Source organism: Nonomuraea bangladeshensis (assembly GCF_039529455.1).
Lineage (GTDB): Bacteria > Actinomycetota > Actinomycetes > Streptosporangiales > Streptosporangiaceae > Nonomuraea > Nonomuraea bangladeshensis.
This window is the reverse complement of sequence record NZ_BAAAMV010000006.1, coordinates 667,978-760,611: the sequence shown is the minus strand read 5'-3', so window position 1 is coordinate 760,611 and position 92,634 is coordinate 667,978. Positions and strand designations below refer to the sequence as shown.

The 92,634-nt window shown below is 71.6% G+C and carries 90 protein-coding genes and 2 pseudogenes (1 of these 92 only partly in view); 58 read left to right on the top strand and 34 right to left on the bottom strand.

From position 1 onward, the window contains the following. On the bottom strand, positions 1-442 hold a 442-nt coding region (locus ABD292_RS22980), incomplete at its 3' end, for a biotin carboxylase N-terminal domain-containing protein (RefSeq protein ID WP_344210447.1). A gap of 29 nt (positions 443-471) precedes the next feature. Beyond that, the gene (locus tag ABD292_RS22975; protein WP_344210444.1) at positions 472-1,191 is read right to left on the bottom strand and encodes an SDR family NAD(P)-dependent oxidoreductase; all 720 of its coding nucleotides are present in this window, start codon (positions 1,189-1,191) and stop codon (positions 472-474) included. Positions 1,192-1,335: 144 nt separating this feature from the next. On the opposite strand from ABD292_RS22975, the gene ABD292_RS22970 reads away from it, so the two are divergent. The 3 genes from ABD292_RS22970 to ABD292_RS22960 all read left to right on the top strand — a co-directional run bounded on the left by ABD292_RS22970 (position 1,336) and on the right by ABD292_RS22960 (position 5,218). Further along, positions 1,336-1,608 carry a WXG100 family type VII secretion target gene (locus tag ABD292_RS22970; RefSeq protein WP_026214895.1) on the top strand — a complete coding sequence of 91 codons (273 nt, stop codon included), beginning with the start codon at positions 1,336-1,338 and terminating at the stop codon, positions 1,606-1,608. Between the two features lie 110 nt (positions 1,609-1,718). After that, positions 1,719-2,870: a S8 family serine peptidase gene (locus tag ABD292_RS22965; RefSeq protein WP_344210442.1), complete on the top strand. Its 1,152-nt coding sequence runs from the start codon at positions 1,719-1,721 to the stop codon at positions 2,868-2,870. A gap of 131 nt (positions 2,871-3,001) precedes the next feature. Further along, positions 3,002-5,218, top strand: coding sequence for a serine/threonine protein kinase (locus ABD292_RS22960; RefSeq protein ID WP_344210440.1), 2,217 nt, complete (start codon positions 3,002-3,004; stop codon positions 5,216-5,218). 67 nt (positions 5,219-5,285) lie between these two features. Here ABD292_RS22960 and ABD292_RS22955 read toward each other — a convergent pair whose 3' ends face one another. From ABD292_RS22955 to eccCa, 5 genes are all read right to left on the bottom strand, one after another. Beyond that, positions 5,286-5,576: a YbaB/EbfC family nucleoid-associated protein gene (locus tag ABD292_RS22955; RefSeq protein WP_344210480.1), complete on the bottom strand. Its 291-nt coding sequence runs from the start codon at positions 5,574-5,576 to the stop codon at positions 5,286-5,288. A 12-nt stretch (positions 5,577-5,588) separates the two neighbouring features. Next, positions 5,589-5,972 (bottom strand): YbaB/EbfC family nucleoid-associated protein, encoded by a 384-nt coding sequence (locus ABD292_RS22950; RefSeq protein ID WP_344210438.1) that lies wholly within the window; start codon positions 5,970-5,972, stop codon positions 5,589-5,591. Beyond that, positions 5,969-6,832 carry a hypothetical protein gene (locus ABD292_RS22945; protein WP_344210436.1) on the bottom strand — a complete coding sequence of 288 codons (864 nt, stop codon included), beginning with the start codon at positions 6,830-6,832 and terminating at the stop codon, positions 5,969-5,971. The genes ABD292_RS22950 and ABD292_RS22945 overlap by 4 nt, the downstream gene beginning before the upstream one ends. Positions 6,833-6,842: 10 nt before the next feature. After that, complete coding sequence (locus ABD292_RS22940; protein ID WP_344210434.1) at positions 6,843-7,130, bottom strand: hypothetical protein; 288 nt, start codon at positions 7,128-7,130, stop codon at positions 6,843-6,845. Positions 7,131-7,497: 367 nt separating this feature from the next. Continuing rightward, a complete protein-coding gene (eccCa, locus tag ABD292_RS22935) occupies positions 7,498-11,484 on the bottom strand; it encodes a type VII secretion protein EccCa (RefSeq protein WP_344210432.1) in 3,987 nt (1,328 codons plus the stop codon). Between the two features lie 230 nt (positions 11,485-11,714). Between eccCa and eccD the strand changes: the two genes are divergently transcribed. The 8 genes from eccD (at position 11,715) to ABD292_RS22895 (ending at position 18,149) form a co-directional block, all read left to right on the top strand. After that, positions 11,715-13,142, top strand: a complete 1,428-nt coding sequence (gene eccD, locus ABD292_RS22930) for a type VII secretion integral membrane protein EccD (RefSeq protein ID WP_344210430.1) — start codon at positions 11,715-11,717, stop codon at positions 13,140-13,142. 10 nt (positions 13,143-13,152) lie between these two features. Beyond that, positions 13,153-13,587 carry a YbaB/EbfC family DNA-binding protein gene (locus ABD292_RS22925; RefSeq protein WP_344210428.1) on the top strand — a complete coding sequence of 145 codons (435 nt, stop codon included), beginning with the start codon at positions 13,153-13,155 and terminating at the stop codon, positions 13,585-13,587. Between the two features lie 232 nt (positions 13,588-13,819). Beyond that, positions 13,820-14,164, top strand: a complete 345-nt coding sequence (locus ABD292_RS22920) for a WXG100 family type VII secretion target (protein WP_344210426.1) — start codon at positions 13,820-13,822, stop codon at positions 14,162-14,164. Positions 14,165-14,169: 5 nt separating this feature from the next. Beyond that, positions 14,170-14,478, top strand: a complete 309-nt coding sequence (locus ABD292_RS22915) for a WXG100 family type VII secretion target (RefSeq protein WP_344210424.1) — start codon at positions 14,170-14,172, stop codon at positions 14,476-14,478. 77 nt (positions 14,479-14,555) lie between these two features. Continuing rightward, positions 14,556-14,954: a hypothetical protein gene (locus tag ABD292_RS22910; protein WP_344210422.1), complete on the top strand. Its 399-nt coding sequence runs from the start codon at positions 14,556-14,558 to the stop codon at positions 14,952-14,954. Then, the gene (locus ABD292_RS22905; protein ID WP_344210420.1) at positions 14,954-16,294 is read left to right on the top strand and encodes a WXG100 family type VII secretion target; all 1,341 of its coding nucleotides are present in this window, start codon (positions 14,954-14,956) and stop codon (positions 16,292-16,294) included. The genes ABD292_RS22910 and ABD292_RS22905 overlap by 1 nt, the downstream gene beginning before the upstream one ends. Continuing rightward, a complete protein-coding gene (locus ABD292_RS22900) occupies positions 16,291-17,382 on the top strand; it encodes a pentapeptide repeat-containing protein (protein ID WP_344210417.1) in 1,092 nt (363 codons plus the stop codon). Before ABD292_RS22905 ends, ABD292_RS22900 begins: the two co-directional genes overlap by 4 nt. After that, positions 17,379-18,149 (top strand): WXG100 family type VII secretion target, encoded by a 771-nt coding sequence (locus ABD292_RS22895; protein ID WP_344210414.1) that lies wholly within the window; start codon positions 17,379-17,381, stop codon positions 18,147-18,149. Before ABD292_RS22900 ends, ABD292_RS22895 begins: the two co-directional genes overlap by 4 nt. Positions 18,150-18,158: 9 nt before the next feature. Here ABD292_RS22895 and ABD292_RS22890 read toward each other — a convergent pair whose 3' ends face one another. Further along, the gene (locus ABD292_RS22890) at positions 18,159-19,598 is read right to left on the bottom strand and encodes an alpha/beta hydrolase (protein WP_344210412.1); all 1,440 of its coding nucleotides are present in this window, start codon (positions 19,596-19,598) and stop codon (positions 18,159-18,161) included. A 118-nt stretch (positions 19,599-19,716) separates the two neighbouring features. Further along, positions 19,717-21,153: a type VII secretion protein EccB gene (eccB, locus tag ABD292_RS22885; protein WP_344210410.1), complete on the bottom strand. Its 1,437-nt coding sequence runs from the start codon at positions 21,151-21,153 to the stop codon at positions 19,717-19,719. A 94-nt stretch (positions 21,154-21,247) separates the two neighbouring features. On the opposite strand from eccB, the gene ABD292_RS22880 reads away from it, so the two are divergent. Next, entirely contained in the window at positions 21,248-21,634 is a 387-nt protein-coding gene (locus ABD292_RS22880; RefSeq protein WP_344210408.1) for a hypothetical protein, read from the top strand. Between the two features lie 4 nt (positions 21,635-21,638). Continuing rightward, the gene (locus tag ABD292_RS22875) at positions 21,639-23,024 is read left to right on the top strand and encodes a WXG100 family type VII secretion target (protein ID WP_344210406.1); all 1,386 of its coding nucleotides are present in this window, start codon (positions 21,639-21,641) and stop codon (positions 23,022-23,024) included. Between the two features lie 385 nt (positions 23,025-23,409). Here ABD292_RS22875 and ABD292_RS22870 read toward each other — a convergent pair whose 3' ends face one another. Continuing rightward, positions 23,410-28,746 (bottom strand): FtsK/SpoIIIE domain-containing protein, encoded by a 5,337-nt coding sequence (locus ABD292_RS22870; RefSeq protein ID WP_344210404.1) that lies wholly within the window; start codon positions 28,744-28,746, stop codon positions 23,410-23,412. Between the two features lie 385 nt (positions 28,747-29,131). Between ABD292_RS22870 and ABD292_RS22865 the strand changes: the two genes are divergently transcribed. The 12 genes from ABD292_RS22865 (at position 29,132) to ABD292_RS22810 (ending at position 39,450) form a co-directional block, all read left to right on the top strand. After that, positions 29,132-29,803, top strand: coding sequence for a hypothetical protein (locus ABD292_RS22865; protein ID WP_344210402.1), 672 nt, complete (start codon positions 29,132-29,134; stop codon positions 29,801-29,803). 1 nt (position 29,804) lies between these two features. Next, entirely contained in the window at positions 29,805-30,521 is a 717-nt protein-coding gene (locus ABD292_RS22860) for a CpaE/TadZ family protein (RefSeq protein ID WP_344210401.1), read from the top strand. Next, positions 30,518-31,813 (top strand): TadA family conjugal transfer-associated ATPase, encoded by a 1,296-nt coding sequence (locus ABD292_RS22855; protein ID WP_344210399.1) that lies wholly within the window; start codon positions 30,518-30,520, stop codon positions 31,811-31,813. Before ABD292_RS22860 ends, ABD292_RS22855 begins: the two co-directional genes overlap by 4 nt. A 3-nt stretch (positions 31,814-31,816) precedes the next feature. Beyond that, entirely contained in the window at positions 31,817-32,665 is an 849-nt protein-coding gene (locus ABD292_RS22850; RefSeq protein WP_344210397.1) for a type II secretion system F family protein, read from the top strand. Next, on the top strand, positions 32,658-33,581 hold the full coding sequence (locus ABD292_RS22845; protein WP_344210394.1) for a type II secretion system F family protein: 924 nt from the start codon (positions 32,658-32,660) through the stop codon (positions 33,579-33,581). Before ABD292_RS22850 ends, ABD292_RS22845 begins: the two co-directional genes overlap by 8 nt. Further along, entirely contained in the window at positions 33,578-33,811 is a 234-nt protein-coding gene (locus ABD292_RS22840; protein ID WP_344210391.1) for a hypothetical protein, read from the top strand. The genes ABD292_RS22845 and ABD292_RS22840 overlap by 4 nt, the downstream gene beginning before the upstream one ends. Beyond that, on the top strand, positions 33,780-34,238 hold the full coding sequence (locus tag ABD292_RS22835) for a TadE/TadG family type IV pilus assembly protein (protein WP_344210389.1): 459 nt from the start codon (positions 33,780-33,782) through the stop codon (positions 34,236-34,238). Before ABD292_RS22840 ends, ABD292_RS22835 begins: the two co-directional genes overlap by 32 nt. Next, positions 34,235-34,627 (top strand): TadE/TadG family type IV pilus assembly protein, encoded by a 393-nt coding sequence (locus ABD292_RS22830; RefSeq protein WP_344210387.1) that lies wholly within the window; start codon positions 34,235-34,237, stop codon positions 34,625-34,627. Before ABD292_RS22835 ends, ABD292_RS22830 begins: the two co-directional genes overlap by 4 nt. After that, a complete protein-coding gene (locus ABD292_RS22825) occupies positions 34,624-35,025 on the top strand; it encodes an Rv3654c family TadE-like protein (RefSeq protein WP_344210385.1) in 402 nt (133 codons plus the stop codon). Before ABD292_RS22830 ends, ABD292_RS22825 begins: the two co-directional genes overlap by 4 nt. An 80-nt stretch (positions 35,026-35,105) precedes the next feature. Next, the gene (locus tag ABD292_RS22820) at positions 35,106-37,874 is read left to right on the top strand and encodes a BTAD domain-containing putative transcriptional regulator (RefSeq protein WP_344210383.1); all 2,769 of its coding nucleotides are present in this window, start codon (positions 35,106-35,108) and stop codon (positions 37,872-37,874) included. Beyond that, complete coding sequence (locus ABD292_RS22815) at positions 37,871-38,524, top strand: hypothetical protein (RefSeq protein ID WP_344210381.1); 654 nt, start codon at positions 37,871-37,873, stop codon at positions 38,522-38,524. Before ABD292_RS22820 ends, ABD292_RS22815 begins: the two co-directional genes overlap by 4 nt. Further along, on the top strand, positions 38,521-39,450 hold the full coding sequence (locus ABD292_RS22810) for a hypothetical protein (RefSeq protein ID WP_344210379.1): 930 nt from the start codon (positions 38,521-38,523) through the stop codon (positions 39,448-39,450). The genes ABD292_RS22815 and ABD292_RS22810 overlap by 4 nt, the downstream gene beginning before the upstream one ends. 33 nt (positions 39,451-39,483) lie before the next feature. Here the strand turns inward: ABD292_RS22810 and ABD292_RS22805 are convergent, their stop codons facing one another. From ABD292_RS22805 to ABD292_RS22790, 4 genes are all read right to left on the bottom strand, one after another. Next, complete coding sequence (locus ABD292_RS22805; RefSeq protein ID WP_344210377.1) at positions 39,484-40,395, bottom strand: hypothetical protein; 912 nt, start codon at positions 40,393-40,395, stop codon at positions 39,484-39,486. Between the two features lie 37 nt (positions 40,396-40,432). Next, positions 40,433-40,939 (bottom strand): methylated-DNA--[protein]-cysteine S-methyltransferase, encoded by a 507-nt coding sequence (locus tag ABD292_RS22800; RefSeq protein ID WP_344210375.1) that lies wholly within the window; start codon positions 40,937-40,939, stop codon positions 40,433-40,435. Beyond that, entirely contained in the window at positions 40,936-42,351 is a 1,416-nt protein-coding gene (locus ABD292_RS22795; protein WP_344210373.1) for an AlkA N-terminal domain-containing protein, read from the bottom strand. The genes ABD292_RS22800 and ABD292_RS22795 overlap by 4 nt, the downstream gene beginning before the upstream one ends. 70 nt (positions 42,352-42,421) lie before the next feature. Beyond that, positions 42,422-43,270, bottom strand: a complete 849-nt coding sequence (locus ABD292_RS22790) for an NYN domain-containing protein (RefSeq protein WP_344210478.1) — start codon at positions 43,268-43,270, stop codon at positions 42,422-42,424. Between ABD292_RS22790 and ABD292_RS22785 the strand changes: the two genes are divergently transcribed. After that, complete coding sequence (locus ABD292_RS22785) at positions 43,196-43,420, top strand: hypothetical protein (RefSeq protein ID WP_344210482.1); 225 nt, start codon at positions 43,196-43,198, stop codon at positions 43,418-43,420. The genes ABD292_RS22790 and ABD292_RS22785 overlap by 75 nt on opposite strands. Positions 43,421-43,467: 47 nt before the next feature. Here ABD292_RS22785 and ABD292_RS22780 read toward each other — a convergent pair whose 3' ends face one another. Together ABD292_RS22780 and ABD292_RS22775 are read right to left on the bottom strand one after the other, a co-directional pair. Next, positions 43,468-43,647: an acyl-CoA carboxylase subunit epsilon gene (locus ABD292_RS22780; protein WP_344210476.1), complete on the bottom strand. Its 180-nt coding sequence runs from the start codon at positions 43,645-43,647 to the stop codon at positions 43,468-43,470. 29 nt (positions 43,648-43,676) lie between these two features. Continuing rightward, on the bottom strand, positions 43,677-45,266 hold the full coding sequence (locus ABD292_RS22775; RefSeq protein WP_344210371.1) for an acyl-CoA carboxylase subunit beta: 1,590 nt from the start codon (positions 45,264-45,266) through the stop codon (positions 43,677-43,679). A 36-nt stretch (positions 45,267-45,302) separates the two neighbouring features. On the opposite strand from ABD292_RS22775, the gene ABD292_RS22770 reads away from it, so the two are divergent. The 3 genes from ABD292_RS22770 (at position 45,303) to ABD292_RS22760 (ending at position 50,424) form a co-directional block, all read left to right on the top strand. After that, positions 45,303-46,163, top strand: a complete 861-nt coding sequence (locus ABD292_RS22770) for an ABC transporter ATP-binding protein (RefSeq protein ID WP_344210369.1) — start codon at positions 45,303-45,305, stop codon at positions 46,161-46,163. Then, positions 46,160-47,734, top strand: a complete 1,575-nt coding sequence (locus ABD292_RS22765) for a hypothetical protein (RefSeq protein ID WP_344210367.1) — start codon at positions 46,160-46,162, stop codon at positions 47,732-47,734. The genes ABD292_RS22770 and ABD292_RS22765 overlap by 4 nt, the downstream gene beginning before the upstream one ends. 68 nt (positions 47,735-47,802) lie before the next feature. Next, a complete protein-coding gene (locus ABD292_RS22760; RefSeq protein WP_344210365.1) occupies positions 47,803-50,424 on the top strand; it encodes a phosphoenolpyruvate carboxylase in 2,622 nt (873 codons plus the stop codon). A gap of 11 nt (positions 50,425-50,435) precedes the next feature. Here ABD292_RS22760 and ABD292_RS22755 read toward each other — a convergent pair whose 3' ends face one another. The 4 genes from ABD292_RS22755 to ABD292_RS22740 form a co-directional block, all read right to left on the bottom strand. Then, the gene (locus ABD292_RS22755; protein WP_344210363.1) at positions 50,436-51,578 is read right to left on the bottom strand and encodes a hypothetical protein; all 1,143 of its coding nucleotides are present in this window, start codon (positions 51,576-51,578) and stop codon (positions 50,436-50,438) included. A 98-nt stretch (positions 51,579-51,676) separates the two neighbouring features. Further along, positions 51,677-52,753, bottom strand: a complete 1,077-nt coding sequence (locus tag ABD292_RS22750; protein WP_344210361.1) for an epoxide hydrolase family protein — start codon at positions 52,751-52,753, stop codon at positions 51,677-51,679. Positions 52,754-52,809: 56 nt separating this feature from the next. Then, complete coding sequence (gene fdhD / locus ABD292_RS22745) at positions 52,810-53,652, bottom strand: formate dehydrogenase accessory sulfurtransferase FdhD (RefSeq protein WP_344210358.1); 843 nt, start codon at positions 53,650-53,652, stop codon at positions 52,810-52,812. Further along, positions 53,649-55,853: an FdhF/YdeP family oxidoreductase gene (locus ABD292_RS22740; protein WP_344210356.1), complete on the bottom strand. Its 2,205-nt coding sequence runs from the start codon at positions 55,851-55,853 to the stop codon at positions 53,649-53,651. The genes fdhD and ABD292_RS22740 overlap by 4 nt, the downstream gene beginning before the upstream one ends. A 152-nt stretch (positions 55,854-56,005) precedes the next feature. Between ABD292_RS22740 and ABD292_RS22735 the strand changes: the two are divergent. From ABD292_RS22735 to ABD292_RS22685, 11 genes and pseudogenes are all read left to right on the top strand, one after another. Continuing rightward, positions 56,006-57,202, top strand: a pseudogene (locus tag ABD292_RS22735) (RNA-guided endonuclease InsQ/TnpB family protein); the annotation flags it as partial. 71 nt (positions 57,203-57,273) lie between these two features. Further along, positions 57,274-58,095, top strand: a complete 822-nt coding sequence (locus ABD292_RS22730; protein ID WP_344210354.1) for a biotin--[acetyl-CoA-carboxylase] ligase — start codon at positions 57,274-57,276, stop codon at positions 58,093-58,095. A 46-nt stretch (positions 58,096-58,141) separates the two neighbouring features. Beyond that, entirely contained in the window at positions 58,142-58,654 is a 513-nt protein-coding gene (locus tag ABD292_RS22725; protein WP_344210352.1) for a PH domain-containing protein, read from the top strand. Then, a complete protein-coding gene (locus ABD292_RS22720) occupies positions 58,651-59,622 on the top strand; it encodes an adenylate/guanylate cyclase domain-containing protein (protein WP_344210350.1) in 972 nt (323 codons plus the stop codon). The genes ABD292_RS22725 and ABD292_RS22720 overlap by 4 nt, the downstream gene beginning before the upstream one ends. Positions 59,623-59,637: 15 nt before the next feature. Next, complete coding sequence (locus ABD292_RS22715) at positions 59,638-60,726, top strand: S-(hydroxymethyl)mycothiol dehydrogenase (protein WP_344210348.1); 1,089 nt, start codon at positions 59,638-59,640, stop codon at positions 60,724-60,726. After that, positions 60,723-61,343: an MBL fold metallo-hydrolase gene (locus ABD292_RS22710; RefSeq protein ID WP_344210346.1), complete on the top strand. Its 621-nt coding sequence runs from the start codon at positions 60,723-60,725 to the stop codon at positions 61,341-61,343. Before ABD292_RS22715 ends, ABD292_RS22710 begins: the two co-directional genes overlap by 4 nt. 119 nt (positions 61,344-61,462) lie before the next feature. Further along, complete coding sequence (locus tag ABD292_RS22705) at positions 61,463-61,639, top strand: (2Fe-2S)-binding protein (protein WP_344210344.1); 177 nt, start codon at positions 61,463-61,465, stop codon at positions 61,637-61,639. Between the two features lie 22 nt (positions 61,640-61,661). Continuing rightward, positions 61,662-62,153 carry a bacterioferritin gene (bfr, locus tag ABD292_RS22700; protein ID WP_344210342.1) on the top strand — a complete coding sequence of 164 codons (492 nt, stop codon included), beginning with the start codon at positions 61,662-61,664 and terminating at the stop codon, positions 62,151-62,153. 75 nt (positions 62,154-62,228) lie between these two features. Beyond that, entirely contained in the window at positions 62,229-63,218 is a 990-nt protein-coding gene (locus ABD292_RS22695) for an NAD-dependent epimerase/dehydratase family protein (RefSeq protein ID WP_344210340.1), read from the top strand. A gap of 118 nt (positions 63,219-63,336) precedes the next feature. Then, positions 63,337-64,005: a response regulator transcription factor gene (locus tag ABD292_RS22690; RefSeq protein ID WP_012888073.1), complete on the top strand. Its 669-nt coding sequence runs from the start codon at positions 63,337-63,339 to the stop codon at positions 64,003-64,005. A gap of 4 nt (positions 64,006-64,009) precedes the next feature. Next, entirely contained in the window at positions 64,010-65,290 is a 1,281-nt protein-coding gene (locus ABD292_RS22685; protein ID WP_344210338.1) for an ATP-binding protein, read from the top strand. Here ABD292_RS22685 and ABD292_RS22680 read toward each other — a convergent pair. Next, complete coding sequence (locus tag ABD292_RS22680) at positions 65,274-65,756, bottom strand: GtrA family protein (RefSeq protein ID WP_344210336.1); 483 nt, start codon at positions 65,754-65,756, stop codon at positions 65,274-65,276. The two genes, ABD292_RS22685 and ABD292_RS22680, sit on opposite strands and share 17 nt — an antisense overlap. Before the next feature lie 300 nt (positions 65,757-66,056). Between ABD292_RS22680 and ABD292_RS22675 the strand changes: the two genes are divergently transcribed. The 3 genes from ABD292_RS22675 (at position 66,057) to ABD292_RS22665 (ending at position 68,712) form a co-directional block, all read left to right on the top strand. After that, positions 66,057-67,205 carry a 5-(carboxyamino)imidazole ribonucleotide synthase gene (locus ABD292_RS22675; protein WP_344210334.1) on the top strand — a complete coding sequence of 383 codons (1,149 nt, stop codon included), beginning with the start codon at positions 66,057-66,059 and terminating at the stop codon, positions 67,203-67,205. Positions 67,206-67,290: 85 nt separating this feature from the next. Further along, positions 67,291-67,767 carry a 5-(carboxyamino)imidazole ribonucleotide mutase gene (purE, locus tag ABD292_RS22670; protein ID WP_344210474.1) on the top strand — a complete coding sequence of 159 codons (477 nt, stop codon included), beginning with the start codon at positions 67,291-67,293 and terminating at the stop codon, positions 67,765-67,767. A gap of 66 nt (positions 67,768-67,833) precedes the next feature. Further along, entirely contained in the window at positions 67,834-68,712 is an 879-nt protein-coding gene (locus ABD292_RS22665; RefSeq protein ID WP_344210333.1) for a GNAT family N-acetyltransferase, read from the top strand. Positions 68,713-68,719: 7 nt separating this feature from the next. Here ABD292_RS22665 and ABD292_RS22660 read toward each other — a convergent pair whose 3' ends face one another. Then, positions 68,720-70,033, bottom strand: coding sequence for a UDP-glucose dehydrogenase family protein (locus ABD292_RS22660; RefSeq protein ID WP_344210331.1), 1,314 nt, complete (start codon positions 70,031-70,033; stop codon positions 68,720-68,722). 125 nt (positions 70,034-70,158) lie between these two features. On the opposite strand from ABD292_RS22660, the gene ABD292_RS22655 reads away from it, so the two are divergent. Further along, positions 70,159-71,322: an acyl-CoA dehydrogenase family protein gene (locus ABD292_RS22655; protein WP_344210329.1), complete on the top strand. Its 1,164-nt coding sequence runs from the start codon at positions 70,159-70,161 to the stop codon at positions 71,320-71,322. Between the two features lie 294 nt (positions 71,323-71,616). On the opposite strand, the gene ABD292_RS22650 is transcribed toward ABD292_RS22655, so the two are convergent. Both ABD292_RS22650 and ABD292_RS22645 read right to left on the bottom strand, forming a co-directional pair. Continuing rightward, a complete protein-coding gene (locus tag ABD292_RS22650; RefSeq protein ID WP_344210327.1) occupies positions 71,617-71,913 on the bottom strand; it encodes a hypothetical protein in 297 nt (98 codons plus the stop codon). After that, positions 71,910-72,149: a hypothetical protein gene (locus ABD292_RS22645; protein WP_344210325.1), complete on the bottom strand. Its 240-nt coding sequence runs from the start codon at positions 72,147-72,149 to the stop codon at positions 71,910-71,912. The genes ABD292_RS22650 and ABD292_RS22645 overlap by 4 nt, the downstream gene beginning before the upstream one ends. Before the next feature lie 101 nt (positions 72,150-72,250). Between ABD292_RS22645 and ABD292_RS22640 the strand changes: the two genes are divergently transcribed. Then, entirely contained in the window at positions 72,251-72,664 is a 414-nt protein-coding gene (locus ABD292_RS22640) for a GntR family transcriptional regulator (RefSeq protein WP_344210323.1), read from the top strand. Between the two features lie 125 nt (positions 72,665-72,789). Here the strand turns inward: ABD292_RS22640 and ABD292_RS22635 are convergent, their stop codons facing one another. Continuing rightward, positions 72,790-73,164 (bottom strand): hypothetical protein, encoded by a 375-nt coding sequence (locus tag ABD292_RS22635; RefSeq protein ID WP_344210321.1) that lies wholly within the window; start codon positions 73,162-73,164, stop codon positions 72,790-72,792. A gap of 27 nt (positions 73,165-73,191) precedes the next feature. Here ABD292_RS22635 and ABD292_RS49005 point away from each other — a divergent pair. The 3 genes and pseudogenes from ABD292_RS49005 to ABD292_RS22625 form a co-directional block, all read left to right on the top strand. Continuing rightward, positions 73,192-73,411 (top strand): annotated as a pseudogene (locus tag ABD292_RS49005) (IS256 family transposase); the annotation flags it as partial. Continuing rightward, positions 73,408-73,905 carry an HAD domain-containing protein gene (locus tag ABD292_RS22630; RefSeq protein WP_344210319.1) on the top strand — a complete coding sequence of 166 codons (498 nt, stop codon included), beginning with the start codon at positions 73,408-73,410 and terminating at the stop codon, positions 73,903-73,905. The pseudogene ABD292_RS49005 and the gene ABD292_RS22630, both read left to right, overlap by 4 nt. Positions 73,906-73,936: 31 nt before the next feature. Continuing rightward, positions 73,937-74,398 carry a hypothetical protein gene (locus ABD292_RS22625; protein ID WP_344210317.1) on the top strand — a complete coding sequence of 154 codons (462 nt, stop codon included), beginning with the start codon at positions 73,937-73,939 and terminating at the stop codon, positions 74,396-74,398. Between the two features lie 67 nt (positions 74,399-74,465). Here ABD292_RS22625 and ABD292_RS22620 read toward each other — a convergent pair whose 3' ends face one another. The 3 genes from ABD292_RS22620 to ABD292_RS22610 are packed head-to-tail and all read right to left on the bottom strand — an operon-like array spanning position 74,466 to position 77,471. Further along, positions 74,466-75,437, bottom strand: a complete 972-nt coding sequence (locus tag ABD292_RS22620; protein ID WP_344210315.1) for a lipoprotein — start codon at positions 75,435-75,437, stop codon at positions 74,466-74,468. A 22-nt stretch (positions 75,438-75,459) separates the two neighbouring features. Beyond that, positions 75,460-75,801, bottom strand: coding sequence for a hypothetical protein (locus tag ABD292_RS22615; RefSeq protein ID WP_344210313.1), 342 nt, complete (start codon positions 75,799-75,801; stop codon positions 75,460-75,462). Further along, complete coding sequence (locus ABD292_RS22610) at positions 75,798-77,471, bottom strand: hypothetical protein (RefSeq protein ID WP_344210311.1); 1,674 nt, start codon at positions 77,469-77,471, stop codon at positions 75,798-75,800. Before ABD292_RS22610 ends, ABD292_RS22615 begins: the two co-directional genes overlap by 4 nt. A gap of 162 nt (positions 77,472-77,633) precedes the next feature. On the opposite strand from ABD292_RS22610, the gene ABD292_RS22605 reads away from it, so the two are divergent. The 4 genes from ABD292_RS22605 (at position 77,634) to ABD292_RS22590 (ending at position 81,273) form a co-directional block, all read left to right on the top strand. After that, the gene (locus ABD292_RS22605; protein ID WP_344210309.1) at positions 77,634-79,148 is read left to right on the top strand and encodes a serine/threonine-protein kinase; all 1,515 of its coding nucleotides are present in this window, start codon (positions 77,634-77,636) and stop codon (positions 79,146-79,148) included. Positions 79,149-79,179: 31 nt separating this feature from the next. After that, positions 79,180-79,599, top strand: coding sequence for a VOC family protein (locus ABD292_RS22600; protein ID WP_344210307.1), 420 nt, complete (start codon positions 79,180-79,182; stop codon positions 79,597-79,599). Between the two features lie 63 nt (positions 79,600-79,662). Beyond that, the gene (locus ABD292_RS22595; RefSeq protein WP_344210305.1) at positions 79,663-80,385 is read left to right on the top strand and encodes an MBL fold metallo-hydrolase; all 723 of its coding nucleotides are present in this window, start codon (positions 79,663-79,665) and stop codon (positions 80,383-80,385) included. Between the two features lie 75 nt (positions 80,386-80,460). After that, positions 80,461-81,273 carry a hypothetical protein gene (locus ABD292_RS22590; RefSeq protein WP_344210303.1) on the top strand — a complete coding sequence of 271 codons (813 nt, stop codon included), beginning with the start codon at positions 80,461-80,463 and terminating at the stop codon, positions 81,271-81,273. 3 nt (positions 81,274-81,276) lie between these two features. Here ABD292_RS22590 and ABD292_RS22585 read toward each other — a convergent pair whose 3' ends face one another. The 4 genes from ABD292_RS22585 to ABD292_RS22570 form a co-directional block, all read right to left on the bottom strand. Next, complete coding sequence (locus ABD292_RS22585) at positions 81,277-82,014, bottom strand: DUF4097 family beta strand repeat-containing protein (protein ID WP_344210302.1); 738 nt, start codon at positions 82,012-82,014, stop codon at positions 81,277-81,279. Positions 82,015-82,102: 88 nt separating this feature from the next. Then, positions 82,103-82,942 carry an LLM class flavin-dependent oxidoreductase gene (locus tag ABD292_RS22580; RefSeq protein ID WP_344210301.1) on the bottom strand — a complete coding sequence of 280 codons (840 nt, stop codon included), beginning with the start codon at positions 82,940-82,942 and terminating at the stop codon, positions 82,103-82,105. Positions 82,943-83,008: 66 nt separating this feature from the next. Continuing rightward, positions 83,009-83,356 carry an STAS domain-containing protein gene (locus ABD292_RS22575; RefSeq protein ID WP_344210299.1) on the bottom strand — a complete coding sequence of 116 codons (348 nt, stop codon included), beginning with the start codon at positions 83,354-83,356 and terminating at the stop codon, positions 83,009-83,011. A 34-nt stretch (positions 83,357-83,390) separates the two neighbouring features. Further along, entirely contained in the window at positions 83,391-84,836 is a 1,446-nt protein-coding gene (locus tag ABD292_RS22570; protein WP_344210297.1) for an LCP family protein, read from the bottom strand. 80 nt (positions 84,837-84,916) lie between these two features. Between ABD292_RS22570 and ABD292_RS22565 the strand changes: the two genes are divergently transcribed. Next, a complete protein-coding gene (locus tag ABD292_RS22565; protein ID WP_344210295.1) occupies positions 84,917-85,939 on the top strand; it encodes a glycosyltransferase family 2 protein in 1,023 nt (340 codons plus the stop codon). Here ABD292_RS22565 and ABD292_RS22560 read toward each other — a convergent pair. Further along, complete coding sequence (locus tag ABD292_RS22560; RefSeq protein WP_344210293.1) at positions 85,934-87,670, bottom strand: CDP-glycerol glycerophosphotransferase family protein; 1,737 nt, start codon at positions 87,668-87,670, stop codon at positions 85,934-85,936. The two genes, ABD292_RS22565 and ABD292_RS22560, sit on opposite strands and share 6 nt — an antisense overlap. A 94-nt stretch (positions 87,671-87,764) precedes the next feature. Beyond that, positions 87,765-88,490, bottom strand: coding sequence for an IspD/TarI family cytidylyltransferase (locus tag ABD292_RS22555; protein WP_344210291.1), 726 nt, complete (start codon positions 88,488-88,490; stop codon positions 87,765-87,767). 149 nt (positions 88,491-88,639) lie between these two features. On the opposite strand from ABD292_RS22555, the gene ABD292_RS22550 reads away from it, so the two are divergent. The 5 genes from ABD292_RS22550 to ABD292_RS22530 form a co-directional block, all read left to right on the top strand. Further along, positions 88,640-90,073, top strand: a complete 1,434-nt coding sequence (locus ABD292_RS22550) for a CDP-alcohol phosphatidyltransferase family protein (protein WP_344210289.1) — start codon at positions 88,640-88,642, stop codon at positions 90,071-90,073. A 38-nt stretch (positions 90,074-90,111) separates the two neighbouring features. Then, positions 90,112-90,720, top strand: coding sequence for a DUF5941 domain-containing protein (locus ABD292_RS22545; protein WP_344210472.1), 609 nt, complete (start codon positions 90,112-90,114; stop codon positions 90,718-90,720). 78 nt (positions 90,721-90,798) lie between these two features. Then, positions 90,799-91,533 carry a phosphocholine cytidylyltransferase family protein gene (locus ABD292_RS22540; RefSeq protein WP_344210287.1) on the top strand — a complete coding sequence of 245 codons (735 nt, stop codon included), beginning with the start codon at positions 90,799-90,801 and terminating at the stop codon, positions 91,531-91,533. A gap of 28 nt (positions 91,534-91,561) precedes the next feature. Next, on the top strand, positions 91,562-92,602 hold the full coding sequence (locus ABD292_RS22535) for an iron-containing alcohol dehydrogenase family protein (protein WP_344210470.1): 1,041 nt from the start codon (positions 91,562-91,564) through the stop codon (positions 92,600-92,602). After that, positions 92,580-92,634, top strand: the 5' portion of a protein-coding gene (locus ABD292_RS22530) for a CDP-alcohol phosphatidyltransferase family protein (protein WP_329584760.1). 713 nt of this gene lie beyond the right edge of the window; 55 of the gene's 768 nt are visible here — the first part of the coding sequence; the start codon lies at positions 92,580-92,582; its stop codon lies off the right edge, out of view. The genes ABD292_RS22535 and ABD292_RS22530 overlap by 23 nt, the downstream gene beginning before the upstream one ends.

The window sequence follows — 92,634 nt, the reverse complement described above, 5'->3', positions numbered from 1 at the left end:
CGGCGAAGGCGACGACCTCGTCCGCGCCGGAGACCGGGTCCTTGGTGCCGGCGACCAGCGGCGCGCCGACCTTCTGGGCGATGTGCCTGGCCTGCACCTTGTCGCCGAGCGCGGCGATGGCGGCGGGGGGCGGGCCGATCCAGGTCAGCCCGGCGTCGATGACCGCCTGAGCGAAGGCGGCGTTCTCCGACAGGAAGCCGTAGCCGGGGTGCACGGCGTCGGCGCCGCTGCGGGCGGCGATGTCGAGCAGTTTGGCGATGTCGAGGTAGGTCTCGGCGGGCGACTGCCCGCCCAGCGCGTACGCCTCGTCAGCGACCCTCACGTGCAGCGCGTCGAGGTCCTGGTCGGCGTAGACCGCCACGCTGCCGATCCCGGCGTCCTTGCACGCGCGGGCCACCCGTACGGCGATCTCCCCGCGATTGGCGATCAGCACCTTCCGCACCGACGACCGTCCTTCCAGAAATCGATGGTTCAGCGGCCCAGGTAGGCGCCGCCGTTGACGTGGAGCACCTGCCCGGTGACGTGCCCGGCTCCCTCGCCCGCCAGGAACAGAACGGTGTCGGCCACGTCGGACGGCGTGCCGGGGCGGCCGTTGCGGGTGTTGTCCACACGGGCCCTGATGCCGTCCTCGGTGAGGCGGCCGCGGAAGAACTCGGTGTCGAGGACGAGGCCGGGGGAGACCACGTTGGCCGTGATGCCGCGCGGGCCCAGCTCGGCGGCCAGATCGGCGGTCCAGGACTCCAGGGCGGCCTTGGCGGCGCCGTACGAGCCCGAGCCGGTGCCGCGGGCGGCGATCGAGCCGATGGAGATCACCCGCCCGCCGTCGCTCAGGCGCGGGGCCAGCGCGGTCGTGACGAGCACCGCGGACATGAGGTTGGCGTTGAGGTTGGCCCACCACGCCTCGGCGACGTCCATGAGGTCGCCGGGCTGCTTGCGGTCGAGGTTGGTGTTGCCACCGGCGTTGTTGACCAGCACGTCCACGCGCTGGGGCAGCGCGCCGAGCGCTTCCTGGACGGCGACCGGGCTGGCGGCGTTGAAGGCCACGTGGTCGGCGCCGATGCGGCCCGCGGCCTCCTTCAGCACGTGCTCGCGGCGGCCGGTGATCGTGACGTGCTCGCCCCGTGAGGCGAACGCCGCGGCGATCGCGTAACCGATGCCGGTGCCGCCGCCCGTCACCACAACTTCGCGCATGACCGGACGAACCTCCGCGTGAAAATCCCGAATGTTCCTCGCGTAGACCATAGCCGCTCGGCATAACCCGGACGAAGACCAGTGGGCCCGCTTAGTGTGATGGCGCTTTCACACGGTCCAGTTCACCCGGTCCAGGAGGTATGCATGAGCCAGAGTATGCTCGGCGGCGACCCCGCGGAAATGCAGCAGATGGCCAGCCAGTTCACCCAGCAGTCAGAAGCGGTCCGCACCACGATGACCGCGCTCGACCGCGAGGCGGCCAAGGTCGGCACCGCGTGGACGGGCCCGGGCGCGCAGCGTTTCCAGCAGGCCTGGCAGAACTACCGCACCGCGTTCCAGCGGATGACCGAGGAGCTGCAGGAGGCCTCGCGGGTCATCGGCACCTACCGGCAGAACATCGAGTCCGCCACGAAGTGAGCAACGGAACGAGGCCCTGGCGACCGGCCGGGGCTTCCTTCCGTTGAACCCCGGGCGGGCCGGGCGATCCGTTGAACCCGGGCGGGCCGGGCGATATACCCTCTTTCGACATGATCGGTCGCGCCCTCCTGGCGAGCCTGCTCGCGCTGAACCTCGCCGCGGCCCCCGCCGCGGCGGCCACCGTCGCGGACGACGACTGCAAGCCGAAGAAGGGGACCGTCAAGATCCCCGTCACCGAGCCGTGGGCGCAGAAACGGCTCGACATCAAGTCCGCCTGGCGGCTCACCCGCGGCGCGGGTGTGACGGTGGCGGTCCTCGACAGCGGCTTTGATCAGCACCCGCAGGTCCAGATCTCCAAGATCGTGGACGAGACGCACACCGGCTACCGCGACTGCGTCGGCCACGGCACCGCCGTCTCCGGCATCATCGGTGCCCGTTACGTGGCCGGGGTCTCCTTCCACGGTGTCGCGCCGGAAGCCCGGCTGCTCATGTTCAAGCAGAGCAACAAGCCCGAGGGCGTGCTCACCAACCTGGTCAACGCCATCAACGACGCGGTGGACGCCAAACCGGACGTCATCAACGTGTCCGTGCGCGCCTCCGACAACCCGTCGCTGCGGGCCGCGATCCAGCGGGCGCTGGACAACGACATCGTCGTGGTGGCCGCCGCCGGCAACATCACCAAACCGGACGAAGAGTCCGAACCCGCCTACCCGGCGGCCTACGACGGCGTGCTGGCGGTGGGCGCGGCCACGCCGGACGGCCGCCGCGCCGACTCCTCCAACGCCGCCACCCCGGTCGGCGTGCTCGGCCCCGGCACCGACATCACCGCCCCCTGGCCGGGCCGTTCCTTCATGCGCGGGCTGCAGGGCACGAGCTTCGCCTCGCCGTACGTGGCGGGCACCGCCGCCCTGGTCCGGGCCCGTTTCCCCCGGCTCAACCAGGAGCAGGTGCGCCGGCGCATCATCGCCACCGCCGACGGCACCTCCGGCGCCGGCACCGGGACGGGCATGGTCAACCCGTTGCTGGCGCTCACCGCCGTGCTGCCGTACGAGGACGCGAACGGCCCCGTGGTGGCCGAGCCGCCGCCCGCCGCGCTGCCGGCCAACGCCGTGGCGAAGGCCCCGCCGCGCGACGAGACGGCGATCGGCGTCGCGATGGCGGTGGGGGCGGGGGCGCTCATGGCGATGCTGGTCGCGGGCGCGCTCGTGCTGCTGGTCCCGCGCGGGCGGCAGCGCGGCTGGCGTCCCGGACGGGCGTCCTAACTGTTACTCCACGGTGTCCCAAAGCGTTACTTGTGGGTGAATTGTCAATTCGCTAGTGAAACCGCTGATGTAAATGTGGCGGATGCGGTTGAATGTCCCTTCAAGATCTATCTTTCACCGAAGGGATGGAGATGCACCCCCTGCGTCCGGGTGATCCCGCGAAGCTGGGCGCGTACGACATCGCAGGACGTCTCACCGATGGGCCGCGCGGCGCGGCCTTTCTCGGCAAGGAGTCCGACGACGCGCCGTTAAGAGTGATCAAGGTGTTGCCCTCGGCTCATGAGGCGGGCAGCGACGATGTCGCTCGGCTCACCGGGGTGCAACGGGTGTCCAGCTCGTACGTGGCCCGCACGCTCGAGGCCGGCCTCCACGAGGGCCGCCCCTTCGTGGTCCGCGAGCACGTCGAGGGCCGCAGCCTGGCCGAGGCCGTGGCGGCCGACGGCCCGCTCGACGCCGACACCCTGGAGCGGGTCGCGGTGGGCGTGCTCACCGCGCTGACCGCCGTGCACCTGGCGGGCATCACCCACCGGGGACTCACCCCGCACAACGTGATCCTCGGTCCCGACGGTCCCCGCGTCACGGACGTCGACCTCGGCGAGCCCGTCGGCGAGATCGGCTACCGCGCGCCGGAGCAGCTCAGGGGCCTGGCCTACGGGCCGTACGCCGACGTCTTCGCCTGGGCCGCCACCGTCGCCTTCGCCGCGACCGGGCAGGCGCCCTTCGGCCAGGACGAGGAGGCGGTGCTGAACGGCGAGCCCGAGCTGGGCTCGCTCGCCGAGCCGCTGCGCCGGGTCGTGCAGGCGGCGCTGTCGAAGGACACCGGGCAGCGGCCCACCACGTACATGGCGCTGCTGCAGCTCCTCGGCGACAAGCGGGGCGGCGTCGCCGCCCAGAAGCCGGAGCCCGGGCCGGACGTCGTCCTCGACGGCATCCCGCTGCAGGGCGTGGTGATCCCCGGCCTGACCGCTCCCGGCGCGCCGGTCCCCGGCCTGCCGATGGACGGCGTGCCGCCGCAGGGGGTGCCGGGTCCCGGCGCGCCCGTACCCGGCCTGCCGATGGACGGCGTGCCGCCGCAGCAGACCTGGGGCCCGCCGCCCGTGCCGCCGCAGGGCGGGCTCGCGCCGACCGGTCCCGAGCCGGTGCAGGGCGTGCCGCTGCCGCCGCCCCCGCCGATGTGGGAGCCGCCGCGCGAGCAGCAGCGGCAGGCGCCGGTGCAGGGGCAGACGGTCCCCTCGCGCCCGCCGCGCAAGTTCCCGCTCGGCCTGGCCGCCGCCGTGGGCGCGCTCGCGCTGCTGTCCGGCGCCGGGCTGTGGGGCGCGAACCAGTACGCCGCCACGCAGAAGTTCGAGCCGGTGGCCGCCGCGGGCGACCAGAAGACGCAGGGCCCCGCCGGGGCCGGCGACACCAACGCGAACACCAACCAGAACGGCCTGCCCCAGCCGAACAACCAGGACCAGACCGGGCAGAACCAGCCCGAGGTCACCGTTCCCTGGGCGAACACGCCGGGCGCCGACCAGAACGACGTCGGCCCCATGACGCTGCCCAGCGACTGGACCTCGCAGGCGCCGACGCCGCCCGAGTACAGCACGGTGCCGTCGCCGCTGCCGATCAACACCCAGCCGGTCGCGCAGCCGCCGGTCACCACGCAGCCGGCCCCGACCCAGACCGCCGCGCCCCAGCCCACGGTGACCGTGACGGCCCGGGAGACGCCGACTCCGACGCCGTCGAACTCGAACGTGAGCACCATGGGACCGTCGGAGACGCCGACGGCCGGCCCGACGGTCACCGTCACGGCCACGCCGACGCCGACCGTCACGGAGACCCCGGCCCCCACCCCCACGGTTGTCCCGTCCACGACCCCGTCGGCCACCCCGACCCGTCGCGCGCCGTCGGCCACCCCGACCCACAGGCCGACCATCACGCGCACGCAGACGCCGACCGCCCGGCCGACGGTCCGGCCGACGCAGACGCGGACCCCGTCCGCCCGCCCGACGGCGGCCCCGACGACCGTGTCTCCGGTGATCAGGAACCCGTACACGCCGGCGCAGGTCTGCGGCGAGGGCTTCTACGTGCAGCGCAAGCAGGCGTTCAGCACTGGCGAGACCTTCCAGCTCTACAACGCCTCCACCGGTGAGAACTGCGTGGTGACGATGAAGACGTCCGAGGTCGGGAAGTCCACCCCGGTGAGCGTCACCCTGGAGGTCCAGGGCGGCGGCTCCAAGAACCAGAGCGGCAACTTCGAGTACTACGCCGGGCCGGTCAAGCTGAACGGCAAGGGCAAGTGCGTCCGCTTCTCCGGCAGCGTCGGCTCCGCGTCGACCAGCGCCGGCTGGGCCAACTGCGGCTGACCCGCGACAGCGCCAGAAACCCCCTCCGGACGGCACCGGAGGGGGTTTCTCGTCGTACGGGGCCCGCTCAGGCGCGGGGAAGGCCGGGCACCAGGGCGTTCCTGGCGGCCTCGGCGGCCTCCTCGGCCCGCACGATCGCCGACGTGATCGCGTCGGCCAGTCGCCGCGCGTCCAGCCGGGCCCGGCTCAGCGGATGGATCCGCAGGTCGAGCAGGACGCCGAGGGCGTCCGTCGTGGCCTCGATCCGGCCCTCGTCGGCGCGGCCGGTGAAGCGGCGGGCGCTCCACTCCGCCACCGCCTCCTCGGCCCGCCGCGCGGTGGCCATCAGCGCCTCCAGCCGGGCCATCGCCTCGTCCATCTCGCGCACCGCTCATCCCTCCCGCATGACGCGCTCGACGTGCGCCGCCAGCGGATCGTCCGGGCCGCCGCCGTACGGGCCGGACAGGGCGGCCGTCAGCTCCTCCAGGCGCTCGCCGAGGCTGCCCTGGGCGGCGGCCACCGCCTCCTTGACGGCCTCGGCGAGCCGGACGTGGTCCAGCTCCCGCAGCTTCTTCGCGTCGAGGTGCAGCCCCAGCAGCCGCCCGGTCCCGGACACCCGGGCCCGGACGGCGCCGCTCGCGTCCGTGCCCTCCATCCGCTCCCCGGACAGCTCGCCCAGCGAGCCGGCGATCCGCGCCGACCAGGCGTTCACCTCCCGCAGCAGGCCGGGGACGTCGCCCTCCCTGCCCTCGGCGAAGGCGTCGATCTGGCTCAAACGTCGGCTCCCTTCGGCATCCACATGTCGCCCACGCGCTGGGGGTCGGTGAGAGCGGGGGAGAGTTGCAGGTCGCGGGCGCCCTGCGCGGGATCGCCCGAGTTGTAGAAGGCGGCCCTGAGGCTGTTGAGCTTCAGCTCCAGCTTGTTCAGATCGCCCTCGTAGGAGTTGTAGACGTCGGCGAACTGCTTGACCAGGTTGCCGAGCGCGGTGGTGAAGACGCCGACCTGGGTCATCAGGGCGACCTTGGCGACGGGGTGCGTGGTGCTCATGGTGGCCAGGGAGCGCAGGACCGGCGCGGTGGCGGCGTAGAGGCCGAAGACCGACAGGTCGTACTCCAGCACCTCCTTGTACTGACCGTGCATCGCGCCGCTCATCTCGTCGCCGACCTTGCCGAGCTCCCCGAACAGGTCGTTGACCTTGAACCGCATGTACTGGGCGATGGCCTCGGAGGCGGTGCCCTTCCAATGTGCCGGGACCTTGTCGAAGTAGGCGCGCCACAGGTTCAGGCCGTTGCCTTTCAGCGCTTCGGACATCTCCTTCCAGGTCTCCCGGCGGTCGTAGAAGAGAAAGGGGTTGCCCAGGTTGAGCGTGGCCGCCACGTCCAGAGCCAGCGCGGCCCCGCCGAGGCCGGACATCGCCATCGCGGTCCGGTTGTTCTGGCGCAGCGGGTTGAGCCCGGTGACCAGGCGCTTGAAGAAGCCGGGATCGGTACGGGCCGCCGCCGCGACGGGCCTCACCTGGACGGCGCCGGTGACGGCGCCGTTCCTGTTCGCCAGGAAGAGCTGCTGGTTGCCCTGGGGCGTGGCGCCCTGGCCGGGCACGATCAGCTTGGGCGGCTGGTGTGACGGGGTGGTCATCAGGGAGCACTCAATTCTTCCTGTTGGCCTGTTCCGCCAGCCGGTAGTTGTGCGCGGAGAGTGCGACCTTGGTGGCGTCCTTCCGCAGCAGGTCGCCCAGGATGCGGGCGCTGTCGCTCCAGGTGTCGGCGATGGTGTTGAACCGGTTGGTGAACATCAGCCCGACGACGGGCAGGCCGGCGAGGGGGGCGAGGTTCCAACCCTCGAAGCGGGGCGTGCGCTGCTTGATGAGGTGCACGGCGTCCCCGGAATCGGTCATGGCACCGGCGAAGGAGTCGATGGGGGCGGTGCTGGTCATGTAGCCGGGAAGGTTCGAATTGTCGGGCGCGAGGTCCTGCCTCCCCGGAGGTTTCGCCGAGGGCGAGGCGGACGGGGACGCGACGGGGCGCAGCGACGGGGGCAGGCAGACCGGGGGCGGGCACGCGGGGGTGTGCGGGCACGGGCTGGTGACCGTCGGCGTCGGTGACGCGGAAGGGCTCAGGGACGGTGTGAGGCTGGGCTGCGGGCTCCCTGACGGCGTCGCCGAAGGGGCGGCGGTGGACGGATCGGTCGACACGATGATCTTTGTATCACCGCATTAAGCCGCATAAATGGCCATTCGCCCTGTTGGGAGACAATATGCGAATGCCATTCACATTCGCGTAACCCGCTGTTTCCTCAGGACGTCACGCCTCTCCCATGTACGCCGTCTGGATCAGGCGCGCCCCCTGCCGGCGATCGACGTAGTAGCCACGCCCGGTGGGCAGCGGCGTCGGCCGGATGTTGCCGAAGAGCGGGCCCTCCTCGCGGTTGCCCGACATGATCAGCGCGGGGCTGGCCATCTCCTTCATGCGCTGCACGGCCTGGTCGAACATGGCCCTGCTGGCGCCGCCGGCCTGCCGGGCCAGCACCAGGTGCAGACCGATGTCGCGGGCCTGCGGCAGCAGGTCGGCGAGCGGCGCGAGCGGGTTGCTGGAGGTGGCCACGAGGTCGTAGTCGTCCACCACGATGTACAGGTCCGAGCCCTGCCACCAGCTGCGCGAACGCAGTTGCTCGGGCGTCAGGTCCGCCGGCGGCAGCCGCTTGAGCAGCGCCGAGCGGGCGTCCTGGATCAGCTCGGCGGCGGCCGTGCTGGAGGCGGCGTAGCCGATGCGGTGGTCGGTCACGGCCGTGTCCAGCAGCGAGCGCCGGTAGTCGATCACGATCATCATCGCCTCGCTCGGCGTCTTCCGCGCGACCAGGCCCTCCATGATGAGCCGCAGCACGTTCGACTTGCCGCACTCGTTGTCGCCGAACACGACGAAGTGCGGGTCGTTGTCGAAGTCGAGCGAGACCGGCGCGAGGCTGTCCTCGTCGATGCCGATCGCGATCCGGCCCGGCCCCGTCTGCTCGGGCCCCGGCAGGTCGGCGACGGGCAGCAGCGAGGGCAGCAGCCGCACCGGCGGCGCCCCGGGGCCCTGCCACGACTGCCGTACGACGTCCACGAGCGCGCGCATGGCGTCGGAGGCGTCCTCGGAGCCGCGCTGGCCGTCGATGCGCGGCAGGGCGGCGAGGAAGTGCATGCCTTCCTTGGTCAGGCCGCGCCCCGGCACGCCGTCCGGCACCGCGAGCGACGCCTTCCTGCTGATCTCCGACTCGTACGCGTCACCCAGCTTGAACTCGATCCTGGTGCCGAACAGGTCCCTGATGCTCGGCCGGAACTCCGACCACTTGTTGGTGGCCGCCACCACGTGGATGCCGTACCCGAGGCCGCGCGCGGCCAGGTCGGTGATGACGGCCTCCAGGTTCTCGAACTCCTGCCGGATCGTCAGCCAGCCGTCCACGACGAGGAACACGTCGCCGAAGCCGTCGCTGTCGGCGCTGCCGTCGGCGACCATCCGCCGGTAGGTGGCGATGGAGTCGATGCCGCGGTCGGCGAAGGCGCGCTCGCGCTGGCGCATGATGGTCACGATCTCGGCCACGGTGCGGCGCACCCGCTCGGCGTCGAGGCGGGTGGCGACGCCGCCCACGTGCGGCAGCCCGGCCAGCGCGCCCAGGCCGCCGCCGCCGAAGTCGAGGCAGTAGAACTGGACCTCGCGCGGCGTGTGGGTGAGCGCCATGCCGGTGATGAGCGTACGCAGCACGTTGCTCTTGCCGCTCTGCGGTCCGCCGGCCACGCCGACGTGCCCGGCCGCGCCGGACAGATCCAGCCAGTACGGATCCCGCCGCTGCTCGAACGGCTTGTCGATGATCCCGACGACGGCGTGCAGCTTGCCCCGGCCCTGCCAGCCGGGCGTGGACAGGCCGAGCTCCGGCGTGACCGACAGCGGCGGCAGCAGGTGCGCCAGCGTGGGCGGCTCGCCGAGCGGCGGCAGCCAGATGCGGTGGGCCGCCGGTCCGTGCCCGGCCAGGCGCTGCACCACGATGTCGAGCAGGCTGGCCTGCGGGCCGCGCTCGTCCATCTCGGTGGACGGGGCCTCCTCGACCGGCTGCGGCACGACGGGGAGCGGCACGTAGCCGGAGCCGTACTCGACGACCTGGCGCAGGATCGTGTTGCCGTCGCTGGAGCCGGGCCGGCGGCTGTCCGACTGGTAGGAGCCGGAGACGTAGGCGGCCTTGAACCTGGTCATGCCCGTGGTGTCGAACTTGAGGTAGCCGTTGCCCGGCGCGGAGGGCAGCTCGTAGGCGTCGGCGACGCCGAGCACGACCCGGCTCTCCATCGCCGAGAAGGTCCGCAGGCCGATCCGGTAGGAGAGGTGCGTGTCCAGGCCGCGCAGCCGCCCCTCCTCCAGGCGCTGCGAGGCCAGCAGCAGGTGCACGCCCAGCGAGCGGCCGAGCCGGCCGATCATCACGAACAGCTCGATGAACTCCGGCTTGGCCGACAGCAGCTCGCTGAATTCGTCCAGCACCACGAAGAGGGTGGGCAGCGGCGCGAGCTCGGCTCCCTGTTCGCGGGCGCGCTCGTAGTCGCGGAGCGAGGCGTAGTTGCCGGCCGCGCGCAGCAGCTCCTGGCGGCGCACCATCTCGCCGTGCAGGGCGTCGTACATGCGGTCCACCAGGGGGAGCTCGTCCTCCAGGTTGGTGATGACCGCCGAGACGTGGGAGAGCGACTCCAGCCCGAGGAAGGTCGCGCCGCCCTTGAAGTCCACCAGGACGAAGTTGAGTATCTCCGAGGAGTGCGTGACCGCGAGGCCCAGCACGAGCGTGCGCAGCAGCTCCGACTTGCCGGAGCCGGTGGCTCCGATCACCAGCCCGTGCGGGCCCATGCCGCCCTGCGCGGACTCCTTGATGTCCAGCTCCACGACCCGGCCGTCGGCGCCGAGCCCGATGGGGACGCGCAGCCGGTTGCGGCCCGCGCGCGGACGCCAGACGATCGCCGGGTCCACGAGGGACGGGTCGCCGACGCCCAGCAGGTCGGTCAGCGTGGTGTTGGCCGCCAGCACGTCCTCGACCTCGCCGCCGCCGCCGGAGCCAATCGAGGTGCGGAGCGGCGCGAGCTGCCTGGCCAGGCCCTCGGCCCGCAGGAAGTCGAGCCGGTCGGGGTCGCCGAGCCGGGTGCGGTGCTCCTTGCCCGCGTGGTCGATCTTGACCATGTGGAAGCCGTCGGCGTGCACGTCCAGTCGCAGCGTGCTGCTCTCCTCCACCTCGCCGGTCGAGCCGGACAGGTCGATCACGGTCACGCCCTGGATGGCGTCGCTGCCGAGCTGGGAGTCCTGCGGCACGTGCCCGTTGTCCACGATGAGCACGTGGTACGGCAGCGCGTCGGCCGCCGCGCCGGGCCGGAACCGGGCGCGTTCCCTGAGCTCGTCGCCGACCAGCCGGTCCAGCTCGCTCAGGTTCTCCGTCATCAGCCGCACCTGGCCGGCGGCGTCCATCTCCTCCGGGTGCAGCGCGTGGGGCAGCCACTTGACCCACTCCCAGTACGGCATCCACTCGGCGCCCGCGCACACCATGATCCGCATGTCGTCCGGCGAGTGGAACACGGTGAGCTGGGAGATCATGGCCCGCACCAGGTCGCGTACGGTCTCGGGGTCGCCGGTCATCCTGATCCTGGCGAACGACCCCAGCGCCACCGCGACCGGCAGCCCGGCGACCGTGGAGTGCGCCCTGATGAAGCGGCGCAGCGCGCCGGCCGCCAGCGCGTCCAGGTCCTCGACGGGCTTGGAGTCCGGCGGGATGAGCTGGATGGCGAGCTTCTGGACGCCGGTGCCGAGGCGTACGGTGGCGAAGTCGTCGTCCCGTGGCCGCCGCTCCCACAGGCGCGGGCTCATGGCGATCCACCACAGCGCGTCCGGCTCGGGGCCGCTCCATTCCAGGGCCTCGCGCTGCTGCTTGGCCGCGCGCCTGGTCCGCTTGCGCACCTGGCTCAGATAGCGGAAGTAGTCGCGGCGGGCGCCGTTCAGCCGGTATTTGCGCTCGCCCGCCTGGCGGCCGATCTGGCCGATGCTCATGCCGACCATGGACAGCGCGAACAGGCCGCTGGCGACGTACATGATCGGGTTGGCGTTGCCGTAGGCCGTGAACATGAGGGCCATCGCCGCCGCGCCCGCCACCATGGGGAGGTAGGTGAGAACGGCGGTGAAACCCTGCGGCTGGACCTCGGGAATCTCCGGCGGAGATTCGAGCAGGACTTCGCCGCGCGGGGGTTTGGGGCCGGGGCGGCGTTCAGGGCGACGTACGACGACGATGCTCATCGAGACGTTCTTATCAGAAGAGACCCGATATGTTCTCTGTTGTCCGTGACCATTGGTGGGGACGGAGTTAACAAGTGGGACAGATCGTTCAGGGGCCTCCGCCCGGTCCACCGCCCCCGGTTCAGGGGCCGCCACCCGGCTACGGCGGCGGGCCGCCCGCATTCCCGCCAGGCCCGCCAGGGCCGCCCGGTCCGCCGGGACCTCCGGGGCCTTTCGGGCCTCCAGGACCTTTGGGGCCTCCCGGGCCTCAGGGTCCCTTCCAGCAGGGCGCGCTGGCCCAGGTGCCGGTGCCGCTGCCCGCGCAGTGCCACATCACGATCGTCGGGCCGCGCCGCAAGGCCGACCTGGCGCTGCCCGCCGACATCCCGCTGCCGAACGTGCTGCCCGGCCTGCTGCGCGCGCTGGGCGAGGTGGGCGGCGAGGCCGCGGCCGCGCCCGGCTGGACCCTGCAGCGGCTCGGCGGCCAGCCGCTCGATCTCGGGCAGAGCCTCGGCTCGCTCGGCGTGCTCGACGGCGAGATCCTCTATCTGCGGCCACGTGAGGCGATCCTGCCGCCCGCCCTGTACGACGACGTCGCCGACGTGGTCGCGAGCGGCGTGCGCGAGGGCCGCGGCGCGTGGAGCGCCAAGCACACCAGGGCCGTGGGCGCGAGCGGCGCCGCCGCCCTGCTCGCGCTGGGCTCGGCCGGCCTGACGGTGTCCGGCATGCCGGCGCTGACCGTCACGATCGTCGCGGGGCTGCTGGCGCTGCTGCTGGTCGTGACCGGCACGCTGCTGTCCCGCGCGGTCGGCGACTCGCTGGCCGGCGCGCTGGTCGGGCACGCGGCGCTGCCGTACGGGTTCGTCGCGGGCCTGTTCGCGCCCGGCACCGCCGCCGGCTTCGGCGCGCCCCACTTCCTCGCCGCGCTGGCCACCACCGCGCTGGTGGCCGGGATCGCCGGCGCGCTCATCTCCGACGGCGTGCCCGGTTTCCTGGGCGCGGCCGGCGCGGCCACCGTGGGCGGCGTCTGCGCGGCCGTGATCATGGTGTGGTCGCCGCCGCCCGCGGGCGTGGCCGCCCTGGCCACCGCCCTGCTGCTGGCGCTCAGCCCGCTGGTGCCGACGCTGTCGTTCCGGCTGGCCAAGGTGCCGCTGCCGGCGATGCCGACCACCGCCGAGGAGCTGCGCAACGACAACCAGCGCCTGGACGCCGGCGCGATCCAGGAGCGGACCAGGGTCGCGCAGGGCTACGCCACCGGCATGATCGCGATGATCGGCATCTGCGCGCTGGTGACGCTGGTGCTGCTGGTGCTGGCCGACGGCTGGGTGGCCGACGTCATGACGGTCTCGCTGTCGCTCACGCTGATCATGCGGGCCCGGGTGTTCCGTGGCCGCGGCCAGCGCCTGTGGCTGATCGGGGTCGGGCTGACGGGGTTCGCCGTGCTGGCGGTCTCGCTGTTCGGTCAGGGCGGGATCGTGGGCTCGCTGGCCGTGGCCATCGGGATCCTGTGGCTGGCGCTGATGACCGTCGGCATCGGGATGTGGCTGGCGACGGGCAAGCCGTCGCCGTTCTGGGGCCGCGCGGCCGACATCCTGGACATCGCGCTGATCGTCCAGCTCTTCCCGCTCGCGCTGGGCGTCCTTGAGGTCTACACGTGGGTACGCGGGCTGTCCGGCTGAGGAGGCAGGTATGCAGGAGTTCGGGGACTTCGCCAAGATCGACGTCGACAAGCTGATGAAGGGCATCGACGACCAGCTCGGCCGCCTGGAGAAGTTCCAGGAGAGCGTGGGCGAGTGCGTGGGCCGCGCCGAGGACGAGAACGGCTTCGTCAAGGTCGAGTACGGCCAGAACGGCGTCCAGCTGCTGGAGCTGCACCCGAAGGCCATGCGGCTGTCCTCGGGCGAGCTGGCCGAGCTGATCAAGACCACGCTGGCCGAGGCCACCGCCGACTACCAGCGCGCGTTCGCCGCCATGATGACCGACATCCTCGGCCAGGACGTCGACCTGGCGAAGAGCCCGGAGGCCATGCTGGACGACGTCAAGCAGGCGGAGGAGATCTACGACCGGGCGTTCACCGACGTGATGGGCGAGCTCGACCGCATCCGGCGGCGGCTGGAACTTTGACGCCCGTCACCGACAGAGATCTTTTCCCGGAAGTCAGGGCATATTACGGCATCTACCAGCGGATTCACCAGAAGGCCGCCTTCGTGCGATCAATCCGTTATTCGATATTTCTGGGATTTGAGGGGCGGATGGTGACTAACATGCCACTTGATGTTGTCTGCGGTGGTAGGCCGTCCTCACGGGGGAGACCGCTCGCCGCGACTGACGAAGCAGGACGACCTTTGGAGGTCCAGTGTCACTGTACGGGGCCAGCCCGACTCAGCTGACGACGGCGGCGGGCTATTGCCAGGACACCGCGCAGTACATCGAGGGCATGCGCCAGAGAGTGGTGGAGATCAAGGCCGGTCTCCAGTGGCAGGGCGGCGCCTACAAGAAGTTCAGCGAGGCCATGGACCAGTGGGACGTCGAGTTCAAGGGCGTCATCAAGATCCTTGAAGGCATCTACGACAAGCTGAACATCGGCGCCGGCGTCTACCGCAACGCCGCCGACCAGAACATGGACATCGTCGGCGGCTTCGCCTCCGCCGGTTCCGGCGGCCGCATCGACTCTCTCATCAACGCCAACAACGGGAGCTGACCCTGATGTCCGTCCAGCCTGACGACTACACCTACGTCAACTTCGGCTCCCTCGGGTCGGCCTACGAAGAGCTCAAGAAGGTCGTCACGGAGCTCGACCGGGTCACCGACGACCTCTACGCCGACATCAAGAACACCCTCGGCTCGAACTGGGAGGGCGAGGCCCAGAACTACTTCGACACGAAGCGCGCGGAGTGGAACGCGCACGAGAAGGCGATGGGCGAGCAGCTGTTCAAGGCCGCCAACGCCGTCGACGTCGCCAAGGGCAACTACCAGGCCGCTGAGCAGCGCAACATCAGCATCTGGACGGACTAGCCCGGCTCGTTCTTCTCCTCGGCCATCGCCCGGCCTGCCGTGCGGTGGCCGAGAGCTCTGTCGTTTGAGGGTGAGGCATGACGCAGAAAGACGCGATGGAGGGCGGTCCCGACCCTCTGGCCGTCGACAAGAGTCTCTTCGACGGCGATGGGGAGGCGCGGGAGAACTCCCCGCAGGCGATCCGGGCGGTCGCGCAGGAGCTGCGGACCGCTTACGAGGCCATGCTGGGCAACGGCGGGCGGCCGAACGGCAACATCAACCAGATGTCCACCGGCAACGAGCTCGGCGCGGCGCAGATCGGGCAGTGGAACGACGCCCTCGCCCTCGCGGCGACCGTCGGGTCCAACAACGCGGGCGCGAAGTTCGCCGAGGTCTACCAGAAGTTCATCGACGCCTACCAGAGCGTGGTCGAGGCCGTCGAGCTCAGCGCCGAGAACCTGGACCGCGCCCGCAGGGGGAACGAGGGTGACGCCTGATGAGTAAGCGGGAGGTCGTCGTCATCCTCTCCTTCGAGAGGATGCCGCAGGGCGAGAAGCCCAGCCAGACCGGCGACCAGATCAAACAGCTGCTCGGCAACACCGACCCGGGCACGATCACGGGCGCGGGCCAGACGTACATGAACGCCTCCACCAAGGTCGACGCGGCGGTCAGCTCCCTGGAGGAGCACGCCGCCAAGATCGCCGCGGTCTGGAAGGGGCCGGACGCCGCCAAGGCCCGCCACGCGCTGGAGATGCTGCACGCCTCGGGCCGCGAGCTGTCGACCAAGCTCAGCCTCATGGGCGGGGCCCTGCAGAACTACGCCGAACGCCTCGCGGAGACCAAGAGCAAGGTCAACGAGCCGGTGCTCACGGACCGGGTCACCAAGACCGCCCTGGAGGTGGAGCGGGCGGAGACGTTGCAGGCCCAGAAGGCGTTGCACGAGCTCAACCAGGAGATCGTCAACCTCTACAACATCCAGGTGCCGCACGACGTCTCGTACGAGCTGCCGACCGTGACGCTCCAGTCGCCGATCAATCCGCAGACCGTGAACTACCCGACCGGATCGGGGTCGAACGGCCCCACCCTCGGGTCCGGCAACGGCGGCTCCACCGGCTCGGGCTCCTTCGGCTCCGGCTCCACGAGCACCAACCCCGGAGGCACCGATCCGAACGGCTCCAACCCGAACGGCTCCAACCCGAACGGGTCCAACCCGAACGGCTCGAACCCCAACGGTTCGGACCCGAACGGCTCGAACCCCAACGGCTCGAATCCGAACGGCTCTGATCCCAACGGCTCGAACCCGAACGGCAGCGACCCCAACGGCGCCAACCCGGGCCAGACCCAGAACCCCGGCACGAACCCCGGGACCAACCCCGGCGACGGCACCGTCCCCCCGGTCATCGGCAACGAGGACCGCACGAGCACCGACGGCAGCTCGGTGACGGACCCGCGACGCACCGACATGGCCAGCTTCCAGCCGCAGGCCACCCCCACGCTGAACCCGACCACCCTCACCCCGTCGTTCACCGGCACCACGCCCGGGGCCATCACCACGATCACCCCGCCGCCGAGCATCGGCTACACGCCGGGAGGCATCACGCCGGGCGGCGTCCCCTCCGTGATCGGCTCGCCGGGCCTCATCGCCGGGCAGTCGCCCATGGCGGCGGCCGGTCTGCGCGGCGCGGGCGGGGCGGCGGGCGGGATGCCGCTCATGCCGCTCACAGGAGGCGGCGCCGGCGGAGGCGAGGGCAATGACCTGGAGCGGAGCACGTTCCTGTCCGAGGACCCGAACTGCTGGACGACGGCGCATGACACCACGGATCCCGTGATCGGATGAGCAACCCCTACATCCCGGGCATGCCGAGCCTCACCCCCGACGGCAAGCCGTCGTCGCACATCTCCTTCACGAAGGATGAGCTGGCCAGGGCCGGCGGGAAGATCACCGACCAGGCCAAGCTGATCGGCCAGGTGGACGGGCGGTCCGCCAACCTGCCCGTGCCCTGGCCCCACTTCGGGGTCCTCGGCTGGGGCGTGCAGAACGTGCACGAGAAGGCCATCCAGAGCCAGCGCGAGGCGCTGGCGAGGGCCAAGGAGGCGCTGGAGAGCTGGGATCCCGCCCTGCGCGCGGCCGACAAGAACTACACCAAGGCGGACGACGCCAGCGGCGATCCCAACAACCTGCCGAAGACGACCCTCCCGGGCGGGGGCCTGCCGAACGGCGGTCTCCCGAACACCAAGCTGCCCAGCACCAACCTGCCCAACGCGGACCTGCCGAAGACGAACCTCCCGAACACCGATCTTCCGAACACGAATCTCCCCAACACGAACCTGCCGAACACGGACCTCCCCAACACCGACGTCCCTGGCAGCAACCTCCCGAACACGAACGTCCCCGGCACGGACCTGCCGAACGCCAACCTGCCCGGCACCAACACGCCCGGCGCGAACCTCCCCGGCACGGACCTGCCGAAGACGAACCTGCCAGGCATGGACCCGGCCGACACCCGTGTCCCCGACCTCGACGCCGCGCTGAACCCGAACAAGACCGACCTGTCGTCGTTCAAGCCCACGGCCACGCCCACGCCGCAGGTGCCCGGGTTCGACCCCAGCGTCAACGGGCCCGGCACCCGGACGGGCGTCCCCAACACCCTCGGAGTGCCCGTCACCAGCACGGTTCCCGGCACCGGCGTCGGCGGGGGCCTCGGCGGCGTACCCGGCAACGCGGCCGCCGCCGGACTGCGCGGCGCCACGGCAGGCGCGTCCGGCATGCCCATGATGCCGATGATGCCGATGAGCGGCGCGGGGAACGCGAACCAGGAACGCGACCGCGACAAGACCGTCGGCCTCGGCGAGGACGAGGGTGTCTGGGGCGGTGACGAGGACATCGCGCCACCGGTGCTCGGCCAGGAGGACGATCTGTTGTGAGCATCTACAAAGAGATGTCGATGTTCGCCGCGAGCACCGCCCTGGCCTCGGCTTTCTTCATCGGCCAGCCCTGGGCCTTCTACGTCGCGAGTGCCATCGGCACCCTGGTCTCGGACCCGGAGGGCATGGAGACCGCAGCCAAGAACTGGCGCACGTCCGACCACAACGGCGAGGTCGAGGAACTGGACAAGCTGGACACCGAGCTCGCCGGCCTGAAGACCCAGCTCCAGAACGACGGCACGTGGGAGGGCGAGGCGTTCAAGTCCTTCGAGGCCGTGCACACGAGCTACAAGGACTCGCTCAAGCAGCTCAAGGAGGTCCGCAACGCCACGGGCGACGGCGTCGACTCGACGGCGGGCTTCTACAAGGTGTGCACCTACCTCTGCAACGCCATCGCGCTCTCCATGGCCGGGCTCGCCATCTACAAGGTGGCCTCGAAGGCCAGCCCGCTCACCGCCGCCTTCTCCGAGGGCGTGGCCGCCGCGTTCGGCAAGATCACGCTGACCGCGATCAAGAAGGTCCTCGGCAAGCAGATCATGGTGGCGGGCGGTCTCACCTTCGCCCTGTACTCCGCCATCCAGGCGAGCGAGATGGCCGGCAAGGTCTTCCCCAGCCTCAAGGCCATCCCGACCGAGATGTCCACCATGCAGAACGGCGGAGGGTCGCCGTTCACCCAGGACGGGCTGGAGTACAACGAGGACGCCGGCTCGCTGATGCCGAAGATGGACGAGGCCACCGCGAAGAAGTACGGCGGCCTCCAGGCATAGCGTCACCGGTCAGGAGGGCCGCACCTCCGGGCAGCGCACCCCGCCGGCCGGGACCGACCGCGCGATCAGGTAGCGGTCGATCGCGCCGGCGGTGCACGCGCTCCGGCCGTACACGGTGTGCCCCGAGCCCTCGTACGTGAGCACGCGGGCCGCGGCGCCGATCTGCCTGGCCGTGCTGAGCGTCCACTGGTAGCCGGTGGCGGGGTCGTGCAGCGAGGAGGCCAGCAGGATCGGCGCGGCGGTGTCCACGCGCAGCCGGTGCTGCGGGTTGGGCACGGGCGTGGGCTGGCCCAGGCATCCGGCGATCCGGCCCAGCGCGGGCGGGCTGTACCTCATGTCCCCGGCCTGCCCGGCCTGCCGGCGCAGGAGCGAGGCGTACTCGGCGTGGTCGGCGACCGGCAGGTGGAAGTCCTGGCAGAACACGGGCGTGCTGACCGGCACCTCCTCCTCGTCCCTCGCGGCGCTCGCCGACGGCTGCGGGCCGCCGCCGTCGATGGCCGCCAGCAGCTCGGCGAGCTCCGCCCAGTTGGGGTTGTAGAGGCCGGCGAAGGCCGTGTTCACCAGCTCGTACGCGCCCAGAGGCACGTCCGGCGCGCCCGGCTCGTGCAGCTCACCGCGGTCGGCCCGCTCCAGCAGCCCCTTCCAGAACCCCCGGACGTCCTTCCCGTTCAGCGCGCACGACGGCGTCGCCTCGCACCAGGCCACGAACTGGTCGAACGCCCCCGCCGTCTGGGCGGCCGCGGTGCTCAGGTAGGCCGCGGTGTCCACGCTGTGGTCGAAGTTCGAGTCGAGCGCGAGCGCCCTGACCCTGCCGGGGAAGCGCTCGGCGTACGCCTGGCCGATGAGCGTGCCGTGCGAGACGCCGTAGTAGGTGAGCTTGTCGTCGCCCAGGGCGGCCCGCAGCGCCTCCACGTCGCGCGCCACGTCGAGCGAGCTCACGCGGTCGTACAGCGGCCCGGTGCGGGCCCGGCAGTCCTCCCGCAGCCGCCGGTTGTACGACACCCAGGCGTCCATGTCCGCCTGGCTCCCGATGAGCGGGTGCGGACGTTCGCGCACCAGCGCCGCCGAGCACTTCACCGGGTGGCTGCGGCCCACCCCGCGTGGGTCGAACCCGACGAGGTCGAAGCGGCCGCGCAGCTCGGCGCTGAAGTAGCCGCTGCCGTGCACCACGAAGTCGACGCCGGAGGCGCCCGGCCCGCCGGGGTTGACGACCAGCGAGCCGATCCGGGAGGCCGGTCCCGTGGCCTTGCGGCGGGCCACCGCCAGGTCGATGGCGGCGCCGCCGGGGTTGTCCCAGTCGATGGGCACCTTCAGCGTGCCGCATTCGGCGGTCGTGTCCTCGGGGCACGGCGCCCAGGCGATGGTCCGTGGCGCGGCGGCAGCGGCGGCTCCTGGAGCCAGGCTGATGACCAGGGACGAGACGGCCGCGAGCACGAGATGGTTCTTCATGTGATCCTTCGGTCGGCGAAGCACGGGCGGGCAACGCCACAGGATCATGCGGCCACCCGCATAACCTCGCCATAACCACGGCTTCTGACCGTCCCGTCCGGTCAGGGACCGCCCGCCGTCACTGGGCGGGCGTCTGCGGCTGGATGCCCTGCACCTCCTGCACCGGCGTCCTGGCCGCCGCCGGGTCCAGCGCGGGCCCGTCGGGGATCAGCCGCAGCAGGTGGGCGGGCACCGGCGCGACGTCCGTGGCGTCGTAGCCCAGCTTGGTCACCAGGTCCGCCGACACCAGCGGATACCTGCGGCCCTGCTCGGTGATCAGGGAGTACTGCTGGACCGCCGCGAGCTGCCCGTCGCCCGGCAGGGTCCCGGCCAGCACCGCGCTGCCCGCCGGGAGCAGCACCTGGTCCACCTTCTCCGCGCCGGCGCTCGCGCCCGGCGTCGGGATGCGCATGGCGCCGCCCGTGGTCAGCACGGCCCGCGCCGAGCCCTTCTGGGTGTCGCGGTAGACCGCGCAGAGCGGGGCGGAGACGCCCGGCGAGCGGAAGCGCGGCATGGTGTCCGGCAGCCCGCCGTTGACCATCTGGTGCGCCGACGCCTTGGCCGCGTTGGCGCTCGCCGCGTCGATCGCCGTCTCGCGCACCGGCTGCCGGCCGTACGCGGTCTTGCTGGCCGGGTCCAGGAGCAGCATCATCGCCTGCGTGTGCTTGATCGGCGCCAGTCCGTCGGCCAGGAGCACGTACCAGCGCTCGCTCGCGCCCGCCACCGACGCCACCTTGTAGACCTGCCCGACCCTGGACGCCCTGCCGCCCGGCCCGGCCACCTTCTTGCCCCGCTGCGGGATCGCCGGGGCGGCGAAGTCGACGCCGGCCGGGATCGCGTTGATCCACGACGCCGGGACGCGGCGGGGCGTCTGGTCGGTGAGGCGGTCCACGTTCGTCACGCGCATGCGCTGGTTGGCCCAGAGCACCCAGCTCTGCTGCCCGTCGTTGACGACCATCGCCTCGCCGCCGACGGGCGTGCCGCCGACGTCCATGCCGCCCACGAGCGTCACGAACGGCTTGCGCACCCCCGAGGCGTCCGCGCCCTCGACCACGCACGCCGACCAGGGGGCCTTGACCAGCCGCTCACGCTTCGGCAGCGAGTCCGGCGCGCCCTGGATGCCCACCTTCTGCCCGCGTGCGAACCCGGCCAGCGAGTCGGTGGAGACCGTCCGCACCTTGACGTCGTCGGTGTCGAGCAGGAGCCGCGCCGAGACGTAGTTGGCGACCGGCTGGAGCTTGCCCGTCTGCTGGTTGTAGACGTAGGAGGCGCCGGTCTCCTCCTCGATCAGGAGCTGCCCCGGCTCGGTGAGCTTGGTGGCGTTGCCCGGCTTGAGCAGCCCCCAGATCCCGAACGCGGCCACGACCAGCACGGAGATCAGGATGCCCGCGAAGGTGGCGACGTTCTGCCGGCGCATGGGTGACTCGGGGACGTCCGGCTCCCCCTGCAGCAACGCGAGACCCAGGCGCTGCGTCATAAGGCGATGCGCCTGATAAAGATCTTTCTGCGTCTGCATAGCGCATCATGTTACGCATGTTGACACTGAGTCTTCTGTACGGAAAAGGAACATTCAAGTAAGGTGCTTGATCGAGTGCCGAGGGGGAGGTCTCGTGGGAGAAACACAACCGCCCAAGAACTGGCCCGGCCTGGAAGCCGAGCGTGACGGCGTCACGTACGACGCCAAGAAGATCGCCAGCATCGCCGAGGCGCTGCGCGAAGCCATGAAGCCCATCGGCGGAGGCACCTACGGCGAATACCCGGGCTCCATCCAGGATCTCAGCTTCAACGGCTCGCTCAAGGCCGAGAGCGACCATCTGCGCAGCATCGGCCGATGGCAGGCCGGCGAGTCCCTCGCCACCACGCTGGAGCAAGCCCACCGGGAGTTCCTGAACGTCTACGAGGAAGTCCTGAAGAACATGTCCGTCGCCATCTCCCTGGTGGACGCGGGCGCGGGCAACTACAAGATCACGAACGCGGCCAACGAGGGCGGGGGCTGAGCCCATGGGCGGCGAGAAGAAGAAGACCCACTGGCTGAAGTCCAGCTGCGGCGACTGGTCCGTGGAGACGGGCGGTCGCAGCGTCGAGGAGGTCGTGACCTTCATCAAGGGCTTCGACGCCAAGCACATCGCCCAGGCCGCGACCGCGTACAAGGACGCGCACAAAGCCGTCGGTGACGTCCAGAAGGCTCTGGAGGAGCAGGCCGGCCAGCTCGCGAAGGTGTGGAACGGCAAGGCCTCCGTCGAGGCGCAGAAGGCCCTCGGCGTCCTGCACGTGACGCTGGGCGAGCTGGCCGCCAAGCTCCAGAAGATGCACGAGCCCGTCGAGGCACTCTCCACCGTGGTGCGCAAGCACCAGGAGTTCATCGACGACGACGTCAAGGGCGTCCTGGGGACCTGGGTGAACCAGGGCGGGCTGCTCGGGGGCACCTGGGACGACAGCGTCGCCGGCCTCTTCAGCACCTACAGCGGCGTCTACAACGGCGACAAGGCGAACAACGACTTCGGCTCGCAGGACGAACTGGCCGGCCTCCACCTGCAGACGTTCGCCAACGACCTGGCGCACGTCCACGCGAAGATCCCGGACACCGTGGAGAAGGTCCTCAGGGACATCGACTACCCGACGGGGCCGCAGATCACCCCGCCGCCGGTCACGTACCCGAAGGGCGGCCCGTACCCGAACGGCAACCCCGACCCGTACGGACCGGGCGCCTTCCCGACCAACTACGACCCGTCGGGAACGGATCCCAGCAACCGTTTCCCGACGAACCCGAACGCCTTCGACCCGAACGCCACCAACCCGAACGGCACCAACCCGAACGGCACCTATCCGAACGGCAACCACCCGTCCGGCAACGGCGACCCCAACGGTACGAACGGCAACAACGGCACCGGAACGGGCAACCCCGGCTCGCCGACCTTCCAGAACCCGGACACCTCGTCCCTCGGCTCCACCTCGCCGAACGGCTCGAACCCGGCGTTCAACCCGGCGGCGTACCAGGACCCGTCCGCCAACCGCACCACCAGCCTCCAGGACTTCACCCCCACGAACACCAACGGCTGGACCCCGACCACCGGCACCGCCCACCCCACCACCACGGGCAACACCGCGTACAGCATGCCCTCGACGTCGTACCCGCCGGCCACCACCGCGAGCAGCCCCGGCACGGCCACGGGCGGAGGCTTCGCAGGCGCGAACCCGGCCGTGACGACCGCCGCCACCCGCGCCACCACCGCCGGCACCGGCATGCCCTTCCTCCCGATGGGCGCCGGTGGCGGGGGCGGCGGGGCGCAGAGCTCCGAGAAGCAGGAGTCGACAACCTGGCTCCACGAGGACGACGACGTCTGGGGCACCAACCCCGACTCAGTGGTAAACAGCCAAATCGGCTGACCCCCTCCCACGGCAACAACCGACCCGGCTGTCTCCTCACGGAAGCAGCCGGCTCAACTTGCCCCTCCTTCAGAAACGGCCGGCCCGGCTGCCCCTTCCTGCGGACGCAGCCGGATCGACTGCCTTCCTAGGGAAACGGCCGACTCAACTCGCCCTCCTACGGAAACGGCCAGATCGGCTGTCCCCTCCTGCGACGCAGCGGGATCAACTCACCCCTCCTACGGAAACGACCGACTCAACTCGCTCCTCCCTCGGAAACGGCCGGACCGGCTGCCCCCTCCTGTGCAAGCAGCCGGACGACTCGCCCCTTGCACAGCAACGACCTGCTCAACCCGCCCCTCCCGCGAAGATCGCCGGACCGGCCGCCGTCTCTCCTGCGGACGAGTCAGCCGACGTCGGGGAGAGCAGCCTGGATGGGCGTGATGGTGCCGGTCGTCACCAGGAAGCCACGACCGGGCGGCCCACCCACCGTCCCCCGCGGCAACCGGATGTTGAACAGATCCCCGTCCGTCTGCCCCTGCACCGCGAGCAGCACCCCCGTACGGGACTTGCGGGCCTCGGCGACGAACCCGCGATAGGCGACGGCCAGGTCCCCGGTCGTGCCCGCGACGAGCAGGCCGTGATCACCGTCCCGCCCCGACCGCAGCACCTCCTCCAGAGCCATCCCCAAGGGGGAGTCGGCGTTGACGAGCTCGGCGTCGTCCACGAGGACGACGTAGTCGTGCAGGTCGGCGACGAGCTCAGCCAGATTGCCCGCATTGCCGTCCAGCACCGCCACCAGCCCGTCCAGCCCCCGCAGCGGGCTGCGGCGCGGCGTGACGGCGATGACCGGCGTCCCCCGCTCGATCAGGGACCGGGCCGCCGTCAGCAGCGCCGACGACCGCCCCGAGCGAGCCGGCCCGGCGATCACCGCGGCCGGACCGTGGGCGAGCAGATCGAGCCCCAGCGGCGCCAGAGCATCGCCCCCGGCACCCACGAGGGCCCACAGCGGCGACGGCGGCCTGAACGACGGATCCAGGTCGAACGTCTCGGCCACGGTGATGCGCATCGGCAGCGCGTCCACCCGCAGCGGCGCCCGCCCCGGCCAACGCCACCCACCCCGCCCTCCGGACGACGAGCCCGCGTGCCCCGCCCCGCTCCCTGCACCTGTGCCGGCGGCGGCGGAGTCGTACGAAAGATGGACGGGAGCGGGGACGGCACGGGCGAGCGCCTGCAACGCCGCCACCTGCGCGGGCCCCGCCGGATCGGGGGAAAGCAGAGCGATGTGATGCTCGACGATGCCGTGATCCCCGAGGGACAGGGCCCGACCCGGCGGCACCGAAGAGGGCAGCCCCTTCAACGGGAACCCGGCGAGCCCGTAGTCGGCGGAGTCGGACAGACGGAGCAGCAGCCGGTCGTCGAACACGGTGGACACCTGACCCAGCAGCCCTGACCGATCACTGGTGATCACGGCCCGCAGCCCGACGGCCGGCCCCTCGCGCAGCAGTTGCAGCAGCGCCTCGATCAACCGCCCGTAGTCGTAGCTCTCGAAGGCGGCGACGAAGCCCTCCCACCGGTCCATCATGAACACCAGCCAGGGCAGCCGATGCCCGGCCTGCCGGTATTCGGCCAGCGAGGCATGACCCGCCTCGGCCAGGAGCTGCTGACGGCGGCCGATCTCGGCGCGAAGCCGGTTGAGCAGGCGTTCGACCCGATCGAGCTGGTCCCGCGTCACCACCGCGCCGCAATGCGGCATCGCCACCAGCGGCAGCAGTGCCCCCGACCCACAGTCGATCGCGTGCAGGTGGACATCGGCGGGAGAGACGTGGGCGGCGATGGAGCCGGCGATCGTCCGCAACGCCGTGGACCTGCCACTCCGCGCGGCACCCGCGATGAGCAGATGCCCACCGTGCGCCAGATCCAGCGTCAACGGCTTCCTGTCCTGCGCCCACGGACGGTCGGTGATCCCGAACGGCACCGGCTCCACTTCGACGAACACGTCCTCCTCCCCGCTCCGGGCACCCATGGGGGACGAGCCGCCACGGCCGGCGGCAGGCGGTATGCCGGGGCCGGTGGTTGGCGGTATGCCGGGGCCGGCGGCTGGTGGTATGCCGGGGCCGGCGGCTGGTGGTATGCCGGGGCCGGTGGTTGGCGGTATGCCGGGGCCGGTGGCTGCCAGGGCGTCGGGGCTGGTGGCCGACGGGATGGCGGGATCGTTGGTCGGCGGGGCGGCAGGTCCGGTGGTCGGGGGAGTGGCGGGGTCCGCGGCAGGCGGGCCCCCGAAACCGGACGGCGGCGTCGGAGCAGGCCGGGACACGGGCGGCGCTCCGGTCACGGACGCCGGGTGCACGTTCGCCTTCCCCGGCCGCCCGGAGCTGTCGAACGACGGCTGCCCGGAGCCTTTCACTCTGGCCCGCGCCTGAAGCGGGTCACCACGGAAGAGCACCCCCGACGCCTGCAACGGCGGCCCATCGGACGCGCCCGACGCGGATGCCCCGCCACCACCCCGCGCAGGCTCCCCAGCACCGTCACGCCCAGGCGCCCCGACACTGTCGTGTGCGGATGCTCCAGCGACGTCGCGCCCACGCGCTCCCACGGCGTTCTCCGCAGGCGACCCGGAGGCGTCGTACGAAGGCGCGCCGCCGATGGCGGAACCGGGCACGCCGGAAGCGGCGGGCAGGGGGAGGACGAACAGGGTGGGGAGGGGATCGAGCCAGGGGCTGGGCTGGGGCGGGACGCCGGTCAGCCGGGCCGCCTCGATCAGGGCGTCGGCCACCAGCGTCAGGTCCGTGACCGTCGACTCCTCCTCCGACCGCGGCGCCCGGGGAAGGGCCCGGCCCAGGGCGCGCCAGCCCACGTCGATCACCCGCACGTCGGCGGCCGGCGCCCCGTCCCCGGCGGGCAGGGGACTGCGTCCGCCGACCCGGGCCGTCTGTACGGCGACCGCCGCCCCCACCCCCGAGCGCACGTAGCACCGGCCGGGGGTGTTCTTGGAGATCTGGGCGGCGTCGGGCAGGTCGATGACGTCGGACGACTCGGCGGGCTCGGTGACCCGCAGCGCGATGCGCAGCGACGTGTTGGCCTGGATGTCGGCGGTCACCACCCCGGCGGGCCGCTGCGTGGCGAGGATCAGGTGGATGCCCAGCGAGCGGCCCCGGCGGGCGATGTCGACCAGCCCGGTGACGAAGTCGGGCAGTTCGGCCACCAGCGCGGCGAACTCGTCGATGATCAGCACCAGCCGCGGCAGGGAGACGGGCCCGGCGTAGTCGTCGAGGTCCTTCGCGCCCGCCTGGAACAGCAGGCGCTCGCGGCGGCGGATCTCCGCGGCCAGCGAGTCGAGTGCCCGCTGCGTCAGGTGGCCGTCGAGGTCGCTGACCATGCCGACCGTGTGCGGCAGGCGTACGCACTCCTTGAACGCCGCCCCGCCCTTGTAGTCGATCAGCACGAACGTGAGCTGGTCGGGCCGGTTGGCGACGGCCAGCGCGCAGATCAGCGTCTGCAGCAGCTCGGACTTGCCGGCGCCGGTGGTGCCGGCGATCAGCCCGTGGGGGCCGTCGAGCCGGAGGTCGACGGAGAACGGCCCGTCGGGGCCGACGCCGATGAGCGCCTGTGTGGAGCCGCGGGCCCGCCACCGCGCGGCCAGCTCGGGCCCGGACGGGCTCTGCAGGTTCATGAGGTCGAGCAGGCGGACCGCGTCGGGCAGGTCGCCCCCCGGGGCGTCGCGGCTGACGTCGCGGATGGGGGAGAGGGCCCGTGCCAGGCGGTCGCACCAGGCGGGCGAGACGGCGTCGCCCAGTACGGGCCCGATGACGTCGAGGCCGCCGCCGCGCAGGTGGATCAGCCCGTCGGGGCCGCACGCGGCCACCGTCTGGCACTCCTCGGGCAGCAGGCGCTGGTCGTCGTCGATGGCGAGGGTGTAGACGCCCGAGCGCGGCCCCTGGCGCAGCACCTGCGGCATGTGGGGCAGGCCGCGCAGCACCTGGGCGCCGTCGAGGATCACCAGGATGTCGTAGGGGCGTACGTCGTAGGAGGAGAAGGCCGGTTTGTCGGCGCCGGTGCCGCCGAGGTCGTCCCAGCCGGTGGGGATCTTGCCCAGCTCGGGGATCTTGGTGTTCTGGCGCTCGTCGATGAGGGCGGCCAGCTCGGCGACGCGGCGGGCGGCCGACTCGGGATCGACGCCGATCAGCGCCAGGCACTCCTCGCCGCCGCGCGGCCCGCAGTGGGGGAGCCAGCGCAGCCAGCCCCAGCGGCGCTCGGCGTCGGGGTGCGCCGAGATGAGCACGATGGCGAGGTCGCGCGGGCTGTGCAGGGTGGCGGCCTGGGCGACGAGCCAGCTCGCCAGGCCGCCGGCGAAGGCGCGCGGGCCTGTGACGCCGGCCACGCCGAGCCGCCGCATCGGCAGCGCCACCGGCACCGAGCGGCACAGCGGCGGGTCGAGCGGCCCGCCCTGCTCCTCCGTCAGCTGCAGGTCGGCGGGCAGGTCGGCGAGGCCGACCCGGAGCCGCAGCGCGTCGGAGTCGTGGATGCGGCGCTCCCACAGCCGCCTGCGCGGCCCGGTGGCCGTGAGCAGCACCTGGGCGGGGTCGGGCGCGTCGGCGCGCCGGGCGGCCTCGTCGGCCACGCGGGCGCGCTCGACGGCGGCGTCGTATTCCTGGAGCCGCTCGCGGTGCTCCTTGAGCGCCTTCTTGTGCTGCTTCTTGCCGTGGCGGCGGTCGCTCCACCACTGTCCGATCATGATGACCGGCGTCATGAGGGCGACGAGCAGGTAGTACCAGACCTGGAGCGCCAGGGCGAGGGTCACGCCCAGCACGGCCGGCAGGAACGCGGCCAGCAGCTGCAGCCGCATCCCTTCGCTCCTGGACGGCTCCTTCGGCCGGACGAACGCGCGCTGGGGCTCGGGCCTGCGCAGCCGAGGCGGCCGGTTGTAGGCCACGCCGCCCTCGCCGAGCGGCGCGAGGTGCGCGTCCTTGGGCTCGACCGCGGTCAGCACGAACACCGACGAGCCGCAGGTGAGCACCGCCTGGTCGAGCCAGGAGACGGGCTCGGTGAGCGGCCGGCCGTCGAGCTCGGGCACCTCGGTGTAACCGGCGGCGTGCTCGGCCGCCTCGCGCTCGGCGACCCGCGCCGTCAGCTCGGCCACCTCGTCGGCCCACCGCCCCTTGAGCTTGATCTTCGGCGCCTCGTCCTGGGCCCGCCAGGTGCGCTCGACGGTGATCGCGTCAGGGGTCACGCGTACGGTGACCGCCTCGGGCGCGAGCGCCGGGTCGGCGACGGCGATCGCGCACGTCGGGTCGGCGCCGATGACGTGCGCCCCGAGCCCCAGGCGGTGGACGGCCCCCGCGCCGGGACCGCCCACCACGCGCACCTCGGCCACCCCGCCGGGCTCCTCGATCACCGTGGCCCTGGCCAGGCGGGGATCGAGCGTGATCTTGTCGCCGTCGCGCAGCACGGACGCGGCACGCGCGCGCGGGTCGAGCGGCCGCCCGTCGCGCCACACGACCGGCTCGTGCCCGACGGGCGGGGCGGACAGGGCGTTGGCCCGGCGGGGCGGCGGCACGCGCACCGGATCGGCGCCGGACGCCGGCCCGTAGGGGGAGCGGGACCTGGGCAGCCGGACGACCTGCGCCAGGGGCGCGGGGTCGCCGAGCGCCGCGCCGATCGCGGCCACGGTGGCGTCGTCGTCGCCGTCGATCACGACGTCGCGCTCGCCCTGCCCGCCGAGCACGGTGAGCATGATCCGCATCGCTGGGTCCCCTCGCTCGACACCGGACGGCATGGACGCCGGACGGCATGGACGCCGGACGGCATGCACACCGGACGGCATGGCTGCCGGGCGCCAAGGTAACGCCCGCCGCGAGATTAGACCCGCCGGTTGACGTCACCGGCATGAGAACGCGGTTCTGTGGATAAACACCCGCGAGCCCAGTGACTTATGTGACGGAAGTGACTGACATAACGGGGAAAATACCCTTCCGTCAACTAGATAGAAACAACAGGCATCGATTACCGCCTCTTGACATCTCGCCACCTGCGAAACGAGCATTGGTCCTCGCATTCCGGCCACGCCGCACCGACATGCCCCACATAATGGCGGGGATTCCTTAATTCACTTTGGGAGCCCCCCACCCATGAGGACCAGTGAAAAGCCTGCCGTCAACGCGGCGGCGGGGTTGTCCGGCCCGGCCTCGCGCAAGCTCCCCGTGCCCCCCAGAGAACGCAAGCCGGCCCTGGCCGCGCTCGCCGTCCTGCTCATACTCGGCGGCGCGCTCGCCACGACCCTGCTCGTGCTGAACAGCGGCGGCCGCGTCTCGGCCATCCGCGTCGTCCAGCAGGTCGGCGCCGGTCAGAAGTTCCCGCCCGAGGCGCTCGAAGAGGTCAAGGTCGCCGGCGAGGGCGTCGACTACGTGAGCTGGTCGCAGCGCGAGCTGGTCACGCGCAGCTTCGCGACGGTCACGATCCTCCCGGGCACCCTGCTGACCAACCGCATGGGCGTCCGCGCCAGCACCGAGCTCGGCGAGGGAAAGGCCACCGTCGGATTGGCGCTTAAACCCGGCCAAATGCCGGCGGGCATTCAGCAGGGAGACCGCGTTCAGGTCATTTACGTGCCTAGCCGCACCAGCCAGGGGCAAACCCGCGTGCTCGCCCCCAATGCGCTCGTCTTCTCCGCAGGCGGCGACAAGTCCAGGTCCGGAAATTCCGGCCAGATCACGGTGGTGGTGGATTCAACGGCCGCACCGGAAATAGTGGGTTTCGCCTCCAGCGGCGAGATCGCCGTCGCCGAGCTACCGGGGGCACGCTGACGTGGGACTGATCGTGCTGGCCGCCGACAAGGGCGCGCCGGGCGTCACCACGGCCGCGACGGCACTGGCCGCCGTATGGCCGCGGCCGGTGCTGCTGGCCGAGTGCGACCCGGCCGGCGGCGACCTCGCCTACCGCCTGCCCGCCGCCGACGGCGGGGTGCTCAACCCCGGCAGGGGCCTGCTCACCCTGGGCGCCACCGCCCGGCGCGGCCTGGAGCCCGCCCAGATCCACCAGCACACGCAGAAGATCGTCGGCGGGCTCGACGTGCTGGCCGGGCTCACCCACGCCGAGCAGGCCGCCGGCCTCACCTGGCTGTGGGGCCCGCTCGGCCGGGCGCTCGCCGCGATCCCCGACGCCGACGTCATCGCCGACTGCGGCCGGCTCGGCGCCCACCCCCAGCTCGGCGACCTGCTGGCCGAGGCCGAGCAGGTCGTGCTGCTCACCCGCGCCACCCTCGACCACGTCGCCCACCTGCGCGAACGCCTCCAGATCACCAAGGCCCACGGCGTCGTCGTCATCGCCGACCCGCGCGCCTACCGCGCCTCCATCGACGACGTACGCAGGATCGTCGGCCCGAGCGTCCAGTTCGTCTACGGCCTGGCCCACGACCCCAAGGGCGCCGAGCTGCTGCGCGGTCAGTGGGGCGGCCGGCTCGACCGTTCCCTCCTCATCCGTACGGCCCGCGACCTCGCGGGGAGGCTGGTGAGCCACCGATGATCGATCACCTGCTGGTCAAGCGCTTCCGCCAGGAGGTCGGCGACCGCCTGGCCCACCAGCGCCGGCTCGACCAGGCGGGCGGCCTGCCCGCCATGACCGGCGAGGACGAGCGCCAGTTCGCCAGGGCGCTGATCTCGCAGGTCCTGGAGGAGCACGCGCGCAACGAGATCGGCTCCGGCCGCACGCCGCCCACGGTCGAGGAGGAGGAGGCGCTGGCGGCCGGCATCCACGCCGCGCTGTTCGGCGTGGGCCGCCTCCAGCCGCTGCTCGACGACGCCCAGGTCGAGAACATCGACATCAACGGCTGCGACCGCGTCTTCGTCAGCTACGCCGACGGCCAGGAGTCCATGCACGACCCGGTCGCCGAGTCCGACGAGGAGCTCGTCGAGCTGATCCAGATCCTGGCCGCGTACTCGGGGCTGTCGAGCCGGCCGTTCGACACCGCCAACCCGCAGCTCGACCTGCGCCTGCCCGACGGCTCGCGGCTGAGCGCGGTCATGGACGTCACCGTACGGCCCGCGATCTCCATTCGCCGCGCCCGCCTCGGCAAGGTCTTCCTCAGCGACCTCGTCGGCAACGGCACGGTCGGCCCCGACCTCGGCAGGTTCCTCAGCGCGGCCGTCGCCGCCCGCAAGAACATCATGATCGCCGGGTCCACCAACGCCGGCAAGACCACCCTGCTGCGGGCACTGGCCAACGAGATCCCGCCGGGCGAGCGCCTCATCACCGTCGAACGCGCCCTGGAGCTGGGCCTCGACCAGTTCCCCGAGCTGCATCCCAACGTCGTCGCCTTCGAGCAGCGTCTGCCCAACTCCGAGGGCCAGGGCGAGATCTCGATGGCCGAGCTGGTCCGCCGCTCGCTGCGGATGAACCCGAGCCGCGTCATCGTCGGCGAGGTGCTCGGCGACGAGATCGTCACCATGCTCAACGCGATGACGCAGGGCAACGACGGCTCCCTGTCGACCATCCACGCCAACTCCAGCATGGAGGTCTTCAACCGCATCGCCACGTACGCGCTCCAGGCCGGCGAACGCCTGCCCATCGACGCCACCCACATGCTCATCGCCGGCGCGATCGACTTCGTGGTCTTCGTCGAGAAGCGCAACGACTACCACCGCGGCGGCACCCTGCGCCGCTACGTCTCCAGCGTCCGCGAGGTCAACGGCTGCGACGGCCGTGTCCTGTCGAGCGAGGTGTTCGCGCCGGGACCCGACGGCTCCGCCGTGCCGCACGCGCCCGTCTCGTGCCTGGACGAGCTCATGGCGCACGGCTACACCCCGGGAGGATGGTGACCGATGGGCCTGACCATGGACCCGTTCGCCCTGCTCGCCGGCGCCATGGCAGGCGGCGGCCTGTTCCTGCTGGTCCTCTCCCTGTACGGCATGCGCCCCCGCCCGCCCCAGCCGCAACGCCACCTGATCAGGATGCTGACCACGCGCGGCGCGGTCGCCGCCGTGGCCGCCTCGCTGGTCCTGCTCATCACCCGGTGGCCGGTCGCGGCGGTGGGCACCGTGCTGCTGGTGTTCGCCTGGCGCGGGCTGTCGGGCGGCGCGGCCGAGGAGCGGGCCGCCATGCGCCGCCTCGAAGGGCTCGCCGCCTGGACCGAGTCGCTGCGCGACACCATCGCCGGCGCGGCCGGGCTGGAGCAGGCGATCCCGTCGTCGATCAGGGCCGCCGCGCCGACGCTCCGCCCGCACCTGCGCGCCATGATCGACCGGCTGCACACCAGGATGGCGCTGCCCGAGGCGCTCGCGCTGTTCGCCGACGAGCTCGACGACCCCTCGGCCGACCTGGTGGTGGCCGCGCTCATACTCAACTCCAAGCTGCGCGGCCCCGGCCTGCGCGACGTGCTCGGCGCGCTCGCCGTCTCGGCCCGCGAGGAGCTCGACATGCGCCGCCGCGTCGAGGCCGAGCGCCGCGCGACCCGGCGCAGCGTGCAGATCGTGGTGATCACCGCGCTGGGCTTCGCCGCGCTCCTCGTGCTGTTCAACGGCGACTACGTCGAGGAGTACGACGACCCGCTCGGCCAGGCCGTCCTGGTGGTCGTCGCAGCGCTGTTCGGCGCGGGGTTCGCGTGGATGCGCCGGCTCGCCGGGTTCGACAAGCCGACGCGGCTGCTGACGGGAAGGGGCGGCGATGGTTGAGGGCGCGCTGGCCGGAGCCGCGCTGGGGCTCGGCCTGTTCGTACTGGTACGCGCGATCTTCCCGGCCCGCCCCGGGCTGGTGGCGCGGCTGCTCGCACTGGACGCCGTGCGCGAGGACGCCGGCGCGCCGCGCATCCAGCTCCTGCTGCCCGAGGAGGAGGTCGGCGCGTTCCGCCGCAACCTCGGCGTACGCATGGCCGCGCTCTACGCCGCCCGCGGCTGGGAGGTCAGGTCCGTACGGTCGGACCTGGCGCTGCTCGGCCGTTCCTTCGAGGCGTTCCTCGCGACCAAGGCGCTCCTCGGCGCCGCCGGCCTGCTGGCGTTCCCGCTGCTGCTCGGCTGGCTGGTGCTCATGGGGTGGGGCAGCTCGCCGGCCATCCCGTTCTGGGTGGCGGTGCTGGCCGCGGTCGTCTTCTTCTTCCTGCCCGACCTGCAGATCCGCAAGGAGGCCGCGGCGCGCAGGCGCGACTTCCGTCACGTGGTCGGCGCGTTCCTCGACCTCGTCTCCATGAACCTGGCCGGCGGCCGCGGCGTCCCCGAGGCGCTGATGATGGCGGTCACGGTCAGCGGCGAGCAGCCCAACTGGGCGATGGGCCGCATCCGCGACGCGCTGAGCGGCGCGCGCATCGTCGGCATCACCCCCTGGCAGGCGCTCGGCCAGCTCGGCGAGGAGATCAACGTCGACGAGCTGCGCGACCTGTCGGCGGCGCTCGGCCTGGTGGCCGACGACGGCGCCAAGGTCCGCTCGTCCCTCACGGCCAGGGCCGCCACCCTGCGCCGCAGGGAGCTGGCCGAGATCGAGGGACGCGCGGGCGAGCGCTCGCAGTCGATGCTCGTCGCCCAGCTCCTGCTCTGCGCCGGTTTCGTGATCTTTCTCAGTTATCCCGCCGCGATGAAGATGTTGGGGGTCTCATGAACCATCCCTGGATCGTCTATCTCCGTGCGTGCCTCGCCGTACGCGTCCACCGGGCCAGGACCGCCCCCACCCGGGGCGCCTCCGCCGTCGAGTGGGTGATCATCACCGCCATCATCGCGGGCGTCGCGCTCGGGCTGGCCACGCTGATCAGGACGCTCGTCGAGCAGCAGCAGGGCCAGATCGAGCAGAGCTTCGGCGGTGGCGGCGGTGGCGGTGGCGGCGACCAGTAGCCCGCGCCGCCGCGCCCGCGAGCGTGGCGCCAGCGCGGTCGAGCTGGCGCTGCTCATGCCGGTCATTCTCGCGGTGGCGCTGCTCATCGTGCAGGTGGCGCTCTGGTTCCACGCGCGTCAGGTCGCCGAGGCGGCCGCCCAGGAGGGGGCGCGCGTGGCCAGGGCGGCGCCGATCGACTCGGCCGGCTGGGAGGGCACCGCCACGGCCAAGGCCACCGAGATCGTCCGCGCGATCGGGCCGCGGCTGCTCGGCGGTGCGACCGCCACGACCTCCGAGAGGGAGCCCGACGAGCGGTTCGTCACCGTGACCGGCAGCGCCGTACAGGTCATCCCGCTGCTGCCGTCGCTGACGTTCACGATCAGCGCGACCGCCGGCGGGCCCGTCGAGTGCTTCCGCCCCGACAACGGGGGCGAGGACTGCGAATGAGCGCCGATCGCGAGCGCGGGTCCATGGCCGTCGAGACGGTCATGCTGGCCCCGGTCTTCCTGCTGTTCCTGCTGTTCCTGGCCGGGGCCGGGGTGCTGGTGGAGTCGCAGGGCCGGGTCAACGGCGCGGCCAGGGACGCCGCCCGCGCCGCCTCCGTGCAGCGTACGTTCGACGACGCCCAGGGGGCCGCCGACGCCATCACCCGGGCGACGCTCACCGGCCCCTGCGGGTCGCCGGCCGTGTCGCTGGACGGCTCCGCGTGGGAGCAGGGCGGGCAGGTGGAGGCCGTCGTCACCTGCGAGCTCGACCTCGGCTTCGCCGGGTTCGGCGCCAAGCGGCTCACCGGCACCGCCGTCGTGCCCCTGGAGCAGTTCAGGAGGGTCGAGTGAGCGAGCGGGGGTCCATGTCGGTGTTCACCGTGCTGTTCTCGGTGGTCGCGTTCCTGCTGGCGGGGCTGCTGGTGGACGGCGGCGGGGCGATCAACGCCCGGCTGCGCGCCGCCGACGTGGCCGAGCAGGCCGCGCGGGCCGGCGCCGACCAGATCGACGAGGACGTGCTGCGCACCAGCGGCGAGACCCGGCTGCTCGGCGAGGACCGCGTGTGCGCGCGGGCCGACGAGATCGTCGCGGCCCAGGGCGAGGGCGTACGCGCCGGCCGCTGCGAGGTCCAGCAGGAGCAGGTGACGGTGAGCGTGTCGGTGCGCTGGCAGGCGTTCTTCCTCGGTGCGATCGGCTTCGCGGGATCGGACATGACCGGCGAGGCCACGGCCGCGCCCCAAGCGAGATAAAGCGAGCTAGACCGAATGGCTTCACTCAGTGGCACGCGGAACGCGTGAGGCACGACGCTGAGCGGGCGAAAGGAGAGGCGATGCCGACGCGAGAGCCAGCGCGGCCCCACGGGCGCCCCGCCGGGCGTGCCCACGGGCGGCACGGCCCCGCCCGCCGCCCCGCCAGGCGCGGTCTCGGCGACGTGCTCGCCGGGCTCGGCGCGCTGGTCCTGCTGGTCGCGCTCGTGGGCGGGGTGCCGTACGCGCTGCTCAAGTACGTCGGGCCGCCGATCGACCCCGAGCAGTTCGACGTGCGGACGCTGCTCAGCCAGGCCGGGCCGAGCACCATCACGGCGGTGCTGGTCCTGCTCGTGTGGCTGGCCTGGTTCCAGCTGTTCGTGTGCGTGCTCGTCGAGGTGTACGCCGGCGTCCGCAGGGTCGGCATGCCCGCCCGCGTGCCCATGTCCGGGGGCACCCAGGCCCTCGCCAACAAGCTCGTCGGGGCCGTGCTGCTGCTGTTCACCACCGGGGCCATGGTCGCGCCGATCGTGAAGCTCGCGCCCGCGCCCGCCCCGCCGCCGATGACGGCGGTGGCGTACTCGGCGCCGATCGTCGAGAAGGCCACGCTCGACACCCAGCAGACCAAGAAGGTGTACGTGGTGCAGCCGCCGCACGGGCGCCACCACGAGAGCCTGTGGGAGATCGCGGAGAAGTGCCTCGGCGACGGCCGCCGCTACCACGAGATCTACCGGCTCAACCAGGCCAAGGAGCAGCCCGACGGCTCCAGGCTGCGGATGGCCGACCTGATCAGGCCCGGCTGGGTGCTCGACATGCCGGACGACGCCCGCCACACGCACACCGTCCCCGTCGGCCAGCCGCGCGAGCAGACCCTGCGCGACCATCCGGGCCGCGCGGAGGTCCCCCGCTCCGTCGAGCAACGCGCCGACCGGGCGGAGGAGAAAGCCGAGCAGAAGAAGGACGTCGAGCGCCGCGCCGAGAACAGGGGCGGGGCCAAACACCGCCTCCCCGAGCAGGACCGCCGCCTCCCCGAGCAGGAGCGGCGGGAGCAGCCGGTGGTGCGCGAGGCCCAGTCCGGCGCGCTCATGGACTACCTCGCCCCCGCCTCGCTGGCCGCCGCCGGGCTGCTGTTCGTGCTCTCCCGCCGCCGCCGCGAGCAGCTGTGGAACCGGCTGCCCGGCCGCCGCACCGCCCGCCCGCGCGGCGACGCCGCCGAGGCCGAGGTCGCGCTCCGGCTGGGCGCCGACGCGCCGGGCGCCCGCATCCTCGACATCGGCCTGCGGCTGCTCGGCGCCGAGCTGGCCGCCAGGCACCGCACCCCGCCCACCGTGTACGCCGCCCACCTGTCCGCGCGCACGCTCGACCTGTGGGTGCACCCGCCCGACCCCGACCCGCCCGCGCCCTGGACCGCCCAGGACGGCGGCCAGGTGTGGCGGCTGCCCGCCCACGAGGGCCGGCTGCTGGAGGACCAGCCGGGCGGCGCGCCGTACCCGGGGCTCGTGTCCATCGGCGCCAACGCGGGCGGCCGGGTGCTCGTGGACCTGGAGGCGGCGCAGGGCCTCATCAACGTACGCGGCCCGCAGACCACGGCCGCGCTCGCCGCGATCGCCGTCGAGCTGGCCACCAACCGCTGGTCCGACCGCATGCGGGTGACGCTCGTCGGGTTCGGCGAGGAGCTGACCGCCATCGCGCCCGACCGGATCAGGGCCGTCGGCGGCCTGGCCGAGGTGCTGCCCGAGCTGGAGGCCGCCGCCACGCCGCGCGAGCAGGTGCTGACCGGCCGGGTCACCGGCAGCCCGCGCGAGGCCCACTACCTGCTGTCGGCGGTCGCGCCCACGCACGAGGAAGCGCGCCGGCTGGCGCTGCTGGCCCGCAGGGACACCGCCGGGTACGTCGTCGCGGGCGACATCCCGCACGCCACCTGGACCCTGGAGATCACCGAGGACGGCAAGGCCCGCATCGCCGAGCTGGGCTTCGAGGTGGAGGCCCAGCTCCTGCCCCGCCGCCACTACCGGGCGCTGGTCGAGCTGTTCCGCACCGCGGGCCGCATGGAGGGCGAGCCGATCCCCGAGCCGGAGCCGCTGGTCGGGCTGCACGCGCCGGCCGTCGAGATCCGCCTGCTCGGCCCGGTCGAGGTTCGGGGCCTGCGCCCGCTGGAGGAGGGCCGGCTGGCGCTGGCCGCCGAGATGCTGGTCTACCTGGCCACGCATCCGGGCGGGGTGCACCCCGTCGTGCTCGGCGGCGTGTTGTGGCCGCGCGGCGTACAGGACCTGGTCAGGGACGCCACGATCGCCCGGGTCGCGGAGTGGCTGGGGCCCGACCACCTGCTCACGGACGAGGCCGGGCGGCTGCGGCTGGGGCCGGAGGTGCGTACGGATTGGATGTTGTTCCGCGAGCTGGTCCGCCGGGCGCGCGGCGACGCGATGGCCAGGCCCGTCCTCCTGGAGAAGGCGCTCGGCCTGGTCAGGGGCCCGCTGCTGGCCGGTCGCCCGCCCGGCAGGTACGCCTGGCTGGCCGCCGAGGACCTGGAGTACGACGTGGCCGCCGGGGTGGCCGACGCCGCCCACCAGCTCTGCGAGCTCCGGCTCGCCCAGAACCGGCCGGACGCCGCGGTCGCCGCGGTCCGCCAGGCGCTGCTGCTCGCGGCCGACGACGAAGGGCTCTGGCGCGACCTGCTGCGGGCCACGCACGCCACCCAGGACGGCGTACGGCTGCGGGCCGTCGTCGAGGGCCTGACCCGGCGGGCCGCCTCGCACCCGTACGGCGGCGCACTCGCCCCGGAGACCGAGGCGCTGATCGAAGAACTGCTGCCCACGTGGCGCATCCACGTCGTGAGGGAGTCATCGGCATGAGACGAGCAGCGATGGCGCTGGTCTTACTGGTGCTGGCGGGCTGCGGCCAGCCGGAGCGGCCGTACTCGCCGGGGGCCGAGCCCTCGGCGGACGGCAGCGGCACCGCCCGCGCGGCGGAGCCTGCGGAAACCCCCCAGGAGGGGACCAGCGAGGAGCCCGCCGAGGAGGAGACCCTCGCAGGGAAGGGCAAAGAGACCGTCACCATGGGCGGCGGCAAGTTCCGGATGGAGATCGACTGGCCCGCGAAGCGGGACCCGCTGGCAGAGGTGGGCGCCTCTTACATGGTGGCCATGCGCAAGGCGATCGTCGCCGGCAGCGATCGGCCCTTGCAGGACATTGACATTGAACTCACCGCCGCCCCGGCCGCGTACGAGTGGGTGAAGTACTTCCTCGACAGGAAACAGACGGTGCGCGGCGTCGCCCGGCTCTACGACCTGCGCGTCTCCAGGACGGGCAAAGGTGCGGTGATCGACATGTGCGTGGACGAGACGGGCATGCGGTTCGTCTCGGCACGCACCGGGAAAGCCATCTCGCCCCGCCCCGACTGGCTCGACACTCCGTACCTCCAGTCCCTGGCCCTGCATCGGGGCGACGACGACGTGTGGTGGATCAGGGACGTCCGCGCCGACCTGAAAGGGTGCCCCGCATGAACCCCCTCCTTTCCGCGGCCGTCGCGGGCCTGCTCGCCGTCACCGCAGGGCTGGCGCCGCGGCCGGATCCCGGCCGGACGATCGACGAGGGGCGGACGAAGGGCGTCGTGCTCACCCACTCGAAGATCGTCATCTCGGGTGACGCCAAGGGCGGTAAGTCCGACGGCTACGTGCTCAAGCGGCCCTGCTGGTACGAGCCCGGCCAGGGGGCCGAGGAGATGCTGAAGACGCAGGAGAGCCTGCGCGACTTCTTCTTCAAGTTCACCAAGGACGCGACCGATGAGAAGTTCGAGAAGTTCCTGGAGCAGTTCAAGGAGCGGATCGGGCAGGACGGCCGCTGGTGGGGGCCCGCGTACGACTCCTCCGACCCCAAGGGCCTGGCGTGCTTCAGCGCGCTGGACCCGTTCGTGTTCGTTCCGCCGGGGCAGACGCCGCCGGCCGGGATCACCGTGCGGGAGCTGGCCGAGATCGCGCGGGCGGCGCTGACCGTGCCCGAGCCGACGGTCAGGCTGAGCCCCGACGCCAAGAGCTACGTCAACCTCCCGACCTGGGTGTGGGTGGAGGGCATCGGCGCGCCGCGCAGGTCGGTGACGGCGACGATCCCCGGGGTCATGAGCGCGACCGTGGTCGCCACCCTCCAGGAAATCAAGATCGACCCCGGCACCGGCGACGACCGGGCCGAGGTCACCGTGAGCGGTTGTGGCGCCCAGGGCAAGCCGTACGTGAAGGGCGGCACGTTCTCCTGCGGCGTGCGCTATCTGCGCTCGTCGGTGGACCAGCCGCAGGAGAAGTACACGCTCACGGTCACCACCGTGTGGCCGGTCGCCGTCCAGGGGGACGTGGCGGTGCAGTTCGCACCCGTCGAGGTGGGCACGAGCCGGGACGTCCCGGTCGGCGAGATCCAGAGCAACGTCCGACCTCAGTGACGAGACGGTGGTGAGTGGGGCGCCGCGCCCCACTCACTCCGCGTCGTCCGCCTCCTCGAAGAGCTCGTCCACGCTCGTGACGGTGAGGGCTCTGTCGACCCAGGCGAGCAGGAGCTCCGGGTCCTCGCAGGTGTGGATGCGTTCCCGCGCCTCCTCGGGAACGGCGAGCCCTCGCTTTTCGAGGATGCGCAGAACGGCCTTGGCCTCCCCCTGCGTGACCCCTTGCGTAATTCCTTGCTCGATCCCCTGGGTGATGCCATGGTCCACCCACTCACGGACCAGCTTGCTTCGGGGCTCGTAGTTGATGTCCATGGCCATCGAGATCTCCTTGAACTTGGCGACGACGAACTCCGGCAGCACCGAGAGCACGAGGTCAGAATAACTTTTGAGCTCCTCGGGCAGGTGCTCATGCGCATCGTGGAATGTCTGCAGGACCTTGAAACCCTCCTCGGTCGGGCCGTGCACGATCGCGGAGAGAGCGGTGAGCTCCGGCTCGGCGACGGCCCTTTCGAGGTCGGTGATCATCGGAACCTGCTCCGGCCCGAGGACGATGGGCCGGAGGGACCATCCCGGGTGGCCCATGTCGATGGGACGGCCGCACTTGGCCGCCACCCGCGTGTCCGGGCAGAAGACGAGCAGCGTGCACGGACATTTGAGCCGAGCCCGTAGCGTGGCCAGGTAGACGGGCCACGACCAGGTCTTCTCGTCGCGATACGCCCGCTGGACCTCCAGCACGATGCCGGACAGCGGCTTGCCGTCGGCCAGGACCACGACCGAGTCCGCGCGGTATTCCGTCGGGACGCAGTCGGTGAAGTCGGGGCTTTCGAGCCGGGCCTCGTCGAACGCGGGCACCGGCACGCCCATCTCGGTGAGCAGCGTGGCCACCAGCGATGGGCGATTCCGTACTAGTTCGAGCAGGAACTCATGCTCCTGGGTGGGGGACATGCCGAACACATTACCGAATGCATTCGACTCATCACACTCAGTTAGCGTTTCGTCCTGATTCATGCGCCAGCAGCCACTCCTTGACCGGGACGCCGTAGTAGTAGCCGCCGTAGCCGCCCGAGCTCGGCAGGACCCGGTGGCACGGCACGAACGGGGCGATGAGGTTCTGGGCGCAGGCGGAGCCGGCCACGCGGGCCGCCGTACGCGGCAGGCCGGCGCGTTCGGCCAGCTCGGCGTACGAGACCGTGGTGCCGGCCGGGACCTCGCGCAGCGCCGCGTGCAGCCGCTTGCGCGTGGGGGAGCCGGGCTGCTCGACGGGTACGTCGTCCAGCGCGGCGAAGTCGCCCGCCAGGTACGCGCGCACCGCCTCCACGGCCGGCCCGAGGTCGTCCACCACCTCCAGCCCCTCCGCGCGCAGCTCGGGAGTGAGCCGGGCGAACATCTGCTCGGGGTCGGCAGTGAACCCGGCCGCCACCAGCACCTTGTCGCGGGCCAGCAGGGCGAGCGGGCCGATCGGGGTCGGGACGAGCTGTGCAGCGATCATGATGAGCTCCAGAGATGCAGTGCGGCGTAGGCCCGCCAGGGCCGCCACCGCTCGGTTTCGTCGTCGGGGATGTCCAGGGCGGCCATCCGCTTCCTGAGCACCAGGTCGCCCGCGGGCCAGGCGTCGGGGTCGCGCAGCGCCCGCAGCGCGACGTAGCCGGCGGTCCACGGGCCGATGCCGGGCACCTCCAGCAGCGCCTCCACTGCCTCGGCGGGGTCTTGACCGCCGTCGAGGTCGAGATGGCCCGCGGTGATCCGGGAGGCCAGCTCCTTGAGCGTGGCGATGCGGCGGCCGGTGAGGCCGAGCCCGGTGAGGTCGGTCTCCAGCAGGTGGCCGGGGGCGGGGAAGAGGGCGCCGGGCGCGGCGGCGCGGGCGACGATGCGGCCGAGCAGCGTACGGGCCCCGGCCACCGAGACCTGCTGCCCCACCACCGCCCGCACGGCCAGCTCGAACCCGTCGAACGTCCCCGGCACCCGCAGCCCGGGCCGGGCCGCGACCAGCGGCCCGAGCGAGGTCCTGCCGAGCGCCTCGGAGATCGCCTCGGGGTCGGCGTCCAGGTCGAGCAGCCGGCGGCAGCGGGCCACGACGCGGGCGAGCTGCCGCGTGTCGGCCACCGCCACGTCGAGTGCCACGTGGTCGGGCCGGGGCGTGAGCGTGATCGTCCCGCCGGGCACGGCCCGCGCGTACGAGGTCCGGTCCGCGCTCTCCAGCCCTGGGATCGCCCGCGCGGCGAGGAACGCGAAGACCGCGTCCACGTCGTACGGCTCCCGCCGGTGCAGCCGAAGCCGCAACGGCGCAGGCCCAGTGGCCCCGGAGTCGGCCACGACGGCGACCGTACGTCCCCCCGCCGTGGCGCGCAGCTCGCTCGGCGTGAACCCGTACGTCTCCCGCATCGTCGCGTTGAACTGCCGCACGCTGCCGAACCCGGCCGCGAACGCCACGTCCGTGATCGGCAGCACGGTCTCCGTCAGCAGCTGCTTGGCCAGCAGCAGCCGCTTCGTCCGCGCCACCGCCAGCGGCCCGGCCCCCAGCTCGGCCACGAACAGCCGGTGCAGGTGCCGCTCGGTGATGTGCAGCCGCCTGGCCAGCCCGGCGACGCCCCGCTCGTCGGCCGCGCCGTCGTCGATGAGCCGCAGCGCCCGGCCCACGAGGTCGCCCCGCAGGTCCCAGCCGGGGTCGCCGGGCGACAGCTCGGGACGGCAGCGCTTGCACGGCCGGAACCCGGCCGCCTCCGCCGAGGCCGCGTGCCGGTAGAAACGTACGTTCCTGGACGCGGGCGTACGCGCAGGGCAGATCGGACGGCAGTAGATGCGCGTCGTCGTCACCGCCGTGTAGAAGCGCCCGTCGAACCGGGCGTCCCTGGCGGAGACGGCCCGGTAACAGGAGTCGAAGTCGAGCTCCAGTGGAGACATACTTCGACGGTACGCGCTGCCAGAAGGCGGCGACCGGCGGTTTTCGGACCTGATCGTCCGCGACGTCCGGCTACTTCGAGGAGACGCCGACCCCCAGGTCGAACTCCCGGTAGACGCGCGCCCAGAACCCGTCGCGCAGCCACACCCGCGCCTCGGGGAACGGCCGCAGCGAGTGCCCGAGCTCCTTCTCGGCCTCGATCAGTAGCTCGGTGTCGATGACGGTCGGCAGGATCGGCCCCGGCAGCAGGTCGCGGATGTTGTCGCGGCCACGGGTGAGGATCCACTTCTGCGCCACGTGCTCGCCGACGTCCTCGACGCGCGGGCGGCTCGGGCCGAGCTTGGCCACCTGGCCGGGCTTGGCGTGCGGCTTGACCGGCGCGCGGCCGGCGAAGACCTGGGCGGGCGACGGCGTGACCGGCGGGGCGACCGCCACGGGCTGGGGAGCACGGCTGAAAAAGGGCCTCAGGAAATCAGCGGAGATCACTTCCACGGTGTCGGACTCCCACACCAGGCGTTCGGCCTGGTTGGTGCCGTAAGGAGGCTCGACGCCCCACAGGTGGATGCGTACGCCGTACGCCTGCGCCGCCTCCACCGCCGGGACCATGTCCTCATCGCCGGCCAGCAGGATGGTGTCGGTGACCGCGTGGTGCCTGGCCAGCGCCTCCAGATCGCTCCTGATCTGGGCGTCCACGCCTTTCTGCTGGCCACGGGCGTTGAGGTTGCCAAGCCTTACCTTGACCCAGGGAAGCTGGGCGATGACCCGCTGATCGACGGTGGGCACGCGGTCACGGGCGGCGTCATACCAATAGATCCGCAAGAGTTCGCCAGAAATACGTTCCTCTGCATGTTTCTGCAGACTCTGGATGAGCTCATCCGCGGCCACCCGATATTCCTTGCGTTCCTTCGCGCCCAGCAGCACTTCACCGGCCGCCGCGTAGAGATAACCGACATCCACCAGGACTGCGTACTTGGCTGCCACAGGATGCGGCATGAGGTCTGGGATGGCCATGTCGTCCTCCAGGCCGCGGTGTTAGTTGATCGGCTGACTATATACGCCTACTTTCTCTAGATAGTCCCAACTCCCGGGGAACTTGACACCCGATTCCCAGGATCTATCTAGGGCAGGGCGCTCATCCGCCATGCCGACTTCCCTGGGAGGACAGGCTTACGCATACCTCTAGCTGGGTTTCGCCATCTTTGCGGCGGGGCCTGCGGAGCGGGCTCCCGCGGGGCCTGCCGGGTGGCCAGCGCGATCACCAGGGCGGCGAGCTCCTCGGGCGTGGCGTCGCCGCGCACGACGCGCAGTCCGGATGCCGGTGGCGGGGTCACAGCGGGATGTTCCCATGCTTCTTGGGCGGGAGCGTGGCGCGCTTGTTGCGGAGCGCGCGCAGCGCCCGGACGACCTGGGGGCGGGTTTCGGACGGCCGGATCACCGCGTCCACGTAGCCGCGTTCGGCCGCGATGTACGGGTTGGCCAGCGTGTCCTCGTACTCGGTGACGAGCCTGGCGCGCTGGTCGTCGGGGTTCTCGGCGGCGGCGAGCTCGCGCCGGTAGAGGATGTTGACCGCGCCCTGCGCGCCCATGACCGCGATCTGCGCGGTGGGCCAGGCGAGGTTGACGTCCGCGCCGAGGTGCTTGGACCCCATGACGTCGTACGCGCCGCCGTACGCCTTGCGGGTGATCACCGTGACCAGCGGGACGGTGGCCTCGGCGTAGGCGTAGAGGAGCTTGGCGCCGCGGCGGATGATTCCGTTCCATTCCTGATCGGTGCCTGGGAGGAAACCCGGGACATCCACAAAAGTCAGGATAGGAATATTGAACGCATCACATGTTCGAATAAAGCGTGCCGCTTTCTCGGATGCGTTGATATCCAGACAACCTGCGAAATGCATGGGCTGGTTGGCCACCACGCCCACCGGCCGGCCGTCCACCCGCCCGTAGCCGACCACGATGTTCGGCGCGAACCGCGCGTGGACCTCCAGGAACTCCCCGTCGTCCAGCACCCGCCCGATCACCCGGTGCATGTCGTACGGCTGGTTGGGCGAGTCGGGGATCAGCTCGTCCAGCTCGGGATCGGGATCGAGGTCCGCGGCGGCCGGGTAGGCCGGGGGGTCGTCCAGGTTGTTGGACGGCAGGTACGACAGCAGCGCCCGCACGTAGTCGAGCGCGTCGTCCTCGTCGGCCGCCTGGTAGTGGGCCACGCCCGACTTCGTGTTGTGCGCGTGCGCCCCGCCGAGCTCCTCGAACGTCACCTCCTCGCCCGTCACCGTCTTGATGACGTCGGGCCCGGTGATGAACATGTGCGAGGTCTGGTCCACCATCACCACGAAGTCGGTCAGCGCGGGGGAGTAGACGTGCCCGCCGGCCGCCGCGCCCATGATGAGCGAGATCTGCGGGATCACGCCGGAGGCGTGCACGTTGCGCTTGAAGATCTCGGCGTACAGGCCGAGCGCCACCACGCCCTCCTGGATGCGCGCGCCGCCGCCCTCGTTGATGCCGATGATCGGGCAGCCTGTCTTGAGCGCCAGGTCCAGGACCTTGACGATCTTCTCGCCGTACACCTCGCCGAGCGAGCCGCCGAAGACCGTCACGTCCTGGGAGAACACGCAGACCTGCCGGCCGTCGACCGTGCCGTGCCCGGCGATCACGCCGTCGCCGTACGGCCGCCGCTGCTCCAGGCCGAACATCGTCGAGCGGTGCCGGGCGAACGCGTCGAACTCCACGAACGAGCCCTCGTCCAGCAGCGCCAGCACCCGCTCCCTGGCGGTCATCTTGCCCTTGGCGTGCTGCTTGTCGACGGCGGCCGCCGACCCGGCGTGGACCGCCTCGTCCAGCCGCCGCTCCAGGTCGGCGATCTTCCCGGCGGTGGTGTGGATGTCGGGCTTCTCCGGTGTCGACTCGGCGGCAGCGCTCATGCGCGCAAGGCTAGTACCTCCTCCTAGAGTGGCTCCATGACGGATGCCGTACGGACCCACGGCCTGTTCAAGAGGTACGGGCAGCAGATCGCGGTGGCAGGGGTCGACCTCGTGGTCCCTGCCGGCAGTTTCGCGGGCCTGGTCGGCCCCAACGGAGCGGGCAAGACCACCACGCTCAGCATGATCACCGGGCTGCTCCGCCCCGACGGCGGCACGGCCGAGATCGACGGCTTCCACGTCTGGCGCGACCCCGTCGAGGTCAAGGCCCGCATCGGCGTGCTGCCCGAAGGGCTGCGGCTGTTCGAGCGGCTGTCCGGACGGGAGCTGCTGACCTACTCCGGCCGGCTGCGCGGGCTCCCCAAGGCCGAGGTCGAGCGGCGGGCGGAGGAGCTGCTCACCGTGATGGACCTCACCGGGGCCGCCGACAAGCTCGTCGTCGACTACTCCACCGGCATGCGCAAGAAGATCGGGCTGGCCGCGGCGCTGCTGCACAACCCGTCGGTGCTGTTCCTGGACGAGCCGTTCGAGGGCGTCGACCCGGTCAGCGCCAACACACTCACCGAGGTGCTGCGCGGCTTCACGGCCTCCGGCTCCACCGTCATCTTCTCCAGCCACGTGATGGACCTCGTCGAGCGGCTGTGCGACTGGGTGTCGGTGATGAACCAGGGGCACATCGTGGCGCAGGGGCCGCTGGAGCAGGTCCGTGGCGGGCGGCGGCTCAACGAGGCGTTCCTGGAGCTGGTCGGCGGCACCGGGCACGCCCGCGGCGGCACCCTGTCCTGGCTCGGCGCCGGCGCCCGCGAACCCGCCGGAGCCCCCGCGTCTGCCCCCGCGCCTGCCCCCGCGCCCGCGCCTGCCCCCGCCCCCATCGATGAGCCCGGGAAGGACGCGCCGTGAGCACGGTGGCGCTCTTCGCGCGACTGAAGCTGCGCCTGCTCGCCGGCAACCTGCGCGGCGACCTCCAGCGCAAGCTCGGCTTCCTGCTCACCACGGTCGTCGCGCTCGGCACGGCCGTGGTCGGCTTCCTCCTGATGAGCCTGCTGCGGCTCGCGCCCCACGACCTCGCCGTCAACCTGGTGATCGTCGCCTTCGCCCTGTTCCTGCTCGGCTGGATGATCGTGCCGCTGCTGGCCTTCGGCCTGGACGACACGCTCGACCCCGCCAAGCTCGCGCTGTTCCCGCTGCCGCCGCGCCGCCTCGCGATCGGCATGTTCACCGCGTCCGTCACCGGCGTGTGGCCGCTCACGATGCTCGCCGTCACCTCCGGGGCGCTCATCGCGCTGCCCTCGGGGATCGGCGGCGTGCTGCTCGGCGTGCCCGCCGTGCTGCTGCAGTTCGCGCTCTGCGTGGTGACCTCGCGCCTGATCACCACGGCGCTGTCCAGCGCGCTCCGCACCCGGCGCGGCCGGGACGTGCTGGCCGTGGCCGCCCTGTTCGTCGTCCTGCTCGCGCAGCTGCCCAACCTGCTGCTCAACCGCGGCTTCGGCGACCCCGGGGCGCTGCTTGACGGGCTGGCCGGCGTCCTGCGCTGGACCCCGCCCGGCATGGCGGCGCACGCGATCGCCGACGGCGGACTGACCGGCCTGGGCGAGCTGGTGCTCCTGGCGCTGCTCACGCTGGCCATCGGCTGGCTGTGGATCAAGGCGCTGAGCCGGGCGCTGGTGACGCCGGACGTCTCCACGCAGGCGGCGTCGGTGCGCCGCAAGGACAGCGGCTGGATCGACCGGGTGCTGCCCGACGGGCCGCTCGCCGCCGTCGTGGGCAAGGAGCTGAAGTACATCAGGCGCGAGCCGCGCTTCCGCGTGGGCTGGTTCAGCGCCGTCGTCGTCACGCTCATCCTGTCGTTCTCGCTCGGCCGCACCGCGGGCGAGGGCGGGCCGGGCGGACCGGCGCTGCCCATCGTCATCACCGCGTTCGGCGCGCTGATGATCGCCCTGCAGTCGGGCAACACGTTCGGCTTCGACGGCCGCTCGCTCTGGATGAACGCCGTGACGTTCGGCTCCGAACGCGGGCTCGGCACCGACCTCGCCGGCCGCCACCTCGCCAACGTGCTCATCGCGACGCCGCTGCTCGCCGTGATCGCGGTCGCCACCGGGCTGTTCACCGGGCAGCCAGGCTCGATCCTGCCCGCGATGCTGGCCGGATGGGGCGCGCTCGGCATCGGGCTCGGCGTCGGGTCGGTGACCAGCGTGGTGCTGCCGTACGGGGTGCCCGAGCGGATGAACGCCTTCAGCGGCGCCGCACCCGGGCAGGGCGGGCAGGCGTTCGCGTCCTCGATGGGGGCGATGGCCGGCATCGCGCTGCTGTCGCTGCCGTTCCTGGTGCCGCTGGGGTTCGGGCTGCTGTGGGTGAGCGTGGCGGCCCCCTTCTACGGGCTCCTCGTCGAGGTGCTCGGCCGCCGCCTCGCCGCGCGGATCGGCTTCGCCCGCCTGCCGGAGCTGATGGCGGCCGTCGGCAAGGCGTCCTGACCAGTGGTCTAGTCCAATAAGTGAGACCGGTCTGCGGTCGCGAAAACCGACTCGCTACCCTTCGAAGCATGATTGACCAGGGGTTCGAACGTCGCAGCGCGGCCGTGACGGAGATGCCGGACGAGCTGCGCCACGACGTGCGGCTGCTCGGCAAACTGCTCGGTCAGGTGCTCGCGGAGCAAGGTGGCGAAGACCTGCTGGCCGACGTCGAACGGTTGCGCAAGGCCGTCATCGCGGCGCGCAGGGGCGAGGTCTCGGCCGACGAGATCACCGCCATCGTCGCCGGTTGGGAGATCGAGCGGGCGGTCGAGGTGGCCCGCGCCTTCACCTGCTACTTCCACCTGGCCAACCTGGCCGAGGAGCACTACAGGATCCGCACGCTGCGCGAGCGGGACACCGAGGGCAGGGTCCAGCGCGAGTCGCTGGCGCAGGCCGTCCAGGAGCTGGGCCACGAACGGGTGACCGAGCTGCTGGCCGGCCTGGAGCTGCACCCGGTGCTCACCGCGCACCCGACCGAGGCGCGCAGGCGGGCCGTCGTCACCGCCATCCAGCGCGTCAGCCACCAGCTCACCGAGTACAACACCCCGGGTCGCGGGGCCACCGAGCGCGCCGAGAGCCGGCGCCGCCTGCTGGAGGAGATCGACCTGCTGTGGCGCACCGCCCAGCTCCGCTCCAGCAAGCTCGACCCGCTCGACGAGGTGCGCACCGCCATGGCCGCCTTCGACGAGACCCTCTTCCGCATGGTGCCCCAGGTCTACCGCGCGCTCGACGCCGCGCTCGACCCGGACACCGGCACCCGCCCGCCGCAGGCCAGGCCGTTCATCCGGTACGGAAGCTGGATCGGCGGCGACCGCGACGGCAACCCGTACGTGACGGCCAAGGTCACCCGCGAGACCATCCAGATCCAGTCCGACCACGTGCTGGCCGCGCTGGAGACCGCCTGCGCCCGCATCGGCCGCACGCTGACCGCCTCCGCCCAGTTCACGCCGTGCTCGCCGGAGCTGAAGCGGGCGCTCGCGGCGGCCGTGGCCGCGCACCCGGAGATCGTCTCCGAGCTGGCCACCCGCTCGCCGCGCGAGCCGCACCGGCAGTGGCTGCTGTACGTGGCCGCGCGCATCTCCGCCACCCAGCGCCGCCACCTCGACCTGGCCTACCGCTCGCCCGCCGACCTGCTCGCGGACCTGCGGCTGGTGCAGGACTCGCTGGCCGCCTCCACGCCGCGGCAGGCGTACGGGGAGCTGCAGCACCTCATCTGGCAGGTGGAGACGTTCGGCTTCCACCTGGCCGAGCTGGAGGTGCGCCAGCACTCGCAGGTGCACGCGAGCGCCCTTGAGGAGCTGCGGGCCGGCGGCGAGCTGTCCGAGCGCACCGAGGAGGTCCTCGCCACCATCCGGGTGATCTCCTGGATCCAGGAGCGGTTCGGCGTCACGGCCTGCTCCCGCTACGTCGTGTCCTTCACCCGCTCGGCCGACGACATCGCCGCCGTCTACGAGCTGGCCAGGCACGCGGCCGGCGACGGCGCGCCGGTGCTCGACGTGGTGCCGCTGTTCGAGTCCGGCGAGGACCTCGCCAACTCGCCCCGCGTGCTCAGCGGCATGCTGGAGATCCCCGAGATGCGGCGCAGGCTGGACGACAACGGCCGGCGCATGGAGATCATGCTCGGCTACTCCGACTCGGCCAAGGAGCTCGGCCCGGCCGCGGCCACCCTGCGCCTGTACGAGGCGCAGGAGGCGCTGACCGCCTGGGCCGCCGAGCACGACGTCAAGCTGCGCATGTTCCACGGCAGGGGCGGCGCGCTCGGCCGTGGCGGCGGCCCGGCCAACCGGGCGGTGCTGGCCCAGGCGCCGGGCTCGGTCGCGGGCCGGTTCAAGGTCACCGAGCAGGGCGAGGTCATCTTCGCCCGCTACGGCCACATCGCGATCGCCCGCCGCCACCTGGAGCAGGTCACCAACGCGGTCCTGCTGGCCTCCTCGCCCACGGTGAGCGCCACGACGGCGGCCGCCGCCGAGCGCTTCCGCGGCCTCGCCGAGCGGGTGGCGGTGGCCTCGGAGCAGGCCTACCGCGCGCTGACCGAGGCGCCCGGCTTCCCCGAGTGGTTCGGCCTGGTGAGCCCGCTGGAGGAGATCGGCACGCTGCGGCTCGGCTCGCGCCCGGCCCGCCGCGGCCTCGGCGCGCCGCGTTCCCTCGACGACCTGCGGGCCATCCCGTGGGTGTTCGCCTGGGCGCAGACCCGGGTCAACCTGCCCGGATGGTACGGCCTCGGCTCCGGCCTCGCCGCCGCGGACTCGCTCGACGAGCTGCGGGCGGCGTACGCCGAATGGCCGCTGTTCAACGCGCTGCTGGACAACGCCGAGATGTCGCTGGCCAAGACCGACCGCTCGATCGCCAAGCGCTATCTGGCGCTCGGCGGGCGCGAGGACTTCGCCCGGCAGGTCCTGGAGGAGTACGACCGCACCCGCGACCTGGTGCTCCGCGTGACCGGCCACGCCCGGCTGCTGGAGAACCGCAAGGTGCTCTCGCGCGCCGTGCAGCTCCGCGACCCGTACGTAGACGCGCTGTCCCACCTGCAACTGCGCGCCCTGCGCGCGCTCCGCACCGAGAACCCGTCGGAGCGCGAACGCGAACGACTGTCCACCCTCCTGCTCCTGTCGGTCAACGGCGTCGCCGCCGGCCTCCAGAACACCGGCTGACGCGCGGCGGTTCAGCTCTCCTCAGGCGGCTCGCCCCGTAACAGGCGGGCGAGCCGCCGCACGCCCTCGCCGTCGAAGGTGACGTCCAGGTCGGTGAAGCGCACGCCCTTGCCGCGGAAGTCGTTGAAGACCTCCGGGTCGCCGTTCGCGACATTCAGCTTCAGCCCGCTCTCGAACTCGGCCTTCAGCTCCGCCCCCGGGTTCTCGACGGCGGTGACGTCGGCCCAGCGGACCCGGCCCGAAGTCGTCTCCGACACCCAGTTCTCGCGGACCCACGCGAGGTGGGCCGAGGTGAACAGCAGCGCGACATAACGGCCGAACTCGCCGGGCCGGGCGCACCGGCACATCGCGACGAGCTCCTCGTCGCCGGTGAGGGTGGCGGCGAGCGCGTCGCGCTGGGTGTCCCGGAGGCCCTTCTCGAACTCGGCCGCCGCCGCCCCAAGCCTCGCGACGTCGCGGGCCCGCCGGGCCTCGGCGAGGCTATGCCAGCCGTCCTGCGCCGCCAGGGAGCGGAAGTCGTAGCCGCAGTCCGGGCAGGTCAGCAGGAGGCTCTCGGCGCGCGGCGCCCGGCAGTCCGGGCAGAAGGCCGTGAGGCCGACCGTCTCGAAGTCGGTGCTGTCGCACGCCGTGCAGACGCGGGTCATGCCGTGCTGCTTGGCCTCCCGCTCCTTGAGCCCTTCCTTGACGGCCTGCACGACGGCGAGGAATGCGGCCTGGCCGGGGTCGTCGTCGTCGAAGGCGGCGGCGGTCATGGCGAGGCCGGCACCCTGCCGTGACAGCGTGGCGGCGTCCGTCGCCGCGGCCTTCCTGGCCTCGCGCTCCGGGTCGACGAGCAGCGTGAGGTCGCAGACCCGGCAGCGGTAGCGGACCCGCAGGCGTCCCTGCTCGCGCAGGCTCCGCCTGATCCCCTCCCGCTCGCGGATGATCCCGATCCAGGATCCGATCCCGGGAGGAACGGCGAGGCCGTCCTCCGGATCGTCGAGCAGGCCCATCAGCTCCTGGAGCCCGGCCGGATCGGGCGGCTCCCCGGCGGACGTCGGCGCGGTGAGGATCTCCTGAGCCGCTTGGCGCACCGCGGCCACGGCGGCCGCGTCGAGGAACAGCGCCTGACCGGTGTCGGCGCGCGTGAACATGAATCCTGGCGAAACGTCCATGGGTTCCCCTCCCCTTGCCAGGTCGTGAGGCAACGATAGGGCGGCCCGACCGGGCGGGAAGGGAGCTTTCTGTGCCCGGTCGGTGACGGTTCGGTTACTCAGCCGGTGAAGAAGGCGATGATGTCGGAGGTGAGTGCTTCCGTGGCGGTGTGGGCGGTGTAGTGGCCGCGTGCGGGGGCGGGGAGCGTACGCCAGGAGACGATGCGGCTGTGGTCGCGGTCGGCGAAGCGGCGGATCGACTTGAAGTCGCCCTCGCCCATCGCCAGCGCGAGCGGCACCGTCGTCGGCTCCTTCGGCTGCTCCATGCGGGCGTTCTCCCAGTACAGCCGCAGGGCGGAGCCGGCGGTGCCGGTGAGCCAGTAGATGGCGGCGTTGGCGAGCACGAAGTCGTCGTCCAGGTCCTCGTCGAAGAGCTGGGCCAGCCAGCCGACCAGCCCGCCGGGGGAGTCGGCGAGGGCGTGGGCGAGGGTCTGCGGCTGCTGGGAGTGCAGGACGTTGAAGGCGCCCTTCTCCTTCCAGAACCAGTCGAGCACGGCGAGCCCCGCCTGCTCCTCCTCGCTCAGCCCGGCGAACTCGGCCGGGTCGCCGGAGGGGAAGGAGTACACCTGCGTCACGTGCACGCCCACCACGCGCTCGGGGGCGAGCCTGCCGACCTCGGGGGAGATCATCGAGCCGGCGTCGTTGCCGGCCGCGCCGTAGCGGTCGTAGCCGAGCCGGGACATCAGCTCGGTCCAGGCGCGGGCGATGCGCTGGTTGTCCCAGCCGAGCTCCTTGGTCGGGCCGGAGAAGCCGTAGCCGGGCAGGGACGGGATGACCAGGTGGAAGTGGCGCGACAGGGGCTCGATCGCGTCGAGGTACTCCATGATCGAGCCGGGCCAGCCGTGGGTGAGCAGGAGCGGCAGGGCGTCGGGGTCGGCGGCGCGTACGTGCACGAAGTGGATGTCCTGCCCGTCGATCTCGGTCGTGAACTGCGGGTACGCGTTCAGCCGGTCCTCCACCGCGCGCCAGTCGAACCCGTCGCGCCAGCGGGTGACCAGGCGCCGCACCCGCTCGACGGCCACGCCCTGGTCGGCGCCGGGGATCTCGTCGGTGAAGCGGGTGAGGGCGAGGCGGGCCTGGAGGTCGTCGAGGTCGGCCTGCGGGACGGCGACGCGGAAGGGGGTGACGGTCGTCATGACGAGATCCTCTCGGAACGGTTCGTTCTGTTCCAAGAGTAGCAGAACGGAATGATTCATTCCACCAAAATGCGCTCCTCGCCCGCGTACACGTTGCACCGCTCGCCCCGCAGGAACCCGACCAGCGTCATCCCGAACTCCCTGGCCAGCTCCACCGCCAGCGACGACGGCGCCGAGACCGCGCACACCACCGGCACGCCCGCGGCCAGCGCCTTCTGCATGATCTCGTAGCTGGTCCGGCCGCTCACCACGAGCACGTGCCCGGCCAGCGGCAGCCGCCCGTTCAGCGCGGCCCACCCGGTCAGCTTGTCCACGGCGTTGTGGCGGCCCACGTCCTCGCGCACCACCACCGGCTCGCCCGCCGCCGTGAACAGGCCGGCCGCGTGCAGCCCGCCGGTCTTGCCGAACACGCCCTGCCCGCGCCGCAGCGCGTCCGGCAGGCCGTACAGGACGCCGGGAGTGAGCCGCAGCGTGCCCTCCGGCAGCGGCCGGCAGCGGTCGCGCAGGGCGTCCAGGCCGGCCGAGCCGCACACGCCGCACGCGCTGGAGGTGAGGAAGTGCCGCTCCAGCGCCGGCAGGTCGGGGACGGCGCCACGCAGGCGCACGGTGACGGTGTTGTAGCGGGCCTCCGGCGGCAGGTCCTCGTCGGTGCAGTACGCGATCGACGCGATGTCCCCCGGCCCGGCCAGCCCCTCGCCGTGCAGGAACCCGGCAGCCAGCTCGAAGTCGTGGCCAGGCGTGCGCATGGTGATCGCAACAGTCCGCTGCTCGCCGCCGGCCCCGGTGACCCGGATCTCCAGCGGCTCCTCGGTGGCCAGGTCGTCGCGGCGCTCCCGGACCGCCGAGCCGTTGAGCTCGCGGATCCGGGCGCGGGTCGTGGGGCCGGGCCGGGTCTTCACAGCGCCCGCACGGTGACGAGGGCGTTGTAGTCGGGGATGCGCGCCTGCGGCGAGCGCCGGCTCTCGTCCAGCAGCACGTTGCCCTCCGGCCAGTGGATCTGGAGGTTGCCGGGCTGCAGCGGGGCCCGCAGCACCCTCCCCTCGTACGTCCGCTCGCCCGAGCGCAGCTCGACCCGTGCGCCGTCGGGCAGGCCGAGGCGGTCGGCGTCGTACGCGCTCATCAGCACCGCCTCGCGCGTCGCCCCGTTGAAGCCGTCGCGCCGCTCGTGGACCATGCTGTTGAACTGCTTGCCGCGCCGCGTCGCCACCATGAACGTGCCGTCCGGCCGCTCCAGCGCGGGCAGCGTCACGGCGGAGAACCGGCCGCGCCCGTCGGGCGTCTGGAAGCGGCCGTCGGCGAACAGGTGCCGCCCGCCGTACTGCACGTTGTCGCCGAAGCGGGCGAGGCCGGCGATGCCCGCGTAGAACGGCACCGCCCGTTCGATCTCGTCCCGGATCTGCGGCGTGCCGGTGAACCTGACCCGGTCGGCGATCTCGGGCCGCACCCGGGAGGCCAGCTCGGTGAAGATCTTCCACTCCGGCCATGCCTCGCCGACGCGCGGCCCCTCCACCTCGGGCGAGAAGATGATCCGCCGCTCGGTGGAGGTCTCGGTCACGCCGCCGACCATCTCGTAGCGCGTCTGGGCGGGCAGCAGCAGCACGTCGCCCGCGCCCGGCACCAGCATCTGCGACGACAGCACGATGTCCACGTGGACGCGGAGCGGCAGCCGTTCCAGCGCCTCCCTGCAGTAGGCCGGGTCGGGCAGCACCTCCAGGAAGTTGCCGCCGGAGGAGATCAGCGCGTCCAGCTCGCCCCGGTGGGCGGCGTCGATCATGTCGGTGGCGGTCAGTCCGGGGGAGTCAGGCACCTCGAAGCCCCACAGCTCGGTGAACCGGGCCGCGTTCTCCGGGGTGACGGGCAGGCCGCCGGGGAGGCCGGTCGCGTACGCGCCCATCTCGGCCCCGCCCTGCACCCCGCTGTGCCCGCGAATCGGCATGAGTCCGCAGTTGTCCCGGCCGAGGAACCCGCGGGCGAGCGCCAGGTTGACGATCGCGCGCACGTTGTCCTCGCCGTAGGCGTGCTGCGTGATGCCCATCGACCACACGAGCACCGCCGAGCGGGCCTCGCCGAGCAGCCGCGCGAGGCGGAGCATGTCGTCCCTGGAGGCCCCGGACAGCGCCTCCAGCTCCTCCCACGACTGGGCGGCGACGGCCCGGCAGGCGTCCTCGAAGCCGGTCGTCCGCCGGTCCACGAACTCCTTGTCCACCCAGCCGTTCTCCACCAGGTGCTTGAGCACGCCGTTGAGGAAGCCGATGTCGCCGCCGACGTTCACGCCGAAGAACTCGTCGGTGATCTTCGTGCCGAACACCGCGGACTCGGCGTTGGACGGCACCCAGTAACGTTCCATCCCGGGCTCGCGGTAGGTGTTGACCATGGCGATCCGGGTGCCGGCCTTCTTCGCGTGATAGAGGTACTTCATCGCGACCGGCTGGTTGTTGGACGGGTTCGAGCCGACGAAGACGATGAGGTCCGAGCCGATCCAGTCGGTGTAGGAGCAGGTCGTGGCCGCCGCGCCGATGGTCTCCTTGAGCGCGACCGTCGAGGGCGAGTGGCAGATGCGGGCGGCGTTGTCCACGTTGTTGCTGCCGAGCGCGCGCACCGCCTTCTGCGCCGCGTAGTAGTTCTCGTTGGGCACGCCGCGGCTGGTCAGGTAGGTGCCCGACCGCTTGCCGCGCAGCCCCTCCGCCGCCACGCGCAGCGCCTCGTCCCACGACACGCGGGTGAGCCCGGGCTCGCCCGCCCGCCGCAGCATCGGGTACGGCAGCCGCCCCAGCTCCCGCAGCTCCGCGCTGCGCCGCCCGGCGAGCGCGGAGACGTCGCCCAGCAGCGAGACGTCCAGGGCGGGCATGGTGTTGAGCGGCAGCAGCCGCAGCCGGATGTTGCACAGATGGATCTCGTCCATCGTCCAGTCGCGCATGCCCTGCGTGCCGAGCGCGCACCCGTCGCAGGTGCCCTGGTTGAGTATGCGCCAGGCGTAGCGTCTGTTGCCCTTGACCGACTTGAACGCCTTCCACAGCTCCAGGTAGTTGTTCGGCTTGCGCAGCCCCAGGCCGAACGGCCGCCACGAGGCCCAGTTGCGGGGGTCCAGACGCTTGCTCATCAGATACCTCCGAGGAGACCCCCGCCTTCAGGCGGAGGAGGAATCGGACTCCTGCGGAGCGGGGCAGGAGCAGGCGATACGCCATCAGGCGGACCGCCGTCATCTTTCGGAATCGGCCGGTGCGCGGGTGATCTCGCACCTAGGATCGAGGGGTGGCGCAGCTGGTGAAGCGGGCCTACAAGTACCGCTTCTATCCGACCCCCGAACAGGCCGAAGAGCTGGTCCGGACGTTCGGCTGCGTGCGCCTGGTCTACAACAAAGCACTCGAAGAGCGGACCCGCGCCTACACGCTGGAAGGCCGCGGCGTCTCCTACACCGAGTCGTCGGCCGCGCTGACCGCGTGGAAGAAGACACCCGAGCTGGCGTTCTTGTGTGAGGTGTCGTCGGTGCCGCTGCAGCAGACGCTGCGGCATCTGCAGGCGGCGTTCGCGAACTTCTTCGCCCGCCGCGCCAAATACCCCACCTTCAAGAGCAAGAAGAAATCCCGGGCGTCGGCCGAATACACCCGCTCTGGGTTCCGCTGGCGCGACGGCCGGCTCACCCTGGCCAAGATGGACACGCCGCTGGACATCGTATGGTCGCGTCCGCTGCCCGAGGGGGCCGAGCCGTCCACGGTCACCGTCTCCAGAGATCCGGCCGGGCGATGGTTCGTGTCCCTGCTGGTGGAGGAGAAGATCGCGCCCTTGCCGCCGGTCGAGCAGTCGACGGGCCTGGACGCGGGCCTCACCGCGCTGCTCACACTGGCATGCGGCGAGAAGCTCGCCAACCCGCGTCACGAGCGTCGCGAGCGGCGCAGGCTGGCCAAGGCACAGCGGGCGCTGGCCCGTAAGGAGAAGGGGTCGAAGAACCGGGCCAAGGCCCGGCTGCGCGTGGCGAAGATCTACGCCCGGGTCGCCGACCGGCGCCGGGACTACCTGCACAAGGTCACCACACGGCTGGTACGCGAAAATCAAACGATCGCCGTGGAAGACCTGGCCGTACGCAACCTGCTCAAGAACCACGCCCTGGCCCGCGCCATCTCGGACGCCGGGTGGCGGGAGCTGCGGCGCATGCTGGCGTACAAGACGGCCTGGTACCGCCGCACGCTGGCGGTGGCAGACCGCTTCTTTCCCTCCTCCAAGCTGTGCTCGATCTGCGGGACGGTGCAGGAAGAGATGCCGTTGAGCGTCCGGGCGTGGGTCTGTGCGTGTGGCGCGGTCCATGACCGGGAGGTGAACGCGGCCCAGAACGTGCTCGCCGCCGGGCTGGCGGAGAGCTGAAACGCCTGTGGAGCTGGTGTAAGACCTCAAGCGGGAGTCCTCCTCTCGGGCGGGCGATCGGCGGTGAAGCAGGAAGACCGACCGGCGACGGTCGGACTCCCCCTCGTTCACGAGGGGGAGGATGTCAAATCGCCATCCTCTCTCCCTGCAAAGATAGGTGGATGCCCGACTCGCGTTATTCCGACCTCGACCGTCCGCCGCTCTCGGAGGCCGCGCTCAACCGCGCCCTCGTCCGTCCGGGCGGCCTGTGGACGGGCGTCACCGTCGTGGAGCGCACCGGCTCCACGAACGCCGACCTCGCCCGTGCCGCCCAGGAGGGCGCCGCGGAAGGCGCGGTGCTGGTGGCCGAGGCGCAGGAGGCCGGGCGCGGCCGGCTCGGCCGGGTCTGGAACGCGCCGCCGCGCTCGGGGCTGACGTTCTCGATCCTGCTCCGGCCGGAGGCGCCGGTGGCGGCGCAGGGCTGGCTGCCGCTGCTGTACGGCGTGGCCGCCGCCTCCGCCGTACGCCGCCTGGCCGAGGTGGACGTACGCCTGAAGTGGCCCAACGACCTGCTGATCGGCGAGCGCAAACTGGCCGGGGTGCTGGCCGAGCGCGCCGACGACGCCGTGGTCGTCGGCATGGGGCTGAACGTCTCGCTGCGCGCCGACGAGCTGCCGGTCGGCACCGCCACGTCGCTCGCCGTCGAGGAGGCGGCCTGCCTCGACCGCGATCCGCTGCTGCGGGCCGTCCTGCGCGAGGTCGAGGTCCACTACCGCGAGTGGGCGGCGGCGGGCGGCGACGCCGAGGCGTGCGGGCTGCGCGCGGCCTACCTCGCCGCGAGCGCCACCGTCGGCCGCCAGGTCAGGGTCGAGCTGCCCGGCCGCCCGGCGCTGATCGGGCGGGCGAGCGGCATCGACCACTCCGGCTGCCTGGAGGTCGAGGGGCCGGACCGGCTCCACTCGCTGAGCGCCGGCGACGTCGTCCACGTGCGGCCCGCGGAATGAGGCATCGGCGTGGCCCCTGGACGGCGTTGGTGGCACGATTTGGCCCATGACCCTTCCCGACCATCATCTGACGCAGGGTGAGCGGCGGATCCGGGCCTTCCACCCCCATTGGAAGCGCCTCATCGGACCGGCCGTCGCTCTCGTGCTCATCGCCGCCGCCTCCGGCGCGGCGCTGTGGTTCATCCCGCCGGACTGGCAGTTCGCCCTCTACGCCAGGGCCGCCGTCGCCGTCCTCGCGCTCATCCTGCTGACGATCTGGTCGTTCACGCCCTATCTGCGCTGGAAGAACACCGGGTACGTGCTCACCACCCACCGCTTCACGATCAGCCGGGGGGTGCTCAACAAGTCCACGGACGAGATCCCGATCACCAAGGTCAACACGGTCAGCTCCGACCAGACCCTGGTGGAGCGCATGCTCGGCTGCGGCACCCTGACCGTCGAGTCCGCGAGCGACCGCGGCGAGATCGTGCTGCGCGACATCCCCCACATCCAGGACGTCCGCCACGATCTGTTCCGGCTCGTCGAGGACGCCTCGGACGGCGAGATCGACGGCCGTTGAGCAGCCAGGGGCGGCCGACGGCCGAGGAGGTCGAGCGCCTGCTGCTCGGCCGGCCGCCGCGGCACACGCGGGCCGGGGTCGCGGAGCTGAGCGGCGTGCCGCAGGAGCTGGCCGCGCGCATCTGGCGCGCCCTCGGCTTCGCCCAGCGCGCCGACGACGCCGTGGCGTTCACCGACGCCGACGTCGAGGCGCTGCGCCGGGTCCGCCACCTGCTCGACACCGGGCTGCTGGACGAGGAGACGGTCGTCCGCATGGCCCGCGCGCTCGGCCAGACCACGGCGAGGCTCGCGCAGTGGCAGGCCGAGATCATGACGAGCGCGATGCTGCCGCCCGAGCCGGGCGACGACGACCTGGCCAGGATGCTCGACGCCACGCGCGGCCTGCTGCCCGACTTCGAGCGGGTGCTCGTGCACGTCTGGCGGGCCCAGCTCGCCGCGGCCGGCACCCGGCTGCTGGCCCTCGCCGACCTCAGCGACGAGCCGCTGCTCACGCGGGTGCCGATGGCGGTGGGCTTCGCCGACCTCGTCTCCTTCACCAGCCGCTCCCGCGAGCTGACCGAGCGGGAGCTGGCCGCGCTGGTCGAGGGGTTCGAGTCGCGAGCCTCCGACGTGGTGGCCTCGCACGGCGCGCGGCTGGTCAAGACGCTGGGCGACGAGGTGCTGTTCACCGCGCCGGGCGCGGCCCAGGCCGCCGCCATCGCGCTCGACCTGGTCGAGGCCGACGAGCTGCGGATCGGGCTGGCGTACGGGCCGGTCGTGCCGATGATGGGCGACGTGTTCGGCACCACGGTCAACCTGGCCGCCCGGCTCACCGCGATAGCCCGTCCCGGCGCCGTGCTCGTGGACGCCGCGCTGGCCGCCGAGCTGGACGCCGAGCCGCACGGCTTCGCCCTGCACAGGATCAGGAAACGCCCGGCCAGGGGGCTCGGCGTGGTGCAGCCCTTTGTCTTGCGGAGATCAACCCTCTGACACAAGATGGCTGGCATGCCGTACGAAGTGCAGGGCGTCGTCGCCCGTGGTAAGGGCCAGGAAGTCTCACTCGAAACCGTCGTCGTCCCGGACCCGGGGCCGGGCGAGGCCGTCGTGAACGTACAGGCCTGCGGGGTCTGTCACACCGACCTGCACTACCGGGAGGGCGGGATCAGCGACGACTACCCGTTCCTGCTCGGTCATGAGGCGGCGGGCGTCGTGGAGGCGGTCGGCGACGGCGTGACCGAGGTCGCGCCGGGCGACTTCGTGATCCTCAACTGGCGGGCGGTGTGCGGCCAGTGCCGGGCCTGCCTGCGCGGCCGTCCCTGGTACTGCTTCAACACCCACAACGCCCGCCAGAAGATGACGCTGAAGGACGGCACCGAGCTGTCGCCGGCGCTCGGCATCGGCGCGTTCCTGGAGAAGACGCTGGTGGCCGCCGGCCAGTGCACGAAGGTCTCGGCCGACGCTCCGGCGCAGGTCGCGGGGCTGCTCGGGTGCGGCGTGATGGCCGGGATCGGCGCGGCGATCAACACCGGCGGCGTCACCCGCGGCGACAGCGTGGCGGTGATCGGCTGCGGCGGCGTCGGCGACGCGGCCGTGCTCGGCGCCTCGCTGGCCGGCGCGTCGAAGGTCATCGCGGTGGACGTGGACGAGCGCAAGCTGGAGTGGGCGCGCGGCTTCGGCGCCACCCACACGGTCAACTCGCGCGACAACGACCCGGTCGAGGCGATCCGCGAGCTGACCGGCGGGTTCGGCGCGGACGTCGTCATCGAGGCGGTCGGCCGTCCGGAGACCTATGAGCAGGCGTTCTACGCCCGCGACCTGGCGGGGACCGTCGTCCTGGTCGGTGTGCCGACCCCGGAGATGCGCATCGACCTGCCGCTGCTCGACGTGTTCGGCCGCGGCGGCGCGCTGAAGTCCTCCTGGTACGGCGACTGCCTGCCGAGCCGCGACTTCCCGATGCTCATCGACCTGTTCCTGCAGAACCGGCTGCCGCTGGACAAGTTCGTCACCGAGACCATCGCGCTCGACCAGGTCGAGGAGGCGTTCGCCAAGATGCACCGCGGCGACGTGCTGCGTTCGGTGGTGACGTTCCAGTGATCGACCGGGTCATCACCTCGGGGACGTTCTCGCTGGACGGCGGCACCTGGGAGGTCGACAACAACGTCTGGCTGGTGGGCAACCACCGCGAGGTCGTCGTCATCGACGCCGCCCACGACGCCGAGGCGATCGCCGCGCGGGTCAACGGGCGCGAGGTCAAGGCGATCCTGTGCACCCACGCCCACAACGACCACATCAACGCCGCCCGCGAGCTGGCCGAGCGCACGGGCGCGCCGATCCGGCTGCACCCGGCCGACCAGGTGCTGTGGGAGCAGGAATACGGCGACAAGCTGGGCTACGAGCCGCTGGCCGACGGCGAGCGCGTCGAGGTGGGCGGCTGCGTGCTGGAGATCCTGCACACCCCGGGGCACGCGCCGGGCGCGGTGTGCTTCCACGGGCCCGAGCTGGGCGTGCTGTTCAGCGGGGACACCCTGTTCAAGGGCGGGCCGGGGGCGACCGGGCGGTCCTACTCGTCGTTCGAGACGATCATCGACTCGATCAGGAAGCGGCTGCTGACGCTGCCGCCGGAGACGGTCGTGCACACCGGTCACGGCGACTCGACGTCGATCGGCGCCGAGGCCCCGCACCTGGAGGAGTGGATCGCGCGCGGTCACTGAAGATCACCAAGAGGTAGCTCACTGTGAGGCAGCTTACATAGGCAAGCCTAACCACAGTGGGCTACTCTTAGGTGTGCCTAACCTTAGGCGCCAGTCCCCGCTGAGAGGCCATCCCCGGAATGTATGCGTGTATTTGTCGTGCTGTGACGGAAAATGAGGTGCACGACTGCATCGCCGCCGGGGCGAAAAGTGCGAAGGAGATTCGCGACACCACTGGTGCGGGCGGGGACTGTGCCCGTTGTGTGCGGAAGATCTGTGCGATCCTGAAGCGGTCTGAAGAGTTGACGACCGCATAGCCGGACAGCAGGGGGCCCCGTCATGCAGGGCGACAAACAGATCATCGAGTTGCTCAACGAGCAGCTGACCGCCGAGCTCACCGCCATCAACCAGTACTTCCTGCACTCCAAGATGCAGGAGAACTGGGGCTACACGAAGCTGGCCGAGCACACCCGCGACGAGTCCTTCGAGGAGATGCGGCACGCGGAGCGGCTCACCGACCGCATCCTCTTCCTCGAAGGGCTGCCCAACTACCAGCGGCTCGGCACCCTGCACATCGGGCAGACCGTCGAGGAGCAGCTCCACGCCGACCTTGAGGTCGAGCTGGCGGTCGTCCAGCGCCTGCGCCCGGCGATCGCGCTCATGCGCGAGAAGGGCGACATCACCTCGGCCAACATCTTCGAGGACATCCTCCGCGACGAGGAGGAGCACATCGACTACCTGGAGACCGAGCTCGGCCTGATCAACACCCTCGGCATCCAGCTCTACCTGGCCCGTTACGCCAAGACCGAGCACAAGGACAAGGACTACTGACCCGCTGAGTGGTTCGTCCGAACCTGTGCGAAGTGGCCCGCTTCTGGGGGCCGTTTCGTTCCTAGGGTGGTCGGCATGACGAGCAAGAACGTTTCCGGTCTGCGGATCTTCCTGGCCGGCGGCGCGGGGGTGCTCGGCCGGCGCGTCATCCCGCTGCTGGTCGCGGCGGGACACACCGTGGTCGCCACCACCCGGCACGCGGCGCGTACGGGCCCGCTGCGCGACCTCGGCGCCACGCCCGCGCTGGTGGACGTCCTCGACGCCGCCGCCCTGACCGAGGCGGTCCGCGAGTCGGGGGCGGACGTGGTCATGCACCAGCTCACCGACCTGGCCGGGGGAGACCTGGCCGCCAACGCCGCGCTGCGCCGCGACGGCACCCGCAACCTGGTCGACGCCGCTCGCGCCGCCGGGGTGCGCCGGATCGTGGCGCAGAGCATCTGCTGGACGTACGTGCCGGGCGCGGGCCCCGCCCGCGAGGGCGAGCCCCTGGACCTCGGCGCGCCCGAGCCGCGCCGCAGCACCGTGGCGGGCGTGGCGGCCCTGGAGTCGGCCGTGGCCGAGCTGCCCGAGTGGGTGGTGCTGCGCTACGGCTTGCTGTACGGGCCGGGCACCTGGTTCGAGCCGCGCGGCCTGCGCGCGGCCGAGGCGCGGGAAGGAAGGCTGGTGGCGGGCGCCGACGTGACAAGCTTCGTGCACGTGGACGACGCCGCGGCAGCCGCCCTGGCGGCCCTGGACTGGCCTACGGGCCACGTCAACGTCTGCGACGACGAGCCGGCCGCCGGGCTCGACTGGGCGCCCGCGTTCTGCCGCGCGGTCGGCGCGCCCGCGCCGCCGGTGTCCGGCGCGCCGGCGAACCCGGCCGCGCGCGGCGCGGACAACCGGCATGCGCGGCGGGACCTCGGCTGGACGCCCGCGTACCCGTCGTGGCGGGAGGGTTTCCCCGCTCTCGCCAGCGATCGCGATATTCCGGACACCGGCTATTTCGGGACAATCTCGAACGGCGGGGTTGAGCATTATCGCGGTGGGCATGATGAGTCGATCCCCGTGCGCGGGAAAGCGCGGTAATTTAATCACGACCAACCGTATTTTAGTCGTGTTTGCCCAGGTCAATGGATAGGTCAACGACGAGTCAAACCGCGCGCTGTAGCCGGGAAACGATCGCTTAAGGTCCTACGATCGCTTTATGACCTGCGTACTTCTCGCCGAGGATGACACCTCGATCTCCGAGCCGCTCGCGCGCGCCCTGCGTCGCGAGGGCTATCAGGTCGAGGTTTCCCCCGACGGCCCGCAAGCCCTGGAGCGGGCCCTGTCGGGCGGCATCGATCTCATAGTTCTGGACCTCGGGCTGCCGGAGATGGACGGCCTGGAGGTGGCCCGCCGCATCCGCGCCGAGGGCCACGGGACCCCGGTCCTGATCCTCACGGCGCGCGTCGACGAGGTGGACACCGTCGTCGGGCTCGACGCCGGGGCCGACGACTACGTGACCAAGCCGTTCCGGCTGGCCGAGCTGCTGGCCCGGGTACGCGCCCTGCTGCGGCGCGGCACCTCCGAGACCCCGGTCGTTCAGGGGGTGCGCATCGACGCCGACTCCCGCCGCGCCTGGATGGGCGACAAGGAGCTGCACCTCACGACCAAGGAGTTCGACCTGCTGCGGGTGCTGGTCCGCGACGCGGGCAAGGTGGTCACCCGCGAGCAGATCATGCGCGAGGTGTGGGACACCAACTGGTGGGGCTCCACCAAGACGCTCGACATGCACATCTCCTGGCTGCGGCGCAAGCTCGGCGACGACGCCGCCAAACCGCGCTACATCACGACCGTCCGGGGAGTCGGCTTCCGGTTCGAACGCGAGTAGGCGGATGCGCCGTCGACTGCTCACCTCCACCCTGGTCGTCGCGGTCATCGCGGTCCTGTTGCTGGGGGTCCCCCTGGGCGTCGTGGTGAGCCGCCTGATCGTCGACGAGGCGGCTCAGGAGCTCGGGGCGGAGGCCAAACGTCTCGTGGGGGAGGTCGAGTACGCCCGCGTCCAGGAGACGCCGCTCGATCCTCAGCAACTGGAGCAGAAATACCCGGGCAGGTACATCCAGATCTGGGAACGCGGAACCCCCCTCCGGGTGACCGTCGTCGGCACCGCACCGGCGTCCGGTCACCTCATGACGGAGGACGCCCAGACCAACACCGGCGTCTACGTACGCATCAGCCGCGACCGCGACCAGGTCGAGCGCGACGTACGGGCCCGTCTGCTGCTCATCGTCGCCCTGGCCGTGGCCGCCCTGGCGGTGGCCGTGAGCCTGGCCGTCGTGCAGTCCCGCCGGCTGACGCTGCCCCTGCGGGACCTCGCGAAGATCGCTGAGCGGCTGGGGTCGGGCGACGCGCGGCCGAGCAAGCACCGCTACGGCATACCCGAGCTCGACCGCGTGGCCCAGGTGCTCGACCGCAGCGCGGCCCGCATCTCCGACCTGCTGACGCGGGAGCGCGAGTTCGCCACCGACGCCTCCCACCAGCTCCGCACGCCGCTCACCGGCCTCACCATGCGGCTGGAGGAGATCGTGGCCTCGGCCGGCGAGCCGGAGGTCGTCCGCGAGGAGGGTGAGGCGGCGATCGTCCAGGCCGAGCGGCTGACCGCGGTCATCGACGAGCTGCTGGCCGCGGCGCGCCGGCAGCGGCACGCCCAGGCCGAGCCGGTGTGCATCGACGAGGTGCTGATCCAGCAGGTGAGGGAGTGGGAGCCGGTGTTCAAGGACGCCCACCGCGAGCTGCGGCTGGAGGGGGCGCGCGGACTGAAGGCCCTCGCCACCACCGGCGGGTTCGGCCAGGTGGTGGCCTCGCTGCTGGAGAACTCGCTGCGGCACGGGGGCGGCAGGGTCACCGTCACCAGCACCAGCGGCGACAACTACGTGGTGGTCGAGGTGGCGGACGAGGGCCCCGGCATCGCCGACGAGATCGCTCCCAAGATCTTCGAGCGGAACGTCAGCGGCGGCGGGGGCACCGGTCTCGGCCTCACGCTGGCGCGGGCGCTGGCCGCAGCGGACGGCGGGCGGCTGGAGCTGGTGCGGCGGCGGCCGGCGACGTTCGCCGTCTTCCTGCGGCCGGCGGAGGACGACGGCCGGGGCAACCGGGTGGTCAGCGGTCCTGCCTGACGCCCTGGCCGGGCAGCTCGACCGGAATGGGCTCGGTGGCCTCCAGGAACACCCACTTCTTGTACGACCAGTAACGGAAGAGGGTGCCGAGCCCCACGCCGACGATGTTCGAGATGTTGACCGACAGCGTGTCGGTGAGGCCGAGCGTGTAGGTGGTGAAGCCGATGGTCAGGATGCCGAAGAGCAGCGCGATGCCGTTGAGCAGGAAGAACAGGAAGTATTCGCGCCCGAGCCCGGTCTGCTCGCGGTGGCGGAAGGTCCAGTAGCGGTTGCCGAGGTAGGCGAACGTGGTGGACACGACCGTCGCCGCGAGCTTCGAGGTCAGCGGGCCGAGGCCGATCACGACGTGGCAGAAGTTGAGCAGGCCGGTGTCGATCACGAAGGCGACCGCGCCGATGCTGCCGAACTTGGCCAGCTCGTGAACCAGGGACGAGAACCGCTCGTAGAGGCGCTTGACGACTTCCACGGGTCTGCTTCGGTCCCTTCTTCGCTGCCCGGCGCTGTCGCGGCTCGTCAGCCGGGCTCGATCTGTCCAGCGTACCGGCCTGGTCGTAGGGCCGGTGTCAGACGGATGAACTTACCCCGTCACGCCGTACTCATGAAATATCCAGCAATGTCGGGCGTATTCCTGGGCCGAGGACTACCCTGCGAGGCGGGCCGCTGGGCGGCCGCGCCCGCGAGGGCACCCGGAACGGCCGCCCAGCGCCCTCTCGGGCGCGCGGGCCCGCATTCGGGTGGTCCGTACGCCCCGGTAAGCTCACCTGGCGTGAGTGCTTACCGCCCCATCGGTCCGGTCGTCGGCATCGTCGGCGCAGGTCAGCTGGCCAGAATGTCCCAGCCGCCCGCCATCGCGCTCGGCGTCGAGCTGCGGGTGCTGGCCAACGCCCCCGACGAGAGCGCCGCCCGCGTCATCGTCGACACGCGCATCGGCGACTACCGCGACCTCGACGTGCTGCGTGAGTTCGCCCAGGGCTGCGACGTCATCACGTTCGACCACGAGCACGTGCCCACCGAGCACATCGAGGCGCTCATCGCCGAGGGTCACGCCGTGCATCCCGGGGCGGCGGCGCTCGTCCACGCGCAGGACAAGGCGGTCATGCGCGAGCGGCTCAGCGCCATCGGCGTGCCCTGCCCGGCCTGGGCCCGGGTGTCGTCCGCGGCCGACGTGACGGCCTTCGCCGAGCAGCACGGCTGGCCGGTCGTGCTCAAGGCGGTGCGCGGCGGCTACGACGGCCGCGGCGTGTGGGTGTGCCGCGACGCGGCCGAGGTCGAGGAGGCCCTGGCGGCGGGAGTGCCGCTCATGGCCGAGGCGTTCGTGCCGTTCGAGCGGGAGCTGTCCGTCGTGGTGGCCCGCTCGCCGCACGGCCAGGGCGTCAGCTACCCCGTCGTCGAGACCGTCCAGCAGGACGGCATCTGCGTCGAGGTGCTCGCCCCCGCGCCCGGCCTCGACCCCGAGCAGGCCGCGCAGGCCCAGCGCATCGGGCTCACCATCGCCCACGAGCTGGGCGTCACCGGGCTGCTGGCGGTCGAGCTGTTCCAGACCTCCACCGGGCTCGTGGTCAACGAGCTGGCCATGCGCCCGCACAACAGCGGCCACTGGACGATCGAGGGCGCCCGTACGTCGCAGTTCGAGCAGCACCTGCGGGCCGTGCTCGACCTGCCGCTCGGCTCGCCCACGATGACCTCGCAGGTCGTCGTCATGGCCAACCTGCTCGGCGGCGACGACCCCGACCTGTTCAAGCGGTACGAGCACGTGCTCGCCCACGACCCCGGCATCAAGCTGCACTTCTACGGCAAGCAGGTGCGGCCCGGCCGCAAGATCGGCCACGTCACGGCGGTCGGCTCCAACCTCGACGAGGTCCGCGCCCGCGCCCGCCACGCCGCCGTCCACCTCATGACAGGGGAATACACGTGAGTGAGCGCTGCGAACGAACCATCAGACACAGCATCGTGATCGTCACGTTGCCGACGAAGGAGGCGGCGTGACGATCGGCATTGTGATGGGGTCGGATTCGGACTGGCCGGTGATGAAGGCGGCGGCCGAGGCGGTCGCCGAGTTCGGGGTGCCGTTCGAGGCCGACGTCGTCTCCGCGCACCGCATGCCCACCGAGATGATCGACTACGGCCGGCAGGCCGCCTCCCGCGGCCTCCAGGTGATCATCGCCGGCGCCGGCGGGGCCGCGCACCTGCCCGGCATGCTGGCCTCCGTCACGCCGCTGCCGGTCATCGGGGTGCCGGTGCCGCTGAAGCACCTCGACGGCATGGACTCCCTGCTGTCCATCGTGCAGATGCCGGCCGGGGTGCCGGTGGCGACGGTCGCGGTGGGCGGCGCCCGCAACGCCGGGCTGCTCGCCATCCGCATCCTCGCCGCCGCCGACCCCGCCCTGCGGGCCCGGATGGAGGAGTTTCAGGAGCGGTTGAAGGAGCAGGCGTACGCGAAGGGCGAGCGGCTGCGCGCCGAGGCCAAGGAGCTGTAGCCGAGCTTCAGTTGGGACGGCCGCCGAGCTGTAGCCGGGGCGGCCGTCAGCGGTTATCGTGCCGGGATGGACGCCGTGATCCGGGCGCACGCCGCCCGCGTCCGGGCCGCGGACCCGCTGGTCGCGGGCCAGGACGAGTTACGGGGCAAAGGGCACATCGTGGCACGTGGCGCCGTCGGGCGGGCCACCGTCGAACGCGTCGATCCCGGCAGCATGCGCGCCTCCTGGTCCCCGCTGGTGGTGCACCGCCTCCAGGCGCGCGTCGCGGGCCCGTCCCCGGAGGCGGCGCTCGGCGCGCTGCTCGATGCCTGGCTGGCCGGGATCCCGCTCGACGAGCCGGGGCAGGCGCTCACCGTGACCTGGCCGAGCCGGGACGTCGCACCCGTACGCGCGCTGGCCGCCCGCAACTTCGCCCCCGTCGTGGCGCAGGCGGTGCGCGCCGGGATCGCGGGAACGGCGCAGGGCGCGGGCGTCCGCCGGGCCACGCCCGACGACCTGGAGACGCTGGCCCGCCTGTACGAGCGGCTGGTGGCCTACGACGCCCACTTCGGCTGGGTGGCGGTGCGCGCCTCGACCGCCTCGCGGATCAGGGCGTTCCTGGCCTCGGAGGTCATGCCGACGGAGTGGTGCTGGCTGGCCGAGGGGGCCGACGGCACGCCGCTCGGCTGCGTCATCGTCCAGCCGCCCGCGCACTGCGGCTGGATCGCGGGCAGCGTGGACGCCTCGCCGGTGGCGTACCTGAGCGTTCTGTACGTCGATCCTGACGCGCGGGGGCGGGGCGTCGGGGCGCTGCTCGCGGACGTGGCCCACGGGTACGCGGCGGCGCAGGGCGTACGGACCATGCTGCTCCACCACGCCCTGCCGAACCCGCTCTCGACCCCCTTCTGGGCGCGTCGCGGCTATCGTCCGCTCTACACCCAATGGGTGCGCCACCTGGGGGTGTGACCCGTTTTCAGGGGCGGCCGAGCGCCCGGTAGTGCCAGCCCGCCGAGCGCCACGTCTCGGCGTCCAGCGCGTTGCGCCCGTCCACGATGCGGCGCGCCGCCACGACCCCGCCGAGCTGCTCGGGATCGAGCGCCACGAACTCCTGCCACTCGGTGAGCAGCAGCACGACGTGCGCGCCGCGCACCGCCTCGACGACCGACTCGCCGTACTTGAGCTCGGGATGCGCCTTGCGGGCGTTGTCGAGCGCGATCGGGTCGTACACGGTGACCCGGCCGCCCTGACGCCCGATCGTCACGGCCACGTCCAGCGCCGGCGAGTCGCGGATGTCGTCGGAGTCCGGTTTGAACGCCGCCCCCAGCACGCCCACCACGCACCCGTGGAAGGACCCGCCCGCCAGCTCCCTGGCCAGGTCGACCATCCGGGCCCGGCGCCGCATGTTGATGGCGTCCACCTCGCGCAGGAACGTGAGCGCCTGGTCGGCCCCCAGCTCCCCGGCGCGGGCCATGAACGCCCGGATGTCCTTGGGCAGGCAGCCGCCGCCGAAGCCGAGCCCGGCGTTGAGGTAGCGCCCGCCGATGCGGTCGTCGTACGACAGGGCCTCCGACAGCTTCTGCACGTCGGCGTGGGCCGCCTCGCAGACCTCGGCCATCGCGTTGATGAAGGAGATCTTCGTGGCCAGGAACGCGTTCGCGGCGGTCTTGACCAGCTCGGCCGTGGCGAAGTCGGACACCACGATCGGGACGTCGCCGAGCGGCTCGTACACCTCGCGCAGCACCTTCTCGGCCCGCTCGCTGCGTACGCCGAACACGAGCCGGTCGGGGTGCATCGTGTCCTGGACCGCGTGGCCCTCGCGCAGGAACTCGGGGTTCCACGCCAGCTCGGTCAGGACCCCGGCCGGGGCGAGCCGGGCGAGCTTGTCGGCCAGGCGCTCGGCGGTGCCGACGGGGACGGTGGACTTGCCGACGACCAGGCACTCGCGATCGAGGAGCGGGGCGAGGGACTCGACGGCGGCGTCCATGTAGGACACGTCGGCGGCGTACTCGCCGCGCTTCTGTGGGGTGCCGACGCAGATGAAGTGCACGTCGCCGAAGGCGGCGATGTCCTCGTAGGAGGTGGTGAAGCGGAGACGCCCGGATTCGAGGCCGCGGCGGAGCACAGGCTCGAGTCCCGGCTCGTGGATGGGGAGCTCGCCGCTGTTGAGCCGCTGGACCTTGTCGGCGTCGATGTCGAGGCCGAGGACCTCGAAACCGAGGTCCGCCATGCAGGCCGCATGCGTGATCCCCAGGTATCCGGTCCCGATCACCGTGAGGCGATATGGCACGAGGGTGCTCCTTTCGATCGCGCACGCATGCTATCGGCCCCCCGCTGCTCCGTACGTGCCACCTGCTTCTCGGCGCAAACCGTACCGGCTGGTAACAAGAAGCTCGGACGTCCTAGTATCTGAGCATGAGCTTTCCTCTGTACGCGCCTGCCGAAGAGCACGACATGCTCCGCGAGACGGTCCGCGCCCTGGCCGACGAGAAGATCGCCCCGTACGCCGCGGCGGCCGACGAGAACGAGGAGTTCTCCTGGGACGTCTACAAGGCACTGGTCGCGGCGGACCTGCACGCCGTGCACGTGCCCGAACAGTACGGGGGCGCCGGGGCCGACGCACTGGCCACGGTGATCGTCATCGAGGAGGTGGCGCGGGCCTGCGCGTCGACCTCGCTGATCCCCGCCGTCAACAAGCTCGGCACCGTACCGCTGCTGCTGTCGGCGTCGGAGGAGCTCAAGGCCCGTTACCTGAAGCAGGTGGCGCGGGGGGAGGGGATGTTCTCGTACGCGCTGTCGGAGCCGGAGGCCGGCTCGGACGCGGCGGCCATGAAGACGCGGGCGGTCGCGGACGGCGACTCGTACGTGCTCAACGGCACCAAGATGTGGATCACCAACGCGGGCGTCTCCGAGTACTACACGGTCATGGCCGTGACCGACCCCTCCGCCGGCGCGCGCGGCATCTCCGCCTTTGTCGTTGAGAAGTCCGACGAAGGCGTCTCCTTCGGCCCGAAGGAACGCAAGCTCGGCATCAAGGGCTCGCCCACCCGCCAGGTGATCATGGACAACGTCCGCATCCCGGCCGACCGCATGATCGGCGCCCCCGGCACCGGCTTCAAGACCGCCCTCGCCACCCTGGACCACACCCGCATCACCATCGCCGCCCAGGCCCTCGGCATCGCCCAGGGGGCCCTCGACTACGCGGTGGGGTACGTCAAGGAGCGCAAGCAGTTCGGCCGGCCGGTGGCCGATTTCCAGGGTGTGCAGTTCATGCTCGCCGACATGGCGATGAAGCTGGAGGCGGCGCGGCAGCTCACGTACCACGCGGCGGCCAAGTCGGAGCGCGCCATGAACGGCGAACCCCAGAAGGACCTCACGTTCCTGTCGAGCGCGGCCAAATGCGCGGCCTCGGACGCGGCGATGGAGATCACGACGGATGCGGTGCAGCTGCTGGGCGGGTACGGGTACACGAAGGACTTTCCGGTGGAGCGCATGATGCGCGACGCCAAGATCACCCAGATCTACGAGGGCACCAACCAGATCCAGCGCATGGTCATGGCCCGCCAGCTCCTCAAGTAGGCGTTGACGAAAGGCAAGGTCTTCGCAGGGGGCGCTTCGCGCGAAAAGCTCAGGCCGTTCTCATCGGGGGGCACAGCCCCCCGAACCCCCAGCCCAAAGGCGCGGTCCTCGCGGGGGGCGCTTCGCGCCTGGGCTCGGGCAGTTTCATTGGGGGGCACGCCCCCCAAACCCCCAGCTAAACCCCGCAGCAGGCTGGCCGGCTGTCGGGCCATCGACGTGTCCGTAACGAGCCTGGGAGCGGCCGGCTTACTCAATGAGTAGGCTCCTCGCGCCAGGTACGACCCTGTTGTTCCTTCATCGCGCCTGCCCGAGCAGGATACGCAGCCAGAGCCGTGCGGCCTGGGGGGCACGCATCCGATCGGATTCGTGCTCGGTCACGCCGTCAGAACGGTAGAGCCGCCGTATGAAGTGCAGGCCGCCTGCTTGGCACAGTTCGTACACAATGCGCTGGCACTCGCAGGTGTGATCGCGCACCCGGAACCGATCATTACGAGGATCGGGCTCCTGCCAGGTGAGCCGCTCGTAGCCGGCTTGGGGCGCGGCCGGATGAATCCCGTGGTACGGCTTCCCGAAATCACCCAGGTCCGTCACAGGCTCGCCCTCGCGTTGCGCGAAAGGGTAAAGGCGAGTTCGTGTTGCCATTCCAGCTCCCGGACGAGCGCGGCGGGGTCGTCACCGCTCACTGTCTGGGCCATCCCGGCATCGATCTGTTCATTGCTCAGGGGCATCGCTCGCCGTGTGGCGTACCAGCTTCCGGGGCCGGTGTCGGTCGCGCCGCGCCAGATCACCCAGTTCGGGTACCGGGCTGCCAGTTCCTGAAGTGTCATTGGGCCAGCCGATCAGGTGGGGTCAACGTTCCTCCTAATGTAGCTACATACGTACGTAGGCGCAATCGGAAGTGCGTACAGTACTACGTAGCTTCGATGCCATGGCCATTGACCCCAGCGCCGACCGCCCGGTCTACAAGCAGCTCGCCGACCTGATCCGGGCACGCATCGAAGGGGGAGACCTGCGCCCCGGCCAGAGACTCCCCGCTGAAAGCGACTACGTGGCCGAGTTCGGCATCTCCCGAGACTCGGTCCGTCGGGCCATGGCCGTACTCAGGGGAGAGGGGCTCATCATCACCGAGCTGCGCGGCTCACGCGTCCGAGACGCAGGCGAAGCCGTTACCGTCCAGATATCCCCCGGAACCCGGGTCGCAGCTCGAATGCCTACCGAGCCCGAACGCAAGCAGCTCGGCGTAGCCGAAGGCGTGCCCATCCTGGTCATCACTGACCCAGACGGAGAAACCCACCTACTCCCTGCGGACCGCACCATCGCCAGGGCCGGTGACGAAGCGTAACCCTTGAGTCGCCCCCCACCAGACTTCATCCGAAACTCAAAACGACGTTCAATCACGCTCCGAGCCCCACCGTCCGCGTGCACAGACATGCTGAAGCGACGGTCGTGCTGATCACATAGCAGGGGCTATCGCCGCATGAAAGGGACGCCATAGGCAGGAGGCTGGCCGTTCATCAGCTCGGTCAGGTCCTCATCGGTGAGGGCAAGCTCGAAGGCGTTGCCTGCTTGCCGTGGTGTCCAGCCGTGCCTGAGCGCGGTCCGTATGATCGCCGCGACCAGCACCGGCCGTAGGGCCATCGTCCGTTCTCCCCACCATGCGTCTGGCCGTGAGCAGGGGAGCGACACCAGAAGGACGCGACCCGACGCGTCGGCCAGTTCCACCGCGAACGTCATGGGACCCCAGCTGTTGCCCTGGCAATATGTGGGCTTACGACGGATGCGCCAGCGGTATACGGTGCCATCCATAGTGATGAGCCGCGAACCCTTCTTCGGGATCGCCATGAGTAACCACCTGCCCTGTTCCGTGCGGATGTGCTGCGGGCGTTCTCCAATCAATCGGCCGAACGCTGGACCCGCCTTGCGCACCACGAGCCCGATTGAGTCGACCTTCTCCACTGTCCGGCTACGGACCAAGGTCACCCGCGGTGCCGGTTATCGCGCGGCGCTCCTGGCGATGACGTTCAAGCTCATCGAGTCCCGCTTCGAACGAGGCGTACTCGTCAAGTGTGACGAGTACGCCGCAGCATGACCAGCCATGCGGAACGCCCGCTGCTCTCCCTCGATGTCGACGGGCCGCTGCTCCCGTTCGGTGAGGACCCGCATCGTGAGCCGTCGGCCACCACGCCCGGATCACGCGTGGCGCGGCTCACCATCGAGGTGGGGCGTCGACTGGCGGCGCTGCCCTGCGAACTCGTCTGGGCCACCACCTGGGAAGAGGAGGCGAACGTCGAGATAGCACCCCGAATCGGGCTGCCGCGTCTGCCAGTCGTGACCTGGCCGGAGTCATCCGACGAGCATGAACGCGAGGACCAGTGGTTCAGGCTCTGCTGGAAGACCCGGACCCTGGTGAGCTGGGCGGCCGGACGCCCGTTCGCCTGGGTGGACGACGAGATCACCGACGCCGATCGCGACTGGGTCTCCACGCACCACAGCGGCCGTGCACTTCTTCACCACGTGGAGGCGTTCCGGGGACTCGCCGACGAAGACTTCGCGGTCCTCGATCAATGGCTTCGAGCTCTGTGATTCCTCTGACGGACAGAAGTGGGGGCTGTGGTTGGCGGGTGACAACCTCGCCGGGGCACTGATGTGGGACGGCGTGCGCTGCGTGATCAGCGTCTTCGTGGTTCACGCTCGGGAGACGGCACCCGCACTGGATTTCCGTACGGACCAGATGGCGCCCCGGCAGGTGAAGGTCTACGAGCTCGAGGACGAGGATGACCTCCTGCCGGGGCGGCGGGTGACTGAGTACGACCTGATCTTCGATGGGGTTCCCGAGCGGCTGCCCGGCTACTTGGAGGTCTGCCTGGGACGGGCCTGCGAGGTGGGTGGGGTGGCTTGGCTGGGGTTCGAGGGGTCGTTCCACTTCAGCGAGCTGTTGACGCCGGACATCGCCAGCTCGATATACGGGGTTTGCGCCTCGGGCTCGCCCGTGGAGCTGGCGTTGGAGGCGGAGGAACGGGCCGGCGAACGATGGCGGGAGGTGCTCCAGCGCCACGCGGACGCGCTCGCCACCTGACGTCACCTGTCGCGGCGGGCCAGTGCAGCGTGCGCGCCCCCACGTGCTTGCGCCGGCATTTACCGCCTCATGGCTTGGTCAGGGTTTGGAGGTCACCCCGGACCAGCATCTGGTTGGCGAACATTACGTTCGTGGTGTCGTTCAGCGTCAGAACGGCCCGCAGCACGGTGTGATCGTCCGAGCTGACCCGGTCGTGCGCGATCTGCGCGGCATGCTTTCCGTACGTCCCGCCGTCACCCATGGTCCCCGTCGGGACGAGGCGGGTCGTCAGGGCGCGTTCGACGTCGGCGGTGGCGGATGCCGACGGCAGTACGCAGACGACGTTGACGGGCCGGTCTTTCAGGTCGGCTGGGCGGCGCAGCCCCACCCCGTACAGGGTGACGGTTTCACTGGGCGAAGTCGTGATCGTGGCGGCGGCGACGTCGCCGAGGCAGGAGGCCATGGCAGCGTACGCCGGCTTGTCGGCCAGCGTGGTGTCCCCGCCCAGGACGGCGGTGAGGGGGTCGGGGGACGAGGCCGTGGCGACCAGGGAGTCGGTGACCACGACCTGGTTGAGCTGGTTGGTAACGCCGGGAACGATCGTGCGGGACAGGTCGATCTCGTCGCCGGGGGAGAACGAGAGCCCTTCGTGGCCGCCCATCTCACGGGGCTTGGCGCCGTGGGCGGTCAGCTTCTTGCGTACGGCGTCCGCATCGACGTCGCCGTCGAACCGGAACGCCTGCTGCGGAGGCACGCCGATCGAGATCGCCCGCGTACCGGCCGTGGGGGTCATGCCCGTGGCCTCCGGCAGGGCCGCCGCGGCTGAGGCGAAGCTGCCCAGGCCGGAGACGGATGCGGGTAACCAGCGGCGGGCCTCGGCGGCGCCCGCCTTGACGCCCAGGTCACGCCACCAAGCCGGTTCGCCGTACTCGAAGTACGCGGCGGCGGGTCCCTCTCCGGAGACGGCGGCCATCGCTTCCTTCAGGCCGCCTTCGCCGGAGTTCTGCCCACATCCGGTCAGGGCCAGCAGTGCTGTCAGTGCCACGGTGATTCTTCGCATGGGCGCGAGCGTAGTTGGCTACTCAGTCGTTCAGGTGGGCCAGGGCGGTGCTGGTCACGCGTACGGCGTCGTCGATCCAGGCCGGGATGGGCTCGCCGATGAGCGGCCGGACGATGCCGTAGGGGGAGTCGCGGCACGCCAGGGCGATCACCTCCAGTCCGTGCGGGGTGATGCGGCCGTAGCGGCGTTCGTGGTAGATCGAGCCCGAAGGGGCTCCGAGCAGCGCGGTGACGTGGCCGATGGTGGCCGAGCGCCAGTGCTCGAAGGCCGCGTCCCGTGCCGCGTCAAGAATCTGGTCGTGGGTGAACGAGGGCCCCATGAGGCTGATTCGCCCGGCCTCATGGGTCCGTTCTCCGGCGTTCACGGCTTCAGGGTGAGCTTCTTCCTGGACGGTCCCGGAAACACCACGACCAGGTGCTGTTCCTCCCCTCCGGCGTCGGTCCGTACGTAGACGCGGAGCCGGTAGCGGCCCTTGCCCTTGATCGCCAGGTTCGGCATCGGGGCGCCCGCGCCCACCTCGCCCCCGTCCAACTCCGGGACGGTGAGCCGGCCGGTGCGGCTGACGATCGGCACCTCCTCGACCTGCTGCCACCCGGCCGTCCGCCGGGGCGGCGCGGTGCGGAACGCCTTCACGGTGAGGCACAGGTCGGAGACGTCCTCGATGTGCCCGACGAGCGCGGAGTTGCGGCCGACGGTGACGAGGCCGTCGCCGCTGTACAGCTTGTCCTCCTCCTCCTCGGCCGCTTCGTCTCCGGGGTCGTGGACCAGGTAGCCGGGATCGCCGTCCACGAACAGGAAGTATTTGGCCGTGGCCTGGACGACGCCCTTCGTGCGGGGCCACGGGTCGCGGCACTTCGCGTTCTCCTCGGCGATGTAGGCGTCGTTCGCCGCCTGCGTCTCCTCGGCCGAGCGCAGCAGTTCGGGATGGGTCGCGCCGATGATCTCGGGGCAGACGTAGACGAGGTCCCACGGGTCCACGCCCCAGGACGGCCGCGCGCTTCCTGCACGCGTCAGGATCGCCACCTGCTCGTCGCGGTCCTTCGCCCGGCACAGCGCCCGCCCGTACGCGAGGATCGCCTGGTCCGACATACTGTCCGGGAACATGGGCGGGCCTCCGCCGTCCATGCCTCGCGCCACGCACAGGAACACGGCGTCGCGTTGCGCGGGCTTCAGGTCGCCGAAGCTGGGCCGGTCATAGCAGTCCGTCGACCAGCCGGTGTAGGTGAGGCGCGCGGCCTGCTCCGGGTGGATCATCGCGATGATCGGCAGGACGGTCACGGTCGCCACCGCGACGCGGATCACCCGCAGCCTGGCGGGTGGAAGATCCGGTACGGGGTTCTCGGTGGGCAACTCGCGGGCGGTCGCCGCCATCCACACGGTGGTGACGAGCCCCATCGCGTCCAGCATGACCGGCAACACCAGACCGCCGCCCGGGAACTGTCCGGCGAGCAGGTTGAGCGGGATCAACAGCGTGTAGACACCCATGGACGCCCACCCCGCGATCAGCGTGCCGCGGCTCCATCGGCCGTCGCGCCACTGCCCGACGACCGTGAGGACGGTCGCCGCCGCACTGCCCAGCATCAGGCCCAGCACGACGACCTCGCCCCAGTGGACCTGAGGGAGGTCGAGGTCGTCGAGCAGTTGGTCGGCCATCCCGGCCAACTCGACCGCGAACAGCGCTGCGGCCGCCGCGCGCAGCAGGCGGGACCGCCAACGGATGACGAGCAGGTAGAGGACGTCGATCGCGGTCCACAGCGCGAGCTGGAATGCCGTGTCGACCGCGTCGGGGAGCAGCCCGATCGGGTACCACAGCACGAGGGCGTACGCCACCGCCAGATACAGCAGCCGGCGCAGCGCTCTCGCCCGGCGATCCAGTGGTCCCGGCAGGGGAGCACGCAGGATCAACCACAGGAACGCGGCCTTCACCAGGGCGGTCACGAGCAGCATCACGGTCGTCGAGGTGTCGAATCCGGCGCGCTCGCCGTACGGCGGCGACCATTGGACGGCCATCCAGAGCCAGTCGTCGCCGAACACCAGGCCCGCGACGGTCGCCGCAAGAACCAGACCTACTGAGCCGATCCTGATAACCCGCCATAAATGATCAGAAGACACGGGACGCGAGCCTAGCGCGGCACCGGTTTACGAGCCGGTCAATAAGATCGCTGCTGTTGCGACGCGACGGCGACGGGAGCCTGAATGAGCGACCCCGGCGGCTTCGGCCCCCTGACGATGGACGAGCGCGAGTCGATCGGCCCCTACCGGATCGTGGGACGGATGGGCGCGGGCGGCATGGGGGTCGTCTACGCGGGGGTCGCGGCCGACGGCGCCCGGGTCGCGGTCAAGGTCATCCATCCGGGGCTGGCGGCGGACCCGCAGTTCCTGGCCCGGTTCGTCCGTGAGGTGGAGCTGCTGTCGCGGGTGCGGGGGCGCTGCGTCGTCTCGGTGCTGGACGCCGACACCGGCGCGATGCCGCCCTGGCTGGCCACCGAGTTCGTTCCGGGGCCGACGCTCAGCACGTACGTCCAGCAGAACGCGCCGCTGCCTCCCGACAGGCTGCTCTCGTTCGGCGTGGACATCGCCGAGGCGCTCACCGACATCCACCGGGCCGGCATCGTGCACCGCGACCTCAAGCCCGGGAACGTCATCCTCGCCGACTCCGGCGCGAAGGTCCTGGACTTCGGCATCGCGCGGGCCCTCGACGAGAGCGGGCTCACGGGCACCGGCGCGCTGATCGGCACGCCCGGCTGGATCAGTCCCGAGCAGTACCGGGGCGACCAGGCGGACGCCGCCGCCGACGTCTTTGCGTGGGGTGCGCTCATGACGTACGCGGCCACCGGGCGCCCGCCCTTCGGCACCGGGGCTCCCGATGTCCTCGCTTATCGGGTCATGGGCGTCGATCCCGATTTATCCGGTGTGCCGAAGGAGGTCCGCGAGCTCGTACGGAGCGCCCTCGCCAAGGACCGCGCAGCCCGGCCGCCCGCCGAGGAGGTGCTCGCCCGGCTCACCGCGATCAGGTCGGGCACGGGCCCGACGCCCGTCACCCTGCCCCTGACGCGTACGAAGGTCCTGCCGCCCCCGGCGGTGCCCGCCAGGCGCAGGTTGATTCCGGGATGGGCGGCCGCGGCGGTGGCCGTCGCCGTCGTGGCGGCCGTGGCCGGAGGAGCGGCACTGGCGTCGAGCTCCGGACGAGGACTGCTGGAGGCGCTGCTGAGCCCGAGCGAACGTCCGACCGCGACAACGAAGACGTACGAGGAGACCCCGACCCCGGACACGAGCGACGAGACCAAGGACCAGCCCACGGACGACGCCACCACGGACGACCCCACAGATGAAGCCGAGGACGAGACGGCGACCCCGGAAGAGACGGCCACCCCGGAGAAGACGCGTCTCCCACGCAAGCAGCCGGCCTCCACAGCCCCCACCCCATGCGCGTCCGAGAGCTCCATCCTCCGTGAGGCCGCCGCGCTGAACGGCGGCAACCTCCCGTCGGACGCCGCCGTCGCGGCCCGGCTGTGCGTGGGGAACTGGGTGGCGGCCAGGATCGAATCTCCGAGCGTCGGCGGCATCGACCTGATCGCCACGCGCGACGCCACCCGCTTCCTGGACGGCGACATCGGCAGCAACCTCTGCTCGCGCGACTACGGCTCGAAGCTGGTGACGGCCGCGCCCGCCCGCATCACGTCGTTCCTCTGCCCCAACGGCGTCGACTGACCAAGGGGGGCGGGGCCGTTAGGGTCGCGGCATGGAGGACACGACCGAGCCCGTCACCGGCTCCCTGCACCACGTCGAGATCTGGGTGCCCGACCTGGACCGCGCGACCCGGAGCTGGGGCTGGCTGCTGACGGAGCTGGGGTACGAGGTGTTCCAGGAGTGGCCGGACGGCCGGAGCTGGCGGCTGGGGACGACGTACGTGGTGCTGGAGCGGTCGCCCGCGCTCACCGCGGGCAGCCACGACCGGCTGCGTCCCGGCCTGAACCACCTCGCCTTCCACGCGGGCGGCCGGGCCGAGGTGGACGCCCTGGCCGGGCGGGCCGCCGCCCACGGCTGGACGTTGCTCTTCCCCGAGCGTCACCCGTACGCCGGCGGCGAGCGCCACTACGCGGCCTATCTGGCGGACGAGGACGGCTACGAGGTGGAGCTGGTCGCGTACGGAAAAGGCTGAAGTGGGCCTCTCTCCCGTATATCCGGTGTGAGATTCTTCGGAACGGCTACCACGGGGGGCGTATTGACCAGGGTCACCTTTCTCGGCACCGGCAATTTCACCGGCATCGGCCGCTATTGGAATGGATTCGTGGTCGACGATCACATTCTGGTCGAGCCGTCGCCCACCGCGCTGCCCCACCTGCATCGCTGCGGGATCGACGTGGCCGGCCTCGACGTGGTGGCGATCTCGCACTTTCACGCCGACCACACGTTCGGCTGGCCTTTCCTGCTGCTCGAACTGCTGCACCGGCACGCCGCCACGCCGCTCCACGTGGTGGGGCCGCCGGGCGTCGAGCGGTTCCTGCGGACGATGATGGACGTCGCCGGCGTTCCCGGCATCCACGAGGAGGCGCACGAGAAGCTCGACCTCCGCTACGTCGAGGTGGACTGCTCGTGGCAGGTGGCGGGACCGGTGAAGTTCCGGGCCGTGGAGGTGGACCACGTGCCGCGTCTCGACTGCTACGGCTACGTCTTCGAACGGGACGGCGGGACCGTCGGCTACTCGGGTGACACGCGGCCGTGCGCGGGCCTCGACGCGCTCGCGGCGGCCAGCGACACGCTCATCCTGGAGTGCAACGGCCCGCACCACCCGGCGGCCGGGCACATGGAGGTCGCGCACGTGGAGGCGTTGCGCGAGCGCTTCCCCGCCCTGCCGTTCGTGCTGACCCACCTGGGGGCGGGGGTGGAGGCGGGGCACATCGAGCGCTGCCTGGTGCCGGACGACTTCCAGACGATTGAGATCTGACCGCCTGCGATCGCTGTTAGGGTCGTGCCCATTCTCTTGATCACCTAGAGCATCCCGTCATGCAGGGGGAGGGTCATGCGGACCACGAGCAAGATCGCCGTCGTCACTTCCATGCTCGTCGCCTCGGGCGCCGCTCCGGCGGCGGCGGCGAGCGCGCGGACGGCGCCCGCCTTCGTGGCCTATCACGACGTGAGCGCCGCCGAGAGCGCCAAGCAGGTACGCCGGCTCAAGGACCAGGGCTACCGCCCGCTGACCATGAACGTCTCCGACGGCGAACGGTACGCCGCCGTCTGGGTCAAGGGCGGCTCGTCACAGTGGAGCGTCCGGCAGGGCATGTCGGTCTCCGACTACCGGCAGCGCTTCGACGCCGCGCTGAAGGAGGGCGCCCAGCCGGTGTCGGTGTCGGCGACGGGCCCGGCGGGCTCGGCCGTGTTCGCGGCCGTCTTCGAGAAGAAGGCCGGCAAGGTCTACGCCCGCCACCACCTCACCGGGAGCGAGTTCGCCGCGGCCGACAAGTACGCCACCGGCAAGGGCCTCGCCCTGACCTCCGTGGACGCGTACGGCACCCCGGACGACGTCCGCTACGTGGCGGTCTGGGCCACGAACCCGGGCGGCGCTTCGTCCTTCACCCACGGCCTGAGCCGCGCCCGGCACGAGGCCGAGTTCCACGCGAGGAAGGACAAGGGCTTCCGTCCGGTCAAGGTCGCGGTCGCGCCCGACGGCACGTACGCGGCGGTGTGGCGCAAGGACGGGCTCAAGTCGTGGGCGCACTACATCGACATGAGCGCGTCGGGCTACCAGGCCCGGTTCGACCAGCTCAAGGAGCAGGGGTTCCGCCCGGTCCAGGTGAACGCCGAGAACGGCAGGTACGCCGCCGTATGGGAGTAGCGGTCACCGCACGCGGACGCGGACGTTCCCGGTGCCGCTGCGGGCGACGATGGCGGCCGGCGCCTTCGGGTCGTTCCTGACCTCGGAGTCGACGGAGCCGTCCTTGCTGCGGGCGGTCACCGCGTACGAGCCCTTCGGCACCGTCGCCGTCACCCGGCCGTCAGCGGACTCCAGGTCCAGATCGGCCGGGGCGGTGACGAAGGTGACGTCGATCGCGCCGTCCACGGTCCGGGCCCGCACCGCCGGAGAGGTCAGGCCGGTGGCGGTGATCGGGCCGTCGCTGCGCAGGCGCAGCCGGCCCGAGGCGGTGTCCACCTGGATGTGCTCGCGCGAGACCGCGTCCACGTCCTGCTTGAGCTCCTTGAGTATGACGCCGTCCGGAGCCTCGACGGTGACGTGGACGGCGGGCGGCACCTTGACGTGGTAGCGGGCGCCGCAGTCGCCGAAGATCATGCTGCAGTCCGCGCCGAGCCGCAGGACGCCGTCGCGCAGGGACCAGGTGGCGTTGCCCTCGCGGGCCGCCTTGCCGCGCACCCAGCGTTCCACCTGGACCGAGCCGGCCGTGCCGGGCAGGACGCGGACGCCGCCCAGCGAGGAGACGATCTTCAGCTCGGTGCCCGTCACGGGGAACGCGCGGGTGGCGCGGACGTCTTCGGCGTCGAGGCCGCCGCATCCGGCCGTGGTGAGGGCCGTCAGGGCCGCGACGGCGGTTGAGGCTGCGATCGCAGCGAGTCGCGTCATGGGATCGATCTTCGCGACAAGGGGCCCCGCCCTCATCGGCCATCTGACCGACCGCCATCGGCCAGATGGCCACGAACCCACCTGAGAGCTAAAGGGCCGCCAGGAGCGCCCGGACGTGCCGCAGCGGATCGGCGAGGTCCAGCGGCCGTACCACGACGGTGTCCGCCCCGGCCGCCGCCAGCCACTTGATCCGCTCGGCGGCCTCCTCGGCTGTCCCGGTCGCCATCACCACGTCCTCGGGCGCCACCCCCAGGAACCCGGCCTGCTCCTCGATCAGCCCGCGATCGACCGTGTAGCCGTCGCCGACCCCGAGGAAGGTGAACATCACCACCTCGTGCCCGTCCCCGGCCCCGATGGTCTTCCGCATGGCGGTGAGCTGCGCGGGCCCGACGCCTTCCGGCAGGATGGTGCCGTCCGCCACCCGCCCGGACAGCGCCAGCGACTTCGGCCCCTTCACCCCGGCCAGCAGCGGCGGGACGGTGGCGGGCGGGTGCACGAGCGAGACCCCGTCGAGCCGGACCTCCCGGCCCTCCAGCGTCACCGTCTCGCCCCGCAGCAGCGCCCGTACGCACGTGATCGTCTCCTCCAGCAGCGCCAGCGGCGACGCGGGGGCCGCCCCGGCCTGCCGCATCCATTCGCGTACGCCGTGCCCGATCCCGGCGGCGAGCCGCCCCGGGTGCAGTCGGGCGAGGTTGCCCAGCTCCATGGCCAGCAGCACCGGGTTGCGCAGGGGAGCGGGGGTGATGCCGATGCCGACGCGCAGGCGGGAGGTGACCGCCAGGGCGGTCGCGGCCGAGGTGAGGCCGCCCGCCCAGCCGAGGTCCTCGACCACCCACAGGTCGTCGGCGGAGCTGTCGTCCAGCTCCCTGGCGAACGGCACGAGCCGCTCGGGCGGCAGGCCCCGGTCGAACATCACGCCAAGTCTCACGGTTTCCTCCAGCAGTTGCGGGAACACCCGGCCGACAACCGAGTATCCAGCACGGGAGGAAAAGGGTCAGGCCGCCGTTCCGAGTGCCGTACGGGCCGCGTTCATCGAGTCCGTGGTCTCGAAGTGCCGGTCGAGGTTCGTGATCGTCAGCAGATGCTTGATCATGCCCGGGGCCAGCACCAGGATGAGCCGCCCGCGCAGGTGCTGGATGTGGTTGAGCGTGGCGACCAGGACGCCCAGGCCGACCGAGTCGCAGAACGGCACCTCGCTGAGATCGAGCACGAGGTTAGGGGGGTCGGCCTCGGCTATGGCCTGCTCCAGCTCGGCCTGCAGCCGGGGAGCGGCGGCCACGTCGAGATCGCCGACGACGTGCAGGACGGTGCAGGGGTCCTCTCGCCAGTATCTGACCACCATGACCAGCACCTGCCCGACACGCGAAAAGATATGCCTATTGCTTACATATGTTCTGCATTGCCGTTTTGGTGGTTGGTGTAACAGCGGGTTTCGGAGTGGCGTCGGACGAGGTCTTTTTCGCGATTTTCGGCTGGTCGCTGCCGACGATCACCTCGATGCCCTTCACGTCCGCCTTCTTCAGCTCCGCGCCGGGAACGGCGGCGGCCACCACGCGGGCGGCGGCCTCCTGCCCATCGGGATAGCGGATCAGGGTCCGCTTGTAGTCCTTCTTGTCGGTGTTGCCGGGCTCGTCGGGCACCTTGAAGCCGTACGCGACCAGCCCCTCCTTCGTCCGCGCCCCGAGCCCGGTGATCAGCGTGCCGTTCTTGACCTTGAGCGTGACGCTGCCCGGCGCGATCGCGGAGGGCTTGGCCGAGGGCGTGGCGGCGGCCGTCGGCGTGGGCTTGGTGACGTCCTGGTCGCTGTCGATCTTGGCGAACAGGTCCTTGGCGGCCGGCTTGTCCCACAGCACCGCCGACTCGCCCGTGGGGGCGCGGTAGTTCACGTCCGCCAGCGGCACGTCCACGAAGCGCACGTTCTGCAGCGAGACGTCGCGCATCTGCACGGCGAGGTCGACCAGGCCGTCGTCCGGGTCCACCTTGACCGTGCCCAGCGTGGAGTTGACGAACGAGGCCAGCTTGGCCGGGTTGCTCAGCGTCTCGGCGCTCAGCGCCCGGTTGAGCAGGGCCGAGATGACCTGCTGCTGGCGGTCGATGCGGTCGAGGTCGGAGCGGGCCGTGGCGCGGGTCCGGGCATACAGCAGGGCCTGCACGCCGTCGAGCTGGTGGGTGCCGGCGGCCAGATTGAGCGCGATCTTCTGGTCGGCGATCGGCACGGGCGTGCAGACGGTGACGCCGCCGAGCGAGTCGACCACGTCGATGAAGCCGAGGATGTTGACCTCGATGTAGCGGTTGATCCGCAGCCCGGTGGTCGCCTCGACGGTCTCCTTGGCCAGCTTCGGCCCGCCGAACTGGTAAGCCGAGTTGATCTTGTGCTCGCCCTTGCCGGGGATCGTCGTCCAGGTGTCACGCGGCAGGCTCACCACCGTGACCTGGCGGTGGTCCTCCGACAGGTGGATCACCATCATCGTGTCGGTGCGCTGGCCCACCTCGCGGCCCAGCTTGAGGCGGTTCTGCTGCTGCCGGGTGAGGTCGTCGCGCTTGTCCACGCCGACGAGCAGGATGTTCTCGGCGCCGCCGCGCGCCACGGACTCGCCGACGCCCGCGTCCACGGTGCCGATCTGGCGCGGGGTCGCCCACACGACGCCGGTCGTGACCAGCACGCAGGTGGACAGGAACCCGGCGATCAGCACGTTGCGCCGCCGCGCCTTCGCGCTGCGTCTGAACGGCCGGCGCGCACGGTTGGGCGTGAGCCTGACGCCCCCGTAGGCGTCGCCGCCCACGAGCACTCCGGCGTCCTCCTCCTCGCCCGGGTCGCGCATGCCCGTCCCCCCCAAGTCACCCCGGGATCGGGCTTTCGATTGCCCGACTCCCTCGCCGGTACAGTAGCGTGAGCCCCGCCATGAAGCAGTTCCCCGACTCGCCGCACGCGCCCGCGCACACGCGCGCCTGGCCCCCCATCTCCGTCATCATGCCGGTCCTCAACGAGGAGCGGCACCTTCGTGAGGCCGTCGACATGGTCCTCGCGCAGCACTACCCCGGTGACATCGAGGTCGTGCTCGCGGTGGGCCCGTCCCAGGACCGCACCCAGGAGGTCGCCGACGCCATCGCGGCGTCCGACCGCCGGGTCACCGTGGTGCCCAACCCCACCGGCCGCACCCCCAACGCGCTCAACGCCGCGATCGCCGCCTCCCGCAGCGGCATCGTCGCCAGGGTCGACGGGCACGCCATGCTGCCCCCCGACTACCTGCGCATCGCGGTCGAGACCCTGGCCGAGACCGGCGCCGACAACGTCGGCGGCGTCATGGCCGCGGAGGGGATCAGCCCGTTCGAGCAGGCCGTGGCCTGCGCGATGACCTCCAAGATCGGCGTGGGGGCCGCGGCCTTCCACGTCGGAGGCACCGCGGGCCCCGCCGACACCGTCTACCTCGGCGTCTTCCGCCGCTCGGCGCTCGACCGGGTGGGCGGCTACGACGAGCACTTCCAGCGCGCCCAGGACTGGGAGATGAACCACCGCATCCGCCAGAGCGGCGGCCTGGTGTGGTTCCAGCCGCGCATGCGGGTCTCCTACCGGCCGCGGCCCAACGTCAAGGCCCTCGCCAAGCAGTACTTCCACTACGGCCGCTGGCGGCGGGTGGTCGCGCGCACCCACGAGGGCACGATCAACCTGCGCTACCTCGCCCCGCCCGCCGCGGTGCTGGCGATGATCCTCGGGCTGGTCGTCTCGCCGTTCTTCCCGCTGGGGCTGGTCATCCCCGGCGGCTACGCCCTCGCGATCGTCGCCGGCTCGGCCGTGACCGGCAGCCACCTGCCGATGGCCGCCCGGGTGCGGCTCCCGCTGGTGTACGCCGCCATGCACTGCTCCTGGGGCTGGGGCTTCCTCACCAGCCCGCGCAAGCTGGCCAGGCCGCCCCGATCGTCATGACTCCGCGAAGACCCGCTCCACCGCCGCGTTGAAGCGGGTCAGCGCGTCCGGATACTCCGGCCCGAGCAGATAGCTCCTCAGCTTCACCCGCGCCCGGGCCAGGGTGTCCTCCCCGTCCAGGAACTCCGCGAGGCCGGCCAGGTCCTCGCCCAGCAGCACGCCCGCCTCGGTGCTCGGATAGCGCTCGTGGAAGGCGTGCTCGGGCAGCCCCGCGACATTCGTCACCGCGTACGGCTTCTCGCTGGCCAGGAAGTCGGCGACCACGCTGGAGATGTCGCTGATCAGCAGGTCGCACTGGTTGAAGCAGGCGTACAGGTGCGGCTCGGGGCCGGTGACGACGAGGTGCCTGACGTACGTGGCCGGCGCCTCGGCCCGCGAGGGGTGCCGGGCCTTCGACTTGGCCAGCTCCGCCTTCTCGATCATGGCGGCGATCCTCCGGTGCGCCCGCAGGGCCGCCTTGTCGCGGTGCCCGGTCAGCGGGTGCGGCTTGTAGATCACCCGCAGCGGCGGATCGTGCTCCAGCAGCGCCCGCACGATGCGCGGGCCCATCGTCATCAGCGAGGTGTGGAACAGGTCGTCGTTCCAGCCCTCCCAGGTGGGCGCGTACAGCACGGTCCGGTACGGCAGGCCGGGCCCCTCCGTCGAGATGCCCTGCAACTGGGGCCGGCCGACCTCGTGGACGCACTCGTCACGGACGCCGACCTTGGCCTTCCTGTAGCGGTCGCGCCCGGCGGGACCGGCCACCCACACCTCGTCGTAGACCCGGGAGAACGGGTTGAACGAGGCCTCCTTGTCGCTGTCGCCGTGGTTGAGGAAGGCGCTGCGCAGCGTCGGGATGCGCAGCATGTGGACGTTGCGGCCGACGTTCGAGACGTACAGGCAGAGCTTGGCGCTGGACAGCGCGCGGAAGCTCATCAGGTCGGCCGACGACGGGATGCACACCATCGGCAGCGACGACGGCTCCAGGTGCCTCGCCATGCCGCGCTCGCGCAGCACCACGATGGCCCGCCGGTCGATGCGCTCCAGCACGGGCAGCCACATGCGGGCCTGGTAGGCGGCGGCCGTCGCGCCGGAGAAGTACAGGATGACCTCGGGGCGGTAGGCGGCCACCTGCGCCCCGACGACCTCCAGCACGCGGACCCGGTCGGTGAGCGGGCGGGTGCGGCGCACGTACGGGAGGAGCGCGAGCACGCCGGCCGCGCCGAGGGCGAGCGCCAGGGCCGCGCCGCAGCAGGCCGCGACCGCGCCCCAGACGGCCCCGAGCACCGGCAGCGCGTCCAGGTAGAGGAAGCGCAGGCCACGCGGGTCGCCCAGCCAGCCCGGCGGCAGCTTGGGTATGCGCAGCGCCGACACGTCGAGGTTGCGGGTGGTGACCGGCATCCGGGCGAGCGTCTGCCTGAGCCGCAGCGCCAGCCCCGTGTGCAGGGCCCGCATCCCGTGGACGCCGAACATCGAGACCGCGAGCGCCACGAACCACGCCGAATCGGGCCCGGCCGCCCGCGCCACCAGCAGCAGCGCCGCCGTCTCGCGGGCCGCGAAGCGCACCGTGACGCCCAGGTGCGCCTGGCCGAGCAGTTCCAGCGGGCGGCGGGCCAGGCGTGGCGTGGCGTACTCGGCGGCGTAGGACACGAGGGCCGCCGCCCCGAACACCAGCGGAGCCGGCCAGAGCGCCGCCGCCAGCAGGACGGGGTAGGAGGCCAGCAGCGCCGCGATCACGATGAGTCTCCTCATGTGATTGCACGGTAACAAGGTCCGGGTCAAGCGCCGTCCACGTACCCGTCTGTCGCGTGCCCTGATAGCGGCGGATTGGGCCCTTATGCCGCTGCTACGCCTCTGCGGCCAGTTTGAACAGCAGCTCGGCGATCCGCAGGTCGGCGGGATGGGTGACCTTGATGTTGCGCTCGCTGCCCGCCACCAGGTGGATCGGCACCTCCGGCAGGTAGCGCAGCACCACGCCGCAGTCGTCGGTCGCCGGGCGGTCGGCGAACTCCGGATCGGCGAACGCCCGCTCGTACGCCTCCCTGATCACCGACAGCTTGAAGCACTGCGGCGTCTGGCTGCGCCGCAGCACCGCGCGGTCCAGCATCTCGCCGACGACCTCGCCATCCCCCGCCGGCGCGGCCACGAAGACCGTGTCGGAGCTCGGGATCGCCACGTTGACGGCTTTGTGGGTGCGAAGGGCCCGGACGCACTCCGAGATGATCCGGGGCTCCAGGAGCGGCCGTACGGCGTCGTGCAGCAGCACGTCGCACTCCTCGGTGCCGAGCGCCCGCAACGCCCGCCACGTGCTCTCTGGGCGGCTCGCGCCGCCCTCCACGACCTGGGAGACCTTGCGGTAGCCGCCGCGCTCCACGATCTCCGCCACCCGGTCGGTGTAGCCGGGCGTCATCAGCACCACGATCTCGTCGATGTCCGGCGCGGACTCGAAGACCGCCAGCGAGTGCTCGAGAATCGTCCTGCCCGCCACCTCGACGAGCTGCTTGGGCAGGGCCAGGCCCACCCGCTGCCCCACGCCGCCCGCCAGGAGCACGCCAACCGACCGCGAATCCATAACGCGAGCGTAGGGCAGGTCCGGCGGGAACCGGGACGTGCCGGTAACGGTCCTGTTCCGTGATATCGCGTTCACCGGTCGCTACGCTGAGGCTACGCACCCCCCTTAAAGTCCACGCACCTCCGCCCGACCGGTAGGAGACCTGCGCTTTGCCCGACTCGCTGACCGCGCACGACCACCCGAGGCACGACCATCCGGCCACGGCGGCCGTCGTCCTCGCCACCACGCCGGCGAGCAGGCTCTCCTGCTCCGACGGCACGCTGCTCGACCGCCTCGGCACGCAGCTCGACCTCCTGCCCGTCCGCGACGTGCAGGTGCTGTCGCCCGGGGGCGGCCTCGCGGCCGACCTCAGAGGCGTCGCGAAGATCGCCAGGACGGCCGTGAGCGCGGTCGCCCTGGTGCCCGCCGACCTCGTGGCCCACACCGAGGCCCTGGCGCTGCTGCTGGACCAGCCGGCGCCCGGCACCGGCGCGCTGGTCGCGCTCGACGCGGCCGCGGGCCCGCTCCGGCCGCCGGTCCGGGTCGAGGGCGGCACGGTCGTGGCGGCCGGCAGCTCGTTCCACATCGTGCCCGAGGCCAACGCCACCTTCCGCGGCCTGCTCCAGACCGCCGCGCCCGACCTCGGCACGCTCGCCGAGGTCGCCGAGGAGCTGGCCGAGCTGGCCGACACCGGCAAGCTCGGCCCGGTCACCCCCGTCGAGACCGTCGACCTGCTGCTGGTCGGGCTCGTACGCAGCGGCGTGAAGGTCCGCGCCGCCCCGCTCGGGCCGCTGCACGCCGACCGGGTCACCGGGCAGCACGCGGCCGACGTGGCCGTCGAGCGGCTGGCCGACGTGGACGAGGACCGCGTCCGGCTCGACACCTCGGTCAAGGACGACGACGGCTTCTTCGCCACGTTCCTCGTCTCCACCTGGACCCGCCACCTGATCAAGCCGGCCGCCCGGCTGAAGCTCACCCCCAACACGGTGACCGGCATCTCGATCGGGCTGGCGGTGCTCGCGGCGGTGTGGTTCTCGGCCGGCACGCCGGGCGGGCTCCTGCTGGGGGCGGTGCTGTTCTACCTGTCGTTCGGGCTCGACTGCCTCGACGGGCAGCTCGCCCGCTACACCCGTACGTTCTCGCCGCTCGGGGCGTGGGTGGACGGCATGGCCGACCGGCTGAAGGAATACCTCGTCTACGCCGGGCTGGCCCTCGGCGTCCCCGGCCCCGGCATCTGGCGGCTGGCCGTGGCCGCGATGATCCTCCAGGTCGTCCGTCACGCCCTGACCCACTCCTTCGCCGGCGCGACGGCGGACGCGGCCGGGCCCGGCGCGCCCTGGGCCCGCCCGGCGCGGCCCCTGCGCGAGTCGGCCGACGCCGCCTCGCCCCGGGGGCTGCTCGCGCTCGCCCGGCGGGTCGAGCGGATGCCGGTCGTGCGCTGGCTCAAGCGGATGATCGTGCTGCCCATCGGCGAGCGGACCGCGCTGATCTGCGTCACCGCCGCGGGGTGGGGGGCGCGTACGACGTTCGTGACGCTGCTGGCCTGGGGCGGGGTGGCGATGACGTACCAGCTGCTCGGACGGATGGCGAGGTCGGCGCGATGAGTGACCTGAGAGGGCGCCAGGGAGGCAGGCCCGTGCACATGGCGCCGGTGCCGAGGAGCGCCGTCGTCGCGCAGCGCGACGACGGGCCGCTCTCGCGCGCGATGGGCCTGCTGGTGGCCGGTCAGCTCCCGCCGCTGCCGCCGGTGCTGGCCGGCACGTTCGTCACCGGCGTGCTGCTGCTGCTCGGCGTGGCCGGCACCGACGGGCTCGCGGTCTTCGCGCCCGCCGTCACGCTGCTGCTGGCCGGGCCGGGCAGCACGCACCCGCACGACGGCCGCTTCGACTGGCTGGTGCCGCCGATCCTGCGGCTGATCGAGTACACCTTCGTGGCAGCCGTCGGGTTCGCCCACGGGCTGCACCCGCTGCTGATCATGGTGCTGCTCGGCGCGCTCGCCTTCCATCATTACGATCTGGTCTACCGCCTGCGGCAGCGGGTCCACCCGCCCTCGTGGCTGGCCACGGCCGGGCTCGGCTGGGACGGCCGGATGATGGTCGTCTCCCTGGTCGCGCTCATGGGGCCGCTGACCGCCGGCTACACGCTGCTGGCGCTCTACCTGTGGGGGCTGTTCGGCTGGGAGAGCCTCACCCGCTGGCTCGCCGTGCCCTCCGTACGGGTGGAGGCGACCGATGCGCGAACGCAAGACTGACTCCGGATTACCCGCGGAGGGCCCAAAGGCAACTAACCTTTGGCCCACACGTAGTCATGCTCGACTGAGGAGTGCACGTTGCTGGGAATGGTGCTGGCCGCTGGGGCCGGACGACGCCTGCGGCCTTACACCGACACGCTGCCCAAGGCGCTCGTGCCGGTCGACGGCGAAACCACGATCATGGACATCTCGCTGCGCAACCTCGCCGAGGTGGGCCTGCGGGACATCGTGATCGTCGTCGGCTACGCGGCGCAGGCCGTGCACGAGCGCAAGGCCGCCTTCGAGGAGAAGTACGGCGTCAAGCTCACCCTGGTGCACAACGACAAGGCCGAGGAGTGGAACAACGCCTACTCCCTGTGGTGCGCCCGCGACTACTTCGCGCAGGGCGCGCTGCTGGTCAACGGCGACACCGTGCACCCGGTCTCGGTCGAGAAGACGCTGCTGGCCGCCCCCGAGACCAGCGACATCCTGCTCGCCGTCGACAACGTCAAGAAGCTCGCCGACGAGGAGATGAAGGTGATCCTCGACGAGGGCGGCTCGCTGCGGCGCATCACCAAGCTGATGGACCCGGCCGAGGCGTACGGCGAGTACATCGGCGCCACCCTGATCCGCCCCGCCGCCGCCGAGCGGCTGGCCGACGCGCTCAAGGCCACCTTCGAGCGCGACCCGCAGCTCTACTACGAGGACGGCTACCAGGAGATGGTCGAGCGCGGCGAGACCATCCACGCCGCGCCCATCGGCGAGGTCGACTGGGTCGAGGTGGACAACCACGACGACCTGGCCAAGGCCCGCACCATCGCCGTGCGCTACTGAGGAGGCGGGCATGCCGCTTCTGGCGAGGATGTTGCCGGCGCCGCTGACCATGCAGGTCAGGCGGGGCGCCGTGGCGGAGCTCGGCGCTCTGCTGGCCGACAGCAGGGTGGCGACCTCCGGCCGGGTCGCCGTCGCCGTCGGCCCGGGGCAGGGCGACCACATCGAGAGCCTGATCTCCCCGCAGCTCGACGAGGCCGAGGTGTTCCGGGTGTCCGACGGGACGGTCGACGCGGCCGTCTCGCTCGGGGCCGACCTGCGCAAGAGCGCCTTCGAGGTCGTGGTCGGCGTGGGCGGCGGCAAGACCATCGACGCCACCAAGTACGCCGCCTCGCTGGCCGGCATCCCGATGGTCGCCGTGGCCACCAACCTCTCCCACGACGGCATCTGCTCGCCCACCGCCTCCCTCGTCTACGAGGGCGGCAAGGGCTCGTTCGGCGTGCCGATGCCGCTCGCCATCCTGGTCGACCTCGACTTCGTGCACGCCGCGCCCCCCACGCTGGTCCGGGCAGGGGTGGGCGACGTGGTGAGCAACCTGTCGGCGATCGAGGACTGGCAGCTCGGCAACGTCGAGCGCGGCGAGCCCATCGACGGCCTGGCCTGCTCGATGGCCCGCACCGCCGCCGAGGCGCTGGTCGGCCGCCAGGACGGCATCGAGTCCGACGCGTTCCTGACCGTGCTGGCCGAGTCCCTGATCCTGTCGGGCATGTCCATGGTCATCGCCGGGTCGTCGCGGCCCGCGAGCGGCGGCGATCATGAGATCCTGCATGCCGTGGATCAGCTCTTCCCCGGCACCTCCAACCACGGCGAGCTCGCCGGCATCGGCTCCGCCTTCTGCTTCTTCCTCCGCGAGGACGAGGCACGGGCCAGGCAGGTCGCCGACTGCCTGCGCCGGCACGAGCTGCCGGTGGTGCCGGGCGACATCGGGCTGAGCGTCGAGCAGTTCGCCGAGGCCGTGGCGCTGGCTCCGTCCACCCGTCCCGGCCGCTACACGATCCTGGAGCACCTCCGCATGCAGGACAACGAGATCCGTGAGCGGGTGGCGGACTATGTCCGGACCTTCGGTAGCTGAGCTGCGGCGGGTCGCCCAGCCCGCCGGTCATC

What these genes read in the sequence shown, in the direction of transcription:
- ABD292_RS22975 (WP_344210444.1), bottom strand. Translation starts at nt 1,191, where the DNA reads ATGCGCGAAGTTGTGGTGACGGGCGGCGGCACCGGCATCGGTTACGCG.
- ABD292_RS22970 (WP_026214895.1), top strand. Translation starts at nt 1,336, where the DNA reads ATGAGCCAGAGTATGCTCGGCGGCGACCCCGCGGAAATGCAGCAGATG.
- ABD292_RS22965 (WP_344210442.1), top strand. Translation starts at nt 1,719, where the DNA reads ATGATCGGTCGCGCCCTCCTGGCGAGCCTGCTCGCGCTGAACCTCGCC.
- ABD292_RS22960 (WP_344210440.1), top strand. Translation starts at nt 3,002, where the DNA reads ATGCACCCCCTGCGTCCGGGTGATCCCGCGAAGCTGGGCGCGTACGAC.
- ABD292_RS22955 (WP_344210480.1), bottom strand. Translation starts at nt 5,576, where the DNA reads ATGGACGAGGCGATGGCCCGGCTGGAGGCGCTGATGGCCACCGCGCGG.
- ABD292_RS22945 (WP_344210436.1), bottom strand. Translation starts at nt 6,832, where the DNA reads ATGACCACCCCGTCACACCAGCCGCCCAAGCTGATCGTGCCCGGCCAG.
- ABD292_RS22940 (WP_344210434.1), bottom strand. Translation starts at nt 7,130, where the DNA reads ATGACCAGCACCGCCCCCATCGACTCCTTCGCCGGTGCCATGACCGAT.
- eccCa (WP_344210432.1), bottom strand. Translation starts at nt 11,484, where the DNA reads ATGAGCATCGTCGTCGTACGTCGCCCTGAACGCCGCCCCGGCCCCAAA.
- ABD292_RS22925 (WP_344210428.1), top strand. Translation starts at nt 13,153, where the DNA reads ATGCAGGAGTTCGGGGACTTCGCCAAGATCGACGTCGACAAGCTGATG.
- ABD292_RS22915 (WP_344210424.1), top strand. Translation starts at nt 14,170, where the DNA reads ATGTCCGTCCAGCCTGACGACTACACCTACGTCAACTTCGGCTCCCTC.
- ABD292_RS22910 (WP_344210422.1), top strand. Translation starts at nt 14,556, where the DNA reads ATGACGCAGAAAGACGCGATGGAGGGCGGTCCCGACCCTCTGGCCGTC.
- ABD292_RS22905 (WP_344210420.1), top strand. Translation starts at nt 14,954, where the DNA reads ATGAGTAAGCGGGAGGTCGTCGTCATCCTCTCCTTCGAGAGGATGCCG.
- ABD292_RS22900 (WP_344210417.1), top strand. Translation starts at nt 16,291, where the DNA reads ATGAGCAACCCCTACATCCCGGGCATGCCGAGCCTCACCCCCGACGGC.
- ABD292_RS22890 (WP_344210412.1), bottom strand. Translation starts at nt 19,598, where the DNA reads ATGAAGAACCATCTCGTGCTCGCGGCCGTCTCGTCCCTGGTCATCAGC.
- eccB (WP_344210410.1), bottom strand. Translation starts at nt 21,153, where the DNA reads ATGCAGACGCAGAAAGATCTTTATCAGGCGCATCGCCTTATGACGCAG.
- ABD292_RS22875 (WP_344210406.1), top strand. Translation starts at nt 21,639, where the DNA reads ATGGGCGGCGAGAAGAAGAAGACCCACTGGCTGAAGTCCAGCTGCGGC.
- ABD292_RS22870 (WP_344210404.1), bottom strand. Translation starts at nt 28,746, where the DNA reads ATGCGGATCATGCTCACCGTGCTCGGCGGGCAGGGCGAGCGCGACGTC.
- ABD292_RS22865 (WP_344210402.1), top strand. Translation starts at nt 29,132, where the DNA reads ATGAGGACCAGTGAAAAGCCTGCCGTCAACGCGGCGGCGGGGTTGTCC.
- ABD292_RS22855 (WP_344210399.1), top strand. Translation starts at nt 30,518, where the DNA reads ATGATCGATCACCTGCTGGTCAAGCGCTTCCGCCAGGAGGTCGGCGAC.
- ABD292_RS22850 (WP_344210397.1), top strand. Translation starts at nt 31,817, where the DNA reads ATGGGCCTGACCATGGACCCGTTCGCCCTGCTCGCCGGCGCCATGGCA.
- ABD292_RS22845 (WP_344210394.1), top strand. Translation starts at nt 32,658, where the DNA reads ATGGTTGAGGGCGCGCTGGCCGGAGCCGCGCTGGGGCTCGGCCTGTTC.
- ABD292_RS22840 (WP_344210391.1), top strand. Translation starts at nt 33,578, where the DNA reads ATGAACCATCCCTGGATCGTCTATCTCCGTGCGTGCCTCGCCGTACGC.
- ABD292_RS22830 (WP_344210387.1), top strand. Translation starts at nt 34,235, where the DNA reads ATGAGCGCCGATCGCGAGCGCGGGTCCATGGCCGTCGAGACGGTCATG.
- ABD292_RS22820 (WP_344210383.1), top strand. Translation starts at nt 35,106, where the DNA reads ATGCCGACGCGAGAGCCAGCGCGGCCCCACGGGCGCCCCGCCGGGCGT.
- ABD292_RS22815 (WP_344210381.1), top strand. Translation starts at nt 37,871, where the DNA reads ATGAGACGAGCAGCGATGGCGCTGGTCTTACTGGTGCTGGCGGGCTGC.
- ABD292_RS22810 (WP_344210379.1), top strand. Translation starts at nt 38,521, where the DNA reads ATGAACCCCCTCCTTTCCGCGGCCGTCGCGGGCCTGCTCGCCGTCACC.
- ABD292_RS22805 (WP_344210377.1), bottom strand. Translation starts at nt 40,395, where the DNA reads ATGTCCCCCACCCAGGAGCATGAGTTCCTGCTCGAACTAGTACGGAAT.
- ABD292_RS22800 (WP_344210375.1), bottom strand. Translation starts at nt 40,939, where the DNA reads ATGATCGCTGCACAGCTCGTCCCGACCCCGATCGGCCCGCTCGCCCTG.
- ABD292_RS22795 (WP_344210373.1), bottom strand. Translation starts at nt 42,351, where the DNA reads ATGTCTCCACTGGAGCTCGACTTCGACTCCTGTTACCGGGCCGTCTCC.
- ABD292_RS22785 (WP_344210482.1), top strand. Translation starts at nt 43,196, where the DNA reads ATGTTTCTGCAGACTCTGGATGAGCTCATCCGCGGCCACCCGATATTC.
- ABD292_RS22775 (WP_344210371.1), bottom strand. Translation starts at nt 45,266, where the DNA reads ATGAGCGCTGCCGCCGAGTCGACACCGGAGAAGCCCGACATCCACACC.
- ABD292_RS22770 (WP_344210369.1), top strand. Translation starts at nt 45,303, where the DNA reads ATGACGGATGCCGTACGGACCCACGGCCTGTTCAAGAGGTACGGGCAG.
- ABD292_RS22760 (WP_344210365.1), top strand. Translation starts at nt 47,803, where the DNA reads ATGATTGACCAGGGGTTCGAACGTCGCAGCGCGGCCGTGACGGAGATG.
- ABD292_RS22755 (WP_344210363.1), bottom strand. Translation starts at nt 51,578, where the DNA reads ATGGACGTTTCGCCAGGATTCATGTTCACGCGCGCCGACACCGGTCAG.
- ABD292_RS22750 (WP_344210361.1), bottom strand. Translation starts at nt 52,753, where the DNA reads ATGACGACCGTCACCCCCTTCCGCGTCGCCGTCCCGCAGGCCGACCTC.
- ABD292_RS22740 (WP_344210356.1), bottom strand. Translation starts at nt 55,853, where the DNA reads ATGAGCAAGCGTCTGGACCCCCGCAACTGGGCCTCGTGGCGGCCGTTC.
- ABD292_RS22730 (WP_344210354.1), top strand. Translation starts at nt 57,274, where the DNA reads ATGCCCGACTCGCGTTATTCCGACCTCGACCGTCCGCCGCTCTCGGAG.
- ABD292_RS22725 (WP_344210352.1), top strand. Translation starts at nt 58,142, where the DNA reads ATGACCCTTCCCGACCATCATCTGACGCAGGGTGAGCGGCGGATCCGG.
- ABD292_RS22715 (WP_344210348.1), top strand. Translation starts at nt 59,638, where the DNA reads ATGCCGTACGAAGTGCAGGGCGTCGTCGCCCGTGGTAAGGGCCAGGAA.
- ABD292_RS22705 (WP_344210344.1), top strand. Translation starts at nt 61,463, where the DNA reads ATGTATGCGTGTATTTGTCGTGCTGTGACGGAAAATGAGGTGCACGAC.
- bfr (WP_344210342.1), top strand. Translation starts at nt 61,662, where the DNA reads ATGCAGGGCGACAAACAGATCATCGAGTTGCTCAACGAGCAGCTGACC.
- ABD292_RS22695 (WP_344210340.1), top strand. Translation starts at nt 62,229, where the DNA reads ATGACGAGCAAGAACGTTTCCGGTCTGCGGATCTTCCTGGCCGGCGGC.
- ABD292_RS22690 (WP_012888073.1), top strand. Translation starts at nt 63,337, where the DNA reads ATGACCTGCGTACTTCTCGCCGAGGATGACACCTCGATCTCCGAGCCG.
- ABD292_RS22685 (WP_344210338.1), top strand. Translation starts at nt 64,010, where the DNA reads ATGCGCCGTCGACTGCTCACCTCCACCCTGGTCGTCGCGGTCATCGCG.
- purE (WP_344210474.1), top strand. Translation starts at nt 67,291, where the DNA reads ATGGGGTCGGATTCGGACTGGCCGGTGATGAAGGCGGCGGCCGAGGCG.
- ABD292_RS22665 (WP_344210333.1), top strand. Translation starts at nt 67,834, where the DNA reads ATGGACGCCGTGATCCGGGCGCACGCCGCCCGCGTCCGGGCCGCGGAC.
- ABD292_RS22655 (WP_344210329.1), top strand. Translation starts at nt 70,159, where the DNA reads ATGAGCTTTCCTCTGTACGCGCCTGCCGAAGAGCACGACATGCTCCGC.
- ABD292_RS22645 (WP_344210325.1), bottom strand. Translation starts at nt 72,149, where the DNA reads ATGACACTTCAGGAACTGGCAGCCCGGTACCCGAACTGGGTGATCTGG.
- ABD292_RS22640 (WP_344210323.1), top strand. Translation starts at nt 72,251, where the DNA reads ATGGCCATTGACCCCAGCGCCGACCGCCCGGTCTACAAGCAGCTCGCC.
- ABD292_RS22635 (WP_344210321.1), bottom strand. Translation starts at nt 73,164, where the DNA reads ATGGCGATCCCGAAGAAGGGTTCGCGGCTCATCACTATGGATGGCACC.
- ABD292_RS22630 (WP_344210319.1), top strand. Translation starts at nt 73,408, where the DNA reads ATGACCAGCCATGCGGAACGCCCGCTGCTCTCCCTCGATGTCGACGGG.
- ABD292_RS22620 (WP_344210315.1), bottom strand. Translation starts at nt 75,437, where the DNA reads ATGCGAAGAATCACCGTGGCACTGACAGCACTGCTGGCCCTGACCGGA.
- ABD292_RS22605 (WP_344210309.1), top strand. Translation starts at nt 77,634, where the DNA reads ATGAGCGACCCCGGCGGCTTCGGCCCCCTGACGATGGACGAGCGCGAG.
- ABD292_RS22600 (WP_344210307.1), top strand. Translation starts at nt 79,180, where the DNA reads ATGGAGGACACGACCGAGCCCGTCACCGGCTCCCTGCACCACGTCGAG.
- ABD292_RS22590 (WP_344210303.1), top strand. Translation starts at nt 80,461, where the DNA reads ATGCGGACCACGAGCAAGATCGCCGTCGTCACTTCCATGCTCGTCGCC.
- ABD292_RS22585 (WP_344210302.1), bottom strand. Translation starts at nt 82,014, where the DNA reads ATGACGCGACTCGCTGCGATCGCAGCCTCAACCGCCGTCGCGGCCCTG.
- ABD292_RS22575 (WP_344210299.1), bottom strand. Translation starts at nt 83,356, where the DNA reads ATGGTGGTCAGATACTGGCGAGAGGACCCCTGCACCGTCCTGCACGTC.
- ABD292_RS22570 (WP_344210297.1), bottom strand. Translation starts at nt 84,836, where the DNA reads ATGCGCGACCCGGGCGAGGAGGAGGACGCCGGAGTGCTCGTGGGCGGC.
- ABD292_RS22565 (WP_344210295.1), top strand. Translation starts at nt 84,917, where the DNA reads ATGAAGCAGTTCCCCGACTCGCCGCACGCGCCCGCGCACACGCGCGCC.
- ABD292_RS22560 (WP_344210293.1), bottom strand. Translation starts at nt 87,670, where the DNA reads ATGAGGAGACTCATCGTGATCGCGGCGCTGCTGGCCTCCTACCCCGTC.
- ABD292_RS22555 (WP_344210291.1), bottom strand. Translation starts at nt 88,490, where the DNA reads ATGGATTCGCGGTCGGTTGGCGTGCTCCTGGCGGGCGGCGTGGGGCAG.
- ABD292_RS22545 (WP_344210472.1), top strand. Translation starts at nt 90,112, where the DNA reads ATGGCGCCGGTGCCGAGGAGCGCCGTCGTCGCGCAGCGCGACGACGGG.
- ABD292_RS22535 (WP_344210470.1), top strand. Translation starts at nt 91,562, where the DNA reads ATGTTGCCGGCGCCGCTGACCATGCAGGTCAGGCGGGGCGCCGTGGCG.